Genomic DNA, 111959 nt, shown 5'->3' with positions numbered 1-111959 from the left:
CGTAGTCGGCGCCCGATTTCACCGAGGTGACAAAGCGCATCAGCGCGCGCCTGTTGTAGCTCTCCGGAAACCCTTTGCGGTGCATCAGGTTCCGGCGTTCCAGCTCCTGGTTGGGATAGAGGAACCCGTCGGTGGTGACCAGATCCACCCGCGGGTGGTGGTCCCAGCGGGCCAACAGCGCCTGCAGCACGCGGGCCGTCGTCGACTTGCCGACGGCCACACTGCCGGCCACGCCGATGATGAACGGCACCGGCCGGTCCGGGTTCTTATCGTTCTCGCCGAGGAACTCCGCGGTGGCGGCGAAGAGCCGCTGACGGGCGGCGACCTGCAGGTGCAGAAGACGTGCCAGCGGCAGATAGACCTCTTCGACCTCGAGCAGGTCGACCTGCTCGCCGAGGCCGCGCAAGGCCACGACCTCTTCTTCGGTCAACGGAAGCGGCGTCGACATGCGCAGCGTCCGCCATTGACGTCGGTCGAACTCCACATAGGGACTCGGCTCGCTAAGCCGCCGCATGACCATACAGTCTTGCAGCAGGCTCGCCGGTTAGCCTGATCGGGTATGGAGCCCGCCGAATTGATCCGCGAATACCTGCTGCTCGGTCTGCGCTTCGACCGGATCGAGCGGGGCTATGTCGACGCCTTCACCGGTGATCCGGCGCTGCAACGACTGGTCGAGGACGAGCCGATGCCCGACCCGGCGCTGCTGGCCCGGCAGGCCGAGAAGCTGCTCGCGGCGCTCCCGGCCGGCCTGGAGGCGGCGCGCGCCGACTACCTGCGGGTGCACCTGCGGGCGCTGGCGTGCGCGGGCCGCAAATTCACCGGGGAACAGGTCGGTTTCATCGACGAGGTGCGTGACTACTTCGACGTCGAGATCACCAAGGGTGACCCCGACCGCTACCGGCAGGCGCATGCCCGACTCAGTGAGCTGTTGGGTGGCGCCGGCCCGCTGGCCGACCGGATGTCGGCGCACCGCCGGGCCGAGGAGATTCCGCCGGGGCGGCTCGAGGCGGCCATTCACGCGTTCTCCTCGGCGCTGCGCGACCGGGTGCGCGCGCAGTTCCCGCTGCCGGAGACCGAGACCATCACCTACGAGGTCGTCACGGACAAGCCGTGGTCAGGGTTCAACTACTACCGCGGTGACTACCGCTCCACGGTGGCGGTCAACGCCGACCTCAAACAGCTGATGTCGAATCTGCCGAGGCTGGTGGCCCACGAGTCCTACCCGGGCCACCACACCGAGCACTGCCGCAAGGAGGCCGGGCTGGTCGCCCGGCTGGGCCAGGCCGAGCAGACCATTTTCCTGGTCAACACCCCGCAGTGCCTGATGGCCGAGGGCCTGGCCGACCTGGCGCTGTACGCCGCGGTGGGGCCTGGCTGGGGCGGCTGGGCCGCGGAGATCTACGCCGACCTGGGGCTGCGGTTCGACGGCGAACGAGCCGAGGCGATCTCGGAGGCCGCGGCGGCGCTGGCCGACGTGCGCCAAGATGCAGCGCTGATGCTGCACGACGAGCACCGCGACACCGACGAGGTCACCGATTACCTGCGCCGGTGGTTGCTGGTTCCGGAGGACCGGGCCCGCCAGACGCTGCGGTTCCTGTCCTCGCCGCTGTGGCGGGCCTACACCTCGACCTACGTGGAGGGCTACCGGCTGCTGCGTTCCTGGCTGGACGCCCGGCCGGCCGGCGTGAGTCTCACCGAGCGGTTCGGTCGGCTGCTCGACGAGCCGCTGATCCCGTCATCGCTGCGGGCCGAGCTGGCTCTATAGACTGGCCGGCGTGACTGCGATGCCCGAATCCCGCCCCGCCTCCGCTGTGTTGTCGGCCCCGTTGCGCGAGCTCGACCCCGATATCGCCGAGCTGCTCGGTAAGGAGCTGGGACGCCAGCGCGACACCCTGGAGATGATCGCGTCGGAGAACTTCGTGCCGCGCGCGGTGCTGCAGGCCCACGGCAGCGTGCTGACCAACAAGTACGCCGAGGGCCTGCCCGGCCGGCGCTACTACGGCGGCTGTGAGCATGTCGACGTCGTGGAGAACATCGCCCGCGACCGCGCCAAGGAACTGTTCGGCGCCGAATTCGCCAATGTGCAGCCGCACTCCGGTGCGCAGGCCAACGCCGCCGTACTGCAGGCGCTGATGGAGCCCGGCGACCGGCTGCTCGGCCTGGACCTGGCCAATGGGGGGCACCTGACCCACGGGATGCGCCTGAACTTCTCCGGCAAGCTCTACGAGAACGCCTTCTACGGCGTCGACCCGGTCACCCACCGCATCGATATGGACGTGGTTCGCGCTCAGGCGCTCGAGTTCAAGCCGAAGGTGATCATCGCCGGCTGGTCGGCGTACCCGCGCATCCTTGACTTTGAAGCCTTTGCGTCCATCGCCGACGAGGTGGACGCGACGCTGTGGGTGGACATGGCGCACTTCGCCGGGCTGGTGGCTGCCGGCCTGCACCCGTCGCCGGTGCCACACGCGCAGGTGGTGTCCACCACCGTCCACAAGACCCTCGGCGGCCCGCGGTCCGGGCTGATCGTCGGCAAGAAGGAGTTCGCCAAGCAGATCAACTCGGCGGTCTTCCCGGGCCAGCAGGGTGGGCCGCTGATGCACGTGATCGCCGCCAAGGCCGTCGCGCTGAAGATCGCCGGCACGCCGGAGTTCGCCGAGCGTCAGCAGCGGGTGCTCTCCGGCGCCAAGATCATCGCCGAGCGCCTGCTGGCCGCTGACGTCGCCAAGGCCGGTGTGTCGGTGGTCAGCGGCGGCACCGACGTGCACCTGGTGCTGGTGGACCTGCGGGACTCGCCGCTGGACGGGCAGATGGCCGAGGATCTGCTGCACGAGGTCGGCATCACCGTCAACCGCAACGCCGTCCCCAACGACCCGCGGCCGCCGATGGTCACCTCCGGGCTTCGGGTCGGCACTCCGGCGTTGGCCGCTCGTGGATTCGGCGACGCCGAGTTCACCGAGGTCGCCGACGTCATCGCCACCGCGCTGGCGGCCGGCTCGTCGGCCGACGTGCCGGCGCTGCGGGCCCGGGTCGCCAAGCTGGCGCAGGACTTCCCGCTCTATGACGGCCTGGAGGACTGGAAGCTCGCCTAACCGGGCGAACACGCCGTACCCCGAGTTGACAGGATAGTGTGAATTCGGGTTACAGTTACTTTCATGGCTGAACGTCCCGTTGCTAACGCACTGATCCGCGAGCTCGAACCGGTGGTTGCCGCGAACATGGTCCGGCACATCGACACCGTGGACCCGTGGTACGCGCACGACTACGTGCCGTTCGAGCAGGGCCAGAACTTCGCCTTCCTCGGCGGCAAGGACTGGGACCCGTCGCAGGTCACGCTGCCCAAGGTGATCACCGACGCCTGCGAGATCCTGCTCATCGAGAAGGACAGCCTGGCCGGCTACCACCGTGAGTTCGTCGAGCACTTCATCCTCGAGGACAAGTGGGGGCGCTGGATCGGCCGATGGACCGCCGAGGAGCACCTGCACGCCATCGCGTTGCGGGAATACCTGGTGGTGACCCGGGAGATCGACCCGGACGCCAATGAGCGGGTCCGCATGGAGCACGTGCAGAAGGGCTACCGCGCCGACCGCTACAGCCAGGTCGAGACGCTGGTGTTCATGGCCTTCTACGAACGCGCGTGCGCCGAGTTCTGCCGTAACCTGGCCGACCGCACCGACGAGCCGGTGCTCAAGGGCCTGATCGGCCGGATCGCCGGCGACGAGGAACGCCACGAGGAGTTCTTCGCCAACCTGGTCGGCCACTGCCTGGACTACACCCACGACGAGACGGTGGCCGCCATCGCCGCCCGGGCCGCCGAGCTGAAGGTCGTCGGCGCTGACATCGACGCCTACGCCGACCGGCAGGCCGGAATCGCCGAAGCGGGCATCTTCGGTCCCGACCAGTTGCGCCGGGTGATCTCGGATCGGATCAGTGCCTGGGGCCTGGCCGCGCACCCCGATCTCAAGCGGTTCGTCATCGGCTGATGAGCTCCGGCGCGCCTGCCCGGCAGGCTCGCGCCGACGGGGGTACCGTCGCAAGCGATGGCTAGCCACACGCTCTGCTGTCTAGGCGGCACCTCCGGTCATGACCACGACAGGACCGGCTCCGGTTCTGGTGCCACCGCCCCGTCGAATTGCTCGCGCGGGGCCGCGCGGGCCCGCACCCGCTGGAGCGCTTAGTGCCTGATATCCGGACGTATGTGCTCGACACCTCCGTGCTGCTATCGGACCCGTGGGCTTGTACCCGGTTCGCCGAGCATGAGGTCGTCGTCCCGCTAGTGGTGATCAGCGAGCTGGAGGCCAAACGCCACCATCACGAGCTCGGCTGGTTCGCCCGCCAGGCGCTGCGCCTCTTCGACGACATGCGGTTGGAGCATGGCCGTCTTGATCAGCCGATTCCCGTTGGGACACAGGGCGGCACGCTGCATGTCGAGCTCAACCACAGCGACCCCGCGGTGCTGCCGACCGGTTTTCGCACGGACAGCAACGACTCCCGGATCCTGACCTGTGCCGCCAACCTGGCGGCGGAGGGACGGCGAGTCACGTTGGTGAGCAAGGACATTCCCTTGCGGGTCAAGGCCGCCGCAGTTGGCCTGGCCGCTGACGAATACCACGCCCAGGACGTCATCGTCTCCGGCTGGACCGGGATGGACGAGGTCGAGGCGTCCGTCGACGACATCGACGTGCTGTTCGACGAGGGCGAGATCGACTTGGCTGCGGCGCGGGATCTCCCGTGCCACACCGGGATACGCCTCCTCGGTGGGAGCTCGCACGCGTTGGGCCGGGTCAATGCGGCCAAGCGGGTGCAGCTGGTCCGGGGTGACCGGGAGGCCTTCGGGCTGCGCGGTCGCTCCGCCGAGCAGCGGGTGGCGCTGGATCTGCTGCTCGACGACTCGGTGGGCATCGTCTCACTCGGCGGGAAGGCCGGCACCGGCAAGTCCGCCTTGGCGCTCTGCGCCGGACTGGAGGCGGTCTTGGAGCGGCGGACCCAGCGCAAGGTGGTGGTGTTCCGGCCGCTCTACGCCGTCGGCGGCCAGGAACTCGGTTACCTGCCAGGTAGCGAGAACGAGAAGATGGGGCCGTGGGCCCAAGCGGTGTTCGACACCCTGGAAGGCCTGGCCAGCCCGGCGGTGCTCGAAGAGGTGCTCTCGCGGGGCATGCTCGAAGTGCTGCCGCTGACCCACATCCGGGGCCGGTCGCTCCACGACTCCTTCGTGATCGTCGACGAGGCCCAGTCGCTGGAGCGCAACGTACTGCTGACCGTGCTGTCGCGGCTGGGCACCGGGTCGCGGGTGGTGCTCACCCACGACGTCGCCCAACGCGACAACCTTCGGGTCGGCCGGCACGACGGTATCGCGGCGGTCATCGAGAAGCTCAAGGGTCACCCGCTGTTCGCCCACATCACGTTGCTGCGCAGTGAGCGTTCGCCGATCGCCGCGCTGGTCACCGAGATGCTCGAGGAGATCAGCGGCCCCGATCTGCGCTGAGCCCCGGTAGGCTGCCTGCGTGCAGTGTCTGCGAATACTTGCCGGTCTGATCGCCATCGCGGTGGTGGGCGCCTGTGCCGCCCCGGCACACCACGCGGCCGCCGGCCCGGTGGACTGCGCTGTGGTCAAGTGTGTGGCGCTGACCTTCGACGACGGGCCGTCGCCCTACACAGACCGGTTGCTGCGGGTCCTGCGTGACGCCGACGCGCGCGCCACGTTCTTCCTGATCGGCAACAAGGTGGCTGCCGACCCGGCGGGCGCCAAGCGGATTGCCGAGGCTGGGATGGAGATCGGCAGCCACACCTGGGAACACCCCAACATGACCACGATCCCGGCAGCGGAGGTGCCTGCGCAGTTCAGCCGGGCCAATGACGCGATCGCCTCGGCGACCGGGGCCACGCCGACGCTGTGGCGCCCGCCGGGTGGGCTGACCGACGACGCGGTGAATGAGCAGGCCGCCAAAGTCGGGCAGGCCGCGATCCTGTGGGATGTCATCCCGTTCGACTGGATCAACGACGCCGACACCGCCGCCACCCGCTACATGCTGATGACCCAGATCAAACCCGGCTCGGTGGTGCTGTTCCACGACACCTACTCGTCGACCGTCGATCTGGTGTACCAGTTCCTGCCGGTGCTGAAAGCCAATGGCTACCACATGGTTACGGTCAGCGAGCTGCTCGGGCCGCGCGCGCCGGGCAGCGTGTACGGGAGCCGGGACAACGGCCCCCCGGTAAACGATCTGCACGACATTCCGGCGGGTGACACCCCGGCGCTGCCCGCCACGCCGTCGCCGCCGCCGATGCCGAACTTTCCGATCACCGACATCCCCGGGGCGAATTCGGGGGGTCCGAACAACGGGGCGTGACAGAATCGGCACGCATGACAGACTTCACCAGACGTGCGATTCTCGGTCGTTTTGCTGCTGTTGGTGTCAGTGCCACAGCGGCATCGGCTCTGGCATCGGCGTGCGAAGGGAAGCCCGCAGAGGGCGGCTCCGTGCAGACCGACAACAAGGTCAAGCCGGCCACCGACGCCACCAAGGCCGCCAACAACAAGGTGCTCGACGCGCTACCGTTCAACGATCGCAGCGACTTCGAGGACGCCCAACACAACCTCATCGCCAAACCCGAGACCCTGACCATCAAAGACGCCGACGGCAAGGTCGTCTGGGATCTGGAGAGCTACAAGACGTTCATCGGTGACGCCTTGCCGGCACCTGACACCGTCAACCCGAGCCTGTGGCGCAACGCGCAGCTGTGCATGAACTATGGCCTATTCAAGGTCGTCGACCGCATCTACCAGGTGCGCGGCTACGACCTGTCGAACATCACCTTCGTTCAGGGCGACACCGGGTGGATCGTGTTCGATACCCTGATCTCGCCCGAGACCGCTAGGGCCGCGCTGGATTTGGTGAACCAGCATCTGGGGGAGAAGCCGATCGTCGCCGTCGTGCACAGCCACTCCCACACCGATCACTACGGCGGGGTACGCGGCATCATCGCGCAACAGGACGTCGACTCCGGCAAGGTCAAGGTGATCGCGCCGGTGAACTTCGTGGAGGACGTCGTCGACGAGAACGTGCTCGCCGGCAACGCGATGTCCCGCCGTGCGGTCTACATGTACGGCGCGCTGCTGCCGCGCGATCCGCAGGGCAGCGTGAACGCCGGTCTGGGGCAGACGGTTTCGACCGGTAAACCGACCTTGGTCATACCGACCGACATCATCGGCACAACCGGGACGAAGCTGACCGTCGACGGTGTCGAGATGGTGTTCCAGATGACGCCCGGCACTGAGGCGCCGACCGAGATGAACGCGTTCTTCCCACAGTTCAAGGCAATGTGGATGGCGGAGAACACCACCAACACCATGCACAACCTGCTCACGCTGCGCGGCGCACAGGTGCGCAACCCGCTCACCTGGGCGGCGTTCATCGACGAAACCATCCGGCTCTACGGCCCCCAGATCGAGGTGAAATTCCAAAGCCACCACTGGCCGATGTGGGGCAACGCCAAGATCATCGACTACTTCAAGCGCCAGCGCGACCTGTACAAGTACACCCACGATCAGTCGGTGCGATTGATGAACCAGGGCTACATCGGCTCCGAGATCGCCGAAGAGATCACGCTGCCGCACGAGCTGAACGACTTCTGGCCGGACCGTGGCTATTACGGCACCCTGCGACACAATTCCCGGGCCGTCTACCAGCGCTACATGGGCTGGTACGACGGCAATCCATCGGATCTCGACGACCTCCCGCCGGCCGACGCCGCCACGAAATACATCGAGTACATGGGTGGGGAACCTGCCGTGCTGCGGAAGGCCAAGGGCGACTTCGACGCCGGCAACTACCGCTGGGCCGCGATGGTGCTCAAGCACGTTGTCTTCGCCAATCCGGACAGCGTCGACGGCAAGAACCTGCTGGCCGACTGCTACGAGCAGCTGGGCTATCAGGCCGAGTCGGGTCCGTGGCGTTCGGAGTACCTGCAAGGGGCATACGAATTGCGCAACGGGGTGCCGAATGTCGCCGCTACCGACACCGCCAGCCCCGACACCATCCGAGCCATGCCCCCGGAGAAGCTCTTCGACTACCTCGCGGTGCGGCTCAACGGCCCGAAAGCCGCGGGCAAGAAGATCACCCTGAACATGAAATTCACCGATCTGAAGTCCGAATACGGCCTGACCGTGGAGAACGCGGTGCTGAACTACGCGCCCGAGCCGGTTCCCGGTGCCGACGCGAGCCTGACCCTCACGAAGGCGACGCTGGATGACATCGAGCTCAAGAACATCACATTGGATGACGCCATCTCGTCGAAGCGGATCACGATCGACGGCAACCGGGGCGCCTTCGATGAGTTCATGGGGCTGCTCGACACCTTCCCCTTCTGGTTCAACATCGTCACCCCTTGATCGGGGGCGGCGAGGTGTCGTAGGTCCGCGTATAATCGAACACATGTTCGAATCGTTGGTGGCGCGGATGCCGGCACCGGGGTCGGTGGCGGAGTTCAATGCGTGGTTTGTGCAGCGTCACCCGCCCACCACGCCGGAGTCGGCGGCATTGGTGGATCGCATCGCTGCCTCGGCGCGGGCGGAGAATCGGGCCGCGGCGGCACACCTGGTGGCGATCGGGGAGTTGTTCGCGCTGCGGTTGAGCCGATGCCGCGAGACCGAGGACTGGGCGATCGACACCACCGCGGCGGTGACCGCCGAGGTCGCGGCGGCGTTGCGGATCAGCCAGGCGCGAGCCGGCAGCCGGTTGCGGTATGCCCGGGCGATGCAGGAGCAGCTGCCGAAAGTGGCCGAGGTGTTTCAGGCCGGCGATATCGATGTGCGGTTGTTTCAGACCATCGTCTATCGCACCGAGTTGATCACCGATCGTGAGGTGCTGGCGGCCGTGGATGCCGAGTTGGCGCTCACGGTGGCCCGCTGGCCGTCGCTGAGCGCGGCCCGGCTAGCCGGGCGGGTCGACAAGATCGTGGCGAAGGCCGATGCCGATGCGGTGCGCCGGCGCAAAGAACGGGCGGCGCAGCGCCAGATCGGGTTCAGCGATCAGGAGGGCGGGCTTTCTGAGATTTACGGCAGCGTGTTCACCACCGATGCCCGTGCTCTGGGGAAGGCGTTGGATGCGTTGGCGGCCACGGTGTGCGAGCACGATCCGCGCAGTCGTGAGGAGCGCCGCGCTGATGCGGTGGGCGCACTGGCCGCGCGTGCGGATCGGCTGGGATGCCGCTGCGGCCGGGCCGACTGCGCGGCAGGGAAACGCCCGGGTGCGTCGCCGGTGATCATTCATGTCATCGCCGAGCAGGCCACCATCGAGGGCACCGGTGACCAGCCGGGCTGGCTGGTGGACGCTGACGGGCTGGTGCCACCGGAGATGGTCGAAGAGCTCGCCAAATCGGCGCGGTTGGTATCACTGGTCCATCCCGGCGATGCCCCTCCGGAAAAGGGCTATGTGCCCTCGGCGGCGTTGGCGGCCTTTGTGCGCTGCCGGGATCTGACGTGCCGCTGGCCCGGTTGTGACCGCCCCGCAACCGACTGCGATATCGACCATACGATTCCCTATGGCGACGGCGGGCCGACACATGCCTCGAACCTGAAGTGTTATTGCCGCACCCATCATCTGGTGAAGACGTTTTGGGGCTGGCGCGATGTCCAGTTGCCGGATGGCACGGTGATCTTGTCGGCACCTTCGGGGCAGACTTATGTCACCACCCCGGGCAGTGCGCTGCTGTTTCCCAACCTGTGTCGGCCCACCGGGGAATTACGGCCACCTGACCGGCAACCGGAGGGACCGTGCGGGGAGCGCACCGCGATGATGCCGCGGCGCCGGCGCTCCCGGGCGCAGAACCGGGCCGCACGCATCAACACCGAACGCAATCAGAACCGCAACGCCCGCGAAGCCCGCCGCGCCGCCCGCCAAGCCACCATGTTCCCCAAAGTCGCACCCGGCAGCGGCGAGGACGACCCACCACCGTTCTAGCCGCAGCTAGGCCTCAACGAGACTGTCGCGCTCCGGTTTCGGAGCGGCACCCAGGAGGATCACCAAGCCCGCCGCGGCGAGCGACATCCCACCGATCACCCACAGTGCGGCCTTGTTGCTGCCGGTGAGATCGGTCAGCCAGCCCGTGACGTAGGGGCCGCCGAAGCCGCTCAGGTTGCCCAGTGAATTGATCAAGGCGATGCCGCCGGCCGCCGCGGCTCCGGTGAGGAACGTCGAGGGGAGCGCCCAGAAGACCGGCATGGCGCACATGATCGAGCACGTCGAGACGGTGACCGCGAGCATCGCCAGGTACGGGTTGGCCATGTACAGCGCTGCCGGGATGCTCACGCCCCCAGCGATCGCGGGAATCGCCACATGCCAGACGCGTTCTCCCGTCCGGTCGGCGTGGCGCGCCCACGGCACCATCGCGACCGCTGCGACGGCCCACGGGATCGCGGTCACGACGCCGCGCCCGATGATGCTGAGCTGACTGCCGTACTGCTGCTGAAATCCGGCGACGATCGTCGGCAAGAAGAACCCGACGGCGTAGAGCCCGTAGACGATTCCGAAGTAGACGAACGCCAGCGCCAGCATCCTGGGATGGCTGAGCGCCTTCCTCAGCGGCCAATGCCCACCCGCCCCGGCCGCCGCCCGCTCAGAAGCCAACGTCGCTTCCAGCCACTGCCTCTCCTCGGCGGACAGCCAGTGGGCCTGCCCCGGCCGATCGGTCAGATAGAACCAGCACGCGAACGCCAGCGCAATCGCGGGCAGGCCCTCGACGAGGAACATGAAACGCCACCCGGAAAGGCCGAGAACGCCGTGGCCCCAGGCAATGACGAATGAGGACAAGGTGGAGCCGATCGCCGTCGACACCGGCACCGCCACCATGAACAGCGAGATCGCCCGGGACCGCTGCCGCTGGGGGAACCAGAACGTGAGATAGAGGATGATGCCTGGGAAGAATCCGGCCTCGGCCACGCCGAGCAAGAACCGCAAGGCGACCAGCGTTTGTGCGTTGGGAGCGAAAGCGATTGCGGTGCTGACGATTCCCCAGGTCAGCATGATGCGTGCCAGCCAGCGTCGGCCGCCGAACCTGTGCAGGGCGATGTTGCTGGGGATCTCCAGGAACAAGTAGCCGAAGAAGAAGATCCCCGAGGCGAACCCGAACATCGTCGCCGTCATCCCGAGTTCGTCGTTCATGCCGTTGGGCCCGGCGAACCCGATATTGACCCGGTCGAGGTAGTTGACGAAGTACAGCAGCCCCAGGAAGGGGACGAGGCGACGAGTCACCTTCGCCATCGCCGATCTGCCCGTCCGCAAGGCAGCGGGATCGGCGGTCATCGCCGTGGCTTAGCCCTTGTCCACCTTGGCCATCGCCAGCACGTCGAGACGGCGGTCCAGCTCGGCCTCGGACAGCTTCTCACCGATCAGCCCGCGGTCGATCACCGTCTGGCGAATCGTCTTGCGCTCCTTGAGGGCCTGCTTGGCCACCGCGGCGGCCTCCTCGTAGCCGATCGCGGAGTTCAGCGGCGTCACAATCGACGGGCTGGACTCGGCGAGCTCGCGCAGGTGCTCCTCATTGGCCACCAGCCCGACGATGCAGCGCTCGGCGAACAGCCGCGAGACGTTGGTCAGCAGCTTGAAGGACTCCAGCATGTTGCGGGCCATCATCGGGATGTAGACGTTGAGTTCGAAGGCGCCGTTGCCGCCGCCCCAGGCGATCGCCGCGTCGTTGCCGATCACCTGCGCCGCCACCTGGGTGACCGCCTCGGGCAGAACGGGGTTCACCTTGCCCGGCATGATCGAGCTGCCTGGCTGCAGGTCGGGAAGCTGAATCTCGGCCAGCCCGGTCAGCGGGCCCGAGCCCATCCAGCGGATGTCGTTGGCGATCTTGGTCAGCGACACCGCGATGGTGCGCAGCGCCCCGGACGCCTCGACCAGGCCGTCCCGCGCCGCCTGGGCTTCGAACGAGTTCGCCGCGGTGCGCAGCTCGGTGATCCCGGTCTCTTTGACCAGCACCTCGACCACCTTGGCGCCGAAGCCCTCCGGGGCGTTCAGTCCGGTGCCGACGGCGGTGCCGCCGATCGCCAGCTCACCCAGGCGGGGCAGCGTCGACTGCACCCGCTCGATGCCCGCGGCGACCTGGCGGGCGTAGCCGGAGAACTCCTGGCCGAGGGTCACCGGAACGGCGTCCATCAGGTGGGTGCGGCCGGACTTGACCACGGTGCGCCATTCGGTGGCCTTGGCGGCCAGCGCGTCGTGCAGTACCTGCAGCGCCGGAATCAGGTGGCGCACTGCGGCTTCGGTGGCCGCGATGTGGGTGGCGGTCGGGAAGGTGTCGTTGGACGACTGCGACATGTTCACGTCGTCGTTGGGGTGCACCGTCACCCCGTTGGCGGCCGCGATCGACGCGATCACCTCGTTGGTGTTCATGTTCGAGCTGGTGCCCGACCCGGTCTGGAACACGTCGATGGGGAACTGGTCGTCGTGCTTGCCGTCGGCGATCTCCGCGGCGGCGGCCTTGATCGCGTCGGCCTTCTCGCGCGCCAGTAGGCCCAGGTCGGCGTTCACCTGCGCACACGCGCCCTTCAGCAGGCCGAGCGCCCGAATCTGGGTGCGCTCCAGCCCGCGCCCGGAGATCGGGAAGTTCTCCACCGCGCGCTGGGTCTGCGCGCGCCACAGCGCACTCACCGGCACCCGGACTTCGCCCATGGTGTCGTGTTCGATGCGGTATTCGGTCTCGCTCATAGGTGTTTTCGTCCTCGCTTGAAGGTCAGGGCAGGGGATAGGCGGCGTGTGCGTCGCCGGTGAAGTCGACCGCCGAATACTCGTTGAGCTTCGACAGGCGGTGATATGCCTCGATCATTCGGACGGTGCCGGACTTCGAGCGCATCACGATCGATTGCGTGGTGCAGCCGCCGGGGTAGTAGCGCACTCCCTTGAGCAGGTCGCCGTCGGTGACGCCGGTGGCGCAGAAGAACACGTTCTCGCCGGAGACCAGGTGCTCGGTGGTCAGCACCTCATCCAGGTCGTAACCGGCGTCCAGGGCCTTCTGCCGCTCGGCGTCGTCGGTGGGCGCCAACTGGGCCTGGATCTCTCCGCCCATGCAGCGGATCGCCGCGGCGGCGATGATGCCTTCCGGGGTGCCGCCGATCCCGGCCAACATGTCGGTTCCCGAGTCCGGCCGGCACGCCGCGATGGCCCCGGCGACGTCGCCGTCGGTGATCAGCCGAATCCGCGCGCCGGCAGCCCGCACGTCGTGGACGAGCTGCGCGTGCCGGGGCCGGTCCAGGATGCAGACCGTCATGTCACGGGGGGACAGACCCTTGACCTTGGCGACCGCCTTGATGTTCTCGGCGATCGGCTTGGTGATGTCCAGGACATCAGCGGCGTCCGGGCCGACCGCGATCTTGTTCATGTAGAACACCGCGGACGGGTCGAACATCGCGCCGCGCTCGGCCACCGCCAGCACCGAGATGGCGTTGGGCATGCCCTTGCTCATCAGGGTGGTGCCGTCGATCGGGTCGACGGCGAAGTCGCAGTCGGGCCCGTCGCCGTTGCCGACCTCTTCGCCGTTGTAGAGCATCGGCGCGTGGTCCTTCTCGCCCTCGCCGATCACCACCACGCCGCGCATCGACACCGAGTTCACCAACTCGCGCATCGCGTCGACGGCCGCGCCGTCGCCGCCCTCCTTGTCGCCGCGCCCGACCCATCGGCCGGCGGCCATGGCGCCGGCCTCGGTTACCCGCACCAGCTCCAAGGCCAGGTTGCGGTCTGGGGGTTCACGGCGAGGAGGTGCGGTCATGGTTGCTGATTCTCCCAGAACAGGATGGGCGGCCCGGAGCTGGGATACTGACTTGCGTGAGCACCGAACCTTCGCAGCCGACCCTCCCGGCCCCGCGGCCTGCCAAACCGCGCCTGCTGCAGGACGGCCGCGACATGTTCTGGTCGATCGCGCCGCTGGTCCTGGCCTGCATCGTGCTGGCCGGGTTGGCTGGGACGTGCTCGTTTCGGCCCGGGGGCATGTCGGCCGGGCCGGTGCCCTCCTACGACGCTGTCGCCGCGCTGAACGCCGATGCCCAGACCCTGGGATTCCCCGTCCGGCTGCCGCAGCTGCCCGAAGGCTGGCAACCCAACTCCGGCAGCCGCGACAGCATCACCGACGGGCGCAGCGACCCGTCCGGTCAGCGGCTGCGCGCGGTCACCTCGCGGGTCGGCTACATCAGCCCGACCGGGATGTATGTCAGCCTGACCCAGAGCAACGCCGACGAGACCGCGCTGGTCACCGCGATTCACCCCGGGCTGCATCCCACCGGTACCGAGGACGTCGACGGCACCCGCTGGGTGGTCTACCAGGGTGACGGCGAGCCGGTGTGGACCACCCGGTTGGCCGGCACGGGCGGGTCGGCGCAGCTGGCGATCACCGGGGCGGCCGGTGCCGAGCAGTTCCGGGTGCTGGCGGCGGCCACCCAGTCGCAGCCGCCGCTACCGACGAGCCGGTAGAAGGACGCGCCAACGACGAGGTTTGGGCTCCTCATCGTGGGTCTGCATCTCCACGCCGTGATACACCGCCAGGTAAACGTCGATGGTGGTGACGATGATGATCATCACCACCGGGCCGATCACGATGCCCCAGAAGCCGAACATGCCGATCCCGGCGAAGACGGCCAGCAGCATCAACGCCGAGTTGAGCCGGGCGTCGCGCGGCACCAGGATCGGCCGCAGGAAGTTGTCGATGTTGGTGACCACGATCAGGTGGAATGCCACCACGAACACCCCGCCGACGACGTTGCCGAACAGTGCCATGCCAACGCCGAACGGCATGGTGACGATGCCCCCGCCGAGCGGGATGACCGATAGCGCCGTCAGCACGATCGCGAAGATGAAGAACGCTTGGTGGAAGCCACCGATGTAGATGGAGGCCGCTCCGGCCACCCCTTGGCAGAACGCGATGACGAACTGGCCGCCGACGGTGCCGCGGACCATCGATCCCATCTTTGCTAGGTAGAGATCGGTGACTTCGGCGCCGAGCGGGTTGAGTTGGCGGATCAGGGTGTGCAGTTCTTCGCGGTGGGTCAGCAGCGCCAGGAACACGTACAAGAAGATGATCGCCGCGGTGATCGCCCCGACGACACCGCCGACGGCGCCCTGCAAACCGTGCAGCAGCAGTTCGCCGCCGCGCTGGGCCACGTTGACCATCGCCCCCCGCAGCGAATCCATGGTCAGCTCGACGTGCACGAACGGAATCCGCTCGAGCAGGCCGTTGACGAATTTCAGCACCTTGTCGCCGAGCGCGTTGGGATCGGTGGCCTGGACCCACTCCGCCACGTCGCTGGCCGTGCGGGTGATCTGGATGACGGCCAGGAAGATGATCAGCCCGACCGGGACGATGACGGCGATCAGCGCGGCCAGCAGTGTGCCGGTGGCCGCCAGTCCGGTGGGCAGGCGTCTGCCGAGGGCACGGAACAGCGGGGTGAACAGGTAGGCGCCCACCGCCGCCACCACGATCAGCACGAAGAAGGTGCGCAAGAAGTACGCCCCGAACAGCAGCGCGATCACGGTGAAGACCGCCAGCGCGCGCCGCTGGGCAGGGGAGAAGTCGGAGTTCACGGACGCGGCTCGTCCCATTTGTCGGCGATGGCTCGCCACGGGTCGGCGAACTTCTTGCCGGAGCGGTAGTAGGGGGCGCGCCACCGCAGCACCACCCGGGCCAACGGCGCGATCATGGCCAACAGGTACCGCTTCGCGCCGGCCTGGGCGGCGGTCTCCGCCAGCATCTGCGGCCACGAGTGGTGCTGGAAGCCCAGCGCATCCTGGGCGCGGCTGGAGTCCATCCAGTCGGTGTTGAACCAGTCGTCGTCGCTGTCGGGGTTGCCGGGCAGGCCGGCGGGCAGGCCGTTGACCAACCCCATGGCTGCGGCCATCGCCGGCGCGACGTCACCCTGCAGGCGGCGGTGGGTGTCGTCGCCGCCGATCAGCAGCGTCTCGCCGAGCACGGGTGCCGTGGTGGCCGCGACGAATGCCGAGGCGACGTCACGCACGTCGACTGTTTGCAGCCGGCCGTCGGCCGGCAGCAGCTGCTCGAAGTACAGGTTGTCCAGCTTGATGTAGGGGCCCGGGTCAACGGTGAGTACTCCGCCGAGTCGCAGGATCACCCAGTCCAGACCGGAGGTGCGAACCAGTTGTTCGGCCTGCACTTTGTGGTCGCCGTAGACGTCGGCGGGATTGGTCGGGGTGTCGGCGGTCAGCACCCCGGAGACCGTGTGCGGGTTGCGGGAGCCGTATACCGCGATGCTGGAGGCCTGCACGAAACGGGGCGGGTCGGGTTGTCCGGCGGCGGCGGCCAGCAGGTGCCCGGTCGCCTCGACGTTGACCTGGTAAGCCAGCTTGCGGCGCTGATAGATCAATGGTGGGATCACCGCGGCCAGATGGATGATCGCGGCGGGTGTGACGGCGCTGAGCAGCTCATCGACCGCTGCCGGGTCGGTGAGGTCGGCATATCGCAGCTGGACCGATTTCGGCAGTTCGGCGGCCGCTTTGCGGTTCGCCGGGATGTCGAGATCGGTTGCCGCAACGCTTCGGCCGTCCGCGACCAATTGACGGACCACCGCCGACCCGACCAGACCGAATGCGCCGGTCACCAACACCGTGCCCACGAGCACCTCCTCAATTAGCGCGATCTTTCCGTGAAAGCGTGATCTGCGATAGCCGTTCGGAACAAACTGGCCCCATGGCCCTGGCCGTCTGCCTGCTGTTCGACCGGCGATCCGAGCGGGCGATGCGGGCCCTGTGGGACCGCATCGAAGCGCGCGGTGTGGCTAGTCTGCGTTCGCATACCCATCGCCGGCACGTGCCGCACGTCTCCTACGCGGTGCTGCGCAGCTGGGACCGCGCCGCGGTGGCAGCGGCGTTGGCCGAGCTGGACGACGGCACGCCGGTGGACCTCAGCTTCGACGGGCTAGGGCTGTTCCGTCGTGGGCGGGCTTGGCTGCTCGCCGGGGTCAGCGCCGATTTCGTGGCGCGTCAACAGCGCGTTGTGGACGCTGTCACGAGCACCGGTGCGCAGTTGCACAAGCACTATCGGCCGGGCATCTGGCTGCCGCACTGCTCGCTTGCCCCGCGCGCTAGGCTGGACCAGCTGCCGTTGGTAGCGGTCGAGGTGTTCAATGTGGTGCCGTTTCAGGCGCGGTTGGACCGGGCGGCGCTGGTCAACAGTGCCACCGGCGAGGTGTTTCCGCTGATGTCGTTGCCGTGACGGCTATTCCGGATGCGGCTCGGCGACCACCGTCGCCAGGTGCGGATGCGCCTCGGCCTTGACCTGTTCGAAGAGCTGTTTGTAGTAGGGCAGGCAGTCGGCCATCGCCTGCTCGGTGGTGAACAGCGGCCGATAGCCGAGATCGCGGCGGGCTTTGTCGATCGAGAAGTAGTTGTTGAGGTAAAGCCGTTCCACCGCACCGGGTTCCAGCAATGGCTGGGGCAGCCCGAACCGGAAGTGCAGCCACTGCCATGCCGCCATCACGTCACGCACCATCCGGCCGGAAACCCGGAACCGCGGCCAGTGCTGGCCGCACGCCTCAATGACCGGGCGGGCGAATTCGAACATGTTGATCGGTTCGCCGTCGTTGATGAAATAGGCCTGCCCCGGCGCCGTTCCGCCCGGCACCAGGTGCTCGGCGGCCAGGATGAAACCGTGAATCAGGTTGTGCACGTAGGAGTTATCGAGCTTGGCGCGTTTGCTGCCGATGAGCACCTTGACGTGCCCGGCGACCACGCTTTCGAACAGCTTGCGGAACATGGTCTGGTCGCCGTCGCCCCAGATCCCCGACGGGCGGATCGAACAGGTCAGCATGTCGCCGATGCCGTTCTCGCCCAGCACGAACTTCTCGGCGACCACCTTCGTCTCGGTGTAGAGGTCGTTGTACTTGGTGGTGTAGGGCATGGTTTCGTTGCCACCGGAGATGGCCTTACCGCCCATCACCACGCTGTTGGATGCGGTGTAGACGAACCGCTTCAGCCCGGCGTGCTGGCCGGCCTGAACCAGATTCTTGGTGCCGTCGACATTGACCGCGAAGCTACGACGACGGATCTCATCGGTGACCTTCGCCCCGCCCTGCAGATCGATGATCGCCGCGGTGTGAAACACCGTGTCGATGCCGGCGACGGCGGCGGCCACCGTCTGCCGATCGCAGATGTCGCCTTGCACCGTCTCGAGGTTGGGGTGGTGCGCCAGCGGCGACGGCGCCCGGTCGAACGACCGCACCTGATAGCCGCGCTCGAGCAGTGTTCTGACGAAATTGGTTCCGACGAAGCCCGAACCGCCGGTGACCAATACCCGGCCGAGTTCGGTTGTCAGTGCTGGATCACCCATCGGGTGAGCATAACTGAACGTGTTCCAGTTCTTCGGCGCGAAGTCACGCCCGGCGGTCGTCGTCGCTGTCGGCGGACAACGCTTCTTGAACCCGCTGGCGGGCGCCGGCCAGGTGCTCTTCGCACCGCTTAGCCAGCTGCTCGCCCCGTTCCCAAAGGCTCAGCGAAGCGTCGAGATCCAAGCCGCCCTGCTCGAGCCGCTGCACGACCTCGATCAGCTCGTCGCGGCAATGCTCGTACCCGAGGTCACTAACGGGCCTCGTCGATCCGGGTTCGTCACTGGTCGTTGGTGCCATCGGTACGTCCTTCACTGGTAGCGGCGATCGCTCCGTCGGCGACGCGGATCCGCAAGTGGGTGCCTTCCGGTGCCTCGTGCACCGAGCGCAGGACATGCGCCGGGCCATCAGTGCGCACCGTCTGCACGACCGCGTAGCCGCGGGCCAGGGTGGCGGCCGGGCCCAGGGTAGCCAGCCGGGCCGACAGGTGCTCGACCCGTTCGGTCTGCACGGTAATCAGTCGGGTGATGTCGCGGCGCACCGCCGCCAGGGCGCGTCCCACTTCCTCGGCGCGCTCGGTCAGTGCACGCAGCGGGTCGGCGAGCACGGGGCGGTTGCGTAACTGGGCCAGCACGCGTTCCTCGCGCACCACCCAGTTGCGCACGGCCTGGGCGCTGCGCCGGCGCAGGTCGTCGACAAGTGCCTGCTCGGCGGCGGCGTCCGGCACGATCTTCTTCGCCGCATCGGTGGGAGTAGCGGCCCGCAGGTCGGCGACCAGGTCGCACAGCGGATTGTCGGGCTCGTGGCCCACTGCGCTGACCACCGGGGTACCGCACGCCGAGATCGCCCGGCACAGCGTCTCGTCGGAGAACGGCAGCAGATCCTCCACACTGCCGCCGCCGCGGGCCAGCACGATCACGTCGACGTCCGGGTCGGCGTCCAGGTCGCGGAGCGCCTCGATGATCTCGGCAACCGCGTTGGGCCCCTGCACGGCGGTGTTGCGCACCGCGAAGCGCACCGCCGGCCAACGGGCGCCGGCGACCGTCATCACATCCCGCTCCGCGGCGCTGGCCCGGCCGGTGATCAGGCCGATCGTGGTCGGCAGGAAGGGCAGCGGCCGTTTGAGCCGCGGGTCGAACAGCCCCTCGGCGTCCAGCAACCGGCGCAGCCGCTCGATGCGGGCCAGCAGTTCACCGATCCCGACAGCGCGAATCTCGGACAGCCGCAACGAGAAGGTGCCGCGGGCGGTGTAGAAGTTGGGTTTCCCGCAGACCACCACCTGGGTGCCCTCGGTCAGCTTGACCGGGGCACCGGCCACCAGTTCGGGGCTGCACGTCACCGTCAGCGACATGTCGGCGGCGGGATCACGCAGCACCATGAACACCGTCCGGACCCCCGGGCGCAGGTTGATCTGGGTGAGCTGGCCCTCCACCCAGACCGATCCGAGCCGGTCGATCCAGCCCTTGACCCGAATGGCGACCGCGCGGACCGGGAACGGGTTCTCGGCAGAACTGCCCGGTGCGGGGGCGGTCACTTCGTGGTTGCGCGGGTGATCCTGTTGGCCAGCAGCGTCTGGAAAGGTGCTCGCGCCTTGGTGGCCTCCTCGTAAGCGAGGAGGGTCTCCAGCTCGTCGACGCTGAGCGAGGCCAGGCGGGCCCGCAGCTGGGCCAGGGTCAGCGTGCCGTAGTCGAGCTCGTCGACCAGGTCAGGAGTGGGAACTTTCGCGTCCGCCGCTCCGCGGTTGTCCGATGTGGCGCCGGTTTCGGTGGGCGGCGCGGGCTGGTCGTCGGCGCCCTCGGTGAACGAGTACAGCGCGAAGCGTCCGTCGGTGCGCGGGGCCGAAGCGGCGTCATCGGAACCGTCGAAATTCACGGTGTCGGCGTAGCCGGCTCCGTTGAAGCCGTCCTCGATGTCTTCGTCGAAGGTGGCCCACTCCGGCTGTTCGTCCTTCGGCGGGAAGAGTGACTCGAGGGTGGAATCGCCCTTGTTGACCAGCTCAGCGATGCCCTGCTGCCAGCGCATCACGGCGTGCGCGGCCTGGCTGGCCAGCGTCATCGGGTAGGTCAGGATGGTTTGCGGCAGCTTCATCGTCTCCTCGACGGCGACGGTTGCCGCGCCGACCAGAAGGCGGACTCCGAATGGTGCAGTAGCCATGGCCACCAGACTGCCTTAACTACCGGTCATCTCCAAGTATTGAGCGCCTCGCCGCGAGCTGGCGGTCCCGTGTCGCCAGACCGTACCCTGGGTGCCATGCCGACCCTCGATATGGAGACTTCCGACAGCTCAGGGGCGCCGGTTGCCGCCGCCTCCACCGGCAAGCGGGTGTTGCTGGCCGAACCCCGCGGCTACTGCGCGGGCGTCGACCGGGCCGTCGAGACGGTGGAGCGCGCGCTCGAGAAGCACGGGGCACCGGTGTATGTCCGCCACGAGATCGTGCACAACAAGCACGTGGTGGAGACCCTGACAAACAAGGGCGTGGTGTTCGTGCACGAGGCCGACGAGGTGCCCGAAGGCGCGATGGTGGTGTTCTCCGCGCACGGGGTGGCCCCGAATGTCCACGAGCTGGCTGCTGATCGTGGCCTGCGGGTGATCGACGCGACCTGCCCGCTGGTGAACAAGGTGCACAACGAGGCCAAGCGGTTCGCCCGGGACGGCTACGACATCCTGCTGATCGGCCACGCCGGCCACGAAGAGGTCATCGGGATCATCGGTGAGGCACCCGATGACGTCCAGCTGGTGGACGGCTTAGATGCTGTGGCCTCGGTGCAGGTGCGCGACGAGAACAAGGTGGTGTGGCTCTCGCAGACCACGCTCAGCGTCGACGAGACGATGCAGACCGTGGTCAAGCTGCGCGAACGGTTCCCCAACCTGCAGGATCCGCCCAGCGACGACATCTGCTACGCCACCCAGAACCGGCAGACCGCGGTCAAGGCGATGGCCCCGGAATGCGAGCTGGTGATCGTCGTCGGATCCCGCAACTCGTCGAATTCCAACCGGCTGGTCGAGGTGGCGCTGGGTGCCGGCGCCGACGCCGCCCATCTAGTCGACTACGCCGAGGACATCGACCCGTCGTGGCTGCACCCCGAATCGGGCGAAGTGCAGACCATCGGCGTCACCTCGGGGGCATCGGTCCCGGAGATTCTGGTCCGCGGCGTGCTGGAGCGGCTGGCCGACCACGGCTACGACACGGTGTTCCCGGTGACAACCGCCAACGAGACGCTGGTGTTCGCGTTGCCGCGGGAGATCCGGCCGGACCGCCGTTAGTCGTCGGCCTCGTCGCCGGCGCTCTTGCGATAACGCACCCGGGAGACCGGGTGATGCGTGGTGCCGGCGCCGTTGCTGCGGCCGGCCGGCGGCCGGCGCCGGGGTAGCGATTCGGGCGCCTCGGTGGGGCGATAACTGCGGGCGCGGGGCTCCGTCCGCGGTGTCGGTTGACTGCGTCGCCGCGGCGGCTCGTCCTGCCAGTCGGGCGCCGGACGCCGCCGGCGGGGCAGTGGTTCGTCGCGCAGCTCCGGCGCCGGGCGCCGTCGCCGTGGGTGCTCTGTCCCCGACACGTCGTCCAGCGGCGGCCGGATGTGGCGTGAGCGGCTCGGGACGGAGCCGTTGGCGGCACGGCGCCGCTCGCCGGAGCGGGCGGCCGACCGGTCCGACGTGGCCTTCCGGGCGGCGCGACGTGCTTCCGGGGTCGCCCGCCGGGGACGGCTGCCCGAGCGCCGTTCGCGTTGGGTCCGCGAGGCCGACGGCTCGATGGCGTGGGCGGGGTTGCGGTTGAGTGCCGCGGTGAGCATGGTGCTGAGCTTGACGAGGAGCGCGGGCCGCCGAGGCGTGCCGTCGTCGTCGGCCGCGGGGGCCGCCGCGCCGCTCAGCATTCCCAGATACCAGCGGATCATCCCGAGCAGTAGCACGGCGGCCGCAGTGAACAGCATCAGCGGGAATCGCTCGATCAGCGGATATCCGCAGTTGATGACGATGGCCTTGAGCCCGGGGAAACCGGCGCCGTGGAACAGCCAGTAGGCGGCCGGCACCGTGCAGAACAGGATCAGCGGAGGCTGAATGACCGCGGTGAACACCGCCGACTGCTGCACCATGAGCACCGCCGCCAGGCAGCCCATCACATACAAGGCGGAGAAGACGGTGCTCAGTTCCTTCTCGCCGGAGCCGGCGTCGAAGGCGACCCCGATGGCGGTCGCCACCACGGCCACCGCTACGGCGCCCCACCACGGAAAACCGGCCGCATTGGGCAGAATCGAACGGTGCTCGGCCGCCACCGCCGACCTTTCCCGCTGTGCTGCCACACACTGACGGTACCGGCTGGCGTCGGCGGGCGCGTACGGCGGGACGCTTCGCGCTCTAGACTTGGCTCCCTGTGAGCCTGAGCCTGGGAATCGTGGGGTTGCCCAACGTCGGTAAGTCGACCCTGTTCAACGCGCTGACCCGCAACGACGTGTTGGCCGCCAACTACCCGTTCGCGACGATCGAGCCGAACGAAGGCGTGGTACCGCTGCCCGACCCCCGGCTGGCCAAGCTGGCGGAGATCTTTGGTTCCGAGCGGATCCTGCCGGCGCCGGTGACGTTCGTCGACATCGCCGGCATCGTCAAGGGCGCCTCGGAGGGGGCCGGGCTGGGCAACAAGTTCCTGGCCAACATCCGCGAATGCGACGCCATCTGCCAGGTGGTGCGGGTGTTCTCCGACGACGACGTGGTGCATGTCGACGGCAAGGTGGATCCCGAGGCCGACATCGAGGTGATCGCCACCGAGCTGATCCTGGCCGACATGCAGACCCTGGAGAAGGCGATACCGCGGCTGGAGAAAGAAGCCCGCAACAACAAGGACCGCAAGCCCATGCTCGAGGCAGCGGTGGCCGCGCAGCAGATCCTCGACAGCGGCAAGACGCTGTTCGCCGCCGGTGTTGATCCCGCTCCGCTGCGCGAGCTCAACCTGCTGACCACCAAGCCGTTCCTGTACGTGTTCAACGCCGACGAGTCGGTGCTCACCGATGCGGCCCGGGTGGCCGCGCTGCGCGAGCTGGTGGCCCCGGCCGATGCGGTGTTCCTCGACGCCAAGATCGAAGCCGAGCTCGTCGAGTTGGACGACGAGTCGGCGATGGAGCTGCTGGAGTCGATCGGGCAGAGCGAGCGTGGCCTGGATGCCTTGGCGCGGGCGGGTTTTCACACCCTTAAGTTGCAGACCTACCTGACTGCCGGGCCGAAGGAGGCGCGGGCCTGGACCATCCACCAGGGCGACACCGCCCCGAAGGCGGCCGGGGTGATTCACACCGACTTCGAGAAGGGCTTCATCAAGGCCGAAGTGGTCTCCTTCGACGACCTAGTCGAGGCCGGCTCGATGGCCGCCGCCAAGTCCGCCGGCAAGGTGCGCATGGAGGGCAAGGACTACGTGATGGCCGACGGGGACGTGGTGGAGTTCCGGTTCAACGTGTAGGTGCGTCCGGTGGGCGACAAGACGAATCGCCCAGTTGGAACCGCAGTAGCGACGGCTTTCAGCGTGTCGTCGGCTGACTGCTGGCTCGTGTCGATGACGTGGTGCTCGAGATCGTTCAGGTCGGCGAACTGATCCCACATCGCGAGGATCGGCTCCGCGTCGAGCAGGGCGTTGGGGGCGGTGCGCCCTTTGGCCCGGGTCAGGGTGACCACACGGTTTGGCCTCAGCACGATGTAGTGCAGCCGCGAATTCGGGTGGCCTGCTGCGCCGTCCCGAAAGTGGTGCAGCATCCACGGTCCGACGACCCCGTCGACGACGACGGTGTATCCGCCCGCGGCGAAGGTGAATGCCGCGTTCACGATCACCCGAAGCACCGTCTGGTTCTGCTGGTCGGCTTCGGGAAGGTAAGGCGGGATCCCGCCGGCGACGATGTCGTGCCAGAAGTCGTCGGTATGCAGATGCACGGCTTGAGGGAACGTCTGGGCCAGTGCTCGGGCGGTGGTCGATTTGCCCGCTCCCGGCGGGCCCGTCACCACGACGATGTCGTTACCCACTTCTGGAGGCTAACCCGGACGGTGAGACGAAGGCTTTAGTTGATGATCTCGTCGCGCTCCTCCGCCCGGAGCGTAGCCAGCCGGTCGCGCCACTCCTGGAGGGCTTCAGGCGTCAGCCGTGGCCAGTCGTCGACTTCTTCGATGACCCGGAGCGGTTCGGTGCTGCGGTAGGAGCGGGTCGGGTTGCCGGGGAACTTCTTGTCGGTGACGTTCGGATCGTTCTCGAACGCACCGGTCGGTTCGACGAGATACACCCGCGGCGGGCGGTCGCCGGCGGCGAGTTCGGCCGCCAGTCCGGCACCGTCGCGCAGGGCGGTGAAATAGATGTGGTTCATGACGATTTCGGGCCGGTAGTTGGAACGGAAGCCTGCGGTGAGCAGGTCTCCGACGCCTAGTTCGGCCTTTGTTCCGTGGTAGAACGGACCTTCGTCGAGCACCGGATCCACCGCGACAGGTTACCGGGCGTGATCTCCCGCGAGATTGCAGCCACGCTGGAGCATTGGCCGAATCACCTGCGCAGCTTCAATTTCGCGGGAACGAAAGTCGCCGACGTGTGGCTCGCCGGTGACCTGACCGCAACGGAGGCAGAGGACGCTCGTCCTCATGGCGGTTGTTGAGGTGATTTACCTGGTGGCGGCGACGCTGTGGATTCTCGTGGTGACCGCAGCGGTGTGCATCGGAGCCCGGTACTTCCTGAAGCTCCGCGCCAGGAGGCGCCGCATGAACGGGTTGATCGACGGTGTGCGCTTATCCATCGAGCGCGCCATGCGCCCGTACCGAGCCGTGGCACGGCCGGTCCTTTCCGCATCGAGAGGACGGCGGTAGGCGCGGGCGGGGCCATGTCGGGGGTCGCGGTTAGCCTGCCCGGCATGAAGTTCATTTCGACTCGCATCATCACCGCCGACGTCCAGCGCCTGGTCGCCTTCTACGAGTTGGTCACCGGCGTCTCGGCGGTCTGGGGCAACGAGCTGTTCGCCGAGATCCCGACACCGGTCGGCACGCTGGCCATCGGCAGCGACAAGACGGTTCCGCTGTTCGGCGCCGGCTCCGCCGAGCCGAGCGCCAATCGCAGCGCGATCCTGGAGTTCATCGTGGACGACGTGGACGCCGAGTTCGAGCGCCTCCGCGGGCACGTGTCCGAGGTCGTGACCGAGCCGACGACCATGCCGTGGGGCAACCGCGCGCTGCTGTTCCGCGACCCCGACGGCAACCTGGTCAATCTGTTCACCCCGGTCACCGACGCCGCCCGCGCCAAATTCGGGCTCTGAGGGCTACCAGATGACGGCGATTCCCGCGGCGGTCAGAGCCAATGCGCCCGCGGCATAGAACAGGGCGCGCGGCGCTTCACCGGAGCGGCGTTGCCGGGCCCGGCCGATCCCGAGCACGGCGCCTAGGGCGATCAGCAGCACCAGCTTGGTACTGATCTTGGGGTAGTTGAGCACCACGTCGGCGGGCCAAGGAGCGGCCAGCGCCAAGCCGGTCAGCAGCGAGAGCACCACGCCGTAGTCCATCACCGGGGTGAGTTGGAAGCGCCGCGCTGCGGCCTCGGCGACCAGTGCCCCGAACGTCACCGCGAAGCCCACAATGTGCAGCAGAACTATTACGTGCCGTAGTACCTCCACGGTGCTCAGGCTAGCCCCTGCCGTGGGCACCGGCCAAGCCCCGGTAGCTGCGCGGCCCACTACTGTTGACCGGCATGACCTCATCGACCACCCGCCTGGCCGCCGTTGTCGCTGCCACCAGCGACCCGGCCGCGGCCGATCCGGCCAGTTCCCAGGTCGTGTTCCGGGCCTCCGCAGTCGCCCACGACGCGGTTGCCAGCACGATCACCATGGGTCGCTACAGCGTCGAAGTCGACGAACCGCCGACGCTCGGCGGTGAGAACACCGCCCCGAATCCGGTGGAGTACTACCTGGGCTCGCTGCTGTCGTGCCAGATCGTCACCTGGCGGTACTGGGCCGAGAAGCTGGGCATCACCGTCGACGAGATCACCGGACGCGCCGAGGGCGACCTCGACGTGCGCGGGTTCTTCGGCCTGGACGACTCCGTCCGGCCCGGTTTCAGCGAGGTACGGGTCGTCATCACGGTGACCGGCCCGGAAACCGAGGAGCGCTACGCCGAACTGCATCGGATCGTCGAATCTCATTGCCCGGTACTGGATCTCACCACCAATCCGACTCCGGTGCGCACTCGCCTCGAGGTCGGTTAGGCAGCGGGCAGCAGGTCCATAAACGCCCGAGCGGCCGGATTGGTCGGCACCGCGGTGCGACCGACGAGCGCCAGCCGGCGGGTGGGCGGCTTGGCGCCGCTGATCGGCCGCAACCGCACGATGTGCAGCCCACTGGGACGGGCGACCGGCTCGGGGACCACGGCCACCCCGAGGCCGTGCTCGACCAGGCTCAGCGCCTGGTCCATCTGACTGGTGCGAAACGCGATCCGCCGCTGCACACCCGCGTCGCGGAACAACGCGGCCACCACCGTCTGCAGACCCAGCCCGGCGGCAAACTCCACGAAGGACTGCTCGGCCAAGTCCGCGATCCGCACCGTGGTGCGCCGGGCCAGCGGGTGTCCGGCGCCGACCACCAGCACCAGTGTTTCGGGGTAGTCGCGCAACGCGGCCAGCCCCGCCGGCAGCGGTGCGGCATCCAGGGCCACGAACGCCAGGTCCAACTCGCCGTCGTCGACCGAGGCCAGCAGATCGGAGGTGGGTGCCTCCCGCAGCAGCACTTGGATCCCGCGATGCCGGGCATGCAACCGCGCGATGGTGGCCGGCAGGTCGACGGCGGTGAACGTCTGCACAACCCCGAGTGCCAGCTGGCCCGCCTCGGCATCGCGGATCGAGGCCACCGCGGACTCCGCGGCGGCCACTTCACGCAGGATGCGCCGGGCGGGTCCCAGTAGCGCGCGACCGGCCGCGGTGAGCACCACCGAACGGGTGGTGCGCTCGAACACGGGCGTGGACACGCTCTTTTCCAGGGCCCGAATCGATGCGCTCAGGCCCGACTGGGAGATGTGCAGTGCCTCGGCGGCGTGGGTGAAGTGGCCGGATTCGGCCACCGCCACGAAGTGCTGCAACTGCCTGATCTCCATCTATCGATTTTAGCGATGAGATCGACTTAATTGTCTTGTTTTACATCAGAGTCGTGCGGGGTGACCATGAACAAATGACCCTCACCACTGAGTCCGCACCGGCGCGGCTGGACCGTCGTCTGGTGCTCGTCATGGCCCTGACGTCCGGCCTGGTGGTGGCCAACAGTTACTACGCGCAACCGCTGGTCGACACCATCGCCGGCCACTTCCACGCCTCGACTACCCGCGTCGGGCTGATCGTCACCGCAAGCCAGGTCGGCTATGCGATCGGCCTGGCGCTGCTGGTGCCGCTCGGTGACTTGCTGGAGCGACGCCGGTTGCTCACCTGGATGCTGGCCGGCACCTGCGTATGCCTGCTCGGGATGGCGTTTGCGCCGAGCTGGCCGGTGCTGGCCGTCGCCGCGGTGCTGGTCGGCTTGGGCTCGGTGGTGGGCCAGGTGCTGGTGCCGTTCGCCGCTACCCTGGCCCGCGACGACGAACGCGGCCAGGTCATCGGCAGCGTGATGACCGGACTGCTGCTGGGCATCCTGCTGTCTCGGGTGGTAGCCGGGTTGATCGCCGCGGTGGCCGGATGGCGGGCGGTGTTCGTCGTCGCGGCCGCCCTGATGCTGGTCGCGTGCGCACTGGTCCGCGCGCTGCCGGTGCACCCGCCCGCCGTCACGATGAGCTATGGCCGGTTGCTCGGCTCGGTCGTCGCGATCATCCGCGAGGAGCCGGTGCTGCGGCTGCGGATGGCCTACGGGATGCTCACCTACGCGTCCTTCGGGGTGTTCTGGACCAGCGTCGGGTTCATGCTCGCCGGCGGGATCTACCACTGGTCCGACGGGCAGATCGGGCTGTTCACCTTCTTCGGGGTGGCCGGGGCGCTAGCCGCCAAATTCGCCGGCGCGTTCGCCGACCAGGGCTATGCCCGTTGGCAGACCGGGGTTTTCACCGCCGTGACCGCGCTGAGCTTCCTGCTGCTGTGGGCCGGCCAGAGCCGGGTCGCCCTGCTCGCCGTCGGGGTGGCGTTGTTGGACTTGGGTATCCAGGGCACGCACATCAGCAACCAGAGTGTGTTCTATCCGCTGCGGCCGACGGCACGCAGCCGGCTCAACACGGCCTACATGACCGGCTACTTCACCGCCGGCTCGCTGGGCAGCGTGGCGTCGGCCGTCGTCTACGGGGCGTGGGGCTGGGGGGCGGTCTGCGTGCTCGGCGCCGTCTTCCCGGTCCTCGGCACACTGGTCTGGATCGGCGAGGTCTGGCCGCAGCGTTGCTACGCTCGCCGGTGAATCAGCGCCAGGCGGTAGGGAGCAAGGGTGATCTTCATCGTGGTCAAATTCCAGACCAAACCGGAGTGGGCCGAGCGCTGGCCGCAGCTGGTCGCGGAGTTCACTGAAGCCACCCGGGCCGAAGAAGGCAACCTGTGGTTCGAGTGGTCCCGCAGCCTGGACAACCCATGCGAATACGTGCTGGTCGAAGCGTTCCGCGACGGCGACGCCGGCAGTGCGCACGTCAACAGTGAGCACTTCACACGGGCGATGGCCGTCATGCCGCAGGCGCTGGTGTCGACGCCGAAGATCATCAGCCAGCAACTCGACGCCACGGACTGGTCGCGGATGGGCGAACTGACCGTCGACTAGGCCACGACGACGATCTCGCGGCCCAGGTGGTAGCCGCGGGTCAGCGGCAGGATGTCGCCGCTCCAAAACGACCCCGGGTCGAACCAGTTCGAGCTCTTGTCGGTCGACAGCAGTCCCATCTCCTGGTAGGTGATGGCCACCGTCTCGGCGCAGTAGGCGGTTTGCAGCGCGACCTTGCTTCGGTGCGCCTTGCGGCGCCGGGTGGCTTCGCGGACCTTGCGGTCCAGCACCGGAATTCCGCGGGTCCAGTCCGCCGCGGTCGGCAAGCGGCCGCGGAGCCAGCGGCCGGTCAGCCGGGCCGTGGTAGGAAACGCGGTGCCGTCCATCCGGGCGATAACCTGCAGCAGTCGGTCTTCTTGTTCGCGGGTGACGGTTCCACTGAGCTGACGGAACCAGCAGCGCTGCTGATAGCGGCCCATCCACTGTTCGACCGCGGCCCGGGCATCGTTGAGCTGCACCCCTCGGTGGAAGGTGGCGGTCCAGAAGTCGAGCAGCTTGTCGCCGAGTTCGGCATGCCAGAGCAGTGGGGGCAGGTCGTCGAGGGCGACCGTCATGCCGACGTGGTTCACCGGGGCGTTGGACACGGTCTGGATGGCGCGGTCGGGGCCGGAGCGGCCGCGGAACAGCCAGATGTCGCCGGTGCGGGTTTCGGCCAGCGCACGCTCCAACGTCACGGAGTGTTCGTCCACGCTCAGCACCATAAAGTGTGAGCGTGCGCAGCATCTGGAAATGGATCGGCCTGGCGGGCGTGGTCGGGGTGGCCGCCGGGGGAGTGCTGGTGGCGCGGGATCAGCGCCGCCGACGGGCCTACACCCCCGACGAGGTCCGCGCCCGGCTGCATCAGCGGCTGGCCGAGGCCGGCGACTCGGTCTAGTCGGCGACGTCGACCGCGTAGAGGCGGTGGGTGCCGGCGAAGCCCTTCAACTCGGCGTCGCGGCCGGCGCCGACAGCGATGTCGTCGCACTCCTTGACCGCCTCGCGAACTGGGCCGCTGATGAGGATCTGGGCGCCGTCGGCGGCGGCGGCCACCCGCGCGGCCATCGCCACGTTACGCCCGAACAAGTCGTCGCCGCGGCGCACCGAGCGGCCCATGTGCACTCCGATGCGGACCCGGATCGGGTGCGCCGGTTTGCGGCCGCGCCGCTGCTGCAGTGCCCGTTGGATATCGATGGCGCAGCGCACCGCCTGCTCGGGCTCCGCGAACGCGATCATGTAGCCGTCGCCCTGGTTCTTGACCACATGACCGCCGCGCACGCGGACCGTGCGTTGCACCATCTCGTCGTGCCGAGCGATCAGCTTCACCCAGGCCCGATCGCCGATGCGTTCGTTCAGCGCGGTGGACTCCTCGATGTCGGTGAACAAGATCACCACGTGCCCGTCCGGGGTGAGCCGGGCCAGGTCGGGGCGTTCCACCTCGGCCCAGTCGGCGAGGTCCTCGATCGATGAGCGTACGGCCGCCCCGAATCCCTGCTTGCGCACCAGGTTCGCGGTCTGCCATACGGTTTTGACGGCCTCCCGACCGCCGGTCAAGAGCAGGTTGCGAGTGTCGACCCGCTGTCGCAACGCCTCGGCCTCGGCGCGGGCCCCGCGCAACTGTCGGCTCAGCACCACCACAGCGACGGCTTCGCCGACGACCACCGCCGCCAGCGCACCGACCACGAGCAGCGTCGGCGTCAGCCACCCGATCCCGAACATTCAGCCGGACACGAACTCGACGACGGCCGCGCTGAAGGCATCGTTGTCGTCACCGGCCGCGGTGTGCCCGGCCTCGGACAATTCGACGAAACGCGCATGAGGAACCTTGGCCAGGAAGTCTTGAACACCGTGGGCGCTGACCACGTCGGAGAGCTTGCCCCGGATCAGCAGGATCGGGATCTGCAGGCCGATAGCGGCCGCCTCGATCTTCTCGGTGCGCAGCGCCGGATCGTCCCCGGGTTTGGTCATCAACGCCGGATCCCAGTGCCAGTACCAGCGGCCCTCCCGGAATCGTAGGTTCTTCTTCAGCCCTTCGGGACTGCGCGGTTTGGTCCGGTGCGGCAGGTACTCCGCCACCGCGTCGGCGGCCTGCTCAAGCGAGTCGAAGCCGTCGATGTGGCTGAACATGAAGTCGCGGATCCGAGCGCTGCCCTGCTTCTCGTAGCGCGGCACCACATCGACCAGCACCAGCTTGACCACCCGCTGCGGGCCGAGCTGATCGGCGACCAGGATCCCGGTCAACCCGCCCATGCTCGCCCCGATCAGCACCACCGGCCGGCCGATCGCGTCGATCACCGCGCCCGCATCGGCGGCCAGCATCTCGATGGCGTAGTCGGCGCCGGGCGCGCGGTCGCTGTCGCCGTGGCCGCGGGTGTCGAGCGCGACAACGTGATAGCCCCGGTCGGCCAGGATCTGACCGGTCTTATGCCAGGAGTGCCGATTCTGGCCGCCCCCGTGCAGCATCACGATCGTCGGGGCGGTGTCAGCAGCGACACCCCGGTTCCATTCGTCGGCGACCAGCGTGACGCCGCCGACGCCGTCGAATTCGACGGTCTGGGCTGTGCTCATCAGGAGATGGTAGACAGAGTGAATCATGGAGGGTGAAGACATCGCCGACGCCGGGCAGCGTCGGGCACTGATTGCGGGTCTGATCGGGGTGGTGATTTCGGCGGGCCTGCTCGGCTGGCTCGGTTTCCGTGCCGAGGCGGCCCACAGCGCCGCCACGCAGCGGGAGATGTTCCTCCAGGCGGCCCGCCGGACGGCGCTCGACCTCACCACGGTCGACTACCAAGACCCCCAGGGTGATGTGCAGCGCGTCCTGGATTCGGCGACCGGCGAGTTCTACGAGCGGTTTGCCAAGCGGGCCCCGTTGCTGATCGAGACGGTCACCCGGGAGCGCTCGCAGGCGGTCAGCGCGGTGAGCGAGGCGGGTCTGGAATGGCAGTCCGGGGACGAGGCGCAGGTGCTGGTGGCCATCAGCGTCGCGTCAAAGCATCTGGGCGGTCTCGATCTGCGGCCGCATGAGCTGCGGATGCGGCTGACGGTGCAGCGGATGGGCAAGCAGGCCAAGGTTTCCGACGTCGAGTACGTGACATGAGGCGGCTGGTCTACGGGGTGCTGCCGGGGCTGATCCTGGCCATGACGGCAGCGGCCGGGTGGTTGAAGTGGTACGAGGGGTCAATCCGCGCCGACGAAGCAGCCAATGCCGAAACCATCAGGGCAGCAACCGAATACACGATCCGGATACTGTCGTTTACCCCCGACACCATCGAGCGCGACCTGGCCGGTGCGCAGCAGTCGATGACCGCCGGCTTCCGGGCGGAGTTCGCGGCGCGGGCCCGCGAGCAGATCATCCCCGACGCCCAGGCGCGCAAGGTCACCGCGATAGCCGAAGTTCCCGGAGCGGCGTCGGTATGGGCCACCCGCGATCACGCCGCGGTGCTGGTCTTCGCCGACCGCGTCGTCACGGTGGGATCGGCCGAGCCGGCCGAGGTCGCATCGAGCTACCGGGTGGCATTGGACAAAGTCGACGGCCGGTGGCTCGTCGCGGATTTCGAGCCGGTCTGAGGGGTGGACGATGAGTGAACCGCGGTGGATCGACGTGACGGTACCCCCGGTGGCACTCAAGGCGCTGAGCTGGGGAGAGCCGGGCAACCCGGTCGCGTTGTGTCTGCACGGATTTCCCGACACCCCCTACGGCTGGCGGCGGGTGGCGCCCCGACTGGCCGCGGCCGGTTGGCATGTGGTGGCGCCGTTCATGCGGGGGTACGCCCCGTCGTCGATCCCCGACGACGGCAGCTACCACGTCGGGGCGTTGATGGACGACGCGCTGCGGGTCTACGACACCGTGGGCGGGACCGGACGCGATGTGGTGATCGGTCACGACTGGGGCGCGCTCACGGCCACCGGTTTGGCCGCCCTGCCCGACAGCCCGTTCGCCAAGGCGGTGATCATGTCGGTGCCCCCGCCGGCGGCGCTTCGCGCGGTGGGGGCAGCGGACGGGATCGTTCTGGCCGGCCATCTGCCGGCGCAGCTGGTGCGTAGCTGGTACATCGGCTACTTCCAACTGCCGTGGCTGCCGGATCGGTCCGCCTCGTGGGTGCTGCCGCGGCTATGGCGGCGCTGGTCACCCGGTTATGACGCCGAGGAGGATCTGCGGCACGTCGACGCGGCGATCGGGACGCCGGAGGGCTGGCGGGCGGCGCTGGGACCGTACCGGGCCCTGCGCAGTGTGCAGGTGCCGGATCGCTACGCCGATCTGCACCGGCACTGGCTGCAGCTGCCGCGGTTGCCGATCCTGTACCTGCACGGGCGCACCGACGGCTGCATGTCACCGGCCTTCACCCGATGGGTGGGCCCGGCACTGGCGGACGGCAGTACCGCGGCCGTGATCGAGCATGCCGGGCATTTCCTGCAACTCGAGCAGCCCGACGAGGTGGCCGAGCGGGTGCTGCAATTCTTGACCTGATGCGCGGGCGCCGGATGGCCGCGGTCGACGCGCAGTTCTACTGGATGTCGGCGAAGATCCCCAGCGACCAGTTCCTGCTCTACGCCTTCGCCGGGGTGCCGGCCGACCTCGACGGCGCCATCGCGGAACTGCTCGCCCGGGCCCGGCAGAGCCCGGACCTGAGCATGCGGGTCCAGGACGCCGGTGCACTGCGCTACCCGCGGTGGGTGCCGACGCTGGACCACCTTGGCGCAGTGCGGCATCGGGCCCGCGACGACAGCTGGGCCGGTTGCCTGGACGCGGTGGTGCAGCTCATCGACGACCAGCTCGACGCCCGGGCGGCACCGTGGCGACTGCACGTGTTCGCTCCGGTGCACGACATCCCCGGCCACCGCGAAGCGGGCACGGTGGCGGTGCTGCAGATCGCCCATGCCCTCGCCGACGGTGGCCGGGCCTCGGCGCTGGCGGCGTGGCTGTTCGGGCGCGCAACGCCGGTGAGCGCGGTGGACGCCCCGGTGCGCGGTTTTCTGCCCTGGCGCGCTGTCGCCGCGGCCCGTACGCACCGCGCACGCGTCGACGACACCGCAGCCGGGCTGTTGCCGCCTCCGGTCGGAGACCGGCCGCTGCTGGCCACCAACAACCGGCCCGCCGGGGCCCGCGCAGTGCGCACCCTGGTGCGCCGCCGTGACGAACTGGGTGGGCCCACCGTCACCGTGGCGGTGCTGTCGGCGGTGTCCGCGGCGCTGTCGCAGTATCTCGATGGGCAATGCGATGCCCTGGGCGCCGAGGTGCCGATGGCCAAGGCGGGTATTCGGCTGGCGCATAACCATTTCGGCAACATCCCGGTCGGGCTGTATCCGGATCTGGGCGGCGAGGCCCGCCGTGAACGGATCTGTGCCGACCTTGCCGGCGGCCGGCGTCGGGCGGCGCATCCGGCCACGGCGGCCGCCGACCGGGCGTTCGCGGCGACCCCGGCGGCGCTGCTGCGCTGGGGTGTCGAAAAGTTCGACGCGCAGGCCCGGCCGGTGCGGGTAACCGGCAACACCGTGGTGTCCAGCGTGTACCGGGGTGCGGCGGACCTGCGCTTCGGTACCGCGCCGGTGCTGTTGACCGCCGGGTTTCCCGCGCTGTCCCCGGCGATGGGTCTCACCCACGGCGTCCACGGCATCGGCGACACGGTGGTGATCAGCGTGCACGCCGCCGAATCGGCGATCAGCGAAATCGACGTATACCTACGATTACTGGATGCGTCATTGTAGGTTCGGGCTCATGGTTACTGCTGCTGATGTTGCCCTGCTGATCCTGCGCCTGGTGCTGGGCGTGACCCTGGCGGCGCACGGTTTCAACAAGTTCTTCGGCGGGGGCCGCATCCCGGGCACCGCAGGGTGGTTCGAGAGCATCGGGATGAAGTTCGGCAAATTCCAGGCGGTAACGGCGGCCAGTGCCGAGGTCGCGGCCGGGCTGGGATTGGCCGCCGGGCTGCTCACCCCGATCGCGGCCGCCGGGTTCGTCGCGCTGATGTCGGTCGCGGTGTGGACCGTGCACCGCGCCAACGGCTTCTTCGTGCTCAGCGAGGGCTGGGAGTACAACCTGGTGCTGGCCACCGGCGCCGTCGTGGTGGCGATGCTCGGGCCGGGCCGGCTGAGCCTGGATCACCAGATCTTCTGCCGCTGTTGGCTCAACGGCTGGGCGGGTCTGGCGATCTCGCTCGGGCTGGGACTGGCCGGTGCGGTCGGCCAGCTGCTCCTGTTCTACCGGCCGCCGGCCGTGACCGGCGAGTAGGGCAATCCGCTGCCGGCGTTCTCGTCGACCACGACGCGCCGGCCCAGGTACGGAAAGGCCCGCTGCGAGCATGCCGCGCGGTCGCAGATCTTGCAGCCCGCTCCGATCGGCACCACGGTGGCCTCATCGTCGAGGGCGATTCCGGTGGAGTACACAAGTTTGTCGGCGTGCGCCAGATCGCAGCCCAGCCCGACCGCGAAAGTCTTGTGCTGTCCCAGGTAGCCGCGTCCCTCGGGCGGCGTAGTGGTCGCGATCCAGAAGTACTTGCGGCCGTCGGGCATCTGCGCGACCTGGGTGATGATCCGGCCCGGCTGGCTGAACGCATCGTGCACCACCCACAACGGGCAGCTGCCGCCGACCCGGCTGAAATGAAACGCAGTGGCCGACTGCCGTTTCGAGATGTTGCCGGCCTTGTCCGTGCGCACGAAGATGAACGGTACCCCGCGCCGGCCGGGTTTTTGCAGCGTCGACAGTCGGTGGCACACGGTTTCGAACCCGACCCCGAAGCGGCGGCCCAGCAGGTCGATGTCGTAATGCAACTCTGTTGCCGATCGATGAAACTGCCGATAGGGCAACAGGAACGCACCGGCGAAGTAGTTGGCCAACCCGATCCTGGCCAGGCCGCGCGCTTCCGGGCTCAATAACGGTTCCTGTGCCACGATCTCGGACAACAGCTCGGCCTGGGTCAGCAGAGCCAGCTGGGTGGCGAGCTGGAAGGCGCGTTGGCCCGCCAACAGCCAGTGCGCGATGCGTAGCACCCGGTTCGCCGGATCGAAGATGCGCTTGGTTCCCGCCGGCAGGTCGTCGACGACTGCGACCGTGATGCCGAACCGTTCGGACATCAGTTCCGACAGCTGAACGTCCAAGCCGCCGAACCGCATTCCAGCATCGGCAAAGAGTCGCTCCGCGGCGTCGTCGAGCTCGGCGATGTAGTTGTTGCGGTCGTAGAAGAAATCCCGGACCTCCTCGAACGGCATCGGACGAGCCACAGCCTGCGCCGCGTCGCCGGACACCCGCGACCGATAGGACTCCAATTCCTCAGTGGCGCCGCGCAACCGACGGTGCAGGGTCACCAGGCTGTTGCCGATCTCGGGCATGCGCGCGACAAGCTCCTCGATCTGGCTGTCGCTCGCGGCGTGTTCGCCTGCTGCCGCGGTGAACATCTCGCGCAGGTCGGCGACCAGCCGGGCGTCGGAGTCGCCCGAGAAGTACTGCGCCGGCAGGCCGAACCGGTCGGTCAGCGTCAGCAGCACCGACACGGTGAGCGGCCGTTGGTCGTTCTCGAGTTGGTTGACGTAGCTGGTGGACAGGTTCAGCTCCCGCGCCAGCGCCACCTGGGTCAGGCCGCGTTCCTCGCGCAGGCGACGCAGCCGAGCCCCGGCGAAGGTCCGGGTGGTGGAGGGTGCCATGGCATGCAGCTTAGCGCCTGCGGTATTCGCAAGGTTTGCAAAAACACTCCCTCCGGGATGCACAAATACGCAGTAGCAGCAGGTTCCGCCAGCTACAGCCACTGCGTAGCATGTGGAATATGCAGGTACACAACGTCCGAACCCACCGCAGCGCCGAGGACTTTCCCCGCACCGAACACCTGGCCTGGAAGCTCGCGGAGCTAGCGGCCGATCCGGTCGCGGTCCCTGACGACACCACCGAGATGGTGATCAACCGGATCATCGACAACGCCGCCGTCAGCGCCGCCTCGGTGTTGCGCCGGCCGGTGACGGTTGCCCGCCGTCAGGCACTCGCCCATCCGGCCTACCCGGCGCAGCCGGGGGCGCAGGTGTTCGGTGTGCCGGGCAGTTTCTCGGCGGAGTGGGCGGCCTGGGCGAACGGGGTCGCGGTGCGCGAACTGGACTTCCACGACACCTTCCTGGCCGCCGAATACTCCCACCCGGGTGACAACATCCCGCCGCTGGTCGCCGTCGCCCAACAGCTCGGCGTCTCCGGCGCCGATCTGATCCGCGGCCTGGCCACTGCGTACGAGGTCCAGATCGACCTGGCCAAGGGAATCTGCTTGCACGAGCACAAGATCGACCACGTCGCGCACCTGGGCCCGTCGGTGGCCGCCGGCATCGGCACCATGCTGCGACTGGGCCCCGAGGCCATCTACTCCGCGATCGGCCAGGCGCTGCACCTGACCACCGCGACCCGGCAGTCCCGCAAGGGTCTGATCTCCAGCTGGAAGGCCTACGCACCGGCCTACGCGGGCAAGGTGGCCATCGAGGCGGTCGACCGGGCGATGCGCGGCGAGGGATCCCCGGCACCGATCTGGGAGGGCGAAGACGGCGTCATCGCCTGGCTGCTGTCCGGGCCCGAGCACACCTACCAGGTGCCACTGCCCGGCCCCGGTGAAGCAAAGCGCGCCATCTTGGACAGCTACACCAAGGAGCACTCGGCCGAATACCAGAGCCAGGCGCTGATCGATCTGGCCCGCCGCCTGCGTGAGCGCATCGGCGATCTGGGGCAGGTCGCAACGATCGTGCTGCACACCAGCCACCACACCCACTACGTGATCGGGACCGGCTCTGGCGACCCGCAGAAGTTCGATCCGGACGCCTCGCGGGAGACCCTCGATCACTCGGTGATGTATATCTTCGCCGTCGCGCTGCAGGACGGCACCTGGCACCACGAACGTTCCTACGCCCCGGAGCGGGCACACCGCCCGGACACCATCGCGCTATGGCACAAGATCTCCACCGTCGAAGACCCGGAGTGGACGCGCCGGTACCACTCGAGCGACCCGCGCGCGAAGGCCTACGGGGCACGCGCCGAGGTGACCTTGACCAGCGGCGAGGTGATCATCGACGAGTTGGCGGTCGCCGACGCGCATCCGTTGGGGGCGCGGCCGTTCGGCCGCAAGCAGTACACCGCCAAGTTCACCGAACTCGCCGAGGGAGTGGTCGAACCCGCCGAGCAGAACCGCTTCCTGGGGGCGGTCGAAGGTCTGGTGGGGCTCGGTGGCGGCGAATTGGGCGCGCTGAACATCCTGATCGATCCGCTGGTGCTCGACAAGGCGCCGGACACACCGAAGGGAATCTTCCGGTGAGTGGGCTGCTCGGCGCGATGACCTCGCCCGCCGCCAAGCGTGCGGCGTTTCGCGCCGGACTCGATTCTGGTCGGCTGCAACGGTTTCCGGGGGCGTTCTCGCCGCTGGTGGCCAAACTGATCGCCGAGATCGGGTTCGAGGGGGTTTATGTCTCCGGCGCGGTGCTCTCCGCCGACCTGGGGCTGCCGGACATCGGGCTGACCACACTGACCGAGGTCGCGGGCCGCGGAGCGCAGGTCGCGGCAGTCACCGACCTGCCGACGCTGGTCGATGCCGACACGGGGTTCGGCGAGCCGATGAGTGCTGCGCGCACCGTCACCGTGCTCGAAGACGCCGGCCTGGCCGGTTGCCACCTTGAAGACCAGGTCAACCCGAAACGGTGCGGACACCTCGACGGCAAAGCGGTGGTGCCGCCCGCGCAGATGGTCAAGCGCCTGCGCGCTGCGGTAGCCGCGCGCCGAGACCCGAACTTCATCATCTGCGCGCGCACCGATGCGGCCGCCATCGAGGGGCTGCCGGCCGCGATCGATCGCGCCAAGGCCTACGCCGACGCCGGGGCGGATCTGATCTTCACCGAAGCGCTGTGCGGGCCAGGTGAATTCGAGCGGTTCCGGGCCGCGGTGGACATCCCGTTGCTGGCCAACATGACCGAGTTCGGCAAGTCGGAGTTGCTGACCGCACGGCGACTGGACGAGATCGGTTACAACGTCGTCATCTACCCGGTCACGACGCTGCGCCTGGCGATGTTTGCCGTCGAATCCGGGTTGCGTGCGATCGACACGCAGGGGACGCAAACCGGTCTGCTGGACCGGATGCAACAGCGCAGCCGGCTCTACGAGTTGCTGCGCTACGCCGACTACAACGAGTTCGACTCCGAGATCTTCAATTTCACCGTCCAAGGAGGCCACCGGTGACCACCGCAGAGATCCACAAGGGACTGGCCGGCGTCGTCGTCGACACCACCGCTATCTCGAAGGTGGTGACGGAGACCAACTCCCTGACCTACCGCGGCTACCCCGTGCAGGACCTGGCCGCGCGTGTGAGCTTCGAGCAGGTCGCCTACCTGTTGTGGCACGGTGAGCTGCCGACCGATGCCGAATTGGCGCTGTTCTGTCAACGGGAGCGGGCCGCTCGCCGGGTGGACCAGTCACTGCTGTCGCTGGTGGCCAAACTCCCCGACAACTGCCACCCGATGGACGTGGTGCGCACCGTGATCAGCTACCTCGGCGCCGAGGACCCCGCCGAGGACGACAGCGCCGAGGCGGCCAATGCCGCCAAGGCCCTGCGGATGTTCGCGGTGTTGCCGACGATCGTCGCGGTGGACCTGCGCCGCCGGCGCGGCCTGGCCCCGGTGGCGCCGCACAGCCACCTCGGCTACGCCGAGAACTTCCTGCGGATGTGCTTCGGGGAGGTCCCCGACCAACTGATCGTCTCGGCGTTCGAGCAGTCGATGATCCTCTACGCCGAACACGGGTTCAATGCGTCGACGTTCGCCGCCCGGGTGGTCACCTCGACCCAGTCCGACATCTACAGCGCGGTCACCGCCGCGATCGGTGCCCTCAAGGGTTCCCTGCACGGCGGCGCCAACGAGGCGGTCATGCACGACATGATCGAGATCGGTGAGCCGGCCAAGGCCGCACAGTGGCTGCACGGCAAGCTGGCCCGCAAGGAGAAGGTGATGGGATTCGGCCACCGCGTGTACAAGCACGGCGACTCGCGGGTGCCGACGATGAAGCGGGCGTTGGACCGGGTCGCCGCAGCTCGGGACGGCGGGCGCTGGATGGAGATCTACCAGGTGCTGGAAACCGAGATGTTCGCCGCGACCGGGCTCAAGCCCAATCTCGATTTCCCCACCGGCCCGGCGTACCACCTGATGGGGTTCGACATCGCGATGTTCACCCCGCTGTTCGTGATGAGCCGGGTGGTCGGGTGGACCGCGCACATCATCGAGCAGACCGCCGCCAACGCGCTGATCCGCCCGTTGAGCGCCTATACCGGCCAGGAGCAGCGCGCACTCAAAGTCGGCTGAGTCCGGACGACGGTCCGGCCAGGTCGCAAAACGCTGGCATTCCGGCCAGTCGGCTGCCACGCGCGGCCCGAATGCCGGCGCCACCGACGACGATGCCGGTGCCGATCTCGGCGACAGCGCTGAACCAGGAGAACCACATGACATTGATGTGCGGCAGGGAGATGAAGCTGTCCTGAAAAGCCGGCCAGAACGTCGGCAGCAGGTGTGCGTAGGTGAACAGAAGCGCACTGCCGAAGCCGACGAAGGCGGCCAGCCGTGGCGCCAGCGGGTGACGCCGAAGCACCATCGCGACCGCGGCCACGACGAACACGCCCTGCACCGTGCCGCCGACCATGACCGCCGGTGGTGACGCCGACATGCCGCGGCGCAGATGGTCCAGCCCGTGGACGGCGAAGCCGATCGCGAAAGCAACTGCGGCCCACCGGAGAAGCCGATCCGATGTCTGATCACTCATCATGGTCACCGTCCTGAGGTAGGTACGGATGGGGAGGGCCCGTACCACCCTTACTACTACTGTGCGTAGTAGCAGTCAAGAGCCGGTTTCCGCGCGGGCATCTAGAACACGTTCTAATCTGACGATCATGGGATTTCTCAAACAAGACACCCCGCAGATCGACTTCGAGGAGTGGAGCAAGGGCACTCGGGCGGAGCGGATCGTCCCGATGGCCCGGCACTGGGCCGAGGTCGGCTTCGGCACCCCGGTGCTGCTGCACCTGTTCTACGTGGTCAAGATCGGGCTGTACATCCTGGGCGCGTGGTTGATCGCGCTGAGCACCGCCGGCATCGACGGCTTCACCGATGTCGCGCACTGGTACGCCGAGCCGATCGTGTTCGAGAAGGTCGTGCTCTACACCATGCTGTTCGAGGTGATCGGCCTGGGTTGCGGGTTCGGCCCGCTGAACAATCGGTTCTTCCCGCCGATGGGCTCGATCCTGTACTGGCTGCGGCCCAACACCATCCGGCTGCCGCCGTGGCCGAACCGGATACCGCTGACCGCCGGTGACCGGCGCACCCCGATCGACGCGCTGCTCTACGGCGCGCTGCTGGTGCTGTTGCTGATCGCGATCTTCTCCGACGGCACCGGACCCGTCCCGGCGCTGGGCACGACGGTCGGGGTGCTGCCAACGTGGCAGATCTGGGCGGTGCTGGGCGTGCTGGCGGTGCTGGGCCTGCGTGACAAGGTCATCTTCTTGGCCGCCCGCGGCGAGGTGTACGCCTCCTTCACCGTCGCCTTCCTGTTCACCGGCTACGGCGTGGACATGATCCTGGGTGCCAAGCTGGTGTGCCTGGTCATCTGGCTGGGTGCCGCGACGTCGAAACTGAACAAGCACTTCCCGTTCGTCATCTCCACCATGATGAGCAACAACCCGCTGTTTCGGGCGCGGTCGATCAAACGCAAATTCTTCGAACACTTCCCGGACGATTTGCGGCCGGGCCGGCGCTCGCGCTGGCTGGCGCATTTTTCGACGTTCATCGAGGGGCTGGTGCCGCTGGTGCTGTTCTTCAGCCACGGCGGCTGGCCTACCGCGATCGCTGCGTTCGTCATGCTGTGCTTCCACTTCGGCATCCTGTCGGCGATTCCGATGGGCGTGCCGCTGGAATGGAACGTCTTCATGATGTTTTCGGTGCTGGCCCTGTTCGTCGGCCACTCCTCGATCGGCCTGGGTGATCTGACGACGCCGCTGCCGATACTGCTGTTCGCCGTCGTCGCCGGAACCGTGGTGCTCGGAAACCTGTTCCCCCGCAAGGTGTCCTTCTTGCCCGGCATGCGCTACTACGCGGGCAACTGGGACACCACGCTGTGGTGCATCAAGCCGTCCGCCGACGCGAAGATCGCCAACGGGATCGTGGCGATCGCCAGCATGCCCGCCGCCCAGCTGGAGAAGTTCTACGGCAGCAAGGAGGCTGCCCAGATCCCGATGTACATGGGGTATGCGTTCCGGGCCTTCAACACTCACGGCCGGGCGCTGTTCACCTTGGCGCATCGCGCGATGGCCGACCAGAACGAGGACGACTACGTCCTCACCGACGGCGAGCGGATCACCAGCACCGCGATCGGCTGGAACTTCGGCGACGGACACTTCAGCAACGAGCAGCTGATCGCCGCATTGCAAAAGCGGTGCGGGTTCGAGCCGGGGGAGGTGCGGGTGGTGATCCTCGATGCGCAGCCGATCCACCGGCAGACCCAGCGCTACCGGCTGGTGGACGCCGCCACCGGGGAGTTCGAGCGCGGCTATGTGCGGGTGGCCGACATGGTGACCCGCCAGCCGTGGGACGACGACGTGCCGGTGCACGTCGAGTCGAGCGACGCGGTTACGCGGGGTTGACCCACTCGGCGTAGAACGGCGGCATCTCCGATGCCCGGGAGGTGAACCGGGGGTCGCGTTTTTCCAGGAAAGCCCGCACGCCGTCGGCGCCGTCGCCGATGCTGGTGTAGAACATGGCCAGCGAATCCACCCGGTGCGCCTCGACCGGGTCGGGCTGCGCGGAGTTGCGGTAGAGCATCTGGCGGATCAGCGCGAACGATACCGGTGAGCGGCCCTTGGTCCAGGCGTCGGCCAGCGCGCGCGCCTCGGCCAGCAGTGCGTCCGGCTCGTAGACCGCTTTCGCCAGCCCGCAGGCCTGAGCAGCCTCGGCGTCGAGAATGTCGGCGCGGTAGAGCAGATCCAAAGCCGTTGGCATACCGACGATGCGGGGCAGGAACCACGTCGAGCAGGCTTCCGGGGTGATGCCCAGCTTCCCGAACACCAGACCGAACCGCGCCTTGGTCGAAAACAGCCGGGCGTCCATCGCCAGCATCATGGTGGCGCCGATCCCGACCGCGGCACCGTTGACCGCGGCGATCACCGGCTTGCGGCAGCCATAGATCGCCAACGTCACCCGCCCGCCGGTGTCGCGCACCCGGGCTAGCTCCGGATCGTCGAGGTCGGCCATGTCGGCCAGGGACGGCGACTTGGACTCGTCGAGGCCGAACACGTTGCCCGAGCTGGACAGGTCCATGCCCGCGCAGAACGCACGCCCGGCGCCGGTGACGATCACCGCGCGGACGGCGTCGTCGTCGTTGACCTCGACGAAGGTGCGCTCCAACTCTTCGGCCATTTCGACGGTGAACGCGTTGAGATTGTCCGGTCGGTCCAGGTACACGGTGAGAATGCCGTCTTCGACCTCATGGCGGAGCGTGGTGAAGTCCATGACGCCGAGGCTAGTTGCACCGATCTGTTGACTCTGCCCTTGGGGGGAGATTCGCCTCACCATCCTCACGCCGCCTCGGCACGCGAGAAGAAGCGGGGCGCGATGCCCGCCGCGGTGATCGCGACCGCCGCTGATCCCAGTGCCTGAGCCCAGCCGATCGGGCCGAGCGGCGTGCATCCCATGAACTGGCTGATACCGGGAAGGCTGATCAACAGTGCCATCGCCGCGAACGAGCCGCCCGCGGTGGCCAGCACTAGCGGTGAGCGCGACTCCAGCAGGGTCTGTCCCAACTGGGTGGTCACCAGCGCGACCAGCGCCACCGTGGAGGCGCGCCGGGGAAACCCGGTGACTCGCGCCATGAACCACGCTGCAAGCGTGGCGCTGGCCGTGGTCGTGCCACGCAGCGTCACTGCGCGCAGCAGTGCTTTCTCGTCGGGCCCACGCCCTCCGAAGGGCATCGGGCGCCGGGGTTGGCTGATCGCCAGCGCGGTGGCCGGGAACGCGTCGGTCACGATGTTGACCAGTAGCAGCTGGCGGGTGTTCAGCGGGGCCTGACCGGTCAGCGCGCTGCCGACGATCGCGAACAGCGCGCCGCTGGCGTTGCCGCCCAACAGCACCGCTACCGCGGCCTGCACCCGCTGCCACAGTTGGCTGCCCTCGTTGAGGGCATCCAGCAGGGTCTCGATGCGACCGTCCAGCAGCACCACGTCGGCGGCGGTGTGGGCGGCGTCGCTGCCCTGGGCGACGATCCCGATCCCCACCGTGGCGGCCCGGATCGCGGCGGCGTCGTTGGCGCCGTCGCCGACCATCGCCGACACCTTGCCGCTGCGTTCCAGCGCCTGCACCACCTGCACCTTGTTCGCCGGGGACATCCGGGCGAATACCACCTTCTCGGCTACTGCCCGCTCCTGCTCCTTACCCGACAACGTCTCCCATTCCGTGCCGGTGATGACCTGCTCCGCGGTGATCTGCAATCCCATCTTGCGGGCGATCGCGCGGCCGGTGGTCGGGTGATCGCCGGTGATCATCCGAACGGGCACCTGCCGGCGGTGCAGCTCGGCCAGCAGCCCGGCCGACCCGGCGCGCGGGGTGTCGGAGATGCCGACGAAGCCGACCAAGGTCAAACCGTCGGCGCACTGGCGCGCCATCGCCGCCAGCTGGGCTTCGGGATCGTCAGGGTCGGCCGAAAGTGATTGCAGTTGAGCGGGACTGAGCTCACGGCGTGCTACCGCGAGCACCCGCAGGCCGTCGTCGGCCAGCTGCTCCACCACGTCGTTGATATCGGCCGGGACGCTTTCGCAGGCGGCGAGCACCACCTCGGGGGCGCCCTTGATGGTCAACTCGGGCCCGAACACCGATGCCGCGAACGGCCGTCCGGAACGGAACGGCAGATGGGCATCGGGCCCCTCGGATGCGACGGCGCCGGGCACCGGTGCAGCCGCCGTCACGATCGCGGCGTCGGTGGCGTCGACGTGGCTTTGACCCTTCGTCGACGGTGTCGCGCGGACCGCGCAACGCAGTACCTCATCGCGGGAATGATCGGAAACCGTGCGCACCTCGGTGACCCGCAACCGGTTTTCGCTGAGGGTTCCGGTCTTGTCGAAGCACACCACGTCGACCCGGCCCAGAGCCTCCACCGAGCGCGGCACCCGCACCAGCACACCGGATTTGGTGAGCCGCTGCGCCGAGGCGTGCTGAGCCAGGGTCGCCACCACCGGCATGCCCTCGGGGACGGCGGCCACAGCTACTGAAACGCCGTGCGCCACCGCCTGCTGCAGCCGGGTACCGCGCAGCACCCCCAGGGCGCTGACCAATCCGCCGGCGACCAGGCTCAGCGGCCAGGTCCGGTTGGTGATCTGGCCGAGCTGATGCCCGAGCCCGATGTCGCCGTGCCGACTGGTGACCAGATCGGCGGCGCGGCGCACCTCGGTGTCGGGCCCCACCGCGGTCACCAATGCCAGGCCGGTCCCGGCTGCCACGGTGGTGCCGGCGAAGAGCATGCAGCGACGCTCGGCCAGTTCCGCGCCCGGGGTGGCGTCGATCTGTTTGGTCACCGGCAGCGACTCACCGGTCAGTGATGCCTCGTCCACTTCCAGTTTCTCCTGCTCGATGACGCGGGCATCGGCCGGCACCACGTCGTCGGGACCCACCTCGATCAGATCGCCACGCTGCAACTGCTCGGGAAGCACCTGAACCCGTTCCCGGGTGCCGTCCGGCCGGATCGTCACCTTCCAGGCGGGTGGGATCTGGTCGGCGAGCAGTCGATTCAGCCGCAGCTCGGCGCTGAGCCGTTGGCCGGCGGCCAGGACGGCGTTGCTGGCCAGTACCGAGCCCACCAGCAACGCGTCGATCGGTGAACCCAGTATCGCGGTGGCCGTGGCGCCCAGTCCCAGCACCGGGGTCAGCGGGTCGGACAACTCGTCGCGCACCGCGTCGAAAAACTGCCAGATCGTGTGGCGCCCGGCGTTGTCGGCAGCGCGCGGCGCGAAGGTGGGCTCCGCAGACGACGCCAACGCGGCACGCACCTGCTCAACCGACATGGCATGCCACTCGTCGACCGGAACCGGTCGGGGCAGCGGCGCGTTGACCACTTTGCGGGCCGACCAGTAGCCAGACAGCAGACCCGCTGCCGCGCCCAACACCACCGGTCCAGGACCGCGGCCCCGCACGGTCGGGATCAGCAGCAGAGAACCCAACGCCGAAGCGCCGATGGACAGTTCGACACCGCGGCGGCTGGCTTCCTTGGCCGCCGGCAGCGCGTGCAGAACCCGCCACACCCCGGCCAGATCATCGACGATCAGGTCCGCGTCCAGCGGTTGCGGCTGGTCTTCGAAAGCCGGCCCGGCCTCAGACCGGATGCCCACCCCGAGATCGGCAGCCGACAATGCCTGGGCAGCCGCCGAGGAGACCACCGCGACGGTGTGGCCTTCCTGCTGATACTTGTGCACCGCGTCGAGCAGCGCGTCGTCGACCGAATCGCCTGGCATCGGCGCGATTTCGTCGAACGCGGGCCGCAACTCGCCCAGACCGGCGGAGTCATCGACGGTAATGGTCTGCACGTCGGCGCGCTGTGTCTCGGCGAGTGTGGCGGCCGCCAGCGGATGGGGTGCCGGTGCGAACAGCGCCTCGGTAGTGGGACGTGCCTTGCCGCGGCGGGTGCCGGCGACGCGGTGCCACCCGGGCTGCAGGTCGCCGGCCGCCAGCATGGCCTGGGCGCGCTCCCAGGTGGTCAGGTCCTTCTCGCCGGCACCGCGAAGCCGCACCAACCGCAGCGCTGCACTGCGCAGTATTCGCGGATCGAGAATCACCACATCGATCCGATCCAGTCGGCGCAGGCTGTCCGGGTCGACTTGCAGCGCTTCATCGTTGTTGGCCAGCCCACGGCCCAGCGTCGCCGTGAACGATTCCTGGGTGGATCGCGCGGCTTTCGGCACGGCGACCAACGCGGCGGTGCCGGCCAGGTTCGGGTCGCGACTGGCCGCGCCGACCACGGTAGCGCCGATCGCCTGGACCCAGGTGCTGCGCTGCAGGTGGTTTTCGACGGGCCCGGCCGGCGACGGCACCAGGCGGGAGGCCGACGGGGCGGCCGATCCGGTGGCGGGGCGGCCCAGTTCCGGTTCGCGCCGGGACCAGGCCCGGGCGACGGCGCGCGCTTCGGCGGCTTTGAAGGTGTTGATCGCCAGGTCCACCGCCAGGATCGACGGCGCCACGGCCAGCGCGTTGGCGGCGGTGGAGGCCGCACCCAACGCCGTGTCGGTCGCGCGCTTGCCGATTCGTTCCTCGAGCAGCCGGCGCAGCCGCGGCTGGTGGTCCAGGGCGACTACGGCGCCTTGGACACTCGCCGGCAAACGTGGGAACCGCAGGACGCGTCCGGCCAGCGCGATGCCCAGGCCGACGGCGCTGACGCCTGCCATCGCCGCGGTGGTCATCGCCAGCAAGCCGTCGCCGGGCGCGGGGGATGGACGAGGTCGTCGCCCGTCGGCGACGTCGTCGCCGTCGTCGCCGGGCGCCTCACCCACTACGTCGGTGATCGCGTCGAGTACCTCATCAGGTGCCGGTTCGGCTTCGTCGATGAGAGCGGGCATCGAGGGGGGCATCGGTCTCCTTCGCTCGGCGACCGAATCTGCTGAATTCCCAGAGAGCTTCGGTCGACATGGTCAATCGTCCGAAGGTCTCGCTCGCGAAAGTCCTGGGTCCGCTGAATGACCGGGCGGGTTGGCCCGCCGTACTGACGACCATCCACATCCGCCACAGGCGTGGCGGGTAGGAACTACTCCCCTTCGCGACCGAAGGTAGGGCCGGTAAGCAGCGGCCGGCTGAACGCCGGCGGGACCCGACCTGAAATGCCGGTGAATTACTGCGAATTCCAGCGGGTCGGGCGGTGCCGGCGCACGCGCGGCTCAGGGTCAGGACTTGATCCCAGCGTGGGTTGCTCGGGTTTTTCGGGCCGCGGCGACCATGTTGGCCAGCGAGGCGGTCACCTCGTCGGTCTTGCGGGTCTTCAGGCCGCAGTCCGGATTCACCCAGAGGCGTTGCGCCGGAACGGCATTCAGTGCCTCACGCAGCGACGCCGCCATCTCATCGGTGGACGGCACCCGCGGCGAGTGGATGTCGTAGACGCCCGGCCCCACACCGCCTGCGAACCCGATCGCGTTGAGGTCGTCGAGCACCTCCATGTGCGAGCGCGCCGCCTCCAGGGAAGTGACGTCGGCGTCCAGGTCGGCGATCGCACCGATCACCTCACCGAACTCCGAGTAGCACAGGTGGGTGTGGATCTGGGTCGCGTCGCTCACTCCCGACGTCGACAGCCGGAAGGCGCCGACCGCCCAGTCCAGGTAGGCCTGCTGGTCGGCCTTGCGCAGCGGCAGCAGTTCCCGCAGCGCCGGCTCGTCGACCTGGATCACCGCGATGCCGGCTTTCTCCAGATCCAGCGTCTCGTCACGGATCGCCAGCGCCACCTGGTTGGCGGTATCGGCCAGCGGCTGGTCGTCGCGGACGAACGACCAGGCCAGGATGGTGACCGGGCCGGTGAGCATGCCCTTGACCGGTTTGTCGGTCAGCGACTGGGCGTAGGTGGCCCATGCAGTGGTCACCGGGTGCGGCCGGGCGACATCGCCGAACAGCACCGGGGGGCGCACGCAGCGGCTGCCGTAGGACTGCACCCAGCCGTTGGCGGTGGCGAAGAACCCCTCCAGTTGCTCGGCGAAGTACTGCACCATGTCGTTGCGCTCCGGCTCGCCGTGCACCAACACGTCCAGCCCGAGTTGCTCCTGCAGTGCGATGACGTCGGCGATCTCCGCCTTCATCCGGCGGGTGTACTCCGCGGAGTCGATCTCCCCGGCGGCCAGCGCCGCCCTGGCCTTGCGGATGTCGACGGTCTGCGGGAACGACCCGATGGTGGTGGTGGGCAGCGGCGGCAGGTGCAGTCGGTCGGCCTGAGCTGCCCGCCGGGTCTCGGCGCTGCCCCGGTGGGTACCGGCGGCGGTGATCGTCGCGATCCGGCTGCGGACATCGGCGTTGTTGAGCCGCGGGTCGGATTTGCGTGACGCGACTGCGGCGTTCGATGCGTGGATCTGCTCGGCGACCGCCTCGCGGCCCTCGGCCAGGGCGCGGGCCAAACTGACCACCTCGGTCACCTTCTCGGCGCCGAACGCCAGCCAGCTGCGCAGCGCGTCGTCCAGGCCGGTCTCGGGCTCCAGCGAGTAGGGCACATGCAGCGTCGAGCACGACGTCGATACCGCGACCGCGGCCGCCGATCCCAGCACCGTAGCCAGCTTGGCCAGCGCAGCTTCCAGGTCGGTGCGCCAGATGTTGCGGCCGTCGACCACCCCGGCGACCAGAACCTTGGAGGCCAGTTCCGGCACCGCGGCAATCGAATCCGTCGAGCCGTAGACCAGATCGACGCCGATCGCCTCGACCGGCGTGGCGGCCAGTGACGACAGGGCTGCGCCCGGGTCGCCGAAATAGGTGGCGACGAGGATCGACGGCCGGTTACTCAACCCGCCCAGGCGGGCGTAGACCTGCTCGGCCAGCGCGGGGGCATCGGCGGCGACGTCGGTCACCAGCACCGGCTCGTCGATCTGCACCCACTCGGCCCCGGCCTCAGCCAGCGCGGACAGCAGCTGGGCGTAGACGTCGGTGAGCTCGTCGAGGCGGAAGATCGGCGCCGGCGACCCGTCGACGGCCTTGCTCAGCAACAGGAAGGTGATGGGGCCGATGACCACCGGGCGGGCCGGAATCCCTTGCTCAACAGCTTCTTTGAGCTCAGCAAGCACCTTGGCCGGATTCAGCGCGAACGTGGTGTCCGGGCCGATCTCGGGAACGATGTAGTGGTAGTTGGTGTCGAACCACTTCGTCATCTCCAACGGGGCGATGTCGGCGTTACCGCGGGCGGCGGCGAAGTAGCGGTCCAGTTCGTCGGCCACCCCGGCCGCCCGCGCCGGGAGCGCACCGAGCAGCACCGCGGTGTCGAGCATCTGGTCGTAGTAGGAGAACGTGTTCACCGGCACCGAATCCAGGCCGGCAGCGGCCAACTGAGCCCAGGTGTCACGGCGCAGGCCGGCGGCCACCTTCTGCAGTTCGTCCTGCCCGATCCGGCCGGCCCAGTAACTCTCGGTGGCGCGCTTGAGTTCGCGGCGCGGCCCGATCCGGGGGGAGCCGAGAACGGTGGCGGTAAACGGTTGAGCGGTCACGATGCGATCCTTCACTCCAGAGGGGTGGATCACCGCCGGCGGACGTCCAGCCCATCCGGTCTCATGCAATTTAACGCACGATAACGCTGGAAAACCAGACGCCCATTCCGCGAGGCGTTGATCCGCCGAGCGCGGCGCGCCCGGCACAACGGGCAGGTCTTCGGACTCGCAGGCGCGCACCGGGGGTGCACCTAATGGCCGTCGCTTCCCAGTCCCGAACCCGAGACCAGTGCCTGTGACGGCGGTCGTTCCTGCATACCGCTGCGGGACAGTCCCGGATTCTCACCGGGTTCCCTCTCGCGCTCCACGGAAAACCGCGTCACGCTCGATGCCGACGCCGCCGCTACCGGCGGTGTCGGCAAACCAGTTGCGTGATCGAGATTACCCGGTCGGTCGCCCCCGAAGCGCCCGCAGGGCTTCCGCAATGGGCGTCTCGCCGTCGTTGAAATCGATGGTGCGGCCAATCGTCGCGTCCTCGGTGAGGCAGGCCGCGATCACCTGGGCGACATTGCCGCGCGACGCCTGCGTTTTGTCGGCGTCGGCGCGGGTCTCGATGCGGCCCGTGGCCGGCTCTAGGGTCAGCCGGCTCGGGCCCAGCACCGTCCAATCCAGGTCGGTGGCCCGCAGGTGAGCGTCCGCGGCGGCCTTGGCCTGGGCGTACGGGAAGAACGGATCGTCTTCGGGCACACCGTGTCCGGGGCCGGCGCCGAAGTAGGACACCATCACGAACCGGCGAACCCCGGCCTGGCCGGCGGCGTTGATCACCCGGATGGCGGCATCGCGGTCCACCGCGTAGGTGCGCGCCGGATTGCCGCCGCCGGCGCCGGCGGAGAACACCACCGCGTCGTGGCCGGCCACCAGCTCGGCCAGCCCGTCGGTGTCGAGCTGCTCGATGTCGGCCACCACCGGGATCGCCCCGGTCACCGCGACCTCCTCGGCGTGGTCGGGATTGCGGAAGATCGAACTCACCTCGTCGCCGCGTTCGGTCAGGATGGGGCTGAGCAGTAGGGCGACCTTGCCGTGGCCGCCGACGATCACAATCCGCGCCATGGATTCGACGCTACGCGAGTGCTGGGAGCACCCCCGTTGCCGTCAGCAGATAGGCCCGGTTGACAATCGTCGTCAAGGACCCTCGTTGATGAAGGAGAGCACCCATGGCCGAAGCCGTCATCGTAGAAGCGGTGCGCTCGCCGATCGGCAAGCGCAACGGCGGACTGTCCGGGGTGCACCCGGCCGAACTGTCCGCCCAGGTACTCAACGGGCTGGTCGGTCGCGCCGGGGTGGACCCGGCGCTGGTTGACGACGTGATCTGGGGCTGCGTCATGCAGGCCGGTGAACAGGCCCTGGACATCGGCCGGACCGCGCTGCTGGCCGCCGGCTGGCCCGAGACCGTGCCCGGGGTGACGGTGGACCGCCAGTGCGGCTCCAGTCAGCAGTCGGTGCATTTCGCCGCCGCCGGTGTGGTCGCCGGGCACTACGACGTCGTGGTCGCCGGGGGCGTCGAGTCGATGTCGCGCACTCCGATGGGCTCGTCGCTGGCCAACGGCGGGCACCCCTACCCGGAGGCGTTCCGTACCCGCTACAGCCAGACCCCCAACCAGGGGATCGGTGCGGAGATGATGGCCGAGAAGTGGGGACTGGACCGCACCACGCTGGACGAGTTCGCCCTGGCTTCGCATGAAAAAGCCGCCGCCGCCCAGGATTCCGGGGCCTTCACCGACGAGATCGTCGGGATCAAGGACGCCGAGGGCAACGTGATCAGTGCCGACGAGGGCATCCGCCGCGGCACCACCATCGAGAAGATGGCCCAGCTCAAGCCGGCGTTCAAGGAGGACGGCGTCATCCACGCCGGCAACTCCAGCCAGATCTCCGACGGCGCGGCGGCGCTGCTGTTCATGTCGGCGGCCAAGGCACGCGAACTGGGGCTGACCCCGCTGGCACGGGTGCACACCGCGACGCTGGCCGGCGCCGACCCGGTGATGATGCTGTCCGCGCCGATCCCGGCCACCGAAAAAGCGCTGCAGCGCAGCGGTTTGAGCATCGACGACATCGGGGTGTTCGAGGTCAACGAGGCCTTCGCCCCGGTGCCGATGGCCTGGCTCGCCGACATCGGCGCCGACCCGAAGAAGCTCAACCCCAACGGCGGGGCGATCGCGCTGGGCCACCCGCTCGGCGGATCCGGCGCCCGGATCATGACCACCATGCTGCACCACATGCGCGCCAACGGGATTCGCTACGGGCTGCAGACCATGTGTGAGGGCGGCGGCCAGGCCAACGCCACCATCCTGGAGCTGCTGTGAGTGAGGCGGCCGTTCTCGTCGAGCGGCGCGGCAACGTTCTGCTGATCACGATCAACCGGCCCGAAGCCCGCAACGCCATCAACGGTGCCGTCAGTACCGGCATCGGTGACGCGTTGGCGCAGGCCCAAGACGACGATGAGGTGCGCGCGGTGGTGCTCACCGGCGCCGGCGACAAGTCGTTTTCTGCCGGAGCCGATCTCAAGGCGATCGCCAACCGGGAGAACATCTACCACTCCGACCACCCGGAGTGGGGTTTCGCCGGCTATGTGCAGCACTTCATCGACAAGCCGACCATCGCGGCGGTCAACGGCACCGCGCTCGGCGGCGGCACCGAGATCGCCCTGGCCAGCGATCTGGTGGTCGCCGAGCAGCGGGCGCAGTTCGGGCTGCCGGAGGTCAAGCGCGGCCTGATCGCCGGTGCCGGCGGCGTTTTCCGCATCATCGACCAGCTGCCCCGCAAGGTCGCCCTGGAGCTGCTCTACACCGGGGAGCCGATCTCGGCCGCCGAGGCCGCCCGCTGGGGCCTGGTCAACCGGGTGGTCGAGGACGGCGGCGCACTGGAGGCCGCACTCGAGCTCGCCGAGCAGATCACCGGTAACGCGCCGCTGTCGGTGCAGGCCAGCAAGCGGATCGCCTACGGCGTCGACGACGGCGCCATCCCCGGCGAGGCGACCGGTTGGGCTCGCACCGGCCGGGAGTTCTCCGCGCTGCTTCGGACCGAGGACGCCAAGGAGGGACCGCGGGCGTTCGCCGAGAAGCGCGCACCGGTGTGGAAGGCGCGTTGAGCGACGTGCCCGAGCCGCTGATCATTCCCATTCGCGGTCGTGCGCCGCAGCTGCATCCGGAGTCGTGGGTGGCGCCCAACGCCAGCCTCATCGGTCAGGTTCACCTGGCCGCCCGGGCCAGTGTCTGGTACTCGGCCACGCTGCGCGCCGAGGCCGAGCCCATCGAGATCGGCGTCGACACCAACGTCCAAGACGGCGTGACCATCCACGTCGACAAGGAGTTCCCCGCCCGGGTCGGCGCCCGGGTCAGCGTCGGGCACAACGCGGTGCTGCACGGCTGCACCGTCGAAGACGACTCGTTGATCGGGATGGGCGCGATCATCCTCAACGGCGCGGTCGTGGGGGCGGGCTCTCTGGTAGCGGCCGGTGCCGTCATCCCGCAGGGCATGGTGGTGCCGCCCCGGTCGCTGGTGTCGGGGGTGCCGGGCCGGGTGCGGCGGGAGCTCAGCGAGGCCGAAGTCCGCAATAATCGGCACAACGCCGCGGCCTACCGCCGGCTGATCGAAGTCCATCGGGCGAACTGACGCAATCAGGCCACCGACTGCGGTTCGGCCGCTACCGTTTTAGGGCATGACCCAGACCAGTTCGGCCCGGCCCGGCCTGCTGCGCGAGTTCACCGGCATCTTCTCCAAGGTCTCCGCCCCGTACCACGAGCCGCGGGCGGTCGTGCACCGGCGTCGGGTCGTGGTCGCGGTGGTGGTGCTGCTCGGCGCCGCCGTGCTGGCCTCGATGCACACCAAGAACCCCGGTGACGCGGCGTTCTACTGGCTGTCGTTGGCGCTGGCCGCGGTCTGGTCGGTGGGGGCGGTCGTGGCGGGTCCGCTGCACCTGGGTGCGGTGCGCTTCCGTGGCCGCAACGAGCGGCCGGTGTTCACCGGCACCGGGGTCGGCCTGCTACTCGGCGGGGTGTTTCTGCTGGGCGGGCTGGCGGTGCAGCAGATCCCGCCGCTGGCCGGCCAGGTGACCGCGATCCTGGACTACACCACCCAGGTGTCCTGGCGACTGGTGGTGCTGATCGCCATCGTCAATGCGGTCGCCGAAGAGATGTTTTTCCGCGGGGCGCTGTTCAGTGCGTTCGGCCGCCGCTATCCGCTGGTGTTGTCGACGCTGCTCTACATTGCCGCGATGATGGCCGCCGGCAACCTGATGATCGGTGTCGCCGCGCTGGTGCTCGGCACCGTCTGCGCCATCGAACGCCGGGCAACCGGCGGGGTGCTGGCGCCGGTGCTGACGCATCTGGTGTGGGGGCTGATGATGGTGCTCGCGCTGCCCCCGATCTTCGGCAGGTAGCCGCTCAGGAGTCGGTGAACTTCGGCGGGCGCCGATCCTGAAACGCCCGGGTGCCTTCGCGGAAGTCGTGGGCGTTCAACAGAATTGACTGGCCGACGTATTCGCGGTCCAGCGTCGCGTCCAGCTCGGTCAACGTCGCGGCGTTGATGGCGTGTTTGGTCTTGGCGAAGGCCGCCGCCGGACCGGCCAGCAACGCGGCCAGCACCTTGTCCACCTCGGCGTCGAAGTCCTCGGCCGGGTACACCGCACTGATCAAGCCCCACGCCAACGCGTCGGCGGCCGGTAGGCGTTCGGCCAGCAGCGCCAGCCGCATGGCCCGGATCCGGCCGATCGCCGCCGCCACCAGCGCCGAGGCGCCGCCGTCGGGCATCAGCCCAATCTTGGTGAACGCCAACAGAAAAAACGCCTTATCCGAGGCCAGCACCAGGTCGCAGGCCAGCGCCAGCGACACTCCGACGCCGGCGGCTGGGCCCTGCACCACGGCCACCACCGGATGCGGCAGCGCCACGATCGCCCGGATCGCCCGGTTGGCCTCGACGATGATCTCCGTCGGCACCCCGTCGGAGGCGTCCTCGGCGCTGATCCCCGCACCCGAGCTGAACCCGCGACCGGCCCCGCCGAGTCGCACCGCGCGCACCCGCGGGTCGTGGGCGGCGCCTTCCATGGCGTCGGCGATACCGGCGAGCACGCCGGTGGTCACCGAGTTGAGGCTGTCGGGGCGGTCGATGGTCACCGAGAGCACCCCGTCGGCCAGGGTCACGGACAGGCCGTCCACCGGGGCCAGGGCGTCGATGCCGGAGTCGATTGCGGTCATGAGTGTCCACCATAGGATGCACATCACACGCAGACGACGAGGAGGCAGACATGGCGGGACCGTTGGCGGGGTTGCGGGTCATCGAACTGGCCGGCATCGGACCGGGGCCGCACGCGGCGATGATCCTCGGCGACCTGGGTGCCGACGTGGTCCGGGTGGACCGTCCGCCGAAATTCGGTGGCGGCGCGCCGAAGGACACCATGCTGCGCAACCGGCGGTCGGTGACCGCCGACCTGAAGTCGCCGGAGGGTCGCGACCTGGTGCTGGCCCTGGTGGCCAAGGCCGACGTGCTGATCGAGGGTTTCCGCCCCGGCGTCACCGAGCGGCTCGGCCTGGGGCCCGAGGACTGCGCCAAGATCAACGACAAGCTCATCTATGGCCGGATGACCGGTTGGGGGCAGACCGGGCCGCGCGCTCAGCAGGCCGGCCACGACATCAACTACATCTCGCTCAATGGCACTCTGCATTCGATCGGCCGCCAGGGCGAGCGCCCGGTGCCGCCGCTGAACCTTGCCGGCGATTTCGGGGGCGGGTCGATGTTCCTGCTGGTCGGCATCTTGTCCGCGCTGTGGGAGCGGCAGTCCTCCGGTAAGGGACAGGTGATCGATGCGGCCATGGTCGACGGTTCGAGCATGCTCGGGGCGATGATGTGGAGCTTCCGCGCGCAAGGGCTGTGGAGCGACGAGCGGGGCGTCAACATGCTCGACACCGGTGCGCCCTATTACGACACCTACGAATGCGCCGACGGGCGCTACGTCTCGGTGGGATCGATCGAACCGCAGTTCTTCGCCGAACTGCTGGCCAAACTGGGCCTGGACCCCGCCGAGCTGCCCGCGCAGAACGACAAGAGCCGCTGGCCGGAGCTGCGCGAGGTGTTCACCAAGGCGTTCGCGGCGCACGACCGGGACCACTGGGCGAAGGTGTTCGCCGACTCCGACGCCTGCGTGGCGCCGGTGCTGGCGTTCGGCGAGGTGCTCTCGGATCCGCACGTCGCGCAGCGCAACACCTTCTATGACGCCGACGGTTCCCTGCAGCCCATGCCGGCGCCGCGGTTCTCCCGCAGCGTGCCCGACGTCCCGACGCCGCCGGCGGTACTGGGGGCCGACAACGAGACCATCCTGAGCGACTGGGTATAGTCCCGACCAACCGGCTGGTTGGTTGACGAAGGGATGACGCAGTGCAGATCAAGGATGCGGTGGCGGTCGTCACCGGTGGCGCCTCGGGACTGGGCCTGGCGACGACGAAACGCCTGCTGGACGCCGGCGCGCAGGTGGTGGTGATCGACCTGCGGGGCGCCGACGCGGTGGCGGAGCTGGGCGACCGGGCCCGGTTCGCCGAAGCCAACGTCACCGACCCCGAGGCCGTCGGCGCCGCGCTGGATGTCGCCGAGTCCCTGGGCCCGGTGCGGATCAACGTCAACTGCGCGGGCATCGGCAACGCGATCAAGACACTGAGCAAAAGCGGCGCCTTCCCGCTGGAGGAGTTCACCAAGGTCGTGCAGGTCAACCTGATCGGCACGTTCAACGTGCTGCGGCTGGCCGCCGAGCGCATCGCCAAGACCGAGCCGATCGGTGAGGAGCGCGGCGTCATCATCAACACCGCATCGGTGGCGGCGTTCGACGGCCAGATCGGGCAGGCCGCCTACTCGGCATCCAAGGGCGGCGTGGTCGGCATGACCCTGCCGATCGCGCGGGACCTGTCCCGCGAGCTGATCCGGGTCTGCACCATCGCGCCAGGTCTGTTCAAGACCCCGCTGCTCGGTTCGCTGCCCGAGGAGGCGCAGCGCTCGCTCGGCGGGCAGGTGCCGCACCCGGCCCGGCTCGGTGACCCCGACGAGTACGGCGCGCTGGCCGAACACATCATCAGCAACCCGATGCTCAACGGTGAGGTGATCCGCCTCGACGGCGCGATCCGAATGGCCCCGAGGTAGGAGAGACGATGAGTATTACCACGAAGTTCACCGAGGTGTTCGGTGTCGAGCACCCCATCGCCCAAGGCGGTATGCAGTGGGTGGGCCGCGCGGAACTTGTTGCGGCGGTGGCTAACTCGGGGGCGCTGGGGTTCTTGACCGCGCTGACCCAGCCCACTCCGGCGGATCTGGCCAACGAGATCGCCAAGACCCGGGACCTGACCGACAAGCCGTTCGGCGTCAATCTGACCATCCTGCCGACGATCAACCCGCCGCCTTATGACGAGTACCGGCAGGTCATCGTCGACGCCGGCATCAAAATCGTCGAGACCGCCGGCTCCAACCCGGCGCCGCACCTGCCGATGTTTCACGACAACGGGATCAAGGTGCTGCACAAGTGCACCTCGGTACGGCACGCGGTCAAGGCGCAGAGCCTCGGCGTCGACGGCATCAGCATCGACGGCTTCGAATGCGCCGGGCATCCCGGCGAGGACGACATCCCGGGCCTGGTGCTGATCCCGGCCGCGGCGGCGCAGATCGAGATCCCGATGATCGCCTCCGGCGGCTTCGCCGACGCCCGCGGCCTGGTCGCCGCGCTGGCCCTGGGCGCCGACGGCATCAACATGGGCTCGCGGTTCATGTGCACCGTCGAGTCCTGCATCCACCAGAACGTCAAGGAAGCCATCGTCGCCGGTGACGAGCGCGGCACCGAGCTGATCTTCCGGCCGCTGCGCAACACCGCCCGGGTGGCGTCCAACACCGTCTCACGCGAAGTCGTCGAGATTCTGAACCAGGGCGGCCAGTTCCCCGACGTACAGGAGTTGGTGGCCGGAGTCCGGGGCCGCAAGGTCTTCGAGGACGGCGATGTCGAGGCCGGGATCTGGTCGGTGGGCACCGCGATGGGGCTGATCAACGACATCCCGACCGTGGGGGAGCTGGTGTCGCGGATCGTGGCCGAGGCCGAGGAGCTGATCTCGGGGCGGCTGGCCGACATGCTCGAGGCCGACGACGAGGAGAACGTCGCCTAAGGTCTGGTTCCCCTGCCGCGCCGAGGGTGTACGCAGTGCGAGAACTTCGCGACCTCTGCGCTCGAGGACCCCGGCGGCGTTGCTGAGTGGCTAGGTAGCTGGAGCGGCGCGGAGGACGCCAGGTAGCTCAACCTGAATGCAAGAGAAATGGGGTGACTCACCGGTTGCGGACTGCCCGGATGTGGGCGGCCGCCGTCGCGACAGGACGCGATTGGGAAAGGCGCCGCTGCCGCGGCGCCAATCAATCAGCTGGCCAGCGGATGCCAGTCGTCAAGCTGCTCCGAGGTGTCGCCCTCGACCAGGACATCGCCGTGGTACAGGGCCTCGAAGTCGACCTTGATGACGTCGGCACTTGAGTCGTCGATCCACATGACACTGAGCGTATGGGTCACTATTAAGGGATCTTTGAGTCACGTTTCGGGAAATGGTGGCAATCTTACCGACGGGTAGCGTTTGCCGGACGTTCCGGCGGAGACCAGCCGCTTTAGCCGACCGATGGCGCGATCGGGGGTGAACCCGGGGGGACGCTATGGTGGCCCCATGACCTCGCCTGCGACTCTGGACAACCCGCTGTTCGCCCGGATCTGGAGGTTCATGTCGAGCCGCGAGACCGACTGGCTGCGGGATCGGCGCCGGGAGAATCTGGAAGGCCTGTCGGGACGGGTGCTCGAGGTGGGCGCGGGTACCGGAAGCAACTTCGGTTTCTACCCCGACACCGTCACCGAGGTGGTCGCCCCCGAGCCGGAATCGCTGCTGCGGGAGGCCGCCGGGCAAGCGGCCGCGGTGGCGCCGGTGCCGGTGACGGTCGTGGCGAGCACCGTCGAAGCCTTGGATGCCCGCGAACCGTTCGACGCGATCGTCTGCTCACTGGTGTTGTGCTCGGTGGAGCAGCCTCGGGACGTGCTGCGCCAACTGTTCGCCCTGCTCAAGCCCGGCGGAGAACTGCGCTACTTCGAACACGTCGCCAGCGGTGGGGCGCGCGGCGGGCTGCAGCGCCTGGCCGATGCCACCATCTGGCCGAAGTTGTTCGGCAACTGTCACACCCACCGCGACACCGAGCAGATGATCATCGACGCCGGCTTCACCGTCGGGACGTCGCGGCGCGGGCATCAGTTCCCGGCGTGGGCGCCGGTACCGGTGTCGGAGTTTGCGCTCGGACGCGCCAGCCGCCCGGCCTGAGCCACGTCAGCCCAACAGCGAGGGCAGCCGCTGAAGCAGTCCGGGTAGGGCCGCCGAAGCGGTGTCGCGCATGCACAGCGTGGCTCTAGCCGACAGCGGCGTCGGCTCGGGGTTGACCTCGATGACGGTCTTGCCCTGCTCCAGTGCCAGCTCGGGCAGGCTGGCCGCCGGATAGACCACCGCCGAGGTGCCCACCACCACCAGCACATCGGCGGCGTCGATGGCTTCGACCGCGGCGTTCCACGGCCCTTGCGGCAGGTTTTCGCCGAACCAAACGATATCCGGGCGGATCAGCCCGCCGCAGCCGCACACCGGCGGCGGCACTTCCAGCTGTGGCTCTGCCATCTCGGGCAGCTTCTCGGTGTAGGGGTGACTGCAATCGGCGCAACGGAATTCGAACATGCTGCCGTGCAGATGGTGGACCGTGGAGCTGCCGCCGCGCTCGTGCAGATTGTCGACGTTCTGGGTGATGACCTTGACGTCGGCGTGCTGCTCCCAGTCCGCGACCGCCCGATGGCCGGCGTTCGGTCCGACCCGGCGGGCCAGGTGGTGGCGCCACAGGTACCAGCCCCAGATCAGTTCGGGGTGCCGGTTCCAGCCGTCGATGCTGGACACCTCGTAGGGGTCGTAGCGCGCCCACAAACCGTTCTCGTCGTCACGGAAGGTCGGCACCCCGCTCTCCGCTGAGATGCCCGCGCCGCTGAACACCGCCACCTGCACGCCACCAACATAGCGGGATACTGGGCCGATGGACTTCACCGAGCTGCTGGGGGCCGACATGCGGCCGGATGCGCCGTTATTCGAGCAGGTCAGGACTCGGATGATCGCAGCGGTCCGGGACGGCGTCCTCCCGCCGGGAACCCGGCTGCCGACGGTGCGTGACTTGGCGGGCCAGCTGGGCCTGGCGGTCAACACCGTGGCCCGGGCGTACCGGGAGTTGGAGGCCGCCGGGATCGTCGAGACCCGGGGTCGGCTCGGTACTTTCGTGGCGAGCAGCGATCCGGTCGATGCGGCGATGACCGAGGCGGCGGGCGCCTTCGTCGCGGCCGCCCGCGCTGTGGGCCTGGGCAAGGCCGATGCGCTGCGTTACCTGGATGCGGCCTTCGGCACGCTTTAGCCGAATTCGAGAAGGGTCAGCGACGGGCGAGCGTCGGCGAGAGCGCGCAGTCCGTAGATGGTCGGCAGCACGGTGTTGAACAGCCACCCGCGGCCCCGCGGCAACTGCAGGTCGTGCACGGCCCGGACGCCCGGCACGGTGTCCACCAGCTGGGCGGTCGCGGCGGCGGACAGCGTGAACGGCATGGCCGGTGCCCGGTAGCGCAGCGACGTCGGCACGCCGTGGCGGATCAGCCAGCCGATCCAGGCCGGCGGAAGGTCGAAGATCATCCGGCCGCCCGGAAAGCGGCGGGCGCACTCGGCGATCAGGCCCAGGGACTGCTCGGGCTGCAGATACATCAGCAGGCCCTCGGCGCTGATGAACACCCCGTCGGACGGATCGACCCGGTCCATCCAGCTGTAGTCCAGCGCGGACTGGGCGCACACCGAGACCCGTGATTCCGCCGGCAGCAACCGCTGACGGATCTCGATGATCGGAGGCAGATCCACGGTGAGCCAACGGAATTGCGGATCGGCAACTGCCTGGCTGAGCCGCCAGAAGCTGGTCTGCAAGCCTTCGGCCAGTGCCACCACGGTGCCCGTCGGGTGCTGCCGAAGGAAGCGCAGCGCCTCGGTGTCGATGCCCAGCGCGCGCACCGCGATGTCCTGGCGGGTCGAGCCGAACTTGGCGAAGTCGAAGTCGATCGAGTCCGCCAGCCGGACCGCCATCGGATCGTTGAGGATTCGGTCGGAACGGCGGGCTTCGGTCGCCCGCGCGTTCAACGTCAGCAGCGCCGTCTCGGAGACGCCGGTCAGGGTGACCTTCTGTGCCTGGCTCACCTGTGCGACCTTACCGGTGGGCGGCTCAGCGCAGCATCTTGCTCAGCGTGCGCAGGTTGCGCGTGGTGGTTGACGCCGCGTACCGCTTGTTGCCCATGGTCTTGCCGACGGTGCTGTCGAGGGTGTTGCCCTTGGGGATCTGCCAGTAGATCACTCCGTGGCCGGGCGCGATCTTCTCGCCGTTGCCGGCGCTGGTACTGAGTCCGGACAGCTCGGCGAGCACCGCCGGGTCAGCGACGAAGGTGACATAGGAGTGGTGCTCGGGCACCTCCGGCTCGAAGGGATAGGCCGCGATGATGCTGCGCACCGTGTCGAGGTCATACACCAGCACCCGGGCCGGGTAGCCGAAGCGCTCCCGCAGCGCGGCTTCGGTGGTGGCGCGCACCGCCGCGGCATCGTTGGGCGAGTCGATCAAGACGTTGCCGCTGGCGAGTATGGTGCGCACCTCGGACAATCCGGCGTCGGCCAGGGCGGCAGCGACATCGGCCATCTTGAGGTTGACGCCGCCGACGTTGACGCCCCGCAAGAACGCCGCGTACCGGGTCATCTGCGCGATGGTAACGACCGCGCACACCGGCTTCAATCGGTACGCTTCGGGGATGGGACGCCAGGTCTTCGACGACAAGTTGCTGGCCGTGATCAGTGGGAATTCACTGGGCGTGCTGGCCACTATCAAACGCGACGGGCGCCCTCAGCTGTCCAATGTGCAGTACCACTTCGACCCGCGCGCGGTCGCGGTGCAGGTGTCGGTCACCGAGCCGCGGGCCAAGACCCGCAACCTGCGGCGCGATCCGCGGGCGTCGCTGTTGGTCAGTTCCGATGACGGATGGTCTTATGCCGTCGCCGAAGGGGATGCTCAGCTGACGCCGCCGGCCGCCGCTCCCGGCGACGACACCGTCGAGGCGCTGGTGGCGTTGTACCGCAACATCGCCGGGGAGCACCCGGATTGGGACGAGTACCGCGAGGCGATGGTGACCGATCGCCGCGTGCTGCTGACGTTGCCGATCACGCACCTGTACGGCATGCCGCCGGGGATGCGCTGAGTTAGGCTCCGGGTCATGCCCGAACCAGATTCCGCCGCAGACGAGACCAAGCGCAAGTTCCGCGAGGCCCTCGAGCGCAAGAACGCGAAGTCGGCGGGCGGCTCCGACCACAAGGACGCCGGCGCCAAACAGACCCGATCGCACGGGCCGCTGGAGAGCCGCCGCGAGTTCCGCCGCAAAAGCGGCTAGTTACTGCACCGGGCAGGCGTACTTTCGGGCCACGTCCATCAACCGCTGGTCGGCTCCCGGGCCCACCACCCCCTGTGCGACCAGTTCCCACCCGATCAACCCGGGCAGGCCGCCTTCACAGGCCTGGTGGGCAACCCGCCATGCGGTGTCCGGATTCAGGTGGAACCCGTTGCGTTCCAGGCCCTGCATGTAGGTGTCGAATTCCGGCGTGCCCTGGTCCGGTATGGCACCGGCCGTGGCCGCGAAGGCGACAGCGGTCACCGTCGCTGCGAGAAGTGCTGCCGCTACACGTTTCATGGCTGTCTCCTGGAACTGCGTACGCCGGTTGTCGGCTCTACGGTTGCACATTCCACCGACACGGACGCTGGTACCGGCGAACTCGGGTGGTTCTAGACTGACCTCCGTGCCGAAGCTGCAGCTGGTGGGAGACCCGGCCGCCGACGCCCTGCTGAGCGCCGACCCGTTCGCGTTATTGGTCGGCATGCTGCTCGATCAGCAAATCCCTATGGAAGTCGCGTTCGCCGGGCCCAAGAAGATCGCCGACCGGATGGGCGGGCTCGACCCGCACGAGATCGCCGGCCGCGACCCCGAAGAGTTCGCCGCCCTGTGTGCGGAAAAGCCTGCGGTGCACCGGTTTCCAGGATCGATGGCGGCCCGGGTGCAGGCGTTGGCCCGGGCCATCGTCGACCAGTACGGCGGTGACACGGCCGCGCTGTGGACGGTCGGTGAGCCCGACGGGGCGCAGGTGTACCAGCGGCTCAAGGCGTTGCCCGGCTTCGGTGAGCAGAAGGCGCGGATCTTTCTGGCATTGCTCGGCAAGCAGTACGGCGTGACCCCGCCGGGGTGGCGCGAGGCCGCCGGAGCCTACGGCGGCGCCGGCACCCACCTGTCGATCGCCGATGTCGTCGATGCGGCGTCGCTGCAGCAGGTACGGTCCACCAAGAAGGCCCAGAAACAGGCTGCGAAACAAGCCCGGGAGAGCAAGGGAAAGGCGGCGACGTGAAGACCCATCTGAACTGTCCGTGCGGTGAGGCCATCGTCGGTAAGGACGAGGACGACCTGGTCGACCTGACCCAGAAACATCTCGCCGATGCGCATCCCGGTATGAGCTACGACCGGGACGCCATCTTGTTCATGGCCTACTGACGCCTCAGGGCACCACCGTCGAGCCGATGGTCGGCAGGAAGTTGCACTGGTGGTCCTTGGTGCTGACCTGACCGAAGATCGTCGACAAGATGCTGCCCGAGCCGGTGTCGACGATCGCGGTCAGCGTGGTAGGCCCGTCGGCGTTGATGTCCGAGCGCGGCTGCAAGGTGGCGCTGCCGGACTTCCCGGTGGTCAGGTTGACCCAGGTTACGTTCAATGGCAGCTTCTGGGTCTCGGCCGGCCCGGGGGTGCCCACAGCGGTGAAGACGTACGCGGTCTGGCCGGCCTTGGGGCCCGGGGTGGGAATAGTGGCCGGGCCGGCCACCGACAGGGCGGTGGCGATGACGTTGCCGCCGTCGGCCAGGCAGTTCTGGCCGATTGACGGGTACATGAAGTCCTGGGTCGGCGGGGCATCCGGGCCGAATCCGGGGTTGGCGGCCGGTGCCGCGTCGGGCGCCGGGGCCTCGGCCGGGACGGCTTGGGCCGGCGGTGCGACCACGGCAGCGGCTTCCGGCGGAGCCGGCACGGCTTCCGGAGCGCTGGGTGCGGCCTGCGGAACCGGCCCGACCGACTTGGCGGGGTCTACGCCGCTGGGCAGGTGGGCCACCAAGCCCGGTGCCGAGCCGGCCGTCGGCACGTGCTCGCTGGGCAGCACGGCTGGAGCCTCCGGCGGCGACTGCACGAACTGAGCCACCGAATCGGCCACCTGCCGGGAACCAGCCGGCGCCGAGGAGTTTCCGGCGAACGCCGCGGCGGCAGCAGCCAGCAGCGAGGTGGCCCCGGCCGGGTCGGCGGCTGCCTGTTGGATCACCGGGCTCAACTGCTCGATGGCGGGCAAGCCGGGGAACCCAGCGGTGGGCAGCGGCAGGGCCGGCACGGCCGGGTCGGCAGCGGCGACCGGCAGCAAACCGCCGAAGAGCAGTGCGGCCGACGAGCCGGCCGCGACGGTCGCAGTGGCGACGGCACTCGTCGTGCTGAACAGTGTCCGGAAGCGCGACATGGGATCCCCAATTCCTCGGCGGTGGCAGCTACGAAACCCGAAGCTATCTTGTTGCTGGTGAGGCTCAAGTGACACGAGTGTCATTTATGGGACCGTTACGGACCCGAGCCGCGACGGTGATCGGCCCCGCTGTTCGCTAAAGTCGTCGGCGTAGACACCACCCTCGACACCCCGGCCGCGCGCACCTGGGCGAACCGAGTGACCGCCTCGGCCCCGCTACTGCTGGCGGCCAGCGTCCTGGCCCGCCTCGCCTGGACCTACCTGACCCCGCGCGGCGCCAACTTCGTCGACCTGCACGTCTACATCAGCGGTGCGGCCGCGCTGGGCCGGCCGGGCGGGCTGTATGACTACGTCTACGCCGACCAGACGCCCGACTTCCCGCTGCCGTTCACCTACCCGCCGTTCGCCGCGGTGGTGTTCTATCCGCTGCACCTGCTGCCCTTCGGGCTGGTCGCCTTGCTCTGGCAGATCGGCACCATGGCCGCCCTCTACGGGGTGGTCCGGCTCAGCCAGCGGCTGCTCGGGGCCGCGGGCGGCGCCGGCCGGCGGGTGGCGATGGCCTGGACGGCGGTGGGGATCTGGACCGAACCGTTGCGCAGCACCTTCGACTACGGCCAGATCAACGTGATCCTGGTGTTGGCGGTGCTCTACGCGGTCTACAGCAGCCGCTGGTGGGTGTCGGGGCTGCTGGTGGGCCTGGCCGCCGGGGTGAAGCTGACCCCGGCGATCGCCGGGCTGTACCTGGCCGGGGTGCGGCGCTGGGCCGCCGCGGTGTTCTCGGCGGCGGTGTTCGCCGCCACGGTCGCGGTCTCGGTGTGGGTGACCGGGGACCAGGCGCGCCGGTACTTCACCGAGCTGCTCGGCGACGCCCACCGGGTGGGGCCGATCGGCACCTCGTTCAACCAGTCCTGGCGTGGCGGAATCTCGCGGATCCTCGGCCACGACGCCGGCTACGGGCCGCCGGTGCTGATCGCGGTCGCCGTGACCGCGGTGCTGGCCGTGCTGGCCTGGCGCGCCCTGAGCAGCAACCCCGCCCGGCCCGACCCGCTCGGCCTGCTGCTGGTGGTGGAGCTCTTCGGGCTCTTGGCCTCGCCGATCTCCTGGACCCACCACTGGGTGTGGCTGGTGCCGCTGATGATCTGGCTGCTGCACGGCCCGCACGCGGATCGCCGGGGCGCCCGAGTGCTGGGCTGGGGCTGGCTGGCACTGACCCTGATCGGGGTGCCCTGGCTGCTGAGCTTCGCCCAGCCGACGATCTGGCAGGACGGCCGGCCGTGGTATCTGGCGTGGGCCGGTCTGGTCTATATCGCCGGTGCGGTGGCCACCCTGGGCTGGATGGCGCGCACCCAGGTCAGGCCGCCAGCACCCGGTTGATCTCGCCGGCCATCGCCACGTCCTTGTCGGTGATGCCCCCTTCGGAGTGCGTCACCAACGCGAACGTCACCGTGCGCCAGCGAATGTCGATATCGGGGTGGTGATCGGCCGCCTCGGCGCGCTCGGCGACCTGCCGGACCGCCTCAATGCCGGCCAGAAACGAGCCGAACTTGATCGAGCGGCGCAGCGCGCCGCCGGAGTGTTCCCAACCCTCGAGGCCGCCCAGTGCGGCGTCCACCTGGTCATCGGTCAACAAAGCCATACCCGACGGTAGGACGGTATAGCCTCACACGCCATGCCCAACCAGATCGTCGTCGCCGGCGCCGTGATCGTCGGGCCGGCAGTGCTCATCGCTCAGCGACGCCGCCCGCCGGAGCTGGCCGGGCGTTGGGAACTGCCTGGCGGCAAGGTCATGCCCGGCGAGACCGAACCGGCTGCGCTGGCCCGCGAGCTCGCCGAGGAGCTGGGCCTCGACGCCGCGGCGATGACGGTGGGCGAGCGCCTCGGCGCCGACGTCGTGCTCGACTCCGGCCTGACGTTGCGCGCCTACCGGGTCAGCCTGGCGCGCGGCGAACCTCGCCCGCACGATCACCAGGCCCTTCGCTGGGTGACCGCTGTGGACTTGTTTGACGTTGACTGGGTACCTGCCGATCGAGCTTGGCTGGCCGAGCTGGCTCGGGCACTGTAGTGAAACAGCTCTGTAAATTCTGCCGATGAATTGAGTCGCGTGGCGATATACCCCGCTACGCTGGGATTTTGAGCCTGAGACGGTGTGCTGCGGCCGCCCGGCCTGCTACCTGAACCGCCGGAGTGCGGCGACCCTCTAAGGAGTACCCCGATGACACGCGCAATGCCGCCCGCATCACCCTCTGCGGCCCGGATCGGCGGTCCGCTCGAGGAGCTGCTGGAACGCAGCGGCCGGTTCTTCACGCCGGGTGAGGTTTCGGCGGACCTGCGGACCGTCACCCGCCGCGGTGGCCGCCAGGCCGACATCTTCTACCGGGACCGCTGGAGCCACGACAAGGTGGTCCGGTCCACCCACGGGGTGAACTGCACCGGGTCGTGCTCGTGGAAGATCTTCGTCAAGGACGGAATCATCACCTGGGAGAACCAGGCGACCGACTATCCCTCGGTGGGTCCGGACCGCCCCGAGTACGAGCCCCGCGGCTGCCCGCGCGGCGCCTCGTTCTCCTGGTACTCCTACTCGCCGACCCGGATCCGCTACCCCTACGCCCGGGGACCGCTCGTGCAGATGTTCCGGGAAGCCAAGGCGCGCCTGGGCGACCCGGTGCTGGCCTGGGCGGATATCCAGGCCGACCCGGAACGCCGCCGGCGCTACCAGCAGGCCCGCGGCATGGGCGGGCTGGTTCGGGTGAGCTGGGCCGAGGCGACCGAGATGATCGCGGCCGCGCATGTGCACACCATCAAGGCCCACGGGCCCGACCGCATCGCCGGCTTCTCGCCGATTCCGGCGATGTCGATGGTGTCGTTCGCCGCCGGATCCCGGTTCATCCAGATGCTCGGCGGGGTGATGACCTCCTTCTACGACTGGTATGCCGACCTGCCGGTCGCATCTCCGCAGGTGTTCGGTGACCAGACCGACGTCCCGGAGTCCGGGGACTGGTGGGACGCCGCGTACCTGATGATGTGGGGCTCCAACGTCCCGATCACCCGCACACCGGACGCGCACTGGATGGCCGAGGTGCGCTACCGCGGCACCAAGGTGGTCAGTGTCAGCCCGGACTACGCCGACAACACCAAATTCGCCGACGAGTGGATGCCCTGCGCGGCCGGCACCGACGGTGCGCTGGCCATGGCGATGGGCCACGTCATCCTCACCGAGTGCTACGTCAAGCAGGAGGTGCCGTTCTTCACCGACTACGTGCGCCGCTACACCGACCTGCCGTTCCTGATCAAGCTGGAGCAGCGCGACGGCCGGCTGGTGCCGGGCAAGAACCTGACCGCCGCCGATCTCGGTCAGACGGTCGAAAATGCCGCCTTCAAGCCGGCCCTGCTGGATGAAGACACCGACAGCGTTGTGGTGCCGCACGGCTCGTTGGGCTTCCGCTGGGGCGACGAGGGCATGGGCAAATGGAACCTCGATCTCGGTGACATCCGGCCGGCGTTGACCGTGCTGGAACTGGCGGAGCGCAACGGGCACCGGCGCACCGCCCTGGTGTCGCTGCCCGGTTTCGACACCGTGGACGGCCACGGCACCGTCATCGAGCGCGGGGTCCCGGTGCGCCAGGTCGGCGAGCACCTGGTCTGCACGGTGTTCGACCTGATGCTGGCCAACTACTCGGTCGGGCGGCCCGGGCTGCCCGGCGAATGGCCCACCGGATACGACGACGGCACCCAGGTCAACACCCCGGCCTGGCAGGAGCCGATCACCGGCGTCTCGGCCGCCCAGGCGATCCGGATTGCGCGCGAATTCGCCCGCAACGCAGAGGAATCCGGTGGCCGCTCGATGATCATCATGGGCAGCGGGATCTGCCAGTGGTTCCACGGCGACGCCACCTACCGCGCGGTGCTGGCGCTGCTGATGCTGACCGGGTCGATGGGGCGCAACGGGGGCGGCTGGGCGCACTACGTCGGCCAGGAGAAGGTGCGCCCGCTGACCGGGTGGCAGACCATGGCCGCCGGCAACGACTGGTCGCGGCCACCGCGGCAGGTGCCGGGCACCTCCTACTGGTATGCGCACACCGACCAGTGGCGCTACGACGGCTACGGGGCGGACAAGCTGACCACCCCGCTGGGCCGCGGACGGTTCGACGGCAAGCACACCATGGATATCCTGGCGTCGGCCACCGCGATGGGCTGGAGCCCGTTCTACCCGCAATTCGACCGCTCCAGCCTGGAGGTGGCCGACGAGGCCGAGGCAGCCGGGCGCGACGCGGGGGAGTACGTCGCCGAGAAACTCGCTGCCGGGGAGCTGAAGCTGTCGGTGACCGACCCGGACAATCCGGTGAACTGGCCGCGGGTGCTCACGGTGTGGCGGGCCAACCTGATCGGCGCGTCCGGTAAGGGCGGGGAGTACTTCCTCAAGCATCTGCTGGGCACCGACGCCAGCGTGCTCGGCGAGCCGCCGGCCGGTGGGGTCAAACCCAAAACGGTGCGCTGGGACAGCGACATTCCCGAAGGCAAGCTCGACCTGCTGATGTCGATCGACTTCCGGATGACCTCGACGACGCTGATGTCTGACATCGTGCTGCCCGCGGCGACCTGGTATGAGAAGGCCGACCTGTCCTCGACCGACATGCACCCGTATGTGCACTCCTTCAGCGCGGCGATCGACCCGCCGTGGGAGACCCGCAGCGACTACGACGCGTTCGGCGCGATCGCCCGGACCTTCAGCGGGCTCGCCAAAAAGCACCTGGGCGTCCGCAGCGACGTCGTGCTCACCGCGATGCTGCACGACACCGCCGACGCGATGGCCTATCCCGAGGGCACCGAACATGATTGGCTGAACTCCGGCGAGACGCCGGTCCCAGGCAAGACGATGCCCAAAGTCACGGTGGTGGAACGTGATTACCCGGCGATCCACGACAAGTGGCAGTCGCTCGGCCCGCTGGTGGAGACCTTGGGGCTGACCACCAAGGGCTACACGGTGTTTCCGCACGAAGAAGTCGAGGACCTGGCCGCCAGGTTCGGGGTGATGAAGTCCGGCGCCGGCGCAGGCCGCCCGGCGCTGACCACCGCGACGCGGATGGCCGACACCGTGCTGGCGTTGTCGGGCACCACCAACGGGCGGATCGCCACCGAGGGCTTCCGCGAGCTGGAGAAGCGCACCGGGCAGCGGCTGGCCCATCTCTCCGAGGGCAGCGAGGAGAAGCGGATCACCTACGCCGACACCCAGGCCCGTCCGGTGCCGGTGGTCACCAGCCCGGAATGGTCCGGCAGTGAGACCGGCGGGCGGCGCTACGCGCCGTTCACCATCAACATCGAGTGCCTCAAGCCGTTCCACACCCTGACCGGCCGGATGCACTTCTACACCGCGCACGACTGGATCGAGGAACTCGGCGAGCACATGCCGGTCTACCGCCCGCCGCTGGACATGGCGCGGCTGTTCGACGCGCCCGAACTCGGCGAGGTCGGCGACGGCATCGGCATCACCGTGCGGTACCTGACCCCGCACTCGAAGTGGTCGTTCCACTCCACCTACCAGGACAACCTCTACATGCTGTCGCTGTCCCGGGGCGGGCCGACCATGTGGATGAGCCCCGGAGACGCCGCGAAAATCGGTGTGAAGGACAACGATTGGATCGAGGCCGTCAACGTCAACGGCATTTTCGTCGGCCGGGCGATCGTGAGCCAGCGGATGCCCGAAGGGGTGGTGTTCGTCTACCACGTCCAAGAGCGCACGGTCGACACCCCGCGGGCCGAGACCAACAACAAGCGCGGAGGCACCCACAACTCGCTGACCCGCATCCGGGTCAAGCCCAGCCATCTCGCCGGCGGCTACGGCCAGCACGCGTTCGCGATCAACTACCTGGGGCCGACGGGCAACCAGCGCGACGAGGTGACGGTGGTGCGCCGCCGCCGGAACCAGGACGTGAGGTACTGACATGAAAGTAATGGCGCAGATGGCCATGGTGATGAACCTGGACAAATGTATCGGGTGCCACACCTGCTCGGTGACCTGCAAGCAGGCCTGGACCAACCGCGAGGGCACCGAGTATGTGTGGTTCAACAACGTCGAAACCCGCCCGGGCGGAGGGTATCCGCGCACCTACGAAGACCAGAGCCGCTGGAAGGGCGGCTGGACGCTCGACAAGAAGGGCCGGCTGCGGCTGCTGGCCGGCGGACGCGTCCACAAGCTGCTGAACATCTTCGCCAACCCCAACCTGCCCGGGTTGAAGGACTACTACGAACCGTGGACCTACGACTACGACAACCTCACCTCGGCGCCGCTGGGCGACACCATCCCGGTCGCCGCGCCGCGCAGTTCGATCACCGGCGATTCGATGAAGATCGAGTGGGGACCCAACTGGGATGACAACCTCGCCGGTGCGCCGGAGAACCTGGTCAACGACCCGATCCTGGCGAAGGTCAGCCAGGTCAATCAAGAGGTCAAAGCGACGCTCGAAGAAACCTTCATGTTCTACCTGCCGCGGATCTGCGAGCACTGCTTGAATCCGTCGTGTGTGGCGTCGTGTCCGACCGGGGCGATCTACAAGCGTGAAGAAGACGGCATCGTGCTGGTCGACCAGGACCGCTGTCGTGGCTGGCGGCTGTGCGTGTCGGGGTGCCCGTACAAGAAGGTGTACTTCAACCACAAGACCGGCAAGGCCGAGAAGTGCCACTTCTGTTATCCCCGAATCGAAGTCGGCCTGCCGACGGTCTGCTCGGAGACGTGTGTCGGGCGGCTGCGCTACATCGGGCTGGTGCTCTACGACGCCGACAAGGTGCTCGAAGCGGCGTCGGTCGAAAAAGACACCGACTTGTACGAGGCGCAGCGCGGGGTGTTCCTGGATCCGACCGATCCCGAGGTGATCGCCGGTGCGCGCGCCGAGGGGATCTCCGACACCTGGATCGAGGCCGCGCAGCGCTCGCCGATCTACGCGCTGATCAACACCTACAAGGTGGCGTTGCCGCTGCACCCGGAGTACCGCACCATGCCGATGGTCTGGTACGTCCCGCCGCTGTCCCCGGTCGTCGACGCCGTCAGCCGCGACGGGCACGACGGTGAAGACCTCGGCAACCTGTTCGGCGCCCTGGAAGCGCTGCGCATCCCGATGGCCTACCTCGCCGAACTGTTCACCGCCGGCGACACGACCGTCATCGAAGACGTGCTGCGGCGGCTGGCGGCGATGCGCTCCTACATGCGCGATATCAGCCTGGGCCGCGAGACCCAGCCGCACATCCCCGCCTCGGTCGGCATGACCGAGGAGGAGATGTACTCCATGTACCGGTTGCTGGCCATCGCGAAATACGAAGAGCGCTATGTGATTCCGACCGCCTACAGCCAGAAGGCGCACGAGCTCGAACACATGGGCTGCTCGATCACCGGTGGCCCCAATGGTTACGAAGAGGATCCATTCGTCGGCTCCGATGACGTCGCGAAGTCGTCGTTTCATCTGGTCGAGAACGGGCACGCCCAGCGGCCGCGGGGCCGGACCAACCTGCTCAACTGGGGTGGCGGCGATCGGGCGGTGCCTGAGATGTTCCCGGAGCCCCAGTGAAGCGATTCTTTCGTTCCCGGCGGCGCCCACCGGGCGGACCGGGCGACCGGGCGGTGTGGCAGGCGGCGTCGCTGCTGCTGGCCTACCCCGACGAGCAGCTGCAGCAGCGGCTGGACACCGTCGAAGCGCTGCTCGCCCACGCCGATGCGGCGCCGGCAGAGCTGTTGCGGCGCACGGTGTCCGCGCTGCGCGCCGCGGACCCGATGACGGCGGCCGCCGACTATGTGGAAACCTTCGACATGCGGCGGCGTTCGACGATGTTTCTCACCTACTGGACCGGCGGGGACACCCGCAACCGGGGAATGCAGATGCTAGCCTTCGCCACCGCCTACCGCGACGCCGGCGCCGAGCCGCCCGCCGGGGAGGCGCCCGATCACCTGCCGGTGGTGCTGGAGTTCGCCGCGACGGTCGACCCCGAGGCCGGGCGCCGGCTGCTGCTGGCCCATCGGACGCCGATCGACGTCCTGCATAAGTCCCTCAGCGACGCAGAGTCGCCATATGCCTACACGCTGGCCGCGGTGTGCGAGACACTACCGGCGGCAACCGATCAGGAGGTGCGGAACGTGAGAGAGCTGATGGCGTCCGGTCCGCCGGCCGAAGCCGTTGGGCTGCAGCCCTACTCGGCGACCGTGTCGCTGGGGATGCCGAAGGTGCCGACGCGATGACCGAAGTCACCGTCATCAGCCCCGCGGAGCTGTGGTGGGACATCGTGCCCTACTTCGTGTTCGCCATCGCCGGTGTCGCCACCTGGTGGCGGTACAAATACGACAAGTTCGGCTGGACCACCCGCTCGTCGCAGCTGTATGAGTCCAAGCTGCTCCGGATCGGCAGCCCGATGTTCCACTTCGGCAGCTTCGTGGTGATCGCCGGCCACATCATGGGCCTGTTCGTCCCGGAGTCCTGGACCGAAGCCCTGGGCATGAGTGACCGGCTCTATCACTTGCAGGCGCTGATCCTGGGCCTTCCCGCCGGTATCGCCACCCTGATCGGGGTCGGATTGCTGATCTACCGCCGGCGCACCGAGCGGTACGTGTTCAAGGCCACCAGCGTCAACGACAAGTTGATGTACGCGGTGCTGGTGTGTGCACTGGTGGCCGGTATGAGCTGCACGCTGATGGGCACCACCGCCTACGGGGAGGAGCACGACTACCGGCAGACGGTCTCGGTCTGGTTCCGGTCGATTTTCACCCTCGACCCCCGCGGTGACCTGATGTTGCAGGCGCCGGTCTACTTCCAGGTGCACGTTTTGATCGCCCTGACCCTGTTTGCGCTCTGGCCGTTCACCCGCCTGGTGCACGCGTTCAGCGCGCCGATCGGCTATTTGTTCCGGCCCTACATCGTCTACCGCAGCCGCGACGTGGCGAAGAAGAATCAGCCGATGGGCTCTCGGCCGCAACGGCGGGGCTGGTGAGGCTCCTCGCGGCGCTGCCCGCCGCGCTCGTGACGATCGGCCTGGCCGGGCCCGCCCAGGCCGATCCGGCCAGCACCGACAGCGATTTCCTCGCTGCGCTGCAGGCGGCCGGTATCACCTACAACCGCGCCGATCAGGCCATCGTCACCGCGAGAATGGTGTGCGGGTTCATCGCCGAGGGCAAGCCGAGCCCGGAGGTGCTCGACGGCCTCAAGGCCCGCAACCCGGGTCTGACGACCGAGCACGGGACCATGTTCGTCGGGATCGCCGCACGGTCGTACTGCCCGGACCAGTTGGTGCAGAACGGTGCCGGGGGCGCGCAGTAAGCGGTTGTGACGGCTGCTAGGGCCGCAGCTTGTTCAGCTCGTCGGTGACGAGTGCCTCGAGCCGGGCGGCCGGAAACCGGGAGGGTTCGCTGACCGCGTGCAGCGCCAGCCCGTCGATCAGCGCGCAAAAGACATCGCATTGCGCGGCGGGATCGAAGTCGGCCCGCAACGAGCCGTTCTGCTGGCCCTTGGCGAGCAGGGACTTGATGCCGCTGCGGATCGCGCTGTAGCGGGCCTGGAAGGCCTCCGCAAACGCGGGCTCGGTCTCCGCGGCGGCGAGCACCTGCGCGTAAAAGCGCGGCATCACCTGCTTGGCCTCGGTCGTCGGTAACGGGATCACGCACATCCGGCGCAGCCCCTCGAAGGTGTCGGCCATCGACGAGGCTTGGGCGAGCAGCTCCTCGAACGGGGCGAGCACCGCATCGGCCGCCGCCACCAGCAGCTCTTGCTTGCCGGTGAAGTGATGCATCACCACGCCGGTGGTGTAGCCGATCTCGCGAGCGATCGAGCGCAGCGACGCACTGGACAGCCCGTCGCGGGCGATCACCCGCACGGCTGCGTCGACGACCTCTGCCCGCCGGTCGTCGGCTACCGGCGCCGAATGCCGCGAGGCGGTTCCGTTGGCGGGCATCCGACTCCTCCGGGGGGCTTGACAACCTGCTGAGCGTCAACGAGCATAACACTCGTTACGGACATCACAACTGTTATGAGGTACGCGTCATGCTGGTAACCGAGCAGCTCAAACAGGATTTGGCCACCGACGGCGCCGTCGTCGCCCGTGGTCTTTTCGATACAGACCAGCTCCGCGGGGTCCGGGAAGGCTACGACTACGGGATCGCCCACCCGAGCCCGCAGGCCAAACGGGTCTTCCCGGGCACCGCTGATGAGCACTTCAACGAGTACGGCAACCCGGACAACATCGAGCAGTACCTCATGCTGATCAAGGAGCTGGGCCTGGCCGACTTCGCGGCGGCGCTGTGGGGTTCTGAGCACGTGTGGTTCCTGGGCGAGGAGCTGTTCATGAAGAAGGGCGGCAAGGCCGGTCGCTCACCGTGGCATCAGGACACGTCCTACATGCCGGCCAACGGGCCGCATCTGCTCAATATCTGGATCAGCTTCGAGAAGCTCCCCAAACGCAACGCGCTGGAATTCGTCCGCGGCTCTCATCTGGGCGCCCAGTACGACGGCACGTCCTACACCGATCCGACCGATCCCACCAAACCGCTGTGGGGTGATGGGAGCTGGCCCCGCCTGCCCGACATCGAGGCCGACCGTGCGCAGGATCCCGCGTCCTGGGACGTCATCTCCTGGGACCTGGAACCCGGTGATGCGCTGGTCTTTCACTCCGGCATCCTGCACGGCGGCGCCCCGGTGACACCGGACTGCCCCGACCGCCACACGCTGGTATTCCGGTTCTTCGGCGACAAGCTGTTCTACCGGCCGCTACCGTCCACCAAGCCCGATTTCGGCCATGACATCAGCGGACTCAACGACCCGACGCTGACACCGGGCGACCCGTACCACCCCGAGTACTTCGCCCAGCTGCGCTGAGCCCCGAAGGAGATCTGATGACCCGCACCATCGTTCCGGCGTGGATGCAACCGATGCACGACACCTATCACTTCAGCCCGGCGGTCATCGACGGCGAACACCTGCGTTGCTCGGGCATGATCGGCCTGCGTCCCGACCTGACCGTCTCGGAGGACTTGACGGAGCAATTCACCCAGGCCTTTGAGAACCTCCGCGAACTGCTGGCGGAGGCGGGACTCGGCTTTGCTGACGTGACCGAGATGACGAGCTACCACGTCGGCCTCGCGGCGCACATCGAGCAGTTCTGCGCGGTCAAGGATGCCTTCATGTCGGCGCCCTATCCAGCCTGGACCGCCGTGGGGATCTCCGAACTGGCCTCGCCGGGTGCCGCGGTCGAAATTCAGATCACCGCACGCCTGCGCTGATTGCCGCGCTGCCGGCAGCGTCGGCATAAAGTTACCGGCGTGGCCCTGCCTGACGACGTGTACACCCGGCTGCTGATGTTCCGGACCCGGTTGCGGCGCTTCGAGCGCTGGAGCGCTGACCAGGCGCAGGCCGCCGGGCTCACCCCGGCGCAGCACCAGCTGCTGCTGGCGGTCCGCGGACACAGCGATTCGCGGGGGCCCACGGTCGGTGACGTCGCGGAATACCTGCTGCTGCGCCACCACAGTGCCGGCGAATTGATTCAGCGTGCCGAAGCGGCGGGCCTGGTCACCCGGGTCCGTGACAGCGAAGACCAGCGGGTGATCCGGCTGCAGCTCACCGAGGCGGCGGCGGAACGCCTGCAATCGCTGACCGAGCTGCACCTGCAGGAGCTGGAACGGTTCAGCGCCGAGTCCCCGCTGGGGCTGTGACCTTGATTGCTCTAGGCTTCCGGTTTTCGCGATTGACGGGGTGCGCTGGCAGAATCGCCCGGTGAACTTTCGTAACGTCGCCATCGTCGCGCACGTAGACCACGGTAAGACGACTCTGGTCGACGCCATGCTCCGCCAGTCCGGCGCCCTGGCCGAACGCGGCGAGGCGCAAGAGCGGGTAATGGACTCCGGTGACCTGGAGCGGGAAAAAGGCATCACGATCCTTGCCAAGAACACGGCCGTGCACCGCCACCACGCCGACGGAACCGTCACCGTCATCAACGTGATCGACACCCCGGGCCACGCCGACTTCGGCGGGGAGGTGGAGCGCGGGCTGTCCATGGTCGACGGGGTACTGCTGCTGGTCGATGCGTCCGAAGGGCCGCTGCCGCAGACCCGGTTCGTGCTGCGCAAGGCGCTGGCCGCGCACCTGCCGGTGATCCTGGTGGTCAACAAGACCGACCGTCCCGACGCACGCATCGCCGAGGTGGTCGACGCTAGCCACGATCTGCTGCTGGACGTGGCCAGCGACCTCGACGACGAGGCGCAAGCCGCGGCCGAGCACGCGCTGGGTCTTCCCACGCTGTACGCCTCCGGGCGCGCCGGGGTCGCCAGCACCACCGCGCCCGCCGACGGCCAGGTGCCCGACGGCGAGAACCTCGACCCGCTGTTCGACGTGCTGCTCGAGCACGTGCCGCCGCCGTCGGGCGACCCGGACGCGCCGCTGCAGGCGCTGGTCACCAACCTCGACGCCTCGGCATTCCTGGGCCGGCTCGCGCTGATCCGGGTCTACAACGGCCGCATCCGCAAAGGACAGCAGGTCGCCTGGATGCGCGAGGTGGACGGCGAGCCGGTCACCACGACGGCGAAGATCACCGAGCTGCTGGTCACCGAGGGGGTTGAACGCACCCCGACCGACGAGGCGTGCGCCGGTGACATCGTCGCCGTCGCCGGCATCAGCGACATCATGATCGGTGACACCCTGGCCGATCCGGCTGCTCCGGTCGCACTGCCGCGCATCACCGTCGACGAGCCAGCGATCTCGGTGACGATCGGCACCAACACCTCCCCGCTGGCCGGCAAGGTCTCCGGCCACAAACTGACCGCGCGCATGGTCAAGACCCGCCTGGACACCGAGCTGATCGGCAACGTCTCGGTCCGGGTCGTCGACATCGGCCGTCCCGACGCCTGGGAGGTGCAGGGCCGTGGCGAACTGGCGCTGGCCATCCTGGTCGAGCAGATGCGCCGGGAAGGCTTCGAGCTGACCGTCGGCAAACCGCAGGTGGTGACCCGCAAGATCGACGGCAAGGTGCACGAGCCGTTCGAGCACCTGACCGTCGACTGCCCCGAGGAGTACGTCGGCGCCATCACCCAGCTGGCGGCGGCACGCAAGGGCCGGATGACCGAGATGGCCAACCACACCACCGGGTGGGTGCGGATGGAGTTCATCATTCCCAGCCGCGGCCTGATCGGCTGGCGCACCGACTTTCTCACCGAGACCCGCGGCACCGGCATCGCCAACGCGGTCTTCGAGGGCTACCAGCCGTGGGCCGGTGAGATCCGCGCCCGGCACACCGGCTCGCTGGTTTCCGACCGGGCCGGCACCATCACGCCCTTCGCACTGATCCAGCTGGCCGATCGCGGACAGTTCTTCGTCGAGCCGGGGCAGGACACCTATCAGGGCATGGTGGTCGGGATCAATCCCCGTGCCGAAGACCTCGACATCAACGTCACCAAAGAGAAGAAGCTGACCAACATGCGCTCGTCGACCGCCGACGTGATGGAGACGTTGGCCCGGCCGATCGAGCTGGACCTGGAGCAGGCGATGGAGTTCTGCGCCGCCGACGAGTGCGTCGAGGTCACCCCCGAGGTGGTGCGGGTGCGCAAGGTCGAGCTGGACTCGACGCTGCGGGCGCGCAGCCGCGCCCGAGCCAAGAACCTGTAGGTGTGGGCTGCCCGGATACCCTGGTGGCCGTGCCGAAATCCGTCCGCCGCGCTCAACTGACGGCGGGCGCCCTGCTCTCGGCGATGCTGCTGGTCTCGACGCAGGCCTGCACGGTCAACCCGCCGCCGGCGCCGCAGAGCACCGAGACCCCGAAAAGCACCGCGCCACCGCCGCCACGGATCAGCCAGATCATCATGGGCATCGACTCGATCGGTGCCGGCTTCAACCCGCATCTGCGCTCCGATCTGTCGCCGGTCACCGCGGCCATCAGTGCACTGGTGTTACCCAGCGCCTTCCGGCCGATCCCGGATCCCGGCACGCCCACCGGCTCCCGCTGGGAGATGGACCCGACGTTGTTGGTGTCGGCCAAGGTGACCGATGACGCGCCGTTCACCGTCACCTACCGGATTCGGCCCGAGGCGTCCTGGACCGACAACGCACCGATTGCCGCCGACGACTTCTGGTACCTGTGGCAGCAGATGGTCAGCCAGCCGGGCGTCGTCGACCCGGCCGGTTATGACCTGATCACCGGGGTCCACTCCGTCGACGGCGGCAAGCAGGTGGTGGTCACCTTTGCCAAGCCGTATCCGGCCTGGCGGGAGCTGTTCTCCAATATCCTGCCGGCGCACATCGTCAAGGACGTGCCCGGCGGCTTCCCGGCCGGACTGGCCCGGGCGCTGCCGGTCACCGGCGGCCAGTTCCGGGTGGAGAACATCGACCCGCAGCGCGACGCGATCCTGCTCGCCCGAAACGACCGCTACTGGGGCCCACCGGCCAAGCCGGATCTGGTCCTGTTCCGCCGGGCCGGGTCGCCGGCCGCCCTGGCCGACTCCATGCGCAACGGTGACACCCAGGTGGCCCAGGTGCACGGCGGCTCGGCCGCCTTCGCCCAACTGTCGGTGATCCCGGGAGTGCAGACCTCCCGCGTCGTGACCCCGCGGGTGATGCAGCTGACGCTGCGGGCCGCCGAACCCAAGCTGGCGGACGTGCGGGTCCGCCGGGCGCTGCTGGGGCTGCTGGACGTCGGGCTGTTGGCCACCGTGGGTGCCGGCAGCGACAACACCGTCACCCTGGCCCAGGCCCAGATCCGCACGCCCAGCGACCCCGGTTACGTGCCGACTGCGCCGCCGGCCATGTCCGACTCGGCGGCGCTCGCGCTGCTGCAGGCGGCCGGCTACCGGGTCGAGAAGGATGCGCCCCCGTCCGCGCTGGTTCCACCCGCCGGTGCCCAGCCCCCCGTGGCGCACCCGCCGGAAGTCACCCGGGGGCGAATCAGCAAGGGCGGCGAACAGCTGACACTGGTCATCGGCGTGGCGGCCAACGATCCGACGTCGGTGGCCGTGGCCAACACCGCCGCCGACCAACTGCGCAACGTGGGCATCGCGGCCACCGTGCTGCCGCTGGACCCGGTCAAGCTCTACCGCGAGGCGCTGGTAACCCATCAGGTCGACGCCATCGTCGGCTGGCAGCAGGCCGGCGGCGACCTGGCCACGCTGCTGGCTTCGCGATACGGCTGTATTGCGCTGGAGACCACCACCGTGCCGACGTCCGGCACCCCGTCCCCGTCGCCGGCGCCGAAGTCGCCACCACCACCGGTCGCCGCGCCGACCACGCCGACGTCGAAGGCTCCGCCGCGCCCGGCCGGTTCGGGGGCGCTGGTGCAGGCACCGTCGAACATCACCGGCGTCTGCGACCACAGCATCCAGGACGAGATCGATGCGGCACTCGACGGCAGCAAGCCCATCGGTGAGGTGATCACGGCCGTCGAACCCCGGCTGTGGAACATGGCGACGGTGTTGCCGATCCTGCAGGACACCACGATCGTGGCCGTCGGCCCGAGCGTGACCAACGTCAGCCTGTCCGGCGCGGTGCCGGTAGGCATCGTCGGTGACGCCGGAATCTGGGTGAAGCGGCCCTGACGGCCGTCGCCAAAGATTAGCCGAAGCAAATACTTCCGGTTTGCTGAGAGATCGGCTCCGTAGTGGCCGCGCGGCCGGTCGACAGGGCTAGGGTCGCAAGTCGGGGAGGTTCATCATGAGGGGTGCCAGCGAGCCGTCGTCCGGCCCGCAATCGAACCGATCCGCGTCTTGCGCACAGATAACGCTTGGTTATTATTAAGCAGCTTGCGCCGGACACCTGGAGAGGATGGTTGATGGAACACCTCGCTTACCGGTGCGCGACCGTAGCGGCTGCGGCCCTGGCCGTCGGCGGGTTGGTCGCCGTGCTGACTCCGACGACCCCGTCCCTGCCTGACGTGCAGATTCGCGACTTCGCCCTGGCCGGACTGCCCACCGGGCACGTGGATCCGGGCGCGGGGATCGATGTGGCCGAGAACCACTACGGCCCTAGTAGCGTCAGCGCCGCCGACTTCGACCCACAGCAGATCAACCTGGGCGATGTGCTCTACAGCCGCGGCGAGGATGACCTCGGTACCGGCTCGGAGTTCAACACCGGTGACCTCGAGCATGAGTTGAGCGCCATCCTCAGCGCAGGCGGGGGACTGGATCCGCAGACCGTGCTGGGCGCCGTGCCCGTGGTCGACCTCGGTGCCGTGACCCCGTCGGTCGGTGGTGCGGTCGGCGGAAGCGAACAGGCTGTCAACAGCGCGGTGGCCACCACCTCCACCGCCATCTGGGCGCTGATGACCGGCCTGCCGGCGCTGCAGCAGACGTTCAACGCCGGCGTGGTGGCAATCGAACAAGAACTGAACAACTCGCTGGTCGCTGCCCAGGAGGCTGCCGCGGAAAAGCTGTTCGGTGACAACCCTGAAGTCAGTGACGCCGTGAACTGGATCTTCACCCTCAACAACACGGTGCTGGCGCACAACGAAGCCGCGTTCAACAGCCTGTTCGGCATCGACTACGACCCCCACAGCGCCCTGCTCGGCAACATGGACCCGGGCCTCGCCGAGGCCGACTGGAGCACCCTGCTGCAGTTCAGCCCGGACGATTTCAACGAGATCGTCAACGCCATCCAGGCCGACAACCTCTGGCTGCTGTTGGGCAACATCGACTGGGCAAGCCTGTTCGCCGGCCTCTTCTGATCTGCACGGTAGGGTTCGGCCGGTGTCAGAACTGACCCCCCGGCTGTTGTTCGTGCACGCCCATCCCGACGACGAGACGCTGACCACCGGGGCAACGATTGCCCACTACGCCGCCCGTGGCGCCGAGGTGCACGTCGTCACCTGCACTCTCGGCGAGGAGGGCGAGGTCATCGGGGACCGCTGGGCGCAGCTGGCGGTGGATCACGCCGACCAGCTCGGCGGTTACCGGATTGGCGAACTCGCCGCCGCGCTGCGCGAACTGGGCGTCGGCCCGCCGCAATTCCTCGGCGGCGCCGGACGCTGGCGGGATTCCGGCATGGACGGCACCCCGGCCCGGCGACAGCAGCGGTTCATCGACGCCGACGACGCCGAGACGGTCGCGACGCTGGCCGCCGTCATCCGGCGGGTGCGTCCGCACGTGGTGGTGAGTTACGACCCCAGCGGCGGATACGGCCATCCCGACCATGTGCACGCCCACCACATCACCACCGCGGCCGTCGCAGCCGCAGCAGGCGACACCGCCGGATCCGGCCCGGCCTGGGCCACGCCGAAGTTCTATTGGACGGTGACCGCCGCCAGTGCATCGCGGGCGGCCCGGCGGGCCCTGCGGGACAGCGACTGCTTGCCGCACTGGACGCTGCCCGGGGAGCCCGGCCCCGCCGGGGAGTTTCCCGACGACCGGATCGACGCCGTCATCGAGGCTGCCGCATCGCGCCCGGCCAAGGTGGCGGCCATGGCGGCGCACGCCACCCAGGTCACCGTCGGGCCCACCGGCCGGGCGTTTGCGTTGTCCAACAACGTGGCTCAGCCGATCGTGGACGCCGAACACTACGTGCTGGCCGCCGGCAGCGCCGGTCCGCGGGATGGGCGGGGCTGGGAAACCGACCTGCTGGCCGGACTTGAGCTCAGCGCCGCCGGGCACGGGGTAAGCTCCTGCTGAACCATCTCCCACGTAGAGGTAAAGGGCATAGGCATGGATCCCGATCTGGACCCGAACTTGGAGCACTGGCAGTGGTGGCTGGACAGCTTCCAGTGGATGGTCGGTTCGATGGTCAGCCAGCTGGACAGCATCCCCACTTGAGCCCCGTCGCGCCGCTCACCGAGCCCGCGAGGAATACCGATACGCCGGGTTCGCCCGTCAACTACCCGGTACTGGCTCTGCTGGCCGTCGACGGCGTCCTCTGTGCAGTGTCGACCGCCCTGCTGCTACCCGCGCACATCGGCGCCGTCCCGTTCCCGCTCAGCGCCCTGGTCGGGGGCCTGGTCAACACCGGACTGGTGTGGGTCGCGCTGCGCTGCACGTCGTCGCTGCGGTTGGCCGCGCTGCCGCTGTGGGCCTGGCTGCTGACGATCGCGCTGATGACGTTCGGCGGCCCCGGTGACGACCTGATCTTCGCCGACCGCGGTGTGATGGCCTACGGCGTGTTATTGATGATCGTGCTGGGCAGTGCACCGCCCGGGTGGCTGCTGTGGCGGCGCCGCCAGGCGCTGACCGCGCGCCGGCCGGCCGGCGAACCCTGAGGACCGGGCCGACGCGACCTGCGCTCGTCGGGGCGGTTGGCGCGGCGGCTACTGTGGCGCGTATGGCATGCGCGAGATTCCGGATGCGGGCGGAGCGCGGATGACGCACCCGTCGGCGCTGCGACGTGTCCTGCGGCGGGCCCGCGACGGCGTCCTGCTCAACGTCGAGGAAACCGCCATCGCGATGAGTGCGCGCGGTACCGACCTGGCTGACCTGTGTGCCAGCGCCGCGCGGGTGCGAGACGCCGGCCTGGTGTCCGGCGGCCGGCGCGGGCCGGGTGGCCGGCTGCCGGTCAGTTACTCGCGCAAGGTGTTCATCCCGGTCACCCACTTGTGCCGCGACACCTGCCATTACTGCACCTTCGTCACGGTGCCGGGGGTGCTGCGAGCACAAGGCAAGCAGATGTACCTGGGGCCCGACGAAATCCTCGAGATCGCCCGCCGCGGCTCCGAATTGGGATGCAAGGAGGCGCTGTTCACCCTGGGTGACCGGCCCGAGGAGCGGTGGCCCGAAGCGCGGCAGTGGCTCGACGAGCGCGGCTACGACAGCACGCTGGCCTATGTACGTGCGATGGCCATCCGGGTGCTGGAGGAGACCGGTCTGCTGCCGCATCTGAACCCCGGGGTGATGAGCTGGTCGGAGATGTCGCGGCTCAAGCCGGTGGCGCCGTCGATGGGCATGATGCTGGAGACCACGTCGCGGCGGCTGTTCGAGACCAAGGGCATGGCGCACTACGGCAGCCCCGACAAAGAGCCGGCGGTGCGGCTGCGCACGCTGGCCGACGCGGGCCGGCTCTCGATCCCGTTCACCACGGGCCTGCTGGTCGGCATCGGTGAGACCCTGGCGGAACGTGCCGACACCGTGCACGCGATCCGCAAGGTGCACAAGGAGTTCGGGCACATCCAGGAAGTGATCGTGCAGAACTTCCGGGCCAAGGAGCACACGGCGATGGCCTCGACGCCCGACGCCGGCTTCGAGGATTTCCTGGCCACGGTAGCCGCGACCAGGCTGGTGCTGGGCCCCAAGATGCGGGTGCAGGCGCCGCCCAACCTGGTGTCGGCCGACGAATGTCTGGCATTGATCGGCGCCGGGGTCGACGACTGGGGCGGGGTGTCGCCGCTGACCCCGGACCATGTCAATCCGGAGCGGCCCTGGCCGGCGTTAGACGACCTGGCCGCGATCACGCAGCGCGCCGGCTATGACCTGGTGCAGCGGCTCACCGCTCAACCCGATTACGTGCAGGCCGGTGCGGCGTGGATCGACCCCCGGGTGCGCCCGCACGTCGCGGCGCTGGCCGACCCGGACACCGGGTGGGCGCGCGACGTCAACCCGGTCGGGCTGGCGTGGCAGGAACCCGATGACGTGCAGTCCACCGGCCGGGTGGACCTGCACACCGCGATCGACGTCGACGGGCGGGCGACCGAGACCCGCAGCGATCTCGGTAGTGCCTTCGGGGACTGGGAGTCGATCCGCGAACAGATTCACGAGTTGGCGGCAAGGGCGCCGGAACGTGTCGACACCGATGTGCTGGCCGCGCTGCGCTCGGCGGAACGCGACCCGGCCGGCTGCACCGACGCCGAATATCTTGCCCTGGCCACCGCGGACGGTCCGGCCCTGGACGCCGTTGCGGCACTGGCGGATTCACTGCGCCGCGACGCCGTCGGCGATGACGTGACCTATGTGGTCAACCGCAACATCAACTTCACCAACGTCTGCTACGTCGGCTGCCGGTTCTGTGCATTCGCCCAACGCAAAGGTGATGCCGACGCCTTTTCGCTGTCCAACGCAGAGGTCGGGGAACGGGCCTACGAAGCGCACCTGGCCGGCGCCACCGAGGTCTGCATGCAGGGCGGGATCGACCCCGAGCTGCCGGTCACCGGTTATGCCGATCTGGTGCGCGCGGTCAAAGCACGGGTGCCGTCGATGCACGTGCATGCGTTCAGTCCGATGGAGATCACCAACGGGGTGTCCAAGAGCGGCTTGAGTATTCGTGAGTGGCTGATCAGCCTGCGCGAGGCCGGCCTGGGCAGCATCCCGGGCACCGCCGCGGAGATCCTCGACGACGAGATCCGCTGGGTGCTGACCAAGGGCAAGCTGCCGACCTCGATGTGGGTCGAGGTGATCACCACCGCGCATGAGGTCGGACTGCGGTCCAGCTCGACGATGATGTACGGCCACATCGATTCGCCGCGGCACTGGATCGGCCACTTCCGGGTGCTGCGCGACATCCAGGACCGCACCGGCGGTTTCACCGAATTCGTCCCGCTGCCGTTCGTGCACCAGAGTTCCCCGCTGTATCTGGCCGGTGGGGCGCGGCCCGGGCCGAGCCACCGGGACAACCGTGCGGTGCACGCGCTGGCGCGGATCATGCTGCACGGCCGCATCCCCAACATCCAGACCAGCTGGGTCAAGCTGGGCGTGGAACGCACCCAGGTGATGCTCAACGGTGGGGCCAACGATCTGGGCGGCACCTTGATGGAGGAGACCATCTCCCGGATGGCCGGCTCCGAGCACGGGTCGGCCAAGACCATCGCCGAGTTGGTTGCGATCGCCGAGGGCATCGGCCGCCCGGCTCGGCAGCGCACCACCGACTACGCGCCCATTCCTGCGCTCGACGGGGGCACGTCCCCGCAAGCGGGGGACCCCCAGCTCGCGCACTGAGGGGCCTACAGGCGCGCCGCCAACTCGGTGCCCTGCTTGATGGCCCGCTTGGCGTCCAGCTCGGCCGCCAGCGCCGCCCCGCCGATCACGTGCGGGTGCACGCCGCGTTGACGCAGTCCGTCCTCGAGGTCGCGCACCGACTCCTGCCCGGCGCAGATCACCACGTTGTGCACGGCCAGCACCTGGCGGCGCGCCCTCTTCGGGCCGTAGCTGATGTGCAGCCCGTCGTCGTCGATCCGCTCATAGTTCACCCCCGAGAGCTGTTGGACGCCTTTGGCTTTCAGCGATGCCCGGTGCACCCAGCCGCTGGTCTTGCCCAGCTTGCGGCCTTGGGCTCCCGCGGTGCGGGCCAACAGGTAGACCTGTCGCGCCGCCGGCGCCGGATCCGGCGGCAGCAGTGCCCCGGGGGCGTCCCAGGGGTTGGCGGCGCCCCACTCGGTCTTCCACTCCTTGAGGTTGCGCGTCGGTGAGGACTCCGGGTTCTCCACGACCAGGAATTCGCTGACGTCGAAGCCGATTCCGCCGGCGCCGATCACCGCCACCGACGCTCCGACCGGCCGACCGGTGATGGCCTCGGCGTAGGTCAACACCATCGGATGCTCGATGCCGGGGATCTGCGGGATCCGCGGCTTGACGCCGGTGGCCAGGATCACCTCGTCGAAGCCGGTCAATTCGTCGACGTGGGCGCGGCAGCTCAGCCGCACCGTCACCGCATACTTGTCGAGCATGGTGGTGTAGTAGCGAATCGTCCCGGCGAACTCCTCTTTGCCCGGAATCCGCTTGGCCAGATCGAATTGGCCGCCGATGAACTCGTTCGCCTCGAACAGTGTCACCTGGTGGCCGCGCTCGGCGGCCGTCACCGCCGCCGACAGCCCGGCTGGCCCGGCGCCCACCACCGCGATGCGCCGACGGCGCCGGGTCGGGCTGAGCACCAGCGTGGTCTCGTGGCCGGCCCGGGGATTGACCAGACACGAGACCTTCTTGTGCACGAAGGCATGGTCCAAACAGGCCTGGTTGCAGGCGATGCAAGTGTTGATCTCGTCGGCCCGGTCGGCAGCGGCCTTGCGCACCCAGTCGGGGTCGGCCAGCATCGGGCGGGCCATCGAGATCAGCTGGACCGAGGTCTCGGCGAGGATCTGCTCGCCCGCCTGCGGCATGTTGATCCGGTTGGAGGCCACCACCGGGATGCTGACGTGGTCGGCGACCGCGTGGGAGATGTCGACGAAGGCGCCGCTGGGCACCGACGTCACGATGGTCGGCACCCGCGCCTCATGCCAGCCGAAGCCGGAGTTGATCAGGGTGGCCCCGGCCGCTTCGACTTCGGTGGCCAGCGCGAGGATCTCATCCCAGCGCTGGCCCCCCTCGACGTAGTCGGCCATCGACAGCCGGTAGCAGATGATGAAATCCGGTCCCACCGCCGCGCGGGTGCGGGCCACAATCTGCACCGGGAACCTGCGCCGGTTGGCCGCGGTGCCGCCGTAACGGTCGGTGCGGTTGTTGGTACGCGGCGCGAGGAACTGGTTCAGCAGATATCCTTCGCTGCCCATGATCTCGACGCCGTCGTACCCGGCTGCACGGGCCAGCTCGGCCGCCCGGGCGAAGTCGGCGATGGTCGATTCCACGCCCCGCAGCGACAGCGCACGTGGCCGGAACGGGTTGATCGGCGCTTTGATCGCCGATGCGCTGACCGAAAACGGATGGTAGGCATAGCGTCCCGCGTGCAGGATCTGCAGCAGGATCTTGCCGCCCGCCTCGTGCACCGCGTCGGTGACGCGCCGGTGGCGGCGTGCGTCGGCGGCGGTGATCATCGCCGAGGCGAATGGCAGCAGCCAACCCGTCCGGTTCGGTGCATAGCCGCCGGTGATGATCAAACCGACGCCGCCGCGAGCCCGCTCGGCGAAGTAGGTGGCCAGTTTGCCGATGTCGGAAGCGCGGTCCTCCAGGCCGGTGTGCATCGAACCCATCACCACCCGGTTGTTCAAGGTGGTGAACCCGAGGTCCAACGGGGACAACAGAATCGGGTAGGGAGTTGTCACAGTGCCTCCTGGACTTCATCGAGCCAGTCGATTGCGCTTTGCTCCGCCTGAATTCCGCCGCGCAGCACCAGGTACTGGTGCAGGGCGGACCCGGTCAGCGAGCCGGGGTCCGGGAATTGCTTCTTTTCCAGGGCTCGGTAGACGTCCAGCCGCGTGGCGCGCTCGGCGCGCAAGGTGACCGCCTGCTCGCGGACCGCGGCGGCGTCGCCGTAGCAGGCGCCGCGGACCTTGACCGCCAGCTCGCGGAGACGGTTGTCCACCACTGAGCTCCCGCGACCGGCGAGCGGTGCAGCGAGCCAGCGGGCCAACTCGGCCCGGCCCGCGTCGGCGACGGTGTAGACCTTCTTGTCGGGACGGCCATGCTGGCTCACCTCGGTGGCGCGCACCCAGCCCTCGGCCTCCATGGTGCGCAGCGTGCGGTAGATCTGCTGGTGGGTGGCGCTCCAGAAGTAGCCGATCGAGCGGTCGAATCGGTGGGCCAGCTCATAGCCGGAGCCGGCCTGCTCGCTCAGCGACACCAGGATCGCGTGGGGAAGCGCCACGGGCGCGAGCATAAGCACGGCGCCCGGCCCTATGCAACTTGTTGCACTGCAACTGGGCGCATAGGCAGGTGGGTCGTGCCAGCGGCGGTGCCGGCGCGGTTACTATCAGGAACCGATGAATCCGCCGCGTTCCGCCGTCGCCCCGTGAGCCCCGTGCACGGCGGCAGATCAGCCGCGCTGCCGACCTTCCCGTGGGATACGTTGGCCGAGGTGACGGCGCGGGCCAAGGCGCATCCCGACGGCATCGTCGACCTGTCGGTGGGCACCCCCGTCGATCCCGTGGCGCCGGTCATCCGAGCGGCCTTGGCGGCGGCTTCGTCGGCGCCGGGATATCCGACCACCGCCGGCACTGCTCAGCTGCGGGCGTCGGCGATCGCCGCACTTGACCGCCGCTACGGGATCACCGGAGTCGCCGAGTCGGCGGTACTGCCGGTGATCGGCACCAAGGAGCTCATCGCCTGGCTGCCGACCCTGCTGGGTCTCGGCGGCGACGACATGGTCGTCGTTCCGGAACTGGCCTACCCGACCTACGAGGTGGGCGCCCGGCTGGCCGGGGCGGTGTGGGTGCGCAGTGACGCCCCGGACCGCCTCGGCGGTGCGCCGCCGGCCCTGGTGTATCTGAACTCACCCAGTAATCCCACCGGGGCCATCCTGAGAGCCGACGAGCTCCGTGCCCTGGTCGGCTGGGCCCGCCAGCACCGGGTGCTGCTGGTCTCCGACGAGTGCTACCTGGGGCTCGGTTGGGACGCCGAACCGCGTTCGGTGCTGCACCCGCAGGTCTGCGACGGCGACCACCGCGGCCTGCTGGCCGTGCACTCACTGTCCAAGACCTCCTCACTGGCCGGCTATCGGGCCGGTTTCGTCGCCGGCGACGAAACCGTGGTGGCCGAACTGCTCGCGGTGCGCAAACACGCCGGGATGATGGTGCCGACCCCGGTGCAGGCGGCGATGGTCGCCGCCCTCGACGACGACGCACACGAGCGTGAACAGCGCGACCGCTATGCCCGCCGCCGTGAGGTGCTGCTGCCGGCGATGCGCGCGGCCGGCTTCCGCATCGACCACTCCCACGGCGGGCTGTATCTGTGGGCCACCCGCGGCGAGGCGTGCCGGCGCACCGTCGGCTGGCTGGCCGAGCGCGGAATCCTGGTGGCGCCGGGGGAGTTCTACGGCCCAGCCGGCGCCGAGCACGTCCGGGTGGCGTTGACCGCCACCGACGAGCGGATCGCCGCGGCGGCCGACCGGCTGCGGTCGGCTCGCTAAGCCACGGCTTTGCGGCGCAGAATCGGTAGCACCCCCTCGGCGAACCAATAGGCCTCCTCCAGAGCGGGTAGCCCGACAGAATGAACTCGTCGAATCCCAGCGAGTAGTACTCCCAGATCAGATTCGCGACTTCCTGGTGGCTGCGCACCGGCGCGGTTCCTGCGCAGCCCCAGACCAGGCCCACACCCGCCCACAGATTCGGGTAGATCTCCAGTCTGTCGGTCCGGCCGCCGTGCAGTGCCGGCATTCGTCGCTGCCCCTCGGAACGGGCATGCAGTGCAGTGGATTTCGCGATCTGATCCGGCGACAGCTCGCTCAGCAATTCCTCGGCGACGGCCCAGGCCGCCCAGGCTGATCGCGGCGCCGCGATGGGCGTCAAGGTCTGGTTCAACGGGCATCCTCTACGTGTTCGCCGGCATGAACGCGCCAGCAACACTGCGGCACAGTCGAAGACGAGGTTATGGTTGAGGTCCCGAAACTGACAATGGTTTGAATTGCCGTGAATGGAATCGATTCGGCGACCTACCGGATATGTGGCCCGGGTTTACCGCACCGCGAGATTCTATCTTCCGGCTGGCGGCGCCAACTGCTCCGCCGGGGAGTGCTCCCCGGGAACCGGAGCGCCGCCGTGTCGGCGGATTCGCGCAGGTGATAGCTGTGGGGTGGGCCTGTTCGGCGGCGCGGAGAGCCACTCGCCGCTGTGCGGCGGCGCCGGCGGGCGTTCGGGCCAGGTGCACCGCTGGCGGCCGTCGGGGTGCGCCGATCGTATTAGCGTCAGCACAAATCGACCGCCGCAGACGGCGACACAGAGTTCTCGAGCGCGGCGGGGTTTCGGTCCGGCGACAGGCGCGAGGGGTTTGTGGTGATGGATTTCGGAGCGTTGCCGCCTGAGATCAATTCGGCGCGGATGTATTCCGGTGCCGGGTCGGCACCGTTGCTGGGCGCCGCATCCGCCTGGGGGGCTCTTGCCGAGGAATTGCATTCGGCGGCGGAGGTTTACCAGTCGCTGGTCTCCGAGATCGCCGATGCCTCGTGGTGGGGTCCGTCGGCGATGGCGATGCTGACCGCCGTCGGTCCCTACGTGTCGTGGATGAGTGCGACAGCCACCCTTGCCGAGCAGGCGGGCGACTACGCCCGAGCCGTGGTCGGCGCCTACGAGCTGGCCTACGCCGCCACCGTTCCGCCGGCGGAGGTGGCTGCGAATCGCAGCCTGCTGAGTCTTCTCGTCGCCACAAATTGGCTGGGGCAGAACACCTCTGCGATCGCGGCCACCGAAGCGCAGTACGCCGAGATGTGGGCACAAGACGCCGCGGTGATGTACGGGTATGCCGGAGCCTCGCGCATCGCGTCGATGGTCACCCCGTTCGACACACCGCCGGTGACCACCGCGGCGGGCGGCGAAGACCGTCAGCAGACAGCCGTAACGCGGGCCGTCGGGTCGGCGGCCCAGCAGCGGGCCTGGACGGATCTGGTAGCCACGATCCGCGACGTGTTGGAGAGGCTGTCGGTGTCGCCGTCGCATTCGGCGACATGGGACGAGCTCAAGGCAAACCTGCCGCAGATTCTGAAGAACTTCACCACCAGCGAACAGATTGTGCAGCGTCTCGCCTCCACCCCGGCCAACATCCTCGGCATCTCGAAAGGGCTTGTGCCACCAGCGCCGTCCCCGGCGCCGCCGGTGGCTGCACCGGTCGTCCCGGCGCTTCCGGCGGCGGTCGGCGCGGCCGGGCCGGCGGGCGCGCCGTCGGCCGGCTTGGGTCGAGCCGGAACCGTCGGCAAGTTGTCGGTGCCCGCCAGCTGGGCCGGCGCGGCGCCCGCGCCAGGTCCGGAGACCATCGCGCCGCAGCCGGTTCCGGCGTCCACTGCTGTCGAGAACCAACCCAAGGGCCTGCTGCGCGGGATGCCGATGAGCGCCGGCGTTCCCCGGCGCAGCGAAGGCTACGTCAACCGATACGGGTTCCGGTACAACGTGTTACCGCACCACCCGGCCGGTGGCTAGCTAGCTGATTGCGCCAAAGACATTACCCGCGTTGGGATTCTTTCTCAGTTGCGCTGTTTGCATGATGCGGATTGCGCCACCCTTCCGGGGTGTTTGCACTGGTCAGGGTGGCTGCGTGGACTTTCGCTTAACGGGGCGTGGCGCGGGAGCGGAGCGTCGCGTCGGCAGCTCCGGTAGGCGACGGTAGCCACGAATCCGCTTAGTCTGCCAGGTAACAGATCCGGTGAAGTGCGATGGCGCTGAAAGCAATTAGGAGCACAAGGATGTCGTTCGTCAACACACAACCTGAAGCATTGGCGGTCGCTGCCAGTGGCTTGCGCGGTATCGGCTCGGTGGTGGCCGCGCAGAACGCGGCTGCGGCAGGCCCGACCACGGTGCTGCCGCCGGCCGCGGCCGACGAGGTATCGGCGTTGACCGCAGCGTTGTTCGCCGCTCATGCCCAGGCCTATCAAGAGGTCAGCGCACAGGCCGCCGCGATCCACGAGGCGTTCGTCCGAACCTTGGCACTGAGCTCCGACTCGTATGCGGTGACCGAAGCGGTCAACGCCGCCGTGGCGAGTTAGCGCGCGGCAATGGATTTCGGGTCGTTGCCGCCGGAGGTCAACTCCGCGCGCATGTATTCCGGTGCCGGCTCCTCGCCGCTGGTCGCCGCTGCCACGGCGTGGAGCAAGCTCGCCGCCGAGCTGAACTCGGCCGCCACCGGCTATGAGCAGATCGTCACCGGCCTGACCGGCGAGGATTGGCTCGGACCGGCGTCGGCGTCGATGGCACAGGCCGTTGCGCCGTATGTGGAATGGATGAACGCCACCGCCGCGCGGGCCGAGCAGGCCGCAACCCGGGCCCGGCGGGCCGCCACCGCCTACGAGACCGCGCTGGCCGCCACCGTGCACCCGGCCGACGTCGATGCCAATCGCAGTCGATTGTCGTCCCTGGTGTCCACGAACGTGCTGGGCCAGAACACGCCTGCGATCGCGGTGACCGAGGCGGACTACGGAGAGATGTGGGCACGCGATAGCGCCGCCATGTACGGGTATGCCGGCCAGTCGGCGTCCGCGTCGCAGGTGGCCCCGTTCAGCACGCCCGACCCGATGACCGCAAACGAATCGCCGACCGCGCAACTGGTCTCCGCCGTCCAATCGGCGCTGGCGAGCCTGGCATCGCCGGCGTCGTCGGCAGCGGACTCGTCGACGTCGCCGCTGGACAGCATGCTCAGCGACCTCTACACGATGGTGGGTCTGAAGTACACCCCCGGCAGTCCGATCGCCAACCTGCTGGCCCCCTGGACGTCCTATGTCGCGCCGACGCAGAGCAGCATCGCGATCGCGCACTTCTCCACCGGCGCCGTCAACAGTGGGGTCGCCTTGTCGAAGGCGCTGGCGCCGGCTACTGCCGCGGCGAAGGCTGCCGGTGATGGCGCCAAGGCGGCCGCCGGGGCCGTTCCGGCGGCGCTGCCGGCGGCCGGCTTGGGCGCCCAGCTCGGCGGCGCCGCGCCGGTGGCCGCGGGCGTCGGCAACGCCGTGGCGGCCGGGCGCCTGTCGGTGCCGGCCAGCTGGGCGGCGGCCGGCCCGGCGGCGGGGCCGGTCGCGCCGATACCGGTCAGCACCGTCTCGGCCATCAGCCCGGATGTCGAAGGGTCCGGAAATCTGATGGGCGGGATGCCGCTGGCCGGTGCCGGCGCCGGAGGACGGGGATCCGGCCCCCGCTACGGCTTTGCGCCCAAGGTCATGGCCCGCCCGTTCTCCGCCGGCTGACCGGCTAAGGCTCGGCCGGTGACGCCCCGCAGCCACCGGTCAGAATCCGCGCGATCGCATCGTGTTCGGCCTGGGTGACCCACAGGCCATAACCGGACTTCACCTCGACGATGCGGGAGACATAGGCGCAGCGGTAGGACTTGTTGGGCGGCAACCAGGTTGCCGCGTCGCCGTCGCCTTTCTGCTCGTTGATCGGCCCGCTGGTGGCCTGCAGGTTCAGCGGATCATTGGCGAAGTTGCGCCGGGTGAGTTCGTCCCAGGCCTGCGCGCCTTTCTGCCAGGCATCCGACAACGCCACCACATGGTCGATCTGCACCGCCCGGGAGGTGCCCCGACCGCGCTGGAAGGCGATCGCGGTGCCGGTGTAGGGATCGTTCAACACACCGGAGGCCACCACGCAATCGTTTGTGCCCGGCTTGATCTCGATGTCGACCAGGTCGCGGCGCAGGATGTCGTTGCGGGTGTCGCAGCCGTTGTGCCCGTCGGGCACCGACACGTCGTCGCTCCAGGCCTGGCCGAACAGTGCGCGTTCATAGCCGGTCTTGGGGGCGCGGCCCTTGATCGGCAGGGCGTCGAGCTTGGCCAGTTCGACCGAGACGTCGGCGGCGCCGACCGCAACCGGGTCGGCGGGCGCGGGAGCGACCGGCGCGACGAGCGACAACGCGACCGCCGCCGCGGCATACCCCCGCCGCTTGCGTCGCTGGTCGCCCACGGCCACCTCCGCTGTCTTGGTGTGCTGGCCCGGACGGTATCAGCCCGCGCCGACAGCAGCGGCGGGCGCTTGCCGGGCGCAATAAGGTGAGTTGGTGCGCGTCCATCCCGAAGTCGCCGATGCGCTCGCCGCCGGGCGGGCCGTGGTGGCGCTGGAGAGCACGATCATCACGCACGGCCTGCCGCGGCCGGAGAACCTGCGCATCGCCGGCGAGATCGAGGACGCGGTGCGCTCGGCAGGCGCGGTGCCGGCCACCATCGCGATCCTCGGGGGCCAACCGCACATCGGTCTCGACGCGGATGCGCTGCACCATCTGGCGACCGGCGGCACAGCGCTCAAGGTCAGTGTCCGCGACATCGCGATGCTGGCCGCCGTGGGCGGCGACGGTGCGACCACGGTCGCCTCGACCGCGCATCTGGCGGCGGCGGCCGGCATCACGGTGTTCGCGACCGGCGGGTTGGGCGGGGTGCACCGCGGTGCACGCGAGAGCTGGGACGAGTCCGCGGACCTGGCGACGCTGTCGCGCACCCCGGTGCTGGTGGTCTGTTCGGGCGTCAAGTCGATTCTGGACATCGGCGCGACGCTGGAGCGGTTGGAGACGCTCGGGGTGGCGGTGATCGGCTACCGCACCGACCGCTTCCCGGCCTTCTACCTCGCCGACTCCGGTCACCCCCTGGACTGGTGGGTCCAGACCCCCAAGCAGGCCGCCGCGGTGCTGCGCGCCCGAGACCGGCTGGGCACCGACGGCTACGGGCTGGTGCTGGCCAACCCGATCGCCGCCGACGCCGAACTGGACCGTGCCCTGCATGATCGGGTGCTCGCCGACGGGCTGGCCGCGGCCGAGGCGGCGGGAGTGCGCGGCAAGGACGTCACACCGTTTCTGCTGGAACATTTTCACCGCGCAACCAGGGGCGCCTCCGTTGCCGCCAATGTCGCACTCGTGCTGGCCAATGCGCGGCTGGCCGGGGAGATCGCCGTCGCCTACGCGGCCGGCTGAACCTCTGACCGTCGCACCGATTCCGCGTAGCATAGGCCGTTATAAGCGCTGGTCTGGCCGGCACGTTTGCTGCCGACCGGGCTAGGACTTCGGCGGGAGGCGGCCGATGGCTGACGTGACCGACTGGAGAGTGACGGGCGTTCCCGGCAAGCCGCTGTCGCCGGTGCGCCCGTTCCCGCCCAGACGTGGGCCGCGCGGGGCCTGGGTCTACCGGGTCATCACCACCACCGACCACAAGCTGATCGGCATCTTGTACATGGTGACCACGTTCAGCTTCTTTCTGACCGGTGGTCTGATGGCGTTGCTGATGCGCACCGAATTGGCCGCGCCGGGACTGCAGTTCCTCTCCAACGAGCAGTACAACCAGTTGTTCACCATGCACGGCACCATCATGTTGCTGCTGTATGCGACCCCGATCGTGTTCGGTTTCGCCAACCTGGTGCTGCCATTGCAGATCGGTGCCCCCGACGTGGCCTTCCCGCGGCTCAACGCCTTCGCCTATTGGCTGTTTCTGTTCGGCGGGTTGATCGTCGTGGCCGGGTTCCTGACGCCGGGCGGCGCCGCCGATTTCGGCTGGACCGCCTACGCCCCGCTGAGCGGCCTGGCCCACTCGCCGGGGGCCGGGGCCGACCTGTGGATCATGGGCCTGGCGGTCTCGGGGCTGGGCACCATCCTGGGTGGGGTCAACATGATCACCACCGTGATCTGCATGCGCGCCCCGGGGATGACGATGTTTCGGATGCCGATCTTCACCTGGAACGTCCTGATCACCTCGATCATGGTGCTGATCGTGTTTCCGCTGCTGACCGCGGCCCTGCTCGGCCTAGCGGTCGATCGTCACCTGGGCGCGCACCTCTACGAGGCCGCGAACGGTGGAGCGCTGCTGTGGCAGCACCTGTTCTGGTACTTCGGCCATCCCGAGGTGTACATCGTCGCGCTGCCGTTCTTCGGCATCGTCACCGAGATCTTCCCGGTGTTCTCTCGCAAGCCGCTGTTCGGCTACACCCAGATGGTGTACGCGACGATGAGTATCGCGGGACTGTCAACGGCGGTGTGGGCGCACCACATGTTCGCCACCGGCGCGGTGCTGCTGCCGTTCTTCGCGGCGATGAGCTTCATGATCGCGGTGCCGACCGGGCTGAAATTCTTCAACTGGATCGGCACGATGTGGAAGGGCCAGTTGACGTTTGAGACGCCGATGCTGTTCTCGCTCGGGTTCGCGGTGACATTTTTGGCCGGCGGCCTGACCGGGGTGATGCTGGCCAGCCCGCCGCTGGACTTCCACGTCCACGACACCTATTTCGTGGTGGCGCACTTCCACTACGTGCTGTTCGGCACCATCGTGTTCTCGACGTTCGCCGGCATCTATTTCTGGTTCCCGAAGATGACCGGTCGGTTGCTCGACGAGCCACTGGGCAAGCTGCACTTCTGGCTGACGTTCATCGGGTTTCACACCGCGTTCCTGGTGCAGCACTGGCTGGGCAACATGGGCATGCCGCGCCGTTACGCCGACTACCTGCCCACCGACGGATTCCAGCCGTTGAACATCGTCTCCACCGTGGGAGCCTTCATCCTCGCCGCGTCGGTACTGCCGTTCTTGTGGAACGTCTTTCGCAGCTGGCGCTACGGTGAGGTCGTCACCGTCGACGACCCATGGGGCCACGGCAACGCGCTGGAGTGGGCGACCAGCTGCCCGCCGCCGCGGCACAACTTCACCGAGCTGCCCCGGATCCGTTCGGAGCGGCCCGCTTTCGAACTCCACTACCCGCACATGGTGCCCCGGCTGCGCGATGAACTCCACATTCGGCGCCGGGAGGACGTCACCGGGTGACGGCGGCGCCGCCGAGCGCGGCTATCGGCCGATGACCTTGGCAATGCACAGTTCCGGCTCGACGAACGGTTCCAACTCGGCGCGCAGAGCGGCTTGTCGGCCTTCGGTTGCCTCGGCATTGAGCAGTCCGCGTAGCAGGCCCAGATGCATGGCGCAGCTGACTTCCGGGTGCGACCGCGCTAAGTCACGGACCGGGCAGGCATGCAGCCGAATCGCGCGCTCGCGCCGGCCCTCGCCGGCGTCGGCCGCCTCGCTGAGCTGCGGACCGAAGCCCATGCGCTCGAAGACCAAGGCGATCTGGTCGGCGAGGTCGTCGACGCCGGGCTCGGCAGCCGTCCCGGTCGACTCGGCGGAATCGGCGGACTCGTCGTGGGCCAGGATCCTGCCGGCCCAGCGCCGGCCGGCCCGTTCGGCACGCTGCCGGCGCTCGGCGGCGGTATCGCCGAGCTCCATGGCGAGGATCTCGGCGAGGCTGCGGTAGTTCAACCGGTCGCGCACGGCGACGTATCCGGTGCGGGGGCGCCCGACGCCGTCCCGCTTGATCCGGGTGCGTGCGACGGAACCGTCCTCGCACAGCGCGTCGAGGTGGAACCGCACCGTGGTGACGTGCAAGCCCATCTGCCGGGCGATCTCGGTGGCATCCACCGCGCCGGTAGCACAGGAGACCAACCGCAGCACTCGTTCGCGCTGCTGATTCCGTGGCAACCGCTGACTGCGAGTGGCACCGCGCCGCGGGCCGGACTGGTCGTGCATCGGTGTACCTCTCGTTGACCTTTGTCCGCAAATTTAATGGAACAAATTCGTTGATACCAGTGCGGCGGCGCGGAGTTGCTCGGCGAATCGGTGGCGGCCGGCGGGACCGGTACGCGGTAACGTCGCTCAGGTGTTGCTGAGCTCGCTGGACACCGCCGCCGACGATATCGCCGATGCGGTGCGCATCGACAACACCGTGCTTAGCCGGGCCGACTTGAGCGCTGCCGCGGCCACCGTGCTCGAAGACCTCGGCGGCATAAGCCGGGTCGCCGTGCTGGCCACCCCGACGGCGTCGACCGTGCTGGCCGTCGCCGGTTGCCTGCTGGCCGGGTTGCCGGTAGTGCCGGTCCCCGCCGACGTCGGTGTCGCCGAACGCGCGCACATCCTGCGTGACTCGGGTGCGCAGGCGTGGCTGGGGGAGCGGCCCGACGATCTCGCCGGCCTGCCGCACATCCCGGCCCGGCGGGGCGCCGGATCGTCGCAGCACCCGCGCGAACAGGGTTCATTCGGCGGTTCCGGCTCTCCTGCGTCGAGCCTCGCTGAACCGCCGGGTGAAGACGACACCGCGCTGGTGATCTACACCTCGGGAACCACCGGGCCGCCCAAGGGCGTGCAGTTGAGCCGGCGGGCGCTGGCGGCGGATCTCGACGCGCTGGCCGAAGCCTGGCAGTGGAGCCCCGACGACGTCCTGGTGCACGGTCTGCCGCTGTATCACGTCCACGGTCTGGTGCTGGGCCTGCTGGGATCGCTGCGGGTCGGCAACCGGTTCGTGCACACCGGTAAGCCGACTCCGCAGGGCTATGCGGCCGCCGGGGGTTCGCTGTATTTCGGGGTGCCCACCGTGTGGTCGCGCGTGGTGGCCGACGCCGCTGCGGCCGAAGCGCTGCGGCCGGCGCGGCTGCTGGTGTCGGGCAGTGCGGCGCTTCCGGTTCCGGTGTTCGAGCGACTGCGCGCACTCACCGGTCATGCGCCCATCGAACGGTACGGCAGCACCGAATCGCTGATCACGTTGAGTACCCGCGTCGACGGTGAGCGCAGGGCCGGCTGGGTGGGCGTGCCGCTGTCGGGCGTGCAGACCCGTCTGGTCGGCGAGGACGGCGGGCCGGTGCCGCACGACGGAGAGACCATCGGGCGACTCGCGGTGCGCGGACCGACACTGTTCGACGGCTACCTCAACCTCCCGGAGGCGACCGCGGCGGCCTTCGACGCCGACGGCTGGTATCGGACCGGGGATGTCGCGGTCATCGACGCCGGCGGGATGCACCGGATCGTCGGCCGCGAATCGGTTGACCTGATCAAGTCCGGAGGTTTCCGGGTCGGCGCCGGCGAGATCGAGACCACCCTGCTCGGCCATCCCGGGGTGGCCGAGGTGGCCGTCGTCGGCCTGCCCGATGAGGACCTGGGCCAGCGCATCGTCGCGTTCGTGGTCGCCTCCCCGGACGGCGGGGCGCAACCCGATGACCTGATCGAGTATGTCACCCAACAGCTGTCGGCACACAAGCGACCGCGCGAGGTGCGGATGGTGGATGCGCTGCCGCGCAACGCAATGGGAAAGGTACTCAAGAAGGCGTTGCTGACGTAGGCTCGCTTGCGCGAACCGACACCAGAAGGGTGGCCCTGCTTGTGAAGCCTATGAAGCGATTCAGTCTCGCCGTAGCCGGCGTCCCGGCCGCCGTCCTGGTCGCCGGGATGTTCGTGCTCGGTGGCTGCTCGTCCGTCAGCAAGGTCATCAACAAAGGCGGCGACACCACCTGCGCAGAGTTCAACAGTCACGACGACGAGAAGCAGCGGTCGGAAGTCTCCAAGATGCTCAAGGACAAGAACGGCAGTGAGCCGTCCAACATGGAGCTTTCGGCGACACGGGTGGCGGTCAGCGCCTACTGCAAGACGATCGGCAAAGACAGCGACAAGATCAGTCGGGCGATGCTGTAGCCGCTTAGCGCGTCGACGTGCAGGGCCGAACCGCCCGCCTTACATCGCCTGATCCCGCAACAGCATCGGCGCCCTGCGCTCGGATGCGGTCACCGCAGGGGCCGGCCGGTTCCCAGGCTCGCATCGCGGCCTCGACTCCGTCGTCATCGAGGGCTGCCACCGGCAGCGGCAATTGGTCACTGCGGTAACGCATGCCGTCAAGCAGGATGCCCACATAGCGACGCCACAGGTCCGCGTCGACGTGGCCGGCGAACTCGCTCACCGTCCCGGCCAGCAGCCCGAAGATCGGCATGTCCGTACTCGACAGCTCGGGGCGCAACCGACCGTCGACCCGCGCTCGCTCCACGAGCGTCTTCAGGATGGGAACAAGTCGATCCTGGGCAGCCGTCACGCGATCGCCCCCGTAGGTCTTGCTGAACGCGATCTCCCGCAATCCCCGGTCGGTCGCGGTGATCTCGCACATCTGCTCGACGTACCAGACGAACCCCTGCCATGGGTCCGGTTGGCGCAGAGCAGATTCCGCCAAGTCTGCGAGCTGATGGAGGCCTTCTTCGAAGATCGCCTCGAGGAGCTCGTCTTTGGTGGCGAACCTCCGGTAGACGGTCCCGACCCCGACGCCCGCATGATGCGCCACGTCGTTGAGATTGGGCTCCAGGCCCTTGCTGGCAAACAGGTCGCGGGCCGCTGCCAGGATGCGCTCCCGATTGCGTTCGGCGTCCTTGCGCAGCGGCCGGCCGGTCGTCTCACTGGCGGTCACAACGGCCAAGTGTAATGCGCGCAACAGTGGAACCGGATTGACTTAATCCACTTACATAATTAGCTTAGCTACCTGGACGGAGACGGCGGCCGGGCCTGGTCAACGTCGGGAAGGGCGGACGATGAAAAGGCTGATCAGCCGTGTGTGGCTGCCCGCCTTGATCGTGGTGGCGGCCGCGGCAGGTGGCGTCGCAGTAGCGCAGCTGCGGACGGTGTTCGGATCGCATCCCGTCGTGGTGACCGATATTTCCTCGGACACCGCGGAGGACTTCAACCCCAAGTTCGTCAAGTACGAGGTCTTCGGCTCGGGGACCAGTGCCGTCATCAATTACATGGACCTGCAAGGCAAGCCGCAGCGGGTTCCGAGCACGCCGTTGCCGTGGACGCTGACCTTGCAAACCACCCTGCCTTCGGTGATGCCCAACATCCTGGCCCAGGGCGACGGCGACAGCATCACCTGCCGGGTCACCGTCGATGACGAAGTCAAACAGGAAAGGACGGCGACCGGAGTGAACGCCGAGACCTTCTGCTTTGTGAAGGCCGCATGACCGCCCCGACCGAACCCATTGCGGTGACCGGCCAGGCGGCGCACCCGCGGCTGCCCCGGTTCATCCGGAGGTTCGCCGTGCCGATCATCCTCGCGTGGATCGCGCTGATCGCCGTCTTGAACATCGTCGTTCCGCAGCTCGAGGAAGTCGGCAAGCTCCGTGCGGTGTCGATGAGTCCCAACGACGCCCCGTCGATGATCGCCACCAAGCGAGTCGGCAAGGTGTTTCAGGAGTATGACACTTCCAGTTCGGTGATGATCGTGCTCGAAGGCGACGAGCCGCTGGGCGCCGCAGCGCACGAGTTCTATGACCAGATGGTGCGCGATCTGCGTGCCGATACCGCCCACGTGCAGCATGTCCAAGACTTCTGGGGCGACACGCTGACCGCCAAGGGTGCTCAGAGCGCCGACGGTAAGGCCGCCTACGTTCAGGTCTACATCGCCGGCGACCAGGGCGAGACGTTGGCCAACGAGTCGGTGGAGGCGGTGCGCCACATCGCATCCGAGCGCCCCGCCCCCGCCGGCGTGAAGGCCTACGTGACCGGACCGGCGGCCACGAGCACCGACCAGAACCACGTCGGCGACAAGAGCATGGAGACCATCGAAATGCTCACGTTCGCCGTCATCACGGTGATGCTGTTGAGCGTCTACCGATCCATCATCACCACCCTGATCGTGCTGGTGATGGTCGTGCTCGAGCTGTCGGCTGCCCGGGGACTGGTGGCATTCCTGGGATTCCACAACCTGTTCGGCCTGACGACCTTCGCAACCAACATGCTGGTCACCTTGGCGATCGCCGCGTCCACCGATTACGCGATCTTCTTGATCGGTCGCTATCAGGAGGCGCGCAAAGCCGGCGAGGACCGGGAAGCCGCCTACTACAACATGTTCCACGGCACCGCGCATGTGGTGCTGGCCTCTGGGCTGACCATCGCCGGGGCGACGTTCTGCCTGCATTTCACCCGGCTGCCCTACTTCCAGACGATGGGCTTCCCGCTGTCGATCGGCATGGTGATCGTGGTCGCGGCGGCCTTGACGCTGGGGCCTGCGGTCATCGCGGTGGCCAGCCGCTTCGGCCGTATTCTCGAGCCCAAGCGCATCAGCCGATCCCGCGGCTGGCACCGGGTTGGGACCACCACCGTCCGCTGGCCCGGTGCAGTGTTGGTGGTCGCCGTCGCGGCGTCGCTGATCGGCCTGCTTGCGCTGCCCGGCTACTACACGTCCTACAACGACCGCATCTACCTGCCCGATGACGTGGCGGCGAATGTGGGCTACTCGGCGGCGTTCCGGCACTTCTCCCAGGCGAAGATGAACCCGGATCTGATGATGGTCGAAACCGACCGGGATCTGCGCAACCCGGCAGACTTCCTGGTGATCGACAAGATCGCCAAGGCGCTCAAGCACGTGCACGGGATCGCGCAGGTGCAGACCATCACCCGTCCCGACGGAGATCCGATCAAGCACTCGACGATCCCCTACACCCTCGGCCAGAGCGGCACCGCTCAGCTGATGAACAACGACTACATGCAGACCAATCTGGAGAATCTGCTCAAGCAGGCCGACGATCTGCAGGCCAGCATCGACTCGATGACCGAGATGATGAACATCCAGAAGGATCTGGCCGAGGTGTCCCAGCGGATGGCCGACAAGATGGCGAACACCGCGGTCGACATCGGGGAAATGCGCAATCACATGGCCGATTTCGACGATTTCTTCCGGGTGTTCCGCAACTACTTCTACTGGGAGCCGCACTGCTTCGACATCCCCATCTGCTGGTCTTTGCGGTCGATCTTCGACGCCCTGGACGGCGTCGACACGATGTCCGGTGACTTCGACGAGATCGTGCCCGACATGCAACGCATGGCCGAGCTGATGCCGAAGATGGTTGCTGTCATGCCGGCACAGATTCAGTCGATGAAGAACCAGAAGCAGACGTTGCTCAACCAGTACCAGGTGCAGAAGGCCCAGCAGGACCAGAACATGGCGATGCAGGAGAACTCCACCGCGATGGGCGAGGCGTTCGACGCCGCCAAGAACGACGACTCGTTCTACCTCCCACCGGAAGCCTTCGACACCGCCGACTTCAAACGCGGCATCAAACTGTTCATGTCGCCGGACGGACATGCGGTGCGGTTCACCATCATTCATCAGGGTGACCCGTTGACTCCCGAGGGCATCTCGCGCGTCGAAGCGCTCAAGGTCGCCGCGGCCGATGCGATCAAGGGCACACCGTTCGAGGGGGCCAAGATCTACCTCGGTGGCAGCGCCGCGATGTTCTACGACATGCAGCAGGGCGCCAACTACGACTTGCTGATCGTTGCGACCGCCGCGCTGATCCTGATCTTCATCATCATGATGGTGCTGACCCGCGCGGTCGTCGCTGCAACGGTGATCGTCGGCACGGTGGTGCTCAGTCTCGGCTCGGCGTTCGGGCTGTCGGTGGTGCTCTGGCAACACCTGGTGGGCATTCCCTTGCACTGGATGGTGCTGCCGATGTCGGTCATCGTCCTGCTCGCCGTCGGCGCGGATTACAACCTGCTGCTGGTCTCACGCATCAAGGAGGAGATCCACGCCGGCCTGCACACGGGCCTGATCCGCGCCATGGTCGGCACCGGCGCGGTGGTCACCGCAGCGGGTCTGGTGTTCGCCTTCACCATGGCGTCCATGGCGGTCAGCTCGTTGATCGTGATCGGCCAGGTCGGTACGACGATCGGACTGGGTCTGCTGTTCGACACGTTGATCGTCCGGTCCTTGATGACGCCGTCGGTCGCCACCCTGCTCGGACGCTGGTTCTGGTGGCCGCAGATCGTGCGTCCGCGCCCGGTTCCGCGGCCGTGGCCGCAACCGATCCAGCGGGAGCCAGAGCAGGCGCTGGTCTAACCCGGCGGTTCAGCGAGGCTCGACGGAGGAGAGGCGAAGCTGGGACCGCCGCATCAATCGAGCGGTTCAGCGAGGCTCGACGGAGGAGAGGCGAAGCTGGGACCGCCGCATCAATCGAGCGGTTCAGCGAGGCTCGACGGAGGAGAGGCGAAGCTGGGACCGCCGCATGGACCCGCTCGTCAGTTGGCGTGCAGGTCCTCGTTGAGCGCGATGCCCTGACCGTCACGGGCAACCACCTCGACCGCGCCGGTCTGAGAGTTACGGCGGAACAGCAGGTTGTTTCCGCCGGCCAGGTCGCGGGCCTTGGTCGTGCTGCCGTCGGGCAGACTGACCTTGGTGCCCGCGGTGACATAGAGTCCGGCCTCGATCACGCAGTCGTCGCCCAGCGGAATGCCCAGCCCGGCATTGGCGCCCAGCAGGCAGCGTTTGCCGATCGAAATCACCTGTGTTCCACCGCCAGACAGCGTTCCCATGATGGACGCGCCGCCGCCGACATCGGAGCCGTCGCCGACCACCACGCCGGCGGAGATGCGGCCCTCGACCATCGAGGCGCCCAGCGTGCCCGCGTTGAAGTTGACGAATCCTTCGTGCATCACCGTGGTCCCAGACGCCAGGTGCGCACCGAGGCGCACCCGGTCCGCGTCGGCGATGCGCACGCCCGAGGGCAGCACGTAGTCGACCATGCGCGGGAACTTGTCCACCCCGTAGACGGTCACCGGGCCGCGCCGGCGCAGCCGGGCCCGCACCGACTCGAAGCCTTCGACGGCGCACGGCCCGTAGTTGGTCCACACCACGTTGGTCAGCACCCCGAACAGCCCGCCGGCGTTGAGCCCGTGCGGCACCACCAGCCGATGCGACAGCAGGTGCAGCCGTAGATAGGCGTCGTAGGCGTCGACGGCGGTGTCGTCCAGCGATCCGATCACCGTGCGCACCGCCACAACCTCGGTGCCGCGGTCCTCGTCACGCCCGAGCAGCCCGGCCAGGTCGGCGGGCACGTCGTCCGCGCTGAGGCGGACGGTGCCGGGCTCGCCCGAGCCACCCAACTCCGGTGCGGGAAACCAGGTGTCGAGTACCGATCCGTCTGCGGCCAGCGTCGCTACCCCGACGCCTGAAGCTCCAGTCACGCCGGTCAGGCTACTTTCTTCCGGCGAAAAGACGCAAAGGCCCCCTGCGCGCCCGAAATCTGGGCGGTTTCACGTCTGCTCGCGGGGAACGGTGACCCATTAGGCTGGATCTGTGCTGGACCTGCGCTCCGACCCGATTGCCCTGACCGCGGCGCTGGTGGACATTCCCAGCGAATCGCGGCACGAAGCCCGGATCGCCGACGAGGTGGAAGCCGCGCTGCGGGCCCAGACTTCCGGGTTCGAGATCATCCGCGACGGGGACGCGGTGCTGGCCCGCACCCAGCTGGGGCGCCCGACCCGGGTGCTGCTGGCCGGACATCTGGACACTGTCCCGCCGGCCGGCAACCTGCCGAGTTGGAGCTCGACCGGCGAGGAAGGCGCAGTGTTGCACGGCTGCGGCACTGTCGACATGAAATCCGGCGTCGCCGTCTTTCTGCACTTGGCCGCCACCGTCACCGAACTCACTCATGACCTGACCTGCGTCTTTTACGACTGCGAGGAGATCGACGCGGCCGCCAACGGGCTGGGCCGCATGGAACGCAACCTGCCGGACTGGCTCGCCGCTGACCTTGCCATCCTCGGTGAACCCACCGCCGGCTACATCGAGGCGGGCTGTCAGGGCACGCTGCGGGTCGTCGTCACCGCCGCCGGTACCCGGGCACATTCGGCGCGGTCCTGGCTGGGCGACAACGCCATCCACAAACTGGGCGCGGTGCTCGACCGGCTCGCCGCGTACCAGCCGCGCAATATCGACATCGACGGTTGTGTATACCGCGAAGGGCTCTCCGCGGTGCGCATCGACGGCGGGGTGGCCGGCAACGTGATTCCCGACGCCGCCAGTGTCACGGTGAATTTCCGCTTCGCGCCCGACCGCACGCCTGAGGAGGCGCTGACCCACGTGCGGGAGGTGTTCGACGGCCTGCACGTGACGATCGAGCAGACCGACGGCGCCGCCGGCGCCCTGCCGGGACTCACCGCACCCGCGGCGGCCGCGCTGGTGGCGGCCGCCGGCGGGCAGGTGCGGGCCAAGTACGGCTGGACCGACGTCTCCCGCTTCGCAGCCCGGGGTATCCCCGCCGTCAATTACGGCCCCGGTGATCCCAATCTGGCGCACTGCGTCGACGAACGGGTGCCGACCGCGCAGATCAGCGCCGTCGCGGAGCTGTTGCGCGGCTTCCTCTCTGGCTAGCGTCAGGAGTCCTCAGCGCCGACCGCACACGAGGCGACCGCCATCTCATCGTGCACGCTGGAGATGTTGAGGAAGCATCCGATCGTCTGACCGACGTTGCGCCACCCGCGCTTGAGATTGGCCGGGACCAGGATGGCATCCATCGGCTCCAGGTGAACCTTGTATTTCTCCTCCTCGTCGAAGAAGACGATCCAGGAGCCGCTGGCGACGAACATCAGCTCTTCGGTGGTGTGGCTATGGAAGCGCGCACCTTCGCCGGGGGCGAGCACCCCCGTGGTCAACCGGATCTCCTTGCTTTCAAGCCTCGCCGGCGTGCCGCCGGCGAAGTCGGAATCGGCTTTGTCGGTGTACTTGTACAGCGGGATGTGACGGGCGTTGTCCCCGCCTCCGCCCTGCTGCCAGGCCGGGCGAATATCCCGAAACCGGATGACGCTTGCGAAGGCTTCGGCAACCTCGGGCGGTAGCTTGTCGGTGCTGTCCGAAGGACGATGTTCGGTATTCACGCTGGTCTTCTCCTCTCAGGCCGGGTTCGCGGGTGCGCCCGCCACTTGTGTTCGTTCCGCCACGGGACGGCCGGGCACCGCATGGCCGAAGCCGGCGACACCATCTCAACAGCGGTCGCTTCCAACAGCTGGGCCGCCACTCCGACACGACCGTAACGATACCCATGCGGGGTACGGTATTCAAGCGGAGGGTGTCGGGCGGTCGATCGACCGGCTGGGGCTCCGTAAACCGTTGTGAGAAGCGATCTATCTGCTATGGGCCAGCGCGCGGGCTTGAGCCAGCGCGTCGCGGCCCAGGACGCAATCGACCTCGCCGCACAGGCGAGCCAGGGGATCGGCGGCGCGCGCGTCGCCGAGCTGGACGGCCGTGTGCCAAGCCTGCAGCGCCACCGCCGACTGTCCACTGCGTTCGGCCATCCGGGCGGCGTCGCGGGCGGCGGTGACCGCGCCGTGCTGATCGCGCATGGCGGCCCGCTGCCAGGCGCGCGCCATACCCAACTCCGGAGCGAACAGCGCCGACTTGGTGCCGTGCCGGGATTCAGCCCGGCTCAAGGCTTTCGCCGCGCCCGCGATGTCGAACTGGCGGGCCAGCGCAGTGGCCAGCAGAGTCAGTGATAGCGGGCCCCACGAGTAACCGGTGCGCTCCAGGGTGGCTGCGGCCGGCGTCAATAGTTTTGTCGCGGCGTCGAATTGGCCGGAGGCGATCAGTGCCAAGGCCACCAGTACGTCACCGATGGCGCGACCCGGCTGGGCCAGCTCGGCGAAATCGGTGAATTGGCGGGCAAGTTCGTGAGCTTGGGTGGGCCGGCCCGCCATCAGCAGCACGGTGATCTCGGCCAATCCGATGGTGAACCGAAGCAGCCCGGGGTGTTCGGCGTCGGTTGCGCGGCGTGCCAGCGGCCCGACCGCTTCGAAGCGTCCGGCTCGCGCCGCACACAGGGCGGCGGCGCTGCCGGCCCAGGCCACCGCCATGTCGTCGGCGGCCGGATCGTCCAGCACCGCGGCGGCGGCCTCGGCGGCCCGGCCGATATTGCCGGCGTTCATCGCAAAGGTTGCGCCGAGCGCATCCAGGGTGATGCGCGGACTGGCGCCGGTAACCCGGCCACGGGTGCTGGCCAGGAATGCGGTGGCGCGCTCGGGTTCGCCCAGCATGAAGAACTGGTTGGCAGCCCGCGGCAGCGCCCAGGCCATCAGCTCCGCTTCGGTCAATCCGGCCGGGTCGACCGCCGACAGCACAGCGTCGGCGTCGCGGCCCCGGCCCTGCCAGCCCAGCGCATGCGCCAGCGCCAGCCGGGCCGGCAGGCCGCCGGAGCGGTCCAGGGCGCTGCGGGCGAGCCGCTCACCCAGTTCCAGATCCCCCAGCCGCAGCGCCTGCTGCGCCGCGTCCACCACGTCCCCCGCCGGCCCGGGTGCGTCGCTGTCGGCGGCCAGTGCCGCCAGCCGCAGCTGCTCACCGACGTGCTCGCACGGCCGGTCCGCCAGCACGGCGACCACCTCGGTGCGCAACCGGCGGGCGGCTTGCCCGTCGAGCGCCTCACGCGCCCGCCCGGCGAACAGCGGGTGGGCGGTGTAGACCACCGGGTCGGGTCCGCGACCGCCGCGGGTGCGGGTCTCCAGCACTCCGAGTTCCTCGGCTTGGCGGACCGCCTCGGCACCGGCGAGCCGAGTCAGATCGGCCAGCGCCAGCGGCTCGAGGACCGCGAGGTAGTCCAGCGCCGACCGCGCGGGTTCGGGCAACGCGGCCAGGAACGCGTCGAGATCAGCGGCACCGGCCGCCTCGTTCGGCGCCGCGATGTCGATGCGGTCCAGCAGGTCGTCGCCCCATAGCGCCGCGATGGGCGCCGGAGCGTCGGCGTCGGCGCGCCCGGTGATGATCATGCGGGCCGCGCCGGTCCGCGCCAGCTGGTAGACCAGCGTCGCCGAGAGGATGTCGAGCTGGTGGGCGTCGTCGACCACCAGCAGTAACTCGCCGCCGTCCGGGCCGGCCTGGGCCAGTGATTCCCGCGCCGCCCGCAACAGCGCGGCGGGCCTGCCGATGTCAGCGACCCGGACCAGGTGACTCAAGGCGCCGAACGGCACGGTGCGCTCCGTCGGGGTGCCGATCACCCAGCGGACCTGTGTGGCCGGGTGCCGCCGGACACGATCTTCGGCGGCCAGCCGGGCCAGGGTGGACTTGCCGCAGCCGTCGGGGCCGAGCACCACCGCGCCCGCGCGCGTCGCCGCTGCGTCAAGCGCTTCGGTGAGCCGGTGCAGGGCGGCCGAGTGCTCGGGGACGTTCCACCGGATCGGCATCGCGGAGATTTTACGGATCCGAGCCACCCGCCGGATAGCCTTTCGGCTGTGCGGGGCAGTGATTGGGCGGTGTGTGTCTACTGCGCGTCCGGACCGACTGATCCGGCGCTGTTGGCGCTGGCCACCAAGGTCGGTGCCGCGATTGCCGAGCGGGGCTGGACGCTGGTGTGGGGCGGCGGCAACGTCTCGGCGATGGGGGCGCTGGCGGTGGCCGTCCGCCAGCACGGCGGCCGCACCGTCGGGGTGATCCCCAAGGCCCTGCTGCACCGCGAGGTGGCCGACGTGGAATCCGACGAGCTGATCGTCACCGACACCATGCGGGAGCGCAAGCAGATCATGGACGAACGCGCGGACGCCTTCCTGACCCTGCCCGGCGGCATCGGCACGCTGGAGGAACTGTTCGAAACCTGGACCGGCGGGTATCTGGGCCTGCACGACAAACCGGTGGTGCTGCTGGACCCCGACGGCCACTACGACGGGCTGTGGACCTGGCTGTCCGGGTTGACCGAGGCGGGCTTCGTGTCGCGGCGCGCGATGGATCGGCTGGTGGTGGTCGACGAGCTGGAGGCGGCGCTGGCCGCCTGCTCACCCGATACCGCCGGTATCGATTAGGCTGTGTCTTCGCAGGCGACCCACTGCGCCCGGCTCCGCCGTGCTCGCGATCGCCTGGGCTATCTGTGAGCACTGGCGAAAATCGAGGGGAACCAAGGTGTCCGACCACGACTCCCGAGCCGTCACCCGGGTCGGACTGACCGACATCGTGACTCGGTTGCCCGGCCTGGCGGCCGACGCTCCGACGATCCTGCGCGGGTTGCGGACCGGGCTGCTGGCCCGACCCACCTCCAAGGCGTCGATCGGCAAGGTGTTCCAGGAGCGCGCCGCGCGTTTCGGGGACCGGGTGTTCATCCGGTTCGGTGACCAGCACCTGACCTACCGCGAGGCCAACGCGACCGTGAACCGCTACGCCGCGGTGCTGGCGGCCCGCGGGATCGGGCACGGCGACGTGGCGGCGATCATGTTGCGCAACTCACCCAACGCGGTGTTGATGATGCTGGCCGTTGCCAAGTGCGGCGCCGTCGCCGGTATGGTCAACTACCACCAGCGGGGCGACGTGCTGGCCCACAGCCTTGGTCTGCTCGACGCCAAAGTCCTTGTCGCGGAGGCGGATCTGGTAGATGCCGTCACCGAGTGCGGCGCACCGATCGAGCCGGTGACCATCGAGGAGTTCGAGCGGCTGGCCGCCACCGCGCCCGACGGAAATCCGGCCTCGGTGGAGGCCGTGCTGGCCAAGGACACCGCGTTCTACATCTTCACCTCGGGCACCACCGGCTACCCCAAAGCCAGTGTGATGACTCACTACCGCTGGCTGCGGGCGCTGGCCACCTTCGGTGGGATCGGGCTTCGGCTGCGCGGCAACGACACGCTGTACTGCTGCCTGCCGCTGTACCACAACAACGCGCTGACGGTCGCGGTGTCGTCGGTGCTCAACGCGGGCGCGACGCTGGCGCTGGGCCGCTCGTTCTCGGCATCGCGGTTCTGGGACGAGGTCATCGGCTATGACGCGACGGCGTTCGTCTACATCGGCGAAGTCTGCCGGTATCTGCTCAACCAGCCGCCCAGGCCGACCGACCGGACACACCGGGTGCGGGTGATCTGCGGCAACGGGCTGCGCCCGGAGATCTGGGACGAGTTCACCCGCCGGTTCGGGATCAAGCGGGTCTGCGAGTTCTACGCGGCCAGTGAGAGCAACACCGCGTTCCTCAACGTGTTCAACGTGCCGCGCAGCACCGGCGTCTACCCGCTGCCGCTGGCCTACGTGCAGTACGACCCCGACACCGGACAACCGTTGCGGGGTGACGACGGCTGGGTGCTCAAGGTGCCGTCCGGGCAGCCCGGCCTGCTGCTGAGCCCGGTCAACAGGTTCTCCCCGTTCGACGGCTACACCGACCCGGAGGCCACCGAGAAAAAGCTGGTGCGCAACGCCTTCAAGGACGGCGACTGCTGGTTCAACACCGGCGACCTGATGAGGCCGCAAGGCATGGGGCACGCCGCGTTCGCCGACCGGCTCGGGGACACCTTCCGCTGGAAGGGCGAGAACGTCGCCACCACGCAGGTCGAGGCCGCGATCGATGCCGACGAATCGGTCGAGGAGTGCGCGGTCTACGGTGTCGAGGTTCCCGACACCGGTGGCCGGGCCGGGATGGCCGCGGTCAAACTGCACGACCGGGCGACGTTCGACGGCCGTGGACTGGCCGCGGTGGTCTACGATCGGCTGCCCTCATACGCGGTGCCGTTGTTCGTGCGGTTGGTGGAGTCGATGGAGCACACCTCGACGTTCAAAAGCCGCAAGGTGGAGCTGCGCGAGCAGGGTTACGGTGCCGGCGGGGCCGCCATCGCCGACCCGCTGTACGTGCTGGCCGGCCGCGACGAGGGCTACGTCCCTTACTACGCCGAGTACCCCGGCGAAGTGGCCGCCGGTAAGCGACCGCAGGGCTGACGCGGCGGGCGCGGGGTCACCGGGCACCATAGAGCAGTGCAGTCCACCCTCTGCGGTCGTCCGGTGGCGGCTGATCGCGCGCTGATCATGGCGATCGTCAACCGCACCCCCGACTCGTTCTACGACGCGGGTGCCACCTTCAGTGACGAGGCGGCCAAATCCGCGGTGCACGCCGCGGTCGCCGACGGCGCCGACGTCATCGACGTGGGCGGAGTCAAGGCGGGGCCGGGGGAGACCGTCGACGCCGACACCGAGACCGCCCGGGTGGTTCCCTTCATCGAGTGGCTGCGCAGCGCCTATCCCGACCAGCTGATCAGCGTCGACACCTGGCGCTCGGAGGTGGCCAAACGCGCCTGTGCTGCCGGCGCAGATCTGATCAACGACACCTGGGGCGGGGTGGATCCGGAGCTGCCCGCGATCGCCGCGGAGTTCGGTACCGGCCTGGTGTGTTCGCACACCGGCGGCGCCGCGCCGCGCACCCGCCCGTTCCGGGTGAGCTACGGCACAGGCGTCGACGGGGTGGTGGACGCGGTGATCGGCGAGGTCACCGCGGCCGCCGAGCGGGCGGTGGCGGCCGGGGTGGCGCGTGACCGGATCCTGATCGACCCCACCCATGATTTCGGCAAGAACACCTTCCACGGGCTAGCGTTGTTGCGACACACGGAGAGGCTGGTCGGTACCGGATGGCCGGTACTGATGG

110 protein-coding genes, 2 pseudogenes and 1 riboswitch (2 of these 113 running past the window's edge) are annotated in these 111959 nt (G+C 68.6%); of the genes and pseudogenes, 70 read left to right on the top strand and 42 right to left on the bottom strand.

All coding sequences use genetic code 11. From position 1 onward, the window contains the following. On the bottom strand, nt 1–514 hold the 5' portion of the coding sequence (coaA, locus tag AC5Y4Q_RS12780) for a type I pantothenate kinase (protein WP_064921034.1). It extends 425 nt beyond the left edge of the window; the window shows 514 of its 939 coding nt (coding positions 1–514); it begins with the start codon at nt 512–514; the stop codon falls past the left edge of the window. Nucleotides 515–559: 45 nt separating this feature from the next. Here coaA and AC5Y4Q_RS12775 point away from each other — a divergent pair, with 45 nt between their 5' ends. The 7 genes from AC5Y4Q_RS12775 to AC5Y4Q_RS12745 all read left to right on the top strand — a co-directional run bounded on the left by AC5Y4Q_RS12775 (nt 560) and on the right by AC5Y4Q_RS12745 (nt 9959). After that, a complete protein-coding gene (locus AC5Y4Q_RS12775; RefSeq protein WP_125224709.1) occupies nt 560–1765 on the top strand; it encodes a DUF885 domain-containing protein in 1206 nt (401 codons plus the stop codon). Nucleotides 1766–1814: 49 nt separating this feature from the next. Continuing rightward, the gene (gene glyA, locus AC5Y4Q_RS12770) at nt 1815–3089 is read left to right on the top strand and encodes a serine hydroxymethyltransferase (protein ID WP_125224761.1); all 1275 of its coding nucleotides are present in this window, start codon (nt 1815–1817) and stop codon (nt 3087–3089) included. 63 nt (nt 3090–3152) lie between these two features. Further along, a complete protein-coding gene (locus AC5Y4Q_RS12765) occupies nt 3153–3980 on the top strand; it encodes an acyl-ACP desaturase (RefSeq protein ID WP_064921023.1) in 828 nt (275 codons plus the stop codon). A 194-nt stretch (nt 3981–4174) separates the two neighbouring features. Then, nucleotides 4175–5482: an RNA 5'-3' helicase PhoH2 gene (phoH2, locus tag AC5Y4Q_RS12760; RefSeq protein ID WP_064921022.1), complete on the top strand. Its 1308-nt coding sequence runs from the start codon at nt 4175–4177 to the stop codon at nt 5480–5482. Nucleotides 5483–5501: 19 nt separating this feature from the next. Continuing rightward, nucleotides 5502–6347 carry a polysaccharide deacetylase family protein gene (locus AC5Y4Q_RS12755; protein ID WP_125224710.1) on the top strand — a complete coding sequence of 282 codons (846 nt, stop codon included), beginning with the start codon at nt 5502–5504 and terminating at the stop codon, nt 6345–6347. A 131-nt stretch (nt 6348–6478) separates the two neighbouring features. Beyond that, nucleotides 6479–8389: an alkyl/aryl-sulfatase gene (locus AC5Y4Q_RS12750; RefSeq protein ID WP_125224711.1), complete on the top strand. Its 1911-nt coding sequence runs from the start codon at nt 6479–6481 to the stop codon at nt 8387–8389. Between the two features lie 43 nt (nt 8390–8432). Beyond that, a complete protein-coding gene (locus AC5Y4Q_RS12745; RefSeq protein WP_125224712.1) occupies nt 8433–9959 on the top strand; it encodes an HNH endonuclease signature motif containing protein in 1527 nt (508 codons plus the stop codon). A gap of 6 nt (nt 9960–9965) precedes the next feature. Here the strand turns inward: AC5Y4Q_RS12745 and AC5Y4Q_RS12740 are convergent, their stop codons facing one another. Genes AC5Y4Q_RS12740 through glpX form a run of 3 tightly spaced genes read right to left on the bottom strand, consistent with a single transcriptional unit; the run spans nt 9966 to nt 13764 of the window. Then, nucleotides 9966–11258, bottom strand: coding sequence for an MFS transporter (locus AC5Y4Q_RS12740; protein ID WP_235663877.1), 1293 nt, complete (start codon nt 11256–11258; stop codon nt 9966–9968). Between the two features lie 51 nt (nt 11259–11309). Beyond that, a complete protein-coding gene (locus AC5Y4Q_RS12735; RefSeq protein ID WP_064919989.1) occupies nt 11310–12707 on the bottom strand; it encodes a class II fumarate hydratase in 1398 nt (465 codons plus the stop codon). Between the two features lie 25 nt (nt 12708–12732). Further along, on the bottom strand, nt 12733–13764 hold the full coding sequence (gene glpX, locus AC5Y4Q_RS12730; RefSeq protein ID WP_185746582.1) for a class II fructose-bisphosphatase: 1032 nt from the start codon (nt 13762–13764) through the stop codon (nt 12733–12735). A gap of 56 nt (nt 13765–13820) precedes the next feature. Here glpX and AC5Y4Q_RS12725 point away from each other — a divergent pair, with 56 nt between their 5' ends. Beyond that, nucleotides 13821–14462, top strand: coding sequence for a DUF4245 domain-containing protein (locus AC5Y4Q_RS12725; RefSeq protein ID WP_499959183.1), 642 nt, complete (start codon nt 13821–13823; stop codon nt 14460–14462). Here AC5Y4Q_RS12725 and AC5Y4Q_RS12720 read toward each other — a convergent pair. Beyond that, nucleotides 14445–15569 carry an AI-2E family transporter gene (locus AC5Y4Q_RS12720; RefSeq protein ID WP_064919986.1) on the bottom strand — a complete coding sequence of 375 codons (1125 nt, stop codon included), beginning with the start codon at nt 15567–15569 and terminating at the stop codon, nt 14445–14447. The two genes, AC5Y4Q_RS12725 and AC5Y4Q_RS12720, sit on opposite strands and share 18 nt — an antisense overlap. Continuing rightward, nucleotides 15566–16615: an NAD-dependent epimerase/dehydratase family protein gene (locus AC5Y4Q_RS12715; RefSeq protein ID WP_064919992.1), complete on the bottom strand. Its 1050-nt coding sequence runs from the start codon at nt 16613–16615 to the stop codon at nt 15566–15568. The genes AC5Y4Q_RS12720 and AC5Y4Q_RS12715 overlap by 4 nt, the downstream gene beginning before the upstream one ends. A gap of 74 nt (nt 16616–16689) precedes the next feature. Here AC5Y4Q_RS12715 and AC5Y4Q_RS12710 point away from each other — a divergent pair, with 74 nt between their 5' ends. Then, nucleotides 16690–17214, top strand: a complete 525-nt coding sequence (locus AC5Y4Q_RS12710) for a 2'-5' RNA ligase family protein (protein ID WP_064919985.1) — start codon at nt 16690–16692, stop codon at nt 17212–17214. Nucleotides 17215–17217: 3 nt separating this feature from the next. Here AC5Y4Q_RS12710 and AC5Y4Q_RS12705 read toward each other — a convergent pair whose 3' ends face one another. From AC5Y4Q_RS12705 to AC5Y4Q_RS12690, 4 genes are read right to left on the bottom strand one after another with little or no spacing between them, the layout of a single operon-like run. Beyond that, entirely contained in the window at nt 17218–18327 is a 1110-nt protein-coding gene (locus tag AC5Y4Q_RS12705) for a 3-beta-hydroxysteroid dehydrogenase (protein ID WP_499959180.1), read from the bottom strand. Between the two features lie 43 nt (nt 18328–18370). Next, nucleotides 18371–18622 (bottom strand): exodeoxyribonuclease VII small subunit, encoded by a 252-nt coding sequence (locus tag AC5Y4Q_RS12700; protein ID WP_064919983.1) that lies wholly within the window; start codon nt 18620–18622, stop codon nt 18371–18373. Continuing rightward, nucleotides 18603–19856 carry an exodeoxyribonuclease VII large subunit gene (gene xseA, locus AC5Y4Q_RS12695; protein WP_125224716.1) on the bottom strand — a complete coding sequence of 418 codons (1254 nt, stop codon included), beginning with the start codon at nt 19854–19856 and terminating at the stop codon, nt 18603–18605. The genes AC5Y4Q_RS12700 and xseA overlap by 20 nt, the downstream gene beginning before the upstream one ends. After that, complete coding sequence (locus AC5Y4Q_RS12690; RefSeq protein ID WP_125224717.1) at nt 19853–20476, bottom strand: lipid droplet-associated protein; 624 nt, start codon at nt 20474–20476, stop codon at nt 19853–19855. The genes xseA and AC5Y4Q_RS12690 overlap by 4 nt, the downstream gene beginning before the upstream one ends. A 96-nt stretch (nt 20477–20572) precedes the next feature. Here AC5Y4Q_RS12690 and AC5Y4Q_RS12685 point away from each other — a divergent pair, with 96 nt between their 5' ends. Then, complete coding sequence (locus tag AC5Y4Q_RS12685) at nt 20573–21586, top strand: 4-hydroxy-3-methylbut-2-enyl diphosphate reductase (protein ID WP_082952730.1); 1014 nt, start codon at nt 20573–20575, stop codon at nt 21584–21586. On the opposite strand, the gene AC5Y4Q_RS12680 is transcribed toward AC5Y4Q_RS12685, so the two are convergent. Then, nucleotides 21583–22617 carry a DUF6542 domain-containing protein gene (locus tag AC5Y4Q_RS12680; RefSeq protein WP_064923484.1) on the bottom strand — a complete coding sequence of 345 codons (1035 nt, stop codon included), beginning with the start codon at nt 22615–22617 and terminating at the stop codon, nt 21583–21585. The genes AC5Y4Q_RS12685 and AC5Y4Q_RS12680 overlap by 4 nt on opposite strands. A 71-nt stretch (nt 22618–22688) precedes the next feature. On the opposite strand from AC5Y4Q_RS12680, the gene ychF reads away from it, so the two are divergent. Then, nucleotides 22689–23762, top strand: coding sequence for a redox-regulated ATPase YchF (ychF, locus tag AC5Y4Q_RS12675; RefSeq protein ID WP_125224718.1), 1074 nt, complete (start codon nt 22689–22691; stop codon nt 23760–23762). Here ychF and AC5Y4Q_RS12670 read toward each other — a convergent pair. Together AC5Y4Q_RS12670 and arr are read right to left on the bottom strand one after the other, a co-directional pair. Continuing rightward, on the bottom strand, nt 23714–24316 hold the full coding sequence (locus AC5Y4Q_RS12670) for an AAA family ATPase (protein WP_499959176.1): 603 nt from the start codon (nt 24314–24316) through the stop codon (nt 23714–23716). The genes ychF and AC5Y4Q_RS12670 overlap by 49 nt on opposite strands. Before the next feature lie 35 nt (nt 24317–24351). Continuing rightward, on the bottom strand, nt 24352–24762 hold the full coding sequence (arr, locus tag AC5Y4Q_RS12665; protein ID WP_125224719.1) for an NAD(+)--rifampin ADP-ribosyltransferase: 411 nt from the start codon (nt 24760–24762) through the stop codon (nt 24352–24354). Nucleotides 24763–24780: 18 nt separating this feature from the next. On the opposite strand from arr, the gene AC5Y4Q_RS12660 reads away from it, so the two are divergent. From AC5Y4Q_RS12660 to AC5Y4Q_RS12650, 3 genes are read left to right on the top strand one after another with little or no spacing between them, the layout of a single operon-like run. Next, on the top strand, nt 24781–24933 hold the full coding sequence (locus AC5Y4Q_RS12660) for a hypothetical protein (RefSeq protein ID WP_165604370.1): 153 nt from the start codon (nt 24781–24783) through the stop codon (nt 24931–24933). Further along, nucleotides 24920–25141: a hypothetical protein gene (locus AC5Y4Q_RS12655; RefSeq protein ID WP_065019425.1), complete on the top strand. Its 222-nt coding sequence runs from the start codon at nt 24920–24922 to the stop codon at nt 25139–25141. The genes AC5Y4Q_RS12660 and AC5Y4Q_RS12655 overlap by 14 nt, the downstream gene beginning before the upstream one ends. 44 nt (nt 25142–25185) lie before the next feature. Continuing rightward, nucleotides 25186–25584 (top strand): VOC family protein, encoded by a 399-nt coding sequence (locus tag AC5Y4Q_RS12650; protein WP_064923492.1) that lies wholly within the window; start codon nt 25186–25188, stop codon nt 25582–25584. A 3-nt stretch (nt 25585–25587) separates the two neighbouring features. Here the strand turns inward: AC5Y4Q_RS12650 and AC5Y4Q_RS12645 are convergent, their stop codons facing one another. After that, nucleotides 25588–25938, bottom strand: coding sequence for a hypothetical protein (locus tag AC5Y4Q_RS12645; RefSeq protein ID WP_064923494.1), 351 nt, complete (start codon nt 25936–25938; stop codon nt 25588–25590). A gap of 74 nt (nt 25939–26012) precedes the next feature. Here AC5Y4Q_RS12645 and AC5Y4Q_RS12640 point away from each other — a divergent pair, with 74 nt between their 5' ends. Continuing rightward, nucleotides 26013–26525, top strand: a complete 513-nt coding sequence (locus AC5Y4Q_RS12640) for an OsmC family protein (protein ID WP_064923496.1) — start codon at nt 26013–26015, stop codon at nt 26523–26525. Here the strand turns inward: AC5Y4Q_RS12640 and AC5Y4Q_RS12635 are convergent. Next, nucleotides 26522–27406: a LysR family transcriptional regulator gene (locus tag AC5Y4Q_RS12635; RefSeq protein ID WP_064923498.1), complete on the bottom strand. Its 885-nt coding sequence runs from the start codon at nt 27404–27406 to the stop codon at nt 26522–26524. The two genes, AC5Y4Q_RS12640 and AC5Y4Q_RS12635, sit on opposite strands and share 4 nt — an antisense overlap. Nucleotides 27407–27480: 74 nt before the next feature. Between AC5Y4Q_RS12635 and AC5Y4Q_RS12630 the strand changes: the two genes are divergently transcribed. Both AC5Y4Q_RS12630 and AC5Y4Q_RS12625 read left to right on the top strand, forming a co-directional pair. Beyond that, nucleotides 27481–28680: an MFS transporter gene (locus AC5Y4Q_RS12630; protein WP_499959172.1), complete on the top strand. Its 1200-nt coding sequence runs from the start codon at nt 27481–27483 to the stop codon at nt 28678–28680. A 27-nt stretch (nt 28681–28707) separates the two neighbouring features. Further along, nucleotides 28708–29031, top strand: a complete 324-nt coding sequence (locus AC5Y4Q_RS12625) for a putative quinol monooxygenase (RefSeq protein WP_064923500.1) — start codon at nt 28708–28710, stop codon at nt 29029–29031. Here AC5Y4Q_RS12625 and AC5Y4Q_RS12620 read toward each other — a convergent pair. Next, nucleotides 29028–29732 (bottom strand): guanylate cyclase, encoded by a 705-nt coding sequence (locus AC5Y4Q_RS12620; RefSeq protein WP_499959170.1) that lies wholly within the window; start codon nt 29730–29732, stop codon nt 29028–29030. The two genes, AC5Y4Q_RS12625 and AC5Y4Q_RS12620, sit on opposite strands and share 4 nt — an antisense overlap. 11 nt (nt 29733–29743) lie before the next feature. Between AC5Y4Q_RS12620 and AC5Y4Q_RS12615 the strand changes: the two genes are divergently transcribed. Further along, nucleotides 29744–29905 (top strand): hypothetical protein, encoded by a 162-nt coding sequence (locus AC5Y4Q_RS12615; RefSeq protein ID WP_109535731.1) that lies wholly within the window; start codon nt 29744–29746, stop codon nt 29903–29905. Here the strand turns inward: AC5Y4Q_RS12615 and AC5Y4Q_RS12610 are convergent. Next, nucleotides 29902–30726 (bottom strand): adenylate/guanylate cyclase domain-containing protein, encoded by an 825-nt coding sequence (locus AC5Y4Q_RS12610; protein WP_125224721.1) that lies wholly within the window; start codon nt 30724–30726, stop codon nt 29902–29904. The genes AC5Y4Q_RS12615 and AC5Y4Q_RS12610 overlap by 4 nt on opposite strands. Then, the gene (locus tag AC5Y4Q_RS12605; protein WP_499959167.1) at nt 30727–31575 is read right to left on the bottom strand and encodes an alpha/beta fold hydrolase; all 849 of its coding nucleotides are present in this window, start codon (nt 31573–31575) and stop codon (nt 30727–30729) included. A 25-nt stretch (nt 31576–31600) separates the two neighbouring features. On the opposite strand from AC5Y4Q_RS12605, the gene AC5Y4Q_RS12600 reads away from it, so the two are divergent. From AC5Y4Q_RS12600 to AC5Y4Q_RS12580, 5 genes are read left to right on the top strand one after another with little or no spacing between them, the layout of a single operon-like run. Beyond that, nucleotides 31601–32104: an Rv1363c family protein gene (locus AC5Y4Q_RS12600; RefSeq protein ID WP_499959165.1), complete on the top strand. Its 504-nt coding sequence runs from the start codon at nt 31601–31603 to the stop codon at nt 32102–32104. After that, on the top strand, nt 32101–32574 hold the full coding sequence (locus AC5Y4Q_RS12595; RefSeq protein WP_064923509.1) for a hypothetical protein: 474 nt from the start codon (nt 32101–32103) through the stop codon (nt 32572–32574). The genes AC5Y4Q_RS12600 and AC5Y4Q_RS12595 overlap by 4 nt, the downstream gene beginning before the upstream one ends. A 10-nt stretch (nt 32575–32584) precedes the next feature. Then, complete coding sequence (locus AC5Y4Q_RS12590) at nt 32585–33475, top strand: alpha/beta fold hydrolase (protein ID WP_499959163.1); 891 nt, start codon at nt 32585–32587, stop codon at nt 33473–33475. Beyond that, nucleotides 33475–34713 (top strand): WS/DGAT/MGAT family O-acyltransferase, encoded by a 1239-nt coding sequence (locus tag AC5Y4Q_RS12585; RefSeq protein WP_499959161.1) that lies wholly within the window; start codon nt 33475–33477, stop codon nt 34711–34713. The genes AC5Y4Q_RS12590 and AC5Y4Q_RS12585 overlap by 1 nt, the downstream gene beginning before the upstream one ends. A gap of 10 nt (nt 34714–34723) precedes the next feature. Next, complete coding sequence (locus AC5Y4Q_RS12580; RefSeq protein WP_064923515.1) at nt 34724–35236, top strand: DoxX family protein; 513 nt, start codon at nt 34724–34726, stop codon at nt 35234–35236. On the opposite strand, the gene AC5Y4Q_RS12575 is transcribed toward AC5Y4Q_RS12580, so the two are convergent. Then, nucleotides 35206–36645: a short-chain fatty acyl-CoA regulator family protein gene (locus AC5Y4Q_RS12575; RefSeq protein WP_064923517.1), complete on the bottom strand. Its 1440-nt coding sequence runs from the start codon at nt 36643–36645 to the stop codon at nt 35206–35208. The genes AC5Y4Q_RS12580 and AC5Y4Q_RS12575 overlap by 31 nt on opposite strands. A 119-nt stretch (nt 36646–36764) precedes the next feature. Between AC5Y4Q_RS12575 and prpD the strand changes: the two genes are divergently transcribed. From prpD to AC5Y4Q_RS12560, 3 genes are read left to right on the top strand one after another with little or no spacing between them, the layout of a single operon-like run. Next, entirely contained in the window at nt 36765–38279 is a 1515-nt protein-coding gene (prpD, locus tag AC5Y4Q_RS12570; protein WP_064923519.1) for a 2-methylcitrate dehydratase PrpD, read from the top strand. Between the two features lie 17 nt (nt 38280–38296). After that, nucleotides 38297–39193: a methylisocitrate lyase gene (prpB, locus tag AC5Y4Q_RS12565; protein ID WP_419179713.1), complete on the top strand. Its 897-nt coding sequence runs from the start codon at nt 38297–38299 to the stop codon at nt 39191–39193. Continuing rightward, nucleotides 39190–40308, top strand: coding sequence for a bifunctional 2-methylcitrate synthase/citrate synthase (locus AC5Y4Q_RS12560; RefSeq protein ID WP_064923523.1), 1119 nt, complete (start codon nt 39190–39192; stop codon nt 40306–40308). The genes prpB and AC5Y4Q_RS12560 overlap by 4 nt, the downstream gene beginning before the upstream one ends. Here AC5Y4Q_RS12560 and AC5Y4Q_RS12555 read toward each other — a convergent pair. Then, nucleotides 40295–40762, bottom strand: coding sequence for a hypothetical protein (locus AC5Y4Q_RS12555; protein WP_131809615.1), 468 nt, complete (start codon nt 40760–40762; stop codon nt 40295–40297). The genes AC5Y4Q_RS12560 and AC5Y4Q_RS12555 overlap by 14 nt on opposite strands. A gap of 127 nt (nt 40763–40889) precedes the next feature. On the opposite strand from AC5Y4Q_RS12555, the gene AC5Y4Q_RS12550 reads away from it, so the two are divergent. Further along, nucleotides 40890–42635 carry a DUF3556 domain-containing protein gene (locus AC5Y4Q_RS12550; protein WP_064923527.1) on the top strand — a complete coding sequence of 582 codons (1746 nt, stop codon included), beginning with the start codon at nt 40890–40892 and terminating at the stop codon, nt 42633–42635. Here the strand turns inward: AC5Y4Q_RS12550 and AC5Y4Q_RS12545 are convergent. The 4 genes from AC5Y4Q_RS12545 to AC5Y4Q_RS12530 all read right to left on the bottom strand — a co-directional run bounded on the left by AC5Y4Q_RS12545 (nt 42622) and on the right by AC5Y4Q_RS12530 (nt 51242). Then, nucleotides 42622–43500: a crotonase/enoyl-CoA hydratase family protein gene (locus AC5Y4Q_RS12545; protein ID WP_064923528.1), complete on the bottom strand. Its 879-nt coding sequence runs from the start codon at nt 43498–43500 to the stop codon at nt 42622–42624. The two genes, AC5Y4Q_RS12550 and AC5Y4Q_RS12545, sit on opposite strands and share 14 nt — an antisense overlap. Before the next feature lie 65 nt (nt 43501–43565). Next, nucleotides 43566–47597, bottom strand: coding sequence for a cation-translocating P-type ATPase (locus tag AC5Y4Q_RS12540; protein ID WP_499959157.1), 4032 nt, complete (start codon nt 47595–47597; stop codon nt 43566–43568). 309 nt (nt 47598–47906) lie between these two features. Continuing rightward, entirely contained in the window at nt 47907–50192 is a 2286-nt protein-coding gene (gene metE / locus AC5Y4Q_RS12535) for a 5-methyltetrahydropteroyltriglutamate--homocysteine S-methyltransferase (RefSeq protein ID WP_499959155.1), read from the bottom strand. Nucleotides 50193–50326: 134 nt separating this feature from the next. Next, nucleotides 50327–50527, bottom strand: a riboswitch (cobalamin riboswitch). A 46-nt stretch (nt 50528–50573) separates the two neighbouring features. Then, complete coding sequence (locus tag AC5Y4Q_RS12530; protein ID WP_499959153.1) at nt 50574–51242, bottom strand: SDR family oxidoreductase; 669 nt, start codon at nt 51240–51242, stop codon at nt 50574–50576. Nucleotides 51243–51346: 104 nt separating this feature from the next. Here AC5Y4Q_RS12530 and AC5Y4Q_RS12525 point away from each other — a divergent pair, with 104 nt between their 5' ends. The 4 genes from AC5Y4Q_RS12525 to AC5Y4Q_RS12510 are packed head-to-tail and all read left to right on the top strand — an operon-like array spanning nt 51347 to nt 54567. Continuing rightward, complete coding sequence (locus AC5Y4Q_RS12525) at nt 51347–52492, top strand: thiolase family protein (protein WP_064923534.1); 1146 nt, start codon at nt 51347–51349, stop codon at nt 52490–52492. After that, nucleotides 52489–53277: a crotonase/enoyl-CoA hydratase family protein gene (locus AC5Y4Q_RS12520; protein WP_499959151.1), complete on the top strand. Its 789-nt coding sequence runs from the start codon at nt 52489–52491 to the stop codon at nt 53275–53277. The genes AC5Y4Q_RS12525 and AC5Y4Q_RS12520 overlap by 4 nt, the downstream gene beginning before the upstream one ends. A 5-nt stretch (nt 53278–53282) precedes the next feature. Next, nucleotides 53283–53801: a gamma carbonic anhydrase family protein gene (locus tag AC5Y4Q_RS12515; protein ID WP_499959279.1), complete on the top strand. Its 519-nt coding sequence runs from the start codon at nt 53283–53285 to the stop codon at nt 53799–53801. A gap of 46 nt (nt 53802–53847) precedes the next feature. Beyond that, on the top strand, nt 53848–54567 hold the full coding sequence (locus AC5Y4Q_RS12510; protein ID WP_064923538.1) for a CPBP family intramembrane glutamic endopeptidase: 720 nt from the start codon (nt 53848–53850) through the stop codon (nt 54565–54567). Nucleotides 54568–54571: 4 nt separating this feature from the next. On the opposite strand, the gene AC5Y4Q_RS12505 is transcribed toward AC5Y4Q_RS12510, so the two are convergent. Continuing rightward, complete coding sequence (locus tag AC5Y4Q_RS12505; protein WP_499959149.1) at nt 54572–55381, bottom strand: enoyl-CoA hydratase; 810 nt, start codon at nt 55379–55381, stop codon at nt 54572–54574. Between the two features lie 50 nt (nt 55382–55431). Here AC5Y4Q_RS12505 and AC5Y4Q_RS12500 point away from each other — a divergent pair, with 50 nt between their 5' ends. The 3 genes from AC5Y4Q_RS12500 to AC5Y4Q_RS12490 are packed head-to-tail and all read left to right on the top strand — an operon-like array spanning nt 55432 to nt 58318. Beyond that, on the top strand, nt 55432–56517 hold the full coding sequence (locus AC5Y4Q_RS12500; RefSeq protein WP_064923542.1) for a CaiB/BaiF CoA transferase family protein: 1086 nt from the start codon (nt 55432–55434) through the stop codon (nt 56515–56517). A 41-nt stretch (nt 56518–56558) separates the two neighbouring features. Beyond that, nucleotides 56559–57311, top strand: a complete 753-nt coding sequence (locus AC5Y4Q_RS12495; protein WP_125224733.1) for a 3-hydroxyacyl-CoA dehydrogenase — start codon at nt 56559–56561, stop codon at nt 57309–57311. An 8-nt stretch (nt 57312–57319) separates the two neighbouring features. Next, entirely contained in the window at nt 57320–58318 is a 999-nt protein-coding gene (locus AC5Y4Q_RS12490) for an NAD(P)H-dependent flavin oxidoreductase (protein ID WP_064923546.1), read from the top strand. A 245-nt stretch (nt 58319–58563) separates the two neighbouring features. Here the strand turns inward: AC5Y4Q_RS12490 and AC5Y4Q_RS12485 are convergent, their stop codons facing one another. Next, the gene (locus AC5Y4Q_RS12485; protein ID WP_019738104.1) at nt 58564–58689 is read right to left on the bottom strand and encodes a hypothetical protein; all 126 of its coding nucleotides are present in this window, start codon (nt 58687–58689) and stop codon (nt 58564–58566) included. Between the two features lie 169 nt (nt 58690–58858). Here AC5Y4Q_RS12485 and AC5Y4Q_RS12480 point away from each other — a divergent pair, with 169 nt between their 5' ends. Then, nucleotides 58859–59497 (top strand): methyltransferase domain-containing protein, encoded by a 639-nt coding sequence (locus tag AC5Y4Q_RS12480; protein WP_064923548.1) that lies wholly within the window; start codon nt 58859–58861, stop codon nt 59495–59497. 6 nt (nt 59498–59503) lie between these two features. Here the strand turns inward: AC5Y4Q_RS12480 and AC5Y4Q_RS12475 are convergent, their stop codons facing one another. Continuing rightward, nucleotides 59504–60217 carry an NAD-dependent deacylase gene (locus tag AC5Y4Q_RS12475; RefSeq protein ID WP_064923550.1) on the bottom strand — a complete coding sequence of 238 codons (714 nt, stop codon included), beginning with the start codon at nt 60215–60217 and terminating at the stop codon, nt 59504–59506. Between the two features lie 28 nt (nt 60218–60245). Here AC5Y4Q_RS12475 and AC5Y4Q_RS12470 point away from each other — a divergent pair, with 28 nt between their 5' ends. Beyond that, complete coding sequence (locus AC5Y4Q_RS12470; protein WP_064923552.1) at nt 60246–60614, top strand: Rv1152 family transcriptional regulator; 369 nt, start codon at nt 60246–60248, stop codon at nt 60612–60614. Here the strand turns inward: AC5Y4Q_RS12470 and AC5Y4Q_RS12465 are convergent. Together AC5Y4Q_RS12465 and AC5Y4Q_RS12460 are read right to left on the bottom strand one after the other, a co-directional pair. Then, on the bottom strand, nt 60611–61432 hold the full coding sequence (locus AC5Y4Q_RS12465; RefSeq protein ID WP_064923554.1) for a class I SAM-dependent methyltransferase: 822 nt from the start codon (nt 61430–61432) through the stop codon (nt 60611–60613). The genes AC5Y4Q_RS12470 and AC5Y4Q_RS12465 overlap by 4 nt on opposite strands. Nucleotides 61433–61457: 25 nt before the next feature. After that, nucleotides 61458–61979 (bottom strand): DUF1697 domain-containing protein, encoded by a 522-nt coding sequence (locus AC5Y4Q_RS12460; RefSeq protein WP_064923572.1) that lies wholly within the window; start codon nt 61977–61979, stop codon nt 61458–61460. A 52-nt stretch (nt 61980–62031) separates the two neighbouring features. Here AC5Y4Q_RS12460 and AC5Y4Q_RS12455 point away from each other — a divergent pair, with 52 nt between their 5' ends. Together AC5Y4Q_RS12455 and AC5Y4Q_RS12450 are read left to right on the top strand one after the other, a co-directional pair. Further along, nucleotides 62032–62475 carry a PPOX class F420-dependent oxidoreductase gene (locus AC5Y4Q_RS12455; RefSeq protein ID WP_064923556.1) on the top strand — a complete coding sequence of 148 codons (444 nt, stop codon included), beginning with the start codon at nt 62032–62034 and terminating at the stop codon, nt 62473–62475. 15 nt (nt 62476–62490) lie between these two features. Further along, complete coding sequence (locus AC5Y4Q_RS12450; protein WP_109535730.1) at nt 62491–62664, top strand: DUF5302 domain-containing protein; 174 nt, start codon at nt 62491–62493, stop codon at nt 62662–62664. Here the strand turns inward: AC5Y4Q_RS12450 and AC5Y4Q_RS12445 are convergent, their stop codons facing one another. Continuing rightward, nucleotides 62665–62961 (bottom strand): hypothetical protein, encoded by a 297-nt coding sequence (locus AC5Y4Q_RS12445; RefSeq protein WP_064923558.1) that lies wholly within the window; start codon nt 62959–62961, stop codon nt 62665–62667. A 106-nt stretch (nt 62962–63067) separates the two neighbouring features. Here AC5Y4Q_RS12445 and AC5Y4Q_RS12440 point away from each other — a divergent pair, with 106 nt between their 5' ends. Next, nucleotides 63068–63667 carry an HhH-GPD-type base excision DNA repair protein gene (locus AC5Y4Q_RS12440; RefSeq protein ID WP_125224736.1) on the top strand — a complete coding sequence of 200 codons (600 nt, stop codon included), beginning with the start codon at nt 63068–63070 and terminating at the stop codon, nt 63665–63667. Continuing rightward, the gene (locus AC5Y4Q_RS12435) at nt 63664–63810 is read left to right on the top strand and encodes a hypothetical protein (protein WP_019737787.1); all 147 of its coding nucleotides are present in this window, start codon (nt 63664–63666) and stop codon (nt 63808–63810) included. The genes AC5Y4Q_RS12440 and AC5Y4Q_RS12435 overlap by 4 nt, the downstream gene beginning before the upstream one ends. 4 nt (nt 63811–63814) lie before the next feature. On the opposite strand, the gene AC5Y4Q_RS12430 is transcribed toward AC5Y4Q_RS12435, so the two are convergent. Next, on the bottom strand, nt 63815–64810 hold the full coding sequence (locus tag AC5Y4Q_RS12430) for an Rv1157c family protein (RefSeq protein ID WP_064922431.1): 996 nt from the start codon (nt 64808–64810) through the stop codon (nt 63815–63817). Between the two features lie 129 nt (nt 64811–64939). Here AC5Y4Q_RS12430 and AC5Y4Q_RS12425 point away from each other — a divergent pair, with 129 nt between their 5' ends. After that, nucleotides 64940–66184, top strand: a complete 1245-nt coding sequence (locus AC5Y4Q_RS12425; protein ID WP_065019111.1) for a mannosyltransferase — start codon at nt 64940–64942, stop codon at nt 66182–66184. Here AC5Y4Q_RS12425 and AC5Y4Q_RS12420 read toward each other — a convergent pair. Next, complete coding sequence (locus AC5Y4Q_RS12420; RefSeq protein WP_125224737.1) at nt 66162–66446, bottom strand: 4a-hydroxytetrahydrobiopterin dehydratase; 285 nt, start codon at nt 66444–66446, stop codon at nt 66162–66164. The two genes, AC5Y4Q_RS12425 and AC5Y4Q_RS12420, sit on opposite strands and share 23 nt — an antisense overlap. A 33-nt stretch (nt 66447–66479) precedes the next feature. On the opposite strand from AC5Y4Q_RS12420, the gene AC5Y4Q_RS12415 reads away from it, so the two are divergent. The 6 genes from AC5Y4Q_RS12415 (at nt 66480) to AC5Y4Q_RS12390 (ending at nt 74103) form a co-directional block, all read left to right on the top strand. Continuing rightward, on the top strand, nt 66480–66872 hold the full coding sequence (locus AC5Y4Q_RS12415) for a (deoxy)nucleoside triphosphate pyrophosphohydrolase (protein ID WP_064922434.1): 393 nt from the start codon (nt 66480–66482) through the stop codon (nt 66870–66872). A 162-nt stretch (nt 66873–67034) separates the two neighbouring features. Next, nucleotides 67035–70748, top strand: coding sequence for a nitrate reductase subunit alpha (locus tag AC5Y4Q_RS12410; protein ID WP_499959277.1), 3714 nt, complete (start codon nt 67035–67037; stop codon nt 70746–70748). A gap of 1 nt (nt 70749) precedes the next feature. After that, entirely contained in the window at nt 70750–72366 is a 1617-nt protein-coding gene (gene narH, locus AC5Y4Q_RS12405) for a nitrate reductase subunit beta (RefSeq protein ID WP_125224738.1), read from the top strand. Next, entirely contained in the window at nt 72363–73031 is a 669-nt protein-coding gene (narJ, locus tag AC5Y4Q_RS12400; RefSeq protein WP_125224739.1) for a nitrate reductase molybdenum cofactor assembly chaperone, read from the top strand. The genes narH and narJ overlap by 4 nt, the downstream gene beginning before the upstream one ends. After that, nucleotides 73028–73777 (top strand): respiratory nitrate reductase subunit gamma, encoded by a 750-nt coding sequence (gene narI / locus AC5Y4Q_RS12395; protein WP_185746587.1) that lies wholly within the window; start codon nt 73028–73030, stop codon nt 73775–73777. The genes narJ and narI overlap by 4 nt, the downstream gene beginning before the upstream one ends. Then, entirely contained in the window at nt 73774–74103 is a 330-nt protein-coding gene (locus AC5Y4Q_RS12390; protein ID WP_064922438.1) for a DUF732 domain-containing protein, read from the top strand. The genes narI and AC5Y4Q_RS12390 overlap by 4 nt, the downstream gene beginning before the upstream one ends. A gap of 16 nt (nt 74104–74119) precedes the next feature. Here the strand turns inward: AC5Y4Q_RS12390 and AC5Y4Q_RS12385 are convergent, their stop codons facing one another. Then, nucleotides 74120–74734 (bottom strand): TetR/AcrR family transcriptional regulator, encoded by a 615-nt coding sequence (locus tag AC5Y4Q_RS12385; protein WP_064922439.1) that lies wholly within the window; start codon nt 74732–74734, stop codon nt 74120–74122. A gap of 89 nt (nt 74735–74823) precedes the next feature. Here AC5Y4Q_RS12385 and AC5Y4Q_RS12380 point away from each other — a divergent pair, with 89 nt between their 5' ends. The 9 genes from AC5Y4Q_RS12380 to AC5Y4Q_RS12340 all read left to right on the top strand — a co-directional run bounded on the left by AC5Y4Q_RS12380 (nt 74824) and on the right by AC5Y4Q_RS12340 (nt 85658). After that, nucleotides 74824–75654 (top strand): phytanoyl-CoA dioxygenase family protein, encoded by an 831-nt coding sequence (locus AC5Y4Q_RS12380; protein WP_125224740.1) that lies wholly within the window; start codon nt 74824–74826, stop codon nt 75652–75654. Nucleotides 75655–75671: 17 nt separating this feature from the next. Further along, complete coding sequence (locus AC5Y4Q_RS12375; RefSeq protein ID WP_064922441.1) at nt 75672–76058, top strand: RidA family protein; 387 nt, start codon at nt 75672–75674, stop codon at nt 76056–76058. Nucleotides 76059–76097: 39 nt separating this feature from the next. Further along, nucleotides 76098–76487: a MarR family winged helix-turn-helix transcriptional regulator gene (locus AC5Y4Q_RS12370; protein WP_064922442.1), complete on the top strand. Its 390-nt coding sequence runs from the start codon at nt 76098–76100 to the stop codon at nt 76485–76487. 61 nt (nt 76488–76548) lie between these two features. Continuing rightward, nucleotides 76549–78432, top strand: coding sequence for a translational GTPase TypA (typA, locus tag AC5Y4Q_RS12365; RefSeq protein ID WP_064922451.1), 1884 nt, complete (start codon nt 76549–76551; stop codon nt 78430–78432). A gap of 23 nt (nt 78433–78455) precedes the next feature. Further along, a complete protein-coding gene (locus tag AC5Y4Q_RS12360; protein ID WP_165604314.1) occupies nt 78456–80351 on the top strand; it encodes an ABC transporter family substrate-binding protein in 1896 nt (631 codons plus the stop codon). Between the two features lie 233 nt (nt 80352–80584). Further along, nucleotides 80585–81475 carry a hypothetical protein gene (locus AC5Y4Q_RS12355; protein ID WP_125224741.1) on the top strand — a complete coding sequence of 297 codons (891 nt, stop codon included), beginning with the start codon at nt 80585–80587 and terminating at the stop codon, nt 81473–81475. 22 nt (nt 81476–81497) lie between these two features. Next, the gene (gene mshB, locus AC5Y4Q_RS12350; RefSeq protein ID WP_125224742.1) at nt 81498–82415 is read left to right on the top strand and encodes an N-acetyl-1-D-myo-inositol-2-amino-2-deoxy-alpha-D-glucopyranoside deacetylase; all 918 of its coding nucleotides are present in this window, start codon (nt 81498–81500) and stop codon (nt 82413–82415) included. 212 nt (nt 82416–82627) lie between these two features. Further along, nucleotides 82628–82996 (top strand): hypothetical protein, encoded by a 369-nt coding sequence (locus tag AC5Y4Q_RS12345; RefSeq protein ID WP_234786408.1) that lies wholly within the window; start codon nt 82628–82630, stop codon nt 82994–82996. 67 nt (nt 82997–83063) lie between these two features. Then, complete coding sequence (locus tag AC5Y4Q_RS12340) at nt 83064–85658, top strand: bifunctional FO biosynthesis protein CofGH (RefSeq protein WP_125224744.1); 2595 nt, start codon at nt 83064–83066, stop codon at nt 85656–85658. A 5-nt stretch (nt 85659–85663) separates the two neighbouring features. On the opposite strand, the gene AC5Y4Q_RS12335 is transcribed toward AC5Y4Q_RS12340, so the two are convergent. After that, nucleotides 85664–87694: an NADPH-dependent 2,4-dienoyl-CoA reductase gene (locus AC5Y4Q_RS12335; protein WP_125224745.1), complete on the bottom strand. Its 2031-nt coding sequence runs from the start codon at nt 87692–87694 to the stop codon at nt 85664–85666. Continuing rightward, the gene (locus AC5Y4Q_RS12330; protein ID WP_064922454.1) at nt 87691–88236 is read right to left on the bottom strand and encodes a PadR family transcriptional regulator; all 546 of its coding nucleotides are present in this window, start codon (nt 88234–88236) and stop codon (nt 87691–87693) included. Before AC5Y4Q_RS12330 ends, AC5Y4Q_RS12335 begins: the two co-directional genes overlap by 4 nt. A 153-nt stretch (nt 88237–88389) precedes the next feature. Here AC5Y4Q_RS12330 and dapC point away from each other — a divergent pair, with 153 nt between their 5' ends. Continuing rightward, nucleotides 88390–89496 (top strand): succinyldiaminopimelate transaminase, encoded by a 1107-nt coding sequence (gene dapC / locus AC5Y4Q_RS12325; protein ID WP_125224764.1) that lies wholly within the window; start codon nt 88390–88392, stop codon nt 89494–89496. On the opposite strand, the pseudogene AC5Y4Q_RS12320 reads toward dapC, so the two are convergent. Continuing rightward, a pseudogene (locus AC5Y4Q_RS12320) lies at nt 89493–89842 on the bottom strand (LLM class flavin-dependent oxidoreductase); the annotation flags it as partial. The gene dapC and the pseudogene AC5Y4Q_RS12320 sit on opposite strands and share 4 nt — an antisense overlap. Before the next feature lie 519 nt (nt 89843–90361). Here AC5Y4Q_RS12320 and AC5Y4Q_RS12315 point away from each other — a divergent pair. The 3 genes from AC5Y4Q_RS12315 to AC5Y4Q_RS12305 all read left to right on the top strand — a co-directional run bounded on the left by AC5Y4Q_RS12315 (nt 90362) and on the right by AC5Y4Q_RS12305 (nt 93246). Next, entirely contained in the window at nt 90362–91495 is a 1134-nt protein-coding gene (locus tag AC5Y4Q_RS12315; protein WP_235663878.1) for a PPE family protein, read from the top strand. 263 nt (nt 91496–91758) lie between these two features. Continuing rightward, nucleotides 91759–92058 (top strand): PE family protein, encoded by a 300-nt coding sequence (locus AC5Y4Q_RS12310; protein WP_064922448.1) that lies wholly within the window; start codon nt 91759–91761, stop codon nt 92056–92058. 9 nt (nt 92059–92067) lie between these two features. Further along, a complete protein-coding gene (locus AC5Y4Q_RS12305; RefSeq protein WP_125224747.1) occupies nt 92068–93246 on the top strand; it encodes a PPE family protein in 1179 nt (392 codons plus the stop codon). A gap of 13 nt (nt 93247–93259) precedes the next feature. Here the strand turns inward: AC5Y4Q_RS12305 and AC5Y4Q_RS12300 are convergent. Next, nucleotides 93260–93907 (bottom strand): annotated as a pseudogene (locus AC5Y4Q_RS12300) (HNH endonuclease family protein); the annotation flags it as partial. A 145-nt stretch (nt 93908–94052) separates the two neighbouring features. Here AC5Y4Q_RS12300 and AC5Y4Q_RS12295 point away from each other — a divergent pair. Both AC5Y4Q_RS12295 and ctaD read left to right on the top strand, forming a co-directional pair. Next, entirely contained in the window at nt 94053–94955 is a 903-nt protein-coding gene (locus tag AC5Y4Q_RS12295; protein WP_125224749.1) for a pseudouridine-5'-phosphate glycosidase, read from the top strand. A 106-nt stretch (nt 94956–95061) separates the two neighbouring features. Continuing rightward, nucleotides 95062–96786: an aa3-type cytochrome oxidase subunit I gene (gene ctaD / locus AC5Y4Q_RS12290; RefSeq protein ID WP_125224750.1), complete on the top strand. Its 1725-nt coding sequence runs from the start codon at nt 95062–95064 to the stop codon at nt 96784–96786. 21 nt (nt 96787–96807) lie between these two features. Here the strand turns inward: ctaD and AC5Y4Q_RS12285 are convergent, their stop codons facing one another. Next, the gene (locus tag AC5Y4Q_RS12285) at nt 96808–97539 is read right to left on the bottom strand and encodes a helix-turn-helix transcriptional regulator (RefSeq protein ID WP_125224751.1); all 732 of its coding nucleotides are present in this window, start codon (nt 97537–97539) and stop codon (nt 96808–96810) included. A 130-nt stretch (nt 97540–97669) separates the two neighbouring features. On the opposite strand from AC5Y4Q_RS12285, the gene AC5Y4Q_RS12280 reads away from it, so the two are divergent. After that, the gene (locus tag AC5Y4Q_RS12280) at nt 97670–99121 is read left to right on the top strand and encodes an acyl-CoA synthetase (protein WP_125224752.1); all 1452 of its coding nucleotides are present in this window, start codon (nt 97670–97672) and stop codon (nt 99119–99121) included. A gap of 50 nt (nt 99122–99171) precedes the next feature. Further along, nucleotides 99172–99471 carry a hypothetical protein gene (locus AC5Y4Q_RS12275; RefSeq protein ID WP_064920048.1) on the top strand — a complete coding sequence of 100 codons (300 nt, stop codon included), beginning with the start codon at nt 99172–99174 and terminating at the stop codon, nt 99469–99471. A gap of 4 nt (nt 99472–99475) precedes the next feature. Here AC5Y4Q_RS12275 and AC5Y4Q_RS12270 read toward each other — a convergent pair whose 3' ends face one another. Continuing rightward, nucleotides 99476–100228 carry a TetR/AcrR family transcriptional regulator gene (locus tag AC5Y4Q_RS12270; RefSeq protein ID WP_082952452.1) on the bottom strand — a complete coding sequence of 251 codons (753 nt, stop codon included), beginning with the start codon at nt 100226–100228 and terminating at the stop codon, nt 99476–99478. 121 nt (nt 100229–100349) lie between these two features. Between AC5Y4Q_RS12270 and AC5Y4Q_RS12265 the strand changes: the two genes are divergently transcribed. Beyond that, on the top strand, nt 100350–100775 hold the full coding sequence (locus tag AC5Y4Q_RS12265; protein WP_064920047.1) for an MmpS family transport accessory protein: 426 nt from the start codon (nt 100350–100352) through the stop codon (nt 100773–100775). Further along, complete coding sequence (locus AC5Y4Q_RS12260; RefSeq protein WP_064920046.1) at nt 100772–103654, top strand: MMPL/RND family transporter; 2883 nt, start codon at nt 100772–100774, stop codon at nt 103652–103654. The genes AC5Y4Q_RS12265 and AC5Y4Q_RS12260 overlap by 4 nt, the downstream gene beginning before the upstream one ends. Nucleotides 103655–103833: 179 nt before the next feature. Here the strand turns inward: AC5Y4Q_RS12260 and dapD are convergent, their stop codons facing one another. Continuing rightward, nucleotides 103834–104787, bottom strand: a complete 954-nt coding sequence (gene dapD / locus AC5Y4Q_RS12255) for a 2,3,4,5-tetrahydropyridine-2,6-dicarboxylate N-succinyltransferase (protein ID WP_109535555.1) — start codon at nt 104785–104787, stop codon at nt 103834–103836. Nucleotides 104788–104890: 103 nt separating this feature from the next. Between dapD and dapE the strand changes: the two genes are divergently transcribed. Then, a complete protein-coding gene (dapE, locus tag AC5Y4Q_RS12250) occupies nt 104891–105967 on the top strand; it encodes a succinyl-diaminopimelate desuccinylase (RefSeq protein ID WP_064920044.1) in 1077 nt (358 codons plus the stop codon). Between the two features lie 2 nt (nt 105968–105969). Here dapE and AC5Y4Q_RS12245 read toward each other — a convergent pair whose 3' ends face one another. After that, nucleotides 105970–106470 carry a cupin domain-containing protein gene (locus AC5Y4Q_RS12245; protein ID WP_064920043.1) on the bottom strand — a complete coding sequence of 167 codons (501 nt, stop codon included), beginning with the start codon at nt 106468–106470 and terminating at the stop codon, nt 105970–105972. Nucleotides 106471–106716: 246 nt separating this feature from the next. Beyond that, nucleotides 106717–108762, bottom strand: a complete 2046-nt coding sequence (locus AC5Y4Q_RS12240) for an AAA family ATPase (RefSeq protein ID WP_125224753.1) — start codon at nt 108760–108762, stop codon at nt 106717–106719. Nucleotides 108763–108810: 48 nt separating this feature from the next. Between AC5Y4Q_RS12240 and log the strand changes: the two genes are divergently transcribed. The 3 genes from log to folP all read left to right on the top strand — a co-directional run. After that, complete coding sequence (gene log, locus AC5Y4Q_RS12235; protein WP_064920041.1) at nt 108811–109374, top strand: cytokinin riboside 5'-monophosphate phosphoribohydrolase; 564 nt, start codon at nt 108811–108813, stop codon at nt 109372–109374. 97 nt (nt 109375–109471) lie between these two features. After that, a complete protein-coding gene (fadD6, locus tag AC5Y4Q_RS12230; RefSeq protein WP_125224754.1) occupies nt 109472–111259 on the top strand; it encodes a long-chain-acyl-CoA synthetase FadD6 in 1788 nt (595 codons plus the stop codon). A gap of 87 nt (nt 111260–111346) precedes the next feature. Further along, nucleotides 111347–111959, top strand: partial view of a dihydropteroate synthase gene (folP, locus tag AC5Y4Q_RS12225; protein ID WP_234786481.1) — the 5' portion only. The gene runs 212 nt beyond the window's last position; only the first 613 of its 825 coding nucleotides appear in the window; it begins with the start codon at nt 111347–111349; its stop codon lies beyond the right edge, outside the window.

This window comes from Mycobacterium sp. NGS16 (genome assembly GCF_059813225.1).
This window is presented reverse-complemented; position numbering and strand designations above follow the sequence as displayed.

Bases quoted from the DNA above. Each gene is read 5' to 3' on its own strand.
- AC5Y4Q_RS12550 (WP_064923527.1), top strand. From the start codon at position 40,890: ATGGGATTTCTCAAACAAGACACCCCGCAGATCGACTTCGAGGAGTGG.
- AC5Y4Q_RS12630 (WP_499959172.1), top strand. From the start codon at position 27,481: ATGACCCTCACCACTGAGTCCGCACCGGCGCGGCTGGACCGTCGTCTG.
- AC5Y4Q_RS12380 (WP_125224740.1), top strand. From the start codon at position 74,824: ATGCTGGTAACCGAGCAGCTCAAACAGGATTTGGCCACCGACGGCGCC.
- AC5Y4Q_RS12555 (WP_131809615.1), bottom strand. From the start codon at position 40,762: ATGAGTGATCAGACATCGGATCGGCTTCTCCGGTGGGCCGCAGTTGCT.
- AC5Y4Q_RS12745 (WP_125224712.1), top strand. From the start codon at position 8,433: ATGTTCGAATCGTTGGTGGCGCGGATGCCGGCACCGGGGTCGGTGGCG.
- AC5Y4Q_RS12385 (WP_064922439.1), bottom strand. From the start codon at position 74,734: ATGCCCGCCAACGGAACCGCCTCGCGGCATTCGGCGCCGGTAGCCGAC.
- AC5Y4Q_RS12705 (WP_499959180.1), bottom strand. From the start codon at position 18,327: ATGGGTGATCCAGCACTGACAACCGAACTCGGCCGGGTATTGGTCACC.
- narI (WP_185746587.1), top strand. From the start codon at position 73,028: ATGACCGAAGTCACCGTCATCAGCCCCGCGGAGCTGTGGTGGGACATC.
- AC5Y4Q_RS12735 (WP_064919989.1), bottom strand. From the start codon at position 12,707: ATGAGCGAGACCGAATACCGCATCGAACACGACACCATGGGCGAAGTC.
- AC5Y4Q_RS12285 (WP_125224751.1), bottom strand. From the start codon at position 97,539: ATGCACGACCAGTCCGGCCCGCGGCGCGGTGCCACTCGCAGTCAGCGG.
- AC5Y4Q_RS12305 (WP_125224747.1), top strand. From the start codon at position 92,068: ATGGATTTCGGGTCGTTGCCGCCGGAGGTCAACTCCGCGCGCATGTAT.
- narH (WP_125224738.1), top strand. From the start codon at position 70,750: ATGAAAGTAATGGCGCAGATGGCCATGGTGATGAACCTGGACAAATGT.
- AC5Y4Q_RS12455 (WP_064923556.1), top strand. From the start codon at position 62,032: ATGGGACGCCAGGTCTTCGACGACAAGTTGCTGGCCGTGATCAGTGGG.
- AC5Y4Q_RS12315 (WP_235663878.1), top strand. From the start codon at position 90,362: ATGGATTTCGGAGCGTTGCCGCCTGAGATCAATTCGGCGCGGATGTAT.
- AC5Y4Q_RS12595 (WP_064923509.1), top strand. From the start codon at position 32,101: ATGAGGCGGCTGGTCTACGGGGTGCTGCCGGGGCTGATCCTGGCCATG.
- AC5Y4Q_RS12575 (WP_064923517.1), bottom strand. From the start codon at position 36,645: ATGGCACCCTCCACCACCCGGACCTTCGCCGGGGCTCGGCTGCGTCGC.
- AC5Y4Q_RS12640 (WP_064923496.1), top strand. From the start codon at position 26,013: ATGACCTCATCGACCACCCGCCTGGCCGCCGTTGTCGCTGCCACCAGC.
- AC5Y4Q_RS12480 (WP_064923548.1), top strand. From the start codon at position 58,859: ATGACCTCGCCTGCGACTCTGGACAACCCGCTGTTCGCCCGGATCTGG.
- AC5Y4Q_RS12635 (WP_064923498.1), bottom strand. From the start codon at position 27,406: ATGGAGATCAGGCAGTTGCAGCACTTCGTGGCGGTGGCCGAATCCGGC.
- AC5Y4Q_RS12530 (WP_499959153.1), bottom strand. From the start codon at position 51,242: ATGGCGCGGATTGTGATCGTCGGCGGCCACGGCAAGGTCGCCCTACTG.
- AC5Y4Q_RS12740 (WP_235663877.1), bottom strand. From the start codon at position 11,258: ATGGCGAAGGTGACTCGTCGCCTCGTCCCCTTCCTGGGGCTGCTGTAC.
- AC5Y4Q_RS12505 (WP_499959149.1), bottom strand. From the start codon at position 55,381: ATGACCGCAATCGACTCCGGCATCGACGCCCTGGCCCCGGTGGACGGC.
- AC5Y4Q_RS12275 (WP_064920048.1), top strand. From the start codon at position 99,172: ATGAAGCGATTCAGTCTCGCCGTAGCCGGCGTCCCGGCCGCCGTCCTG.
- AC5Y4Q_RS12355 (WP_125224741.1), top strand. From the start codon at position 80,585: ATGGAACACCTCGCTTACCGGTGCGCGACCGTAGCGGCTGCGGCCCTG.
- prpB (WP_419179713.1), top strand. From the start codon at position 38,297: ATGACCTCGCCCGCCGCCAAGCGTGCGGCGTTTCGCGCCGGACTCGAT.
- AC5Y4Q_RS12430 (WP_064922431.1), bottom strand. From the start codon at position 64,810: ATGTCGCGCTTCCGGACACTGTTCAGCACGACGAGTGCCGTCGCCACT.
- AC5Y4Q_RS12605 (WP_499959167.1), bottom strand. From the start codon at position 31,575: ATGAGCACAGCCCAGACCGTCGAATTCGACGGCGTCGGCGGCGTCACG.
- AC5Y4Q_RS12545 (WP_064923528.1), bottom strand. From the start codon at position 43,500: ATGGACTTCACCACGCTCCGCCATGAGGTCGAAGACGGCATTCTCACC.
- AC5Y4Q_RS12500 (WP_064923542.1), top strand. From the start codon at position 55,432: ATGGCGGGACCGTTGGCGGGGTTGCGGGTCATCGAACTGGCCGGCATC.
- ctaD (WP_125224750.1), top strand. From the start codon at position 95,062: ATGGCTGACGTGACCGACTGGAGAGTGACGGGCGTTCCCGGCAAGCCG.
- AC5Y4Q_RS12620 (WP_499959170.1), bottom strand. From the start codon at position 29,732: ATGGTGCTGAGCGTGGACGAACACTCCGTGACGTTGGAGCGTGCGCTG.
- AC5Y4Q_RS12340 (WP_125224744.1), top strand. From the start codon at position 83,064: ATGCGCGAGATTCCGGATGCGGGCGGAGCGCGGATGACGCACCCGTCG.
- AC5Y4Q_RS12765 (WP_064921023.1), top strand. From the start codon at position 3,153: ATGGCTGAACGTCCCGTTGCTAACGCACTGATCCGCGAGCTCGAACCG.
- AC5Y4Q_RS12410 (WP_499959277.1), top strand. From the start codon at position 67,035: ATGCCGCCCGCATCACCCTCTGCGGCCCGGATCGGCGGTCCGCTCGAG.
- AC5Y4Q_RS12310 (WP_064922448.1), top strand. From the start codon at position 91,759: ATGTCGTTCGTCAACACACAACCTGAAGCATTGGCGGTCGCTGCCAGT.
- AC5Y4Q_RS12580 (WP_064923515.1), top strand. From the start codon at position 34,724: ATGGTTACTGCTGCTGATGTTGCCCTGCTGATCCTGCGCCTGGTGCTG.
- AC5Y4Q_RS12375 (WP_064922441.1), top strand. From the start codon at position 75,672: ATGACCCGCACCATCGTTCCGGCGTGGATGCAACCGATGCACGACACC.
- AC5Y4Q_RS12700 (WP_064919983.1), bottom strand. From the start codon at position 18,622: ATGGCACCAACGACCAGTGACGAACCCGGATCGACGAGGCCCGTTAGT.
- AC5Y4Q_RS12265 (WP_064920047.1), top strand. From the start codon at position 100,350: ATGAAAAGGCTGATCAGCCGTGTGTGGCTGCCCGCCTTGATCGTGGTG.
- AC5Y4Q_RS12240 (WP_125224753.1), bottom strand. From the start codon at position 108,762: ATGCCGATCCGGTGGAACGTCCCCGAGCACTCGGCCGCCCTGCACCGG.
- AC5Y4Q_RS12710 (WP_064919985.1), top strand. From the start codon at position 16,690: ATGGCCCTGGCCGTCTGCCTGCTGTTCGACCGGCGATCCGAGCGGGCG.
- AC5Y4Q_RS12685 (WP_082952730.1), top strand. From the start codon at position 20,573: ATGCCGACCCTCGATATGGAGACTTCCGACAGCTCAGGGGCGCCGGTT.
- AC5Y4Q_RS12510 (WP_064923538.1), top strand. From the start codon at position 53,848: ATGACCCAGACCAGTTCGGCCCGGCCCGGCCTGCTGCGCGAGTTCACC.
- AC5Y4Q_RS12585 (WP_499959161.1), top strand. From the start codon at position 33,475: ATGCGCGGGCGCCGGATGGCCGCGGTCGACGCGCAGTTCTACTGGATG.
- AC5Y4Q_RS12610 (WP_125224721.1), bottom strand. From the start codon at position 30,726: ATGTTCGGGATCGGGTGGCTGACGCCGACGCTGCTCGTGGTCGGTGCG.
- AC5Y4Q_RS12690 (WP_125224717.1), bottom strand. From the start codon at position 20,476: ATGGCTACTGCACCATTCGGAGTCCGCCTTCTGGTCGGCGCGGCAACC.
- AC5Y4Q_RS12650 (WP_064923492.1), top strand. From the start codon at position 25,186: ATGAAGTTCATTTCGACTCGCATCATCACCGCCGACGTCCAGCGCCTG.
- AC5Y4Q_RS12590 (WP_499959163.1), top strand. From the start codon at position 32,585: ATGAGTGAACCGCGGTGGATCGACGTGACGGTACCCCCGGTGGCACTC.
- AC5Y4Q_RS12655 (WP_065019425.1), top strand. From the start codon at position 24,920: ATGGCGGTTGTTGAGGTGATTTACCTGGTGGCGGCGACGCTGTGGATT.
- AC5Y4Q_RS12420 (WP_125224737.1), bottom strand. From the start codon at position 66,446: ATGGCTTTGTTGACCGATGACCAGGTGGACGCCGCACTGGGCGGCCTC.
- AC5Y4Q_RS12415 (WP_064922434.1), top strand. From the start codon at position 66,480: ATGCCCAACCAGATCGTCGTCGCCGGCGCCGTGATCGTCGGGCCGGCA.
- glpX (WP_185746582.1), bottom strand. From the start codon at position 13,764: ATGACCGCACCTCCTCGCCGTGAACCCCCAGACCGCAACCTGGCCTTG.
- AC5Y4Q_RS12775 (WP_125224709.1), top strand. From the start codon at position 560: ATGGAGCCCGCCGAATTGATCCGCGAATACCTGCTGCTCGGTCTGCGC.
- AC5Y4Q_RS12260 (WP_064920046.1), top strand. From the start codon at position 100,772: ATGACCGCCCCGACCGAACCCATTGCGGTGACCGGCCAGGCGGCGCAC.
- AC5Y4Q_RS12525 (WP_064923534.1), top strand. From the start codon at position 51,347: ATGGCCGAAGCCGTCATCGTAGAAGCGGTGCGCTCGCCGATCGGCAAG.
- AC5Y4Q_RS12470 (WP_064923552.1), top strand. From the start codon at position 60,246: ATGGACTTCACCGAGCTGCTGGGGGCCGACATGCGGCCGGATGCGCCG.
- AC5Y4Q_RS12445 (WP_064923558.1), bottom strand. From the start codon at position 62,961: ATGAAACGTGTAGCGGCAGCACTTCTCGCAGCGACGGTGACCGCTGTC.
- AC5Y4Q_RS12490 (WP_064923546.1), top strand. From the start codon at position 57,320: ATGAGTATTACCACGAAGTTCACCGAGGTGTTCGGTGTCGAGCACCCC.
- AC5Y4Q_RS12540 (WP_499959157.1), bottom strand. From the start codon at position 47,597: ATGCCCCCCTCGATGCCCGCTCTCATCGACGAAGCCGAACCGGCACCT.
- AC5Y4Q_RS12460 (WP_064923572.1), bottom strand. From the start codon at position 61,979: ATGACCCGGTACGCGGCGTTCTTGCGGGGCGTCAACGTCGGCGGCGTC.
- AC5Y4Q_RS12450 (WP_109535730.1), top strand. From the start codon at position 62,491: ATGCCCGAACCAGATTCCGCCGCAGACGAGACCAAGCGCAAGTTCCGC.
- AC5Y4Q_RS12600 (WP_499959165.1), top strand. From the start codon at position 31,601: ATGGAGGGTGAAGACATCGCCGACGCCGGGCAGCGTCGGGCACTGATT.
- AC5Y4Q_RS12485 (WP_019738104.1), bottom strand. From the start codon at position 58,689: ATGTGGATCGACGACTCAAGTGCCGACGTCATCAAGGTCGACTTCGAG.
- prpD (WP_064923519.1), top strand. From the start codon at position 36,765: ATGCAGGTACACAACGTCCGAACCCACCGCAGCGCCGAGGACTTTCCC.